Origin of the sequence: Flavobacterium caeni (assembly GCF_900101895.1) — a bacterium.
In the GTDB taxonomy this organism is placed as follows: domain Bacteria; phylum Bacteroidota; class Bacteroidia; order Flavobacteriales; family Flavobacteriaceae; genus Flavobacterium; species Flavobacterium caeni.
Genome location: NZ_FMVF01000002.1, coordinates 307,794 through 423,136, shown reverse-complemented (window position 1 = coordinate 423,136; position 115,343 = coordinate 307,794). Strand labels below are relative to the sequence as shown.

The 115,343-nt window shown below is 50.1% G+C and carries 101 protein-coding genes, 1 other RNA gene and 1 pseudogene (2 of these 103 cut by a window edge); 42 read left to right on the top strand and 61 right to left on the bottom strand.

Annotated features, from left to right (window positions below):
* Positions 1-687, bottom strand: the start of a protein-coding gene (locus tag BLP55_RS01885) for a M1 family metallopeptidase (protein ID WP_170826765.1). Its footprint begins 1,542 nt before the window's first position; 687 of the gene's 2,229 nt are visible here — the first part of the coding sequence; the start codon lies at positions 685-687; the stop codon falls past the left edge of the window.
* A 110-nt stretch (positions 688-797) separates the two neighbouring features.
* On the opposite strand from BLP55_RS01885, the gene BLP55_RS01880 reads away from it, so the two are divergent.
* From BLP55_RS01880 to BLP55_RS01870, 3 genes are read left to right on the top strand one after another with little or no spacing between them, the layout of a single operon-like run.
* Positions 798-1,646 carry an aldose 1-epimerase family protein gene (locus tag BLP55_RS01880; RefSeq protein ID WP_091140610.1) on the top strand — a complete coding sequence of 283 codons (849 nt, stop codon included), beginning with the start codon at positions 798-800 and terminating at the stop codon, positions 1,644-1,646.
* 43 nt (positions 1,647-1,689) lie between these two features.
* Positions 1,690-2,628, top strand: a complete 939-nt coding sequence (locus tag BLP55_RS01875; RefSeq protein ID WP_244503395.1) for an alpha/beta fold hydrolase — start codon at positions 1,690-1,692, stop codon at positions 2,626-2,628.
* Positions 2,628-3,191: a GNAT family N-acetyltransferase gene (locus BLP55_RS01870; RefSeq protein ID WP_091140608.1), complete on the top strand. Its 564-nt coding sequence runs from the start codon at positions 2,628-2,630 to the stop codon at positions 3,189-3,191. The genes BLP55_RS01875 and BLP55_RS01870 overlap by 1 nt, the downstream gene beginning before the upstream one ends.
* Before the next feature lie 51 nt (positions 3,192-3,242).
* Here the strand turns inward: BLP55_RS01870 and BLP55_RS01865 are convergent, their stop codons facing one another.
* Positions 3,243-4,766 carry a S8 family peptidase gene (locus BLP55_RS01865; RefSeq protein ID WP_091140607.1) on the bottom strand — a complete coding sequence of 508 codons (1,524 nt, stop codon included), beginning with the start codon at positions 4,764-4,766 and terminating at the stop codon, positions 3,243-3,245.
* Positions 4,767-4,888: 122 nt separating this feature from the next.
* Here BLP55_RS01865 and smpB point away from each other — a divergent pair, with 122 nt between their 5' ends.
* Both smpB and BLP55_RS01855 read left to right on the top strand, forming a co-directional pair.
* On the top strand, positions 4,889-5,347 hold the full coding sequence (gene smpB, locus BLP55_RS01860) for an SsrA-binding protein SmpB (protein WP_091140606.1): 459 nt from the start codon (positions 4,889-4,891) through the stop codon (positions 5,345-5,347).
* A complete protein-coding gene (locus tag BLP55_RS01855) occupies positions 5,344-5,709 on the top strand; it encodes a helix-turn-helix domain-containing protein (RefSeq protein ID WP_091140605.1) in 366 nt (121 codons plus the stop codon). Before smpB ends, BLP55_RS01855 begins: the two co-directional genes overlap by 4 nt.
* Here BLP55_RS01855 and BLP55_RS01850 read toward each other — a convergent pair.
* On the bottom strand, positions 5,706-6,980 hold the full coding sequence (locus BLP55_RS01850; RefSeq protein ID WP_091140604.1) for a T9SS type A sorting domain-containing protein: 1,275 nt from the start codon (positions 6,978-6,980) through the stop codon (positions 5,706-5,708). The genes BLP55_RS01855 and BLP55_RS01850 overlap by 4 nt on opposite strands.
* Entirely contained in the window at positions 6,980-7,621 is a 642-nt protein-coding gene (locus BLP55_RS01845; RefSeq protein WP_091140603.1) for a protein-L-isoaspartate(D-aspartate) O-methyltransferase, read from the bottom strand. The genes BLP55_RS01850 and BLP55_RS01845 overlap by 1 nt, the downstream gene beginning before the upstream one ends.
* Before the next feature lie 162 nt (positions 7,622-7,783).
* Between BLP55_RS01845 and BLP55_RS01840 the strand changes: the two genes are divergently transcribed.
* The 10 genes from BLP55_RS01840 to BLP55_RS01795 all read left to right on the top strand — a co-directional run bounded on the left by BLP55_RS01840 (position 7,784) and on the right by BLP55_RS01795 (position 16,981).
* Positions 7,784-8,749, top strand: coding sequence for a Gfo/Idh/MocA family protein (locus tag BLP55_RS01840; protein ID WP_091140602.1), 966 nt, complete (start codon positions 7,784-7,786; stop codon positions 8,747-8,749).
* An 82-nt stretch (positions 8,750-8,831) separates the two neighbouring features.
* On the top strand, positions 8,832-9,719 hold the full coding sequence (locus BLP55_RS01835; protein WP_091140601.1) for a 3-hydroxybutyryl-CoA dehydrogenase: 888 nt from the start codon (positions 8,832-8,834) through the stop codon (positions 9,717-9,719).
* 78 nt (positions 9,720-9,797) lie between these two features.
* On the top strand, positions 9,798-11,015 hold the full coding sequence (locus BLP55_RS01830; RefSeq protein ID WP_091140600.1) for a DUF1015 domain-containing protein: 1,218 nt from the start codon (positions 9,798-9,800) through the stop codon (positions 11,013-11,015).
* The gene (locus tag BLP55_RS01825) at positions 11,005-11,664 is read left to right on the top strand and encodes a YggS family pyridoxal phosphate-dependent enzyme (RefSeq protein ID WP_244503394.1); all 660 of its coding nucleotides are present in this window, start codon (positions 11,005-11,007) and stop codon (positions 11,662-11,664) included. Before BLP55_RS01830 ends, BLP55_RS01825 begins: the two co-directional genes overlap by 11 nt.
* Before the next feature lie 63 nt (positions 11,665-11,727).
* On the top strand, positions 11,728-13,089 hold the full coding sequence (locus tag BLP55_RS01820; RefSeq protein ID WP_091140598.1) for an exonuclease domain-containing protein: 1,362 nt from the start codon (positions 11,728-11,730) through the stop codon (positions 13,087-13,089).
* Between the two features lie 42 nt (positions 13,090-13,131).
* Positions 13,132-13,968, top strand: coding sequence for an ion transporter (locus BLP55_RS01815; RefSeq protein ID WP_244503393.1), 837 nt, complete (start codon positions 13,132-13,134; stop codon positions 13,966-13,968).
* Positions 13,958-14,878, top strand: a complete 921-nt coding sequence (miaA, locus tag BLP55_RS01810) for a tRNA (adenosine(37)-N6)-dimethylallyltransferase MiaA (protein WP_091140597.1) — start codon at positions 13,958-13,960, stop codon at positions 14,876-14,878. The genes BLP55_RS01815 and miaA overlap by 11 nt, the downstream gene beginning before the upstream one ends.
* Before the next feature lie 26 nt (positions 14,879-14,904).
* A complete protein-coding gene (locus BLP55_RS01805; protein WP_139149560.1) occupies positions 14,905-15,573 on the top strand; it encodes a peptidase associated/transthyretin-like domain-containing protein in 669 nt (222 codons plus the stop codon).
* Positions 15,573-16,241 (top strand): autotransporter outer membrane beta-barrel domain-containing protein, encoded by a 669-nt coding sequence (locus BLP55_RS01800; protein WP_091140595.1) that lies wholly within the window; start codon positions 15,573-15,575, stop codon positions 16,239-16,241. The genes BLP55_RS01805 and BLP55_RS01800 overlap by 1 nt, the downstream gene beginning before the upstream one ends.
* Positions 16,241-16,981, top strand: a complete 741-nt coding sequence (locus tag BLP55_RS01795) for an acyl-[acyl-carrier-protein] thioesterase (RefSeq protein ID WP_091140594.1) — start codon at positions 16,241-16,243, stop codon at positions 16,979-16,981. Before BLP55_RS01800 ends, BLP55_RS01795 begins: the two co-directional genes overlap by 1 nt.
* A gap of 865 nt (positions 16,982-17,846) precedes the next feature.
* On the opposite strand, the gene BLP55_RS01785 is transcribed toward BLP55_RS01795, so the two are convergent.
* The 16 genes from BLP55_RS01785 to BLP55_RS01710 all read right to left on the bottom strand — a co-directional run bounded on the left by BLP55_RS01785 (position 17,847) and on the right by BLP55_RS01710 (position 37,365).
* On the bottom strand, positions 17,847-18,560 hold the full coding sequence (locus BLP55_RS01785) for a response regulator transcription factor (protein WP_091140592.1): 714 nt from the start codon (positions 18,558-18,560) through the stop codon (positions 17,847-17,849).
* Positions 18,561-18,569: 9 nt separating this feature from the next.
* The gene (locus tag BLP55_RS01780) at positions 18,570-20,147 is read right to left on the bottom strand and encodes a sensor histidine kinase (RefSeq protein WP_091140591.1); all 1,578 of its coding nucleotides are present in this window, start codon (positions 20,145-20,147) and stop codon (positions 18,570-18,572) included.
* Between the two features lie 64 nt (positions 20,148-20,211).
* Positions 20,212-20,802 (bottom strand): dephospho-CoA kinase, encoded by a 591-nt coding sequence (gene coaE / locus BLP55_RS01775; protein WP_091140590.1) that lies wholly within the window; start codon positions 20,800-20,802, stop codon positions 20,212-20,214.
* The gene (locus BLP55_RS01770) at positions 20,799-21,797 is read right to left on the bottom strand and encodes a glycosyltransferase family 2 protein (protein WP_091140589.1); all 999 of its coding nucleotides are present in this window, start codon (positions 21,795-21,797) and stop codon (positions 20,799-20,801) included. Before BLP55_RS01770 ends, coaE begins: the two co-directional genes overlap by 4 nt.
* 73 nt (positions 21,798-21,870) lie before the next feature.
* The gene (locus BLP55_RS01765) at positions 21,871-24,258 is read right to left on the bottom strand and encodes a T9SS type A sorting domain-containing protein (protein ID WP_091140588.1); all 2,388 of its coding nucleotides are present in this window, start codon (positions 24,256-24,258) and stop codon (positions 21,871-21,873) included.
* A gap of 113 nt (positions 24,259-24,371) precedes the next feature.
* Positions 24,372-26,255, bottom strand: coding sequence for a T9SS type A sorting domain-containing protein (locus BLP55_RS01760; protein WP_091140587.1), 1,884 nt, complete (start codon positions 26,253-26,255; stop codon positions 24,372-24,374).
* A 122-nt stretch (positions 26,256-26,377) separates the two neighbouring features.
* On the bottom strand, positions 26,378-28,705 hold the full coding sequence (locus BLP55_RS01755) for a T9SS type A sorting domain-containing protein (RefSeq protein ID WP_091140586.1): 2,328 nt from the start codon (positions 28,703-28,705) through the stop codon (positions 26,378-26,380).
* 115 nt (positions 28,706-28,820) lie between these two features.
* Positions 28,821-29,633 (bottom strand): enoyl-ACP reductase FabI, encoded by an 813-nt coding sequence (locus BLP55_RS01750; protein WP_091140722.1) that lies wholly within the window; start codon positions 29,631-29,633, stop codon positions 28,821-28,823.
* Positions 29,634-29,712: 79 nt separating this feature from the next.
* The gene (fabV, locus tag BLP55_RS01745; protein ID WP_091140585.1) at positions 29,713-30,909 is read right to left on the bottom strand and encodes an enoyl-ACP reductase FabV; all 1,197 of its coding nucleotides are present in this window, start codon (positions 30,907-30,909) and stop codon (positions 29,713-29,715) included.
* A gap of 66 nt (positions 30,910-30,975) precedes the next feature.
* The gene (recN, locus tag BLP55_RS01740) at positions 30,976-32,628 is read right to left on the bottom strand and encodes a DNA repair protein RecN (protein ID WP_091140584.1); all 1,653 of its coding nucleotides are present in this window, start codon (positions 32,626-32,628) and stop codon (positions 30,976-30,978) included.
* A 9-nt stretch (positions 32,629-32,637) separates the two neighbouring features.
* Positions 32,638-33,525, bottom strand: a complete 888-nt coding sequence (gene porD, locus BLP55_RS01735; RefSeq protein ID WP_091140583.1) for a type IX secretion system protein PorD — start codon at positions 33,523-33,525, stop codon at positions 32,638-32,640.
* The gene (gene coaBC, locus BLP55_RS01730) at positions 33,518-34,723 is read right to left on the bottom strand and encodes a bifunctional phosphopantothenoylcysteine decarboxylase/phosphopantothenate--cysteine ligase CoaBC (protein WP_091140580.1); all 1,206 of its coding nucleotides are present in this window, start codon (positions 34,721-34,723) and stop codon (positions 33,518-33,520) included. The genes porD and coaBC overlap by 8 nt, the downstream gene beginning before the upstream one ends.
* 7 nt (positions 34,724-34,730) lie before the next feature.
* The gene (locus BLP55_RS01725; RefSeq protein WP_091140721.1) at positions 34,731-35,048 is read right to left on the bottom strand and encodes a DNA-directed RNA polymerase subunit omega; all 318 of its coding nucleotides are present in this window, start codon (positions 35,046-35,048) and stop codon (positions 34,731-34,733) included.
* Between the two features lie 5 nt (positions 35,049-35,053).
* A complete protein-coding gene (locus tag BLP55_RS01720; protein ID WP_091140720.1) occupies positions 35,054-35,854 on the bottom strand; it encodes an outer membrane protein assembly factor BamD in 801 nt (266 codons plus the stop codon).
* Between the two features lie 105 nt (positions 35,855-35,959).
* Positions 35,960-36,841 carry a 4-hydroxy-tetrahydrodipicolinate synthase gene (gene dapA / locus BLP55_RS01715; protein ID WP_091140577.1) on the bottom strand — a complete coding sequence of 294 codons (882 nt, stop codon included), beginning with the start codon at positions 36,839-36,841 and terminating at the stop codon, positions 35,960-35,962.
* 5 nt (positions 36,842-36,846) lie between these two features.
* Positions 36,847-37,365 (bottom strand): DUF6913 domain-containing protein, encoded by a 519-nt coding sequence (locus BLP55_RS01710; protein ID WP_091140575.1) that lies wholly within the window; start codon positions 37,363-37,365, stop codon positions 36,847-36,849.
* 145 nt (positions 37,366-37,510) lie between these two features.
* Between BLP55_RS01710 and BLP55_RS01705 the strand changes: the two genes are divergently transcribed.
* Together BLP55_RS01705 and BLP55_RS01700 are read left to right on the top strand one after the other, a co-directional pair.
* The gene (locus BLP55_RS01705; protein ID WP_317040270.1) at positions 37,511-38,194 is read left to right on the top strand and encodes a 5'-nucleotidase C-terminal domain-containing protein; all 684 of its coding nucleotides are present in this window, start codon (positions 37,511-37,513) and stop codon (positions 38,192-38,194) included.
* Between the two features lie 115 nt (positions 38,195-38,309).
* Positions 38,310-39,221 carry a bifunctional metallophosphatase/5'-nucleotidase gene (locus tag BLP55_RS01700; protein WP_091140570.1) on the top strand — a complete coding sequence of 304 codons (912 nt, stop codon included), beginning with the start codon at positions 38,310-38,312 and terminating at the stop codon, positions 39,219-39,221.
* On the opposite strand, the gene BLP55_RS01695 is transcribed toward BLP55_RS01700, so the two are convergent.
* From BLP55_RS01695 to BLP55_RS01665, 7 genes are all read right to left on the bottom strand, one after another.
* Positions 39,207-39,896 (bottom strand): lysoplasmalogenase family protein, encoded by a 690-nt coding sequence (locus BLP55_RS01695; protein WP_091140568.1) that lies wholly within the window; start codon positions 39,894-39,896, stop codon positions 39,207-39,209. The genes BLP55_RS01700 and BLP55_RS01695 overlap by 15 nt on opposite strands.
* Before the next feature lie 116 nt (positions 39,897-40,012).
* On the bottom strand, positions 40,013-40,711 hold the full coding sequence (locus tag BLP55_RS01690; RefSeq protein WP_091140565.1) for a lysoplasmalogenase family protein: 699 nt from the start codon (positions 40,709-40,711) through the stop codon (positions 40,013-40,015).
* Positions 40,708-41,391 (bottom strand): lysoplasmalogenase family protein, encoded by a 684-nt coding sequence (locus BLP55_RS01685; protein WP_091140562.1) that lies wholly within the window; start codon positions 41,389-41,391, stop codon positions 40,708-40,710. The genes BLP55_RS01690 and BLP55_RS01685 overlap by 4 nt, the downstream gene beginning before the upstream one ends.
* Positions 41,381-43,384: an NAD-dependent DNA ligase LigA gene (ligA, locus tag BLP55_RS01680; protein WP_091140560.1), complete on the bottom strand. Its 2,004-nt coding sequence runs from the start codon at positions 43,382-43,384 to the stop codon at positions 41,381-41,383. The genes BLP55_RS01685 and ligA overlap by 11 nt, the downstream gene beginning before the upstream one ends.
* A gap of 599 nt (positions 43,385-43,983) precedes the next feature.
* Positions 43,984-45,918, bottom strand: a complete 1,935-nt coding sequence (locus BLP55_RS01675) for an OmpA family protein (RefSeq protein WP_091140557.1) — start codon at positions 45,916-45,918, stop codon at positions 43,984-43,986.
* Between the two features lie 12 nt (positions 45,919-45,930).
* Positions 45,931-46,860 carry a PorP/SprF family type IX secretion system membrane protein gene (locus BLP55_RS01670; RefSeq protein WP_091140555.1) on the bottom strand — a complete coding sequence of 310 codons (930 nt, stop codon included), beginning with the start codon at positions 46,858-46,860 and terminating at the stop codon, positions 45,931-45,933.
* Between the two features lie 32 nt (positions 46,861-46,892).
* Complete coding sequence (locus BLP55_RS01665; RefSeq protein WP_170826764.1) at positions 46,893-53,495, bottom strand: Ig-like domain-containing protein; 6,603 nt, start codon at positions 53,493-53,495, stop codon at positions 46,893-46,895.
* Between the two features lie 434 nt (positions 53,496-53,929).
* Here BLP55_RS01665 and BLP55_RS17420 point away from each other — a divergent pair.
* A pseudogene (locus BLP55_RS17420) lies at positions 53,930-54,133 on the top strand (helix-turn-helix domain-containing protein); the annotation flags it as partial.
* A 48-nt stretch (positions 54,134-54,181) separates the two neighbouring features.
* The gene (locus BLP55_RS17245; protein ID WP_244503392.1) at positions 54,182-54,628 is read left to right on the top strand and encodes a S24 family peptidase; all 447 of its coding nucleotides are present in this window, start codon (positions 54,182-54,184) and stop codon (positions 54,626-54,628) included.
* A 24-nt stretch (positions 54,629-54,652) separates the two neighbouring features.
* Here BLP55_RS17245 and BLP55_RS01655 read toward each other — a convergent pair whose 3' ends face one another.
* The 4 genes from BLP55_RS01655 to rpsF all read right to left on the bottom strand — a co-directional run bounded on the left by BLP55_RS01655 (position 54,653) and on the right by rpsF (position 56,480).
* Positions 54,653-55,126, bottom strand: coding sequence for a DUF6495 family protein (locus BLP55_RS01655; protein WP_091140547.1), 474 nt, complete (start codon positions 55,124-55,126; stop codon positions 54,653-54,655).
* 207 nt (positions 55,127-55,333) lie between these two features.
* Complete coding sequence (gene rplI, locus BLP55_RS01650; protein ID WP_091140544.1) at positions 55,334-55,774, bottom strand: 50S ribosomal protein L9; 441 nt, start codon at positions 55,772-55,774, stop codon at positions 55,334-55,336.
* A gap of 62 nt (positions 55,775-55,836) precedes the next feature.
* On the bottom strand, positions 55,837-56,133 hold the full coding sequence (gene rpsR, locus BLP55_RS01645; RefSeq protein ID WP_020211613.1) for a 30S ribosomal protein S18: 297 nt from the start codon (positions 56,131-56,133) through the stop codon (positions 55,837-55,839).
* Between the two features lie 5 nt (positions 56,134-56,138).
* Positions 56,139-56,480 carry a 30S ribosomal protein S6 gene (rpsF, locus tag BLP55_RS01640; protein ID WP_091140542.1) on the bottom strand — a complete coding sequence of 114 codons (342 nt, stop codon included), beginning with the start codon at positions 56,478-56,480 and terminating at the stop codon, positions 56,139-56,141.
* A gap of 170 nt (positions 56,481-56,650) precedes the next feature.
* On the opposite strand from rpsF, the gene BLP55_RS01635 reads away from it, so the two are divergent.
* Complete coding sequence (locus tag BLP55_RS01635) at positions 56,651-57,346, top strand: LytR/AlgR family response regulator transcription factor (RefSeq protein ID WP_091140540.1); 696 nt, start codon at positions 56,651-56,653, stop codon at positions 57,344-57,346.
* Between the two features lie 159 nt (positions 57,347-57,505).
* Here the strand turns inward: BLP55_RS01635 and priA are convergent, their stop codons facing one another.
* The 4 genes from priA to nadC form a co-directional block, all read right to left on the bottom strand.
* The gene (priA, locus tag BLP55_RS01630) at positions 57,506-59,956 is read right to left on the bottom strand and encodes a replication restart helicase PriA (protein ID WP_091140537.1); all 2,451 of its coding nucleotides are present in this window, start codon (positions 59,954-59,956) and stop codon (positions 57,506-57,508) included.
* A gap of 409 nt (positions 59,957-60,365) precedes the next feature.
* On the bottom strand, positions 60,366-60,791 hold the full coding sequence (locus BLP55_RS01625; protein WP_091140535.1) for a DUF2147 domain-containing protein: 426 nt from the start codon (positions 60,789-60,791) through the stop codon (positions 60,366-60,368).
* 91 nt (positions 60,792-60,882) lie between these two features.
* On the bottom strand, positions 60,883-61,830 hold the full coding sequence (locus BLP55_RS01620) for a YihY/virulence factor BrkB family protein (RefSeq protein ID WP_091140533.1): 948 nt from the start codon (positions 61,828-61,830) through the stop codon (positions 60,883-60,885).
* 241 nt (positions 61,831-62,071) lie between these two features.
* Entirely contained in the window at positions 62,072-62,929 is an 858-nt protein-coding gene (gene nadC, locus BLP55_RS01615; RefSeq protein WP_091140531.1) for a carboxylating nicotinate-nucleotide diphosphorylase, read from the bottom strand.
* A 102-nt stretch (positions 62,930-63,031) separates the two neighbouring features.
* Here nadC and BLP55_RS01610 point away from each other — a divergent pair, with 102 nt between their 5' ends.
* Genes BLP55_RS01610 through rlmH form a run of 4 tightly spaced genes read left to right on the top strand, consistent with a single transcriptional unit; the run spans position 63,032 to position 64,373 of the window.
* Positions 63,032-63,484 (top strand): GNAT family N-acetyltransferase, encoded by a 453-nt coding sequence (locus BLP55_RS01610; RefSeq protein ID WP_091140528.1) that lies wholly within the window; start codon positions 63,032-63,034, stop codon positions 63,482-63,484.
* Positions 63,485-63,508: 24 nt separating this feature from the next.
* A complete protein-coding gene (locus BLP55_RS01605) occupies positions 63,509-63,691 on the top strand; it encodes a hypothetical protein (protein ID WP_091140526.1) in 183 nt (60 codons plus the stop codon).
* On the top strand, positions 63,691-63,897 hold the full coding sequence (locus BLP55_RS01600) for a GldL-related protein (protein ID WP_091140523.1): 207 nt from the start codon (positions 63,691-63,693) through the stop codon (positions 63,895-63,897). Before BLP55_RS01605 ends, BLP55_RS01600 begins: the two co-directional genes overlap by 1 nt.
* A gap of 2 nt (positions 63,898-63,899) precedes the next feature.
* A complete protein-coding gene (rlmH, locus tag BLP55_RS01595) occupies positions 63,900-64,373 on the top strand; it encodes a 23S rRNA (pseudouridine(1915)-N(3))-methyltransferase RlmH (protein WP_091140521.1) in 474 nt (157 codons plus the stop codon).
* Between the two features lies 1 nt (position 64,374).
* Here rlmH and BLP55_RS01590 read toward each other — a convergent pair whose 3' ends face one another.
* The 3 genes from BLP55_RS01590 to folP all read right to left on the bottom strand — a co-directional run bounded on the left by BLP55_RS01590 (position 64,375) and on the right by folP (position 69,183).
* A complete protein-coding gene (locus BLP55_RS01590; protein WP_091140518.1) occupies positions 64,375-66,579 on the bottom strand; it encodes a T9SS type A sorting domain-containing protein in 2,205 nt (734 codons plus the stop codon).
* Positions 66,580-66,694: 115 nt separating this feature from the next.
* Positions 66,695-68,368, bottom strand: a complete 1,674-nt coding sequence (locus tag BLP55_RS01585) for a tetratricopeptide repeat protein (RefSeq protein WP_091140515.1) — start codon at positions 68,366-68,368, stop codon at positions 66,695-66,697.
* Entirely contained in the window at positions 68,353-69,183 is an 831-nt protein-coding gene (gene folP, locus BLP55_RS01580; protein ID WP_091140719.1) for a dihydropteroate synthase, read from the bottom strand. The genes BLP55_RS01585 and folP overlap by 16 nt, the downstream gene beginning before the upstream one ends.
* A gap of 112 nt (positions 69,184-69,295) precedes the next feature.
* Between folP and BLP55_RS01575 the strand changes: the two genes are divergently transcribed.
* The 5 genes from BLP55_RS01575 (at position 69,296) to tpiA (ending at position 72,570) form a co-directional block, all read left to right on the top strand.
* Positions 69,296-69,841: a DUF1599 domain-containing protein gene (locus tag BLP55_RS01575; protein WP_091140513.1), complete on the top strand. Its 546-nt coding sequence runs from the start codon at positions 69,296-69,298 to the stop codon at positions 69,839-69,841.
* A gap of 4 nt (positions 69,842-69,845) precedes the next feature.
* Entirely contained in the window at positions 69,846-70,952 is a 1,107-nt protein-coding gene (locus BLP55_RS01570; protein ID WP_091140511.1) for a BT_3928 family protein, read from the top strand.
* A 2-nt stretch (positions 70,953-70,954) separates the two neighbouring features.
* Positions 70,955-71,254, top strand: a complete 300-nt coding sequence (locus BLP55_RS01565; protein WP_091140509.1) for a hypothetical protein — start codon at positions 70,955-70,957, stop codon at positions 71,252-71,254.
* A gap of 69 nt (positions 71,255-71,323) precedes the next feature.
* Positions 71,324-71,818: a TlpA family protein disulfide reductase gene (locus BLP55_RS01560; RefSeq protein WP_091140506.1), complete on the top strand. Its 495-nt coding sequence runs from the start codon at positions 71,324-71,326 to the stop codon at positions 71,816-71,818.
* On the top strand, positions 71,815-72,570 hold the full coding sequence (gene tpiA / locus BLP55_RS01555) for a triose-phosphate isomerase (RefSeq protein WP_091140503.1): 756 nt from the start codon (positions 71,815-71,817) through the stop codon (positions 72,568-72,570). The genes BLP55_RS01560 and tpiA overlap by 4 nt, the downstream gene beginning before the upstream one ends.
* Positions 72,571-72,629: 59 nt before the next feature.
* Here tpiA and BLP55_RS01550 read toward each other — a convergent pair whose 3' ends face one another.
* A complete protein-coding gene (locus tag BLP55_RS01550; RefSeq protein ID WP_091140501.1) occupies positions 72,630-73,847 on the bottom strand; it encodes a porin in 1,218 nt (405 codons plus the stop codon).
* Between the two features lie 98 nt (positions 73,848-73,945).
* Between BLP55_RS01550 and prmA the strand changes: the two genes are divergently transcribed.
* The 4 genes from prmA (at position 73,946) to BLP55_RS01530 (ending at position 77,213) form a co-directional block, all read left to right on the top strand.
* Positions 73,946-74,779: a 50S ribosomal protein L11 methyltransferase gene (gene prmA, locus BLP55_RS01545; protein ID WP_091140498.1), complete on the top strand. Its 834-nt coding sequence runs from the start codon at positions 73,946-73,948 to the stop codon at positions 74,777-74,779.
* A gap of 141 nt (positions 74,780-74,920) precedes the next feature.
* Positions 74,921-75,196, top strand: coding sequence for an ATP-dependent Clp protease adaptor ClpS (locus BLP55_RS01540; protein WP_091140496.1), 276 nt, complete (start codon positions 74,921-74,923; stop codon positions 75,194-75,196).
* 71 nt (positions 75,197-75,267) lie between these two features.
* Positions 75,268-76,524, top strand: a complete 1,257-nt coding sequence (locus tag BLP55_RS01535) for a sterol desaturase family protein (RefSeq protein ID WP_091140493.1) — start codon at positions 75,268-75,270, stop codon at positions 76,522-76,524.
* Positions 76,521-77,213 (top strand): lysoplasmalogenase, encoded by a 693-nt coding sequence (locus tag BLP55_RS01530; RefSeq protein WP_091140490.1) that lies wholly within the window; start codon positions 76,521-76,523, stop codon positions 77,211-77,213. Before BLP55_RS01535 ends, BLP55_RS01530 begins: the two co-directional genes overlap by 4 nt.
* Before the next feature lie 13 nt (positions 77,214-77,226).
* On the opposite strand, the gene BLP55_RS01525 is transcribed toward BLP55_RS01530, so the two are convergent.
* The 3 genes from BLP55_RS01525 to BLP55_RS01515 all read right to left on the bottom strand — a co-directional run bounded on the left by BLP55_RS01525 (position 77,227) and on the right by BLP55_RS01515 (position 78,703).
* Entirely contained in the window at positions 77,227-77,649 is a 423-nt protein-coding gene (locus tag BLP55_RS01525) for a lipocalin family protein (RefSeq protein WP_091140488.1), read from the bottom strand.
* 79 nt (positions 77,650-77,728) lie between these two features.
* The gene (locus BLP55_RS01520) at positions 77,729-78,142 is read right to left on the bottom strand and encodes a DUF6691 family protein (RefSeq protein WP_091140486.1); all 414 of its coding nucleotides are present in this window, start codon (positions 78,140-78,142) and stop codon (positions 77,729-77,731) included.
* Positions 78,143-78,145: 3 nt separating this feature from the next.
* Positions 78,146-78,703, bottom strand: coding sequence for a YeeE/YedE family protein (locus BLP55_RS01515; protein WP_091140483.1), 558 nt, complete (start codon positions 78,701-78,703; stop codon positions 78,146-78,148).
* A gap of 145 nt (positions 78,704-78,848) precedes the next feature.
* Between BLP55_RS01515 and BLP55_RS01510 the strand changes: the two genes are divergently transcribed.
* The 5 genes from BLP55_RS01510 (at position 78,849) to kdsA (ending at position 81,554) form a co-directional block, all read left to right on the top strand.
* On the top strand, positions 78,849-79,076 hold the full coding sequence (locus tag BLP55_RS01510; RefSeq protein ID WP_091140480.1) for a DUF433 domain-containing protein: 228 nt from the start codon (positions 78,849-78,851) through the stop codon (positions 79,074-79,076).
* Entirely contained in the window at positions 79,073-79,417 is a 345-nt protein-coding gene (locus BLP55_RS01505) for a DUF5615 family PIN-like protein (RefSeq protein WP_091140478.1), read from the top strand. The genes BLP55_RS01510 and BLP55_RS01505 overlap by 4 nt, the downstream gene beginning before the upstream one ends.
* A gap of 309 nt (positions 79,418-79,726) precedes the next feature.
* Complete coding sequence (locus BLP55_RS01500; protein WP_139149558.1) at positions 79,727-80,215, top strand: DUF4199 domain-containing protein; 489 nt, start codon at positions 79,727-79,729, stop codon at positions 80,213-80,215.
* The gene (locus tag BLP55_RS01495) at positions 80,212-80,661 is read left to right on the top strand and encodes a 2-dehydro-3-deoxyphosphooctonate aldolase (RefSeq protein ID WP_091140473.1); all 450 of its coding nucleotides are present in this window, start codon (positions 80,212-80,214) and stop codon (positions 80,659-80,661) included. Before BLP55_RS01500 ends, BLP55_RS01495 begins: the two co-directional genes overlap by 4 nt.
* 74 nt (positions 80,662-80,735) lie before the next feature.
* Entirely contained in the window at positions 80,736-81,554 is an 819-nt protein-coding gene (kdsA, locus tag BLP55_RS01490) for a 3-deoxy-8-phosphooctulonate synthase (protein WP_091140470.1), read from the top strand.
* Between the two features lie 32 nt (positions 81,555-81,586).
* Here the strand turns inward: kdsA and BLP55_RS01485 are convergent, their stop codons facing one another.
* Positions 81,587-81,967 (bottom strand): hypothetical protein, encoded by a 381-nt coding sequence (locus BLP55_RS01485; RefSeq protein WP_091140468.1) that lies wholly within the window; start codon positions 81,965-81,967, stop codon positions 81,587-81,589.
* A 328-nt stretch (positions 81,968-82,295) separates the two neighbouring features.
* Here BLP55_RS01485 and BLP55_RS01480 point away from each other — a divergent pair, with 328 nt between their 5' ends.
* The gene (locus tag BLP55_RS01480) at positions 82,296-82,553 is read left to right on the top strand and encodes a hypothetical protein (protein WP_091140465.1); all 258 of its coding nucleotides are present in this window, start codon (positions 82,296-82,298) and stop codon (positions 82,551-82,553) included.
* A 25-nt stretch (positions 82,554-82,578) separates the two neighbouring features.
* Here the strand turns inward: BLP55_RS01480 and BLP55_RS01475 are convergent, their stop codons facing one another.
* From BLP55_RS01475 to BLP55_RS01420, 12 genes are all read right to left on the bottom strand, one after another.
* A complete protein-coding gene (locus BLP55_RS01475; protein WP_091140463.1) occupies positions 82,579-83,949 on the bottom strand; it encodes a M28 family peptidase in 1,371 nt (456 codons plus the stop codon).
* Between the two features lie 92 nt (positions 83,950-84,041).
* Positions 84,042-85,478, bottom strand: coding sequence for an MFS transporter (locus tag BLP55_RS01470; protein WP_091140460.1), 1,437 nt, complete (start codon positions 85,476-85,478; stop codon positions 84,042-84,044).
* 138 nt (positions 85,479-85,616) lie between these two features.
* Entirely contained in the window at positions 85,617-87,377 is a 1,761-nt protein-coding gene (locus BLP55_RS01465; protein WP_091140458.1) for a discoidin domain-containing protein, read from the bottom strand.
* 86 nt (positions 87,378-87,463) lie between these two features.
* A complete protein-coding gene (locus BLP55_RS01460; RefSeq protein WP_091140456.1) occupies positions 87,464-89,557 on the bottom strand; it encodes a glycoside hydrolase family 97 protein in 2,094 nt (697 codons plus the stop codon).
* Positions 89,558-89,659: 102 nt separating this feature from the next.
* Positions 89,660-91,948 (bottom strand): beta-glucosidase BglX, encoded by a 2,289-nt coding sequence (bglX, locus tag BLP55_RS01455; RefSeq protein WP_091140453.1) that lies wholly within the window; start codon positions 91,946-91,948, stop codon positions 89,660-89,662.
* Positions 91,945-92,652 (bottom strand): carboxylesterase family protein, encoded by a 708-nt coding sequence (locus tag BLP55_RS01450; protein WP_170826763.1) that lies wholly within the window; start codon positions 92,650-92,652, stop codon positions 91,945-91,947. The genes bglX and BLP55_RS01450 overlap by 4 nt, the downstream gene beginning before the upstream one ends.
* The gene (locus tag BLP55_RS01445) at positions 92,652-94,007 is read right to left on the bottom strand and encodes a glucoamylase family protein (protein WP_394331888.1); all 1,356 of its coding nucleotides are present in this window, start codon (positions 94,005-94,007) and stop codon (positions 92,652-92,654) included. Before BLP55_RS01445 ends, BLP55_RS01450 begins: the two co-directional genes overlap by 1 nt.
* Positions 94,008-94,106: 99 nt before the next feature.
* Complete coding sequence (locus tag BLP55_RS01440) at positions 94,107-95,027, bottom strand: LamG-like jellyroll fold domain-containing protein (protein ID WP_091140447.1); 921 nt, start codon at positions 95,025-95,027, stop codon at positions 94,107-94,109.
* 49 nt (positions 95,028-95,076) lie between these two features.
* A complete protein-coding gene (locus BLP55_RS01435; protein WP_091140718.1) occupies positions 95,077-96,534 on the bottom strand; it encodes a RagB/SusD family nutrient uptake outer membrane protein in 1,458 nt (485 codons plus the stop codon).
* Positions 96,535-96,544: 10 nt separating this feature from the next.
* Positions 96,545-99,559, bottom strand: a complete 3,015-nt coding sequence (locus BLP55_RS01430; protein WP_091140444.1) for a SusC/RagA family TonB-linked outer membrane protein — start codon at positions 99,557-99,559, stop codon at positions 96,545-96,547.
* 218 nt (positions 99,560-99,777) lie between these two features.
* The gene (locus BLP55_RS01425; protein WP_244503391.1) at positions 99,778-102,519 is read right to left on the bottom strand and encodes a helix-turn-helix and ligand-binding sensor domain-containing protein; all 2,742 of its coding nucleotides are present in this window, start codon (positions 102,517-102,519) and stop codon (positions 99,778-99,780) included.
* Positions 102,520-102,601: 82 nt separating this feature from the next.
* The gene (locus BLP55_RS01420) at positions 102,602-103,804 is read right to left on the bottom strand and encodes an NAD(P)-dependent oxidoreductase (RefSeq protein WP_091140442.1); all 1,203 of its coding nucleotides are present in this window, start codon (positions 103,802-103,804) and stop codon (positions 102,602-102,604) included.
* A 205-nt stretch (positions 103,805-104,009) separates the two neighbouring features.
* Between BLP55_RS01420 and BLP55_RS01415 the strand changes: the two genes are divergently transcribed.
* Positions 104,010-105,200 (top strand): serine hydrolase domain-containing protein, encoded by a 1,191-nt coding sequence (locus tag BLP55_RS01415; protein WP_091140439.1) that lies wholly within the window; start codon positions 104,010-104,012, stop codon positions 105,198-105,200.
* A gap of 294 nt (positions 105,201-105,494) precedes the next feature.
* Positions 105,495-105,895, top strand: a transfer-messenger RNA (tmRNA) gene (ssrA, locus tag BLP55_RS01410).
* 35 nt (positions 105,896-105,930) lie between these two features.
* Here ssrA and BLP55_RS01405 read toward each other — a convergent pair.
* From BLP55_RS01405 to BLP55_RS01380, 6 genes are all read right to left on the bottom strand, one after another.
* On the bottom strand, positions 105,931-106,689 hold the full coding sequence (locus BLP55_RS01405) for a phosphatase PAP2 family protein (RefSeq protein WP_091140436.1): 759 nt from the start codon (positions 106,687-106,689) through the stop codon (positions 105,931-105,933).
* 89 nt (positions 106,690-106,778) lie between these two features.
* Complete coding sequence (locus tag BLP55_RS01400; RefSeq protein WP_091140434.1) at positions 106,779-107,666, bottom strand: diacylglycerol/lipid kinase family protein; 888 nt, start codon at positions 107,664-107,666, stop codon at positions 106,779-106,781.
* Positions 107,663-109,618, bottom strand: coding sequence for an LTA synthase family protein (locus tag BLP55_RS01395; RefSeq protein WP_091140432.1), 1,956 nt, complete (start codon positions 109,616-109,618; stop codon positions 107,663-107,665). Before BLP55_RS01395 ends, BLP55_RS01400 begins: the two co-directional genes overlap by 4 nt.
* A 64-nt stretch (positions 109,619-109,682) precedes the next feature.
* Entirely contained in the window at positions 109,683-112,085 is a 2,403-nt protein-coding gene (locus BLP55_RS01390) for a TonB-dependent receptor (RefSeq protein ID WP_091140430.1), read from the bottom strand.
* A gap of 54 nt (positions 112,086-112,139) precedes the next feature.
* Positions 112,140-113,405, bottom strand: a complete 1,266-nt coding sequence (porY, locus tag BLP55_RS01385; RefSeq protein ID WP_091140427.1) for a sensor histidine kinase — start codon at positions 113,403-113,405, stop codon at positions 112,140-112,142.
* On the bottom strand, positions 113,398-114,075 hold the full coding sequence (locus tag BLP55_RS01380; protein ID WP_091140424.1) for a response regulator transcription factor: 678 nt from the start codon (positions 114,073-114,075) through the stop codon (positions 113,398-113,400). Before BLP55_RS01380 ends, porY begins: the two co-directional genes overlap by 8 nt.
* A gap of 356 nt (positions 114,076-114,431) precedes the next feature.
* On the opposite strand from BLP55_RS01380, the gene BLP55_RS01375 reads away from it, so the two are divergent.
* Positions 114,432-115,343, top strand: partial view of a T9SS type B sorting domain-containing protein gene (locus BLP55_RS01375; RefSeq protein ID WP_139149557.1) — the beginning only. The gene runs 2,199 nt beyond the window's last position; the window shows 912 of its 3,111 coding nt (coding positions 1-912); it begins with the start codon at positions 114,432-114,434; its stop codon lies beyond the right edge, outside the window.

The following is a 115,343-nucleotide window of genomic DNA, read 5'->3' as shown; positions in this document are numbered from 1 at the left end:
ACCCAAATACGGATGCGCGTTCCATCCCCTTACGTCGTCGTACACGCACATGCGCGGGTACCATTGCGCAACCGAGTATACGCGGCCGTTCTTGCTGTCGTAGTAGCCCATGCGGTCCGATCCGTAGGCGGGCGAAACAAACGAGAAATCGATCTTGAGTTTGACTACGCCTCCGCCCGATTTAACGGCTTGCGGCAAAATCACCTGCATGCGCGTGTCGTGTACCGAAAATTGGAGGTCGGTCTCGGTGGATTTCCCGCCCGAAGACGAGAGCAATTTCACCGACTTGATTTTGTGCCCGCCTTCAAATTGCTGCCCCTGTGCGCCATTGCGACTGCCCTTGAGCGGAATGATGGCGTTGCCGCGCGAGTCTTTCGCAAACAGGTTTTGGTCGACGTACATCCACAGGAATCCTAGGTCTTCGGGGCTGTTGTTGGTGTAGGTCAGGACTTCGGAACCGGTGATTTCATTGGTTTGGTCGTTGAGCGATGCCGTCAGTACATAATCGGCGCGGTTTTGCCAGTATTTTGGTCCCGGACTCCCGTCGGCTGCGCGGAACTCGTTGCCGTTTTGCGTGTAAAACAACGGATTGAACGTGTCGTAATAATCATATTTCGACGGCGTGTGCTGCGCCTGGGCCAGCCACACAAAGAACAAAGCCAAAAGCGGCGCCAGTTTTTTGCTCATGGGAAAAGGTTTACGGGTAAGTCGCGTGTACCCATTTTTGTTACGCGGTAAAAATAGAAAAACCGACACGGATATTTCGAAAAGCGGCTAACTTTACCAAAAAATTACACTTGAAAACAACGCTCGAACAATTTGGTTTCACGGCCACCATCAACCACCACGGCGCCGAACTGGTGTCGTTGCGCAAAAACAACACCGAGTACATTTGGGAAGGCAATCCCGAATTCTGGGGCAAGCACTCGCCCGTTTTATTTCCTATCGTAGGTACGCTGAAAGAAAACACCTACCGTCACGGCGGCAAACAATACCACTTACCGCGTCATGGGTTTGCGCGCGACCGCGTGTTCGAATTGGTGTCGAAAACCGACGCGACGGCTGTTTTTTCGATAGCATCCGACCCACAAACGATGGCGGTCTATCCGTTTGGCTTTGAACTCCAGATCATCTACACGCTTACCCATCAAGGGCTCACCATCGGTTACCTCGTGTGCAATCGATCCGACGAAACCATGCCGTTTGCTATTGGCGCGCATCCCGCGTTTGCCTTGCCCGGAAATTTCGAAGACTACCATCTCGAATTTGAGAAAAACGAAACGCCCGTCTACCATTTGCTCGAAAACGATTTGATTTCAAACCGCACCGCATCGCTTGTACTCGACAACCAAAAACTACCGCTCGACTACGCCCTGTTTGCCAACGATGCGCTGGTTTTCAAAAAACTGGAATCGAAATCGTTGACCATTTGTAAAGACGATGCACCGCTTTTGACTGTTGCCTTTGCCGGGTTTCCGAACCTCGGACTTTGGACCAAGCCCGGTGCACCGTTCCTGTGTATCGAGCCGTGGTTTAGCTACGCCGATACGCCCGAATCCAATGGCGAACTCTCCCAAAAGGAAGGCATTTTGTCGCTTGCGCCACATGGAAACTTTGAAACAAAATTCAGCATAACGATTCGATGACCGCCCGCCGTATGGGCTAAATTTGGGTCACAACCCAATGACCATGCGAAAGGCATTCCTATTGTTACTTACCGTCGTTATTCTGGCTTCGTGCGCCGTCACGCAAGATTCTAATGATTATGTTTTCCCGACCAGAACCGGCAAACTGCTCTATTTGCGTTCCTACAACAACGCGCTCAGGCTTTGGAAGGTAAAGTACGAGGAAGCCGATGTGGTCACGTCGTACGGACTGGCCCACGTTATCGTCTCGGGTCCCAAAAACGGCAAACCCGTGGTGTTGATGCACGGCACCGACGCCAGTTCGACGATGTGGTTCCCGAATGTCAAAGCATTGAGCCAGAAACACCGCGTGTATGCCATCGACTATCCGCTCGAAACAGGCAAATCGTTGGCTACCGTCAAGGACATGGAACCCAAGGACATGGTGGCTTTTTACAACCAGGTATTTGCGCACTACAATTTGAAGGACATCAACCTGGTGGCGGCCTCGCGCGGCGGATGGATCGCTACGTTGCTCACACTCGAGCCCGAAAACAGGGTCGCAAAATTGGCCTTGCTGAGCCCGGCGCAAACCTTTGGCGGCGTCGACAAACTGGGCAAGGCTTTCACCGCCGTCAAGCTCAAGATGTTTCCGAGCCCCAAAAGGCTCAACAAGTTTTTTGAACAATTCTCGAAACATCCCGAAAAAATCGACCGCAAATACAAGGAACAGTTCTATCTTGCGAATAAATTTGGCCGAAGTAAGCCCGATTTGATAAAAATGTACCGGTTCCCAAAAGAACAGTTGCAAACGCTCGCTATCCCTGTGATGGTACTCGTGGGCGATCACGATGTCATCAACGACCGCGACATCCTGCAACGCGCCGCCGAGACGATACCGCACGTAGACACGCTGTTGGTCAAGGATGCCGGACATTTCATCAGCATCGACCAGGCCGCGATCGTGAACCAAAGCGTCATCGAATTCATAGACAAAAAATAATGTTAGTGATCAACTTTCTCCCGTTCCAGGAGCTCGAAACCGAAAGGCTGCTGCTGCGCCGCGTAATGGAAACCGACGTGCAACAGGTGTTTGATTTGCGCTCCGACCCCGAAACGATGCAATACATTCCGCGTCCGCTTGTGACCAACCTCGACCAAGCGATGGAGCACATCAAGATGATCAACGACAAAATCGATACGGGCGAAGGCATCAATTGGGCCATCACGCTCAAAGGAAACCCGACGTTGTTGGGTATCATCGGGCACTACCGCATCCAACCGCAAAATTACCGTGCCGAAATCGGTTACATGCTTCATCCAGCGCACCACGGCAAGGGCATCGTCTCTGAGGCCATCCGTGCCGTCGTGGCCTATGGTTTTAACCACATGAAACTACATTCGATCGAAGCCATTCTCGATCCGGGCAATACGGCGTCGGCCAAAGTGTTGGAGAAAAATGGTTTTGTCAAGGAAGCGCATTTAAGGGAAAATGAGTTTTTTGACGGCAGATTCCTCGACACGGTCATCTATGCGATACTCGACCGCGATTTCCTGAAAAAATAAAAACCACCGGCAAAAAATCCGCCGATGGTTTTCTCTAGGGGCTTTCCCTGATTATTGTACCGCCAACAAGGCGTTGATGTTGCCGTAACCGAATTGCGCGTTTTTGTTCGGATAAAAATGCGCCGACTGACGCATCTTGGCCAAAACCTGGTCGCGGTTCCAAGTTGGGTTCTTGGCCCAAACGAGCGCCGCTATACCCGCCGTGGTAGCCGTGGCTACCGATGAGCCGCCCACATAATCCGACTGGTTGTTGTGGTAGCTCACCACGGGAACGGTATTGCCCGTAGCCGCGCGTTGCATGACCACCGTAAAGTCTATTTTGCTGCCGCTGTGACAGTCGTCGCATTTGACATAGCCGCCCTCCTTGATGCCTGTCACGGCCACCGCCTCGGCCATAGACGCCGGAAAGATGACGCCTACAAAGGTCGTAAAGCTGGTAGAAGTACCACCCGCACAAAAAATAAGTTTTCCTTTCGAGTGCGCATACTTGACCCCGTCCGAAATCTTGCCGACCGAGAACACATGCCCCATCGACATCGATATGATTTTGACCGCCGCGTTGTTGCCCAGCGCGGTAAACGCGTTCTTGACACCGTTTTGCTCGTGCGCGCCGTCGAGCACCACATTGGCCGCGGCGCGGTAGGTGATCAGGTTCGCATTGTAGGCCACGCCCACGGGCAGTCCGTTGTCGTTGCGCGGTGCGGCGGCAGCCGAAGCCATGCTGGTACCGTGCCCACATTGGTCGTTCGGGCCATCGGTACCGGTAGACCAAGGCCAGATCGAATCGACATAGGTGCCGAATTTCTGGATGGTACGCCCAGTGGACAATCCGTCGTTGAAACTGCTGCCAAGCAAAGTCTGGTTAGGCGACGTGCCCGTATCGACAATTCCGATCGTGATGCCTTGCCCGGTACTGTATGCCCAAGCACTCGGGACGTTGTGCTGGTAAAGCGTCCAGGCGGCCTTGGCGTTGGGCGTTACCGTGGTGTAGTCGGCGGCGGCAAGCGTCGCGGCATCGTACCCGCAACCCGATCCGCCCGAACTCGACGATTCATCGCTGCGTTCCAAGCTGTGCGCGACTTCGAAATAACGGTAGTCGGCCGGTTCCAGGTAACGTACGAGATTGCTTCGGCGCAAGGCGATGATGGTTTCCTGGCGTGTCACCGCAACGTCCATGGTGTTGAGATAGCTATCGGCGGCCAGCAAAGTCTGGTTGAGCGGCTTGCCTTCGTGCGCCATGACGATTTGCAACAATTGATCTTGAATTTGCGCATTTTGTGGCGATTTGCTTCGGTCGAAGTCGTTGGCGTGCGTCCCGAATCCGATCGAGACCACTTCCCTACCGTGGTGCACGGCGCTCCAGAGCATGTTGTTGGAGGCTTGTTTCCAATCAAATTCGCCTGTTTCCTGCAACGATTGGTCGATTTGGGCGTTGATTTGTTGCGGCGTGATCGAGTCTTTGACCAGCGCTTCCTCGGTCGCAGGAAAGACGGCATCGTTTACCGTATCGTCTTTGGAACACGCAGCCATGAGCAGCGTTACCGCGACCAACCAGCTTAAGTTTGTTTTTTTCATATTGGACTAATTAATTGGTTCACAACTAATTTAATCATTTTTTTAACACTTTTTCACCTCTGAATTTGAACTTATCAACAGCCATTTTGGGTTTTGCTTTAAATGTACTTACCTTTGGCCCTATGCAAAAAACCGTCAACATCCTCAACAAACGTGCGCGTTTCGATTACGAAATCATCGAGACCTATACCGCGGGCATTGTATTGACCGGTACCGAAATCAAATCGATACGGCTCGGCAAGGCGCAAATCGTGGACAGTTTTTGCGAATTCAACGAAGGCGGCGAATTGTTTGCGATCAACACGTCGATCGAAGAATACGCCTTTGGCAACCAGTTCAACCACAAGGCGCGATCCGAGCGCAAGCTGCTGCTCAACAAACGCGAACTCAAGAACCTCGCGCGCAGTGTCGACACCAAAGGATTGACGATTGTTCCGCTGCGCTTGTTCACCAACGAAAAAGGCATCGCTAAGCTCGAAATCGGGCTGTGCAAGGGCAAGAAAACCTACGACAAACGCGAATCGCTCAAGGAACAAGACACCAAGCGCGACCTCGACCGCATCAAGAAAGCCTACCGATGAAAACGCTGCTCAAGGAGGCCCGCGAAAAAAAGGGGCTCAAGACGCGGGAAGTGGCGTCTGTCCTAAAGATCGACCAAGCGCTGGTGAGCAAATTCGAAAACGGGCAAAGAAACCCCACGCAAAAACAAATCGGTCAGTTGGCCGAACTACTCGATATAGACCGCGACACCTTGATGGTTTTGTGGCTTAAGGAAAAAATACTGCGCGTAATCGGCGATGATCCGCTCGGCAAAAAGGCCTTGCAATCGGCCATGGAACAGTTCGAGCCTTCGGCTGCCAAGCCCGATACCGAATCGTTGCAAAAACTGCTCGACGAAATGGACGCGCTCAAACACAAATTCGAGAACCTGCGCGGATCCTAGTTTTTCAACATTTTTTGGGTATGGATGCTGCCTTGTGCGTCGTACCGCAGAAAGTACAATCCTTTGACAAGAGCCGAGGTGTCGAGGACGCCATTGACATCGGTGCGCTCCAAAACGAGTTTTCCCATCGCGTCGTAAAGCCTTACCGCATTGGCGTACCCGTCGATCCTGATGAAATCGCCAAAAGGATTCGGATATACCGCGATTGGATCCTGCGCAAACGTTTCGGCCGATAACAGACAGTCTGGCGCCGCACCGGCCGTTGCCGTAAAGACGCCGTTGTTCACCGACCAATCCTGCCAGCTCCCACCCGATCCCGCGCCTGCCCGCCAATCGTTCAGGTCAAAATAGTGCGTGCCGTCCATCGTGCCGGGCACTTTGTAGGCCTTGACCGCCGACCCGTTTTGGTTCCAGGTGAACGCGCTTCCGGCGACACAGGTTTCTGGCGTCGATTCGATCGTGCAATTGGGCTGGATGAAATAGGCAAATTCCTGGTAGTTCGGGTAATCGCCATAAACGTGCGCGCGGCCGCTATCGTCTATACAAACCGCCACATATTCGTTGGCCGCAATGCCATAGGTGTCGCCAAATCCGTCGTGTTTGAGCCGACCGATGAAAGTGGTATGGCGCGCCCGACGGTCGGGATCGTCATAGTGTGAATCGGTGATGACGTTTTGCAACCGCGGCAGCTGGACAAAATCGTTCGAGCCCAAGGTCATGTAGGGATTGTACGGATCGGCCAGCGCCTCGGCCGATGTCACCGAACCGTTTTGCGCCGAAAAATAGTGATGTCCTAAAATCGCCATCCCAGCACTGGTCCCGCCAATGGGCGCGTTCTTGACGTTGACATGCGCGTTGATCAAATCCTCGAGCGCGTTGTCCTTGAAATAGGAGACGTAATTGTACTGGTCGCCCCCTGCAAACCAAATCATCTCGGCATGGGCCACTTTGTCGAGCACATAGGGATTGGTCGCACCCGCCACCGAGGTGATTACCAGTGTTTCGACCGAATTGACGGCCACGCCCAACTCCGAATACAAATAATTGTTGTAGCCGTTGCTGCCCGAGCTGCGCAAAACCACGACGTCGCCACCGCCCGCCTTTTGCAACAGCCATGCCATTGCGTTGTCGTGTTCGGTGGCACCGCCCATCATGCAAATACCGAACTCTGTTGGCGTGGTCACGTTGGTTGGATTTCCGGTAAAATAACTGGTATAGCCCTGCGATAACAGGGTCGCCGGGAATAGGATACAAAGTAAAAGCTGTTTCATCAGTTTTTGTTCTCCAATAAAGGTACGAAACGAAATTCGCCGAATTCGTGTTTTTCGAACTGGGTTTCGTTTTTGCGGACCAAAAGCGTCATCACTTGGTGCGTCTCGCCAAGCGGAATCACGAGCCTGCCGCCTACCTTGAGCTGCGCCATCAAGGCTTGCGGAATGATGGGCGCGCCTGCGGTGACGATGATGCTGTCGAACGGCGCGTGGTTGGGCAGACCTTTGTATCCGTCGCCAAACGACAGGTGCTTGGCGCGGATCCCGAGCTTGGGCAACAACGCCGAGGTTTGCTTGAACAACTCATTTTGGCGCTCGACACTGTAGACTTTTGCCCCCAGATGGAACAGCACCGCGGTTTGGTAACCCGAACCCGTCCCAATTTCGAGCACCTTGTGGTCTTTCTTGACTTCGAGCAACTGGCTTTGGAACGCCACGGTATAGGGCTGCGAAATGGTTTGCCCTGCACCGATTGGAAAGGCTTTGTCCTGGTAGGCGTAGTCTTCGAACGAAGAATTCAAAAACAAATGACGCGGTATTTTCCTGATGGCGGCAAGCACGTTTTGATCGGTGATGCCTTTTTGGGCGAGCAGTTCGGCGAGTTGGTTGCGAAGTCCTTGGTGTTTGGCGGTGTCTTTCAAAATTCGGGGGATTAATCTGCGTAAAAATAAGCCTTAATTGACAAAAAGCAAATCGGATATTCCCAAAGTTGTAGGGCCCGCGTTGGAATTTGCCCCGAAACTTAGGGATGGGATTTGAAATTTCTATGCTTTTATTGCTATTTTTGTTTAAAATTTATCAATATGTTAAAAGTTGGGGTTCTGGGCGCCGGCCATTTGGGAAAAATCCACCTGAGGCTGTTGCAGCAATCTGAAAAATACGAACTGGTTGGTTTTTATGACGAAAATGCCGATTATGCCGAGAAAATCGCTGCCGAATTCGGATACAAACGGTTCCCCACCATCGCTACGCTGATCCATGCCGTAGACGTGATCGACATCGTCACCCCTACGCTTTCGCATTACAAATGCGCCCGCGTGGCCATCAAATCGGGCAAGCACATCTTTGTCGAAAAACCGATTTCGAATACAGTCGAAGAAGCCGAAGAGATCATCGCTTTGGCCAAAGAACACAACGTCAAAGGACAAGTGGGCCATGTCGAGCGGTTCAATCCCGCGTTTATCGCCGTCAAAAACATGATCGAGAACCCGATGTTCATCGAGACGCACCGTTTGGCCGAATTCAATCCGCGTGGCACCGACGTTCCCGTGGTGCTGGATTTGATGATCCACGACATCGATGCGATCCTGAGCGTCGTGAAATCCAAGGTCAAAAACATCAATGCCAGTGGCGTATCGGTCATTTCGGACACGCCAGACATCGCCAACGCACGTCTCGAGTTCGAGAACGGCTGCGTGGCCAACCTGACGGCCAGCCGCATCTCGCTCAAGAACATGCGCAAATCGCGCTTTTTCCAGAAGGACGCGTACATTTCGGTCGATTTTCTCGAAAAGAAATGCGAGGTCGTCAAGATGAAGGACGCGCCCGAAACGCCGGGCGATTTCGACATGATCCTGCAAAATGCCGAAGGGGTCAAAAAGCAAATCTATTTCGCGAACCCCGAGGTCGAGAGCAACAATGCGATCCTTGACGAACTCGAGACTTTTGCCGATGCGATCAACCAAAACACCACGCCCATCGTGACATTGGAGCACGGGACCGAAGCGTTGCGCGTGGCGTATCAAATCATTGATTGCTTCAAGAAATAATTGGAAAAAATCCGAATTCCAAATTCCAAATTCCAAATTCCAAAACGAAATACAACAAATCAACAAATAACCGAATTAACGAATGAACACTATCGCTGTCATCGGCGCCGGAACCATGGGCAACGGCATCGCGCACACTTTTGCACAAACCGGATTTACCGTCAAATTGATCGACCTTTCCGAAAAAAACCTTGACCGTGGCATGGCGACGATTGCCGGAAACCTCGACCGTATGGTGTCCAAAGGAACCATCTCTGAAGACGACAAACTGAAAACCATCGGCAACATCATCACCTATACCGACCTCAAGGACGGTGTGGTGGGCGTCGATTTGGTAGTTGAAGCAGCGACTGAGAACGTCGATCTTAAATTATCGATTTTCAAACAGTTGAACGATGCATGTTCACACAATACCATTCTCGCGACAAACACTTCTTCGATTTCAATTACGCAAATCGGTGCCGTGGTTGCACACCCCGAGCGTGTCATCGGCATGCACTTCATGAACCCGGTGCCGATCATGAAATTGGTCGAAATCATCCGCGGTTACAATACTTCGGACGAAGTGACGCGTCTGATCATGGACTTGTCGGTTCGACTCGGCAAAGTGCCGGTAGAAGTCAACGATTATCCAGGTTTTGTGGCCAACCGCATCCTGATGCCGATGATCAACGAATCGATCGAAACGCTGTACAACGGCGTGGCGGGCGTGTACGAGATAGATACGGTGATGAAACTCGGCATGGCGCATCCGATGGGACCTTTGCAACTGGCCGATTTTATTGGGCTCGACGTATGCCTGGCCATCCTGAACGTCATGTACGATGGATTCAAAAACCCGAAATATGCACCTTGCCCATTGCTTGTGAACATGGTACGTGCGGGCAAATTGGGCGTCAAATCGGGCGAAGGGTTCTACGATTACTCCGAAAGTAAAAAAGCCGAGAAAGTCGCCAAAATGTTCGCTTAATTATTTTCTATTTTCATTAATTATTATTTATTCTCCCGAATAAAAAATAGCAATAAGCAATAAACAATAAATAATATTTTGGCCAAAATCGTCCCTTTCCGCGCCGTCCGCCCCACACCAGACAAAGTCAGCCTGGTGACCTGTCGCACCTATGACGACTACAGCCCTGCGGAGTTAGCGGCGTACCTGGATTTCAATCCGTTTTCGTTTTTGCATGTGCTTAATCCGGCGTATGTGAACCAGCAAAAAATAGGACTCGAAAAGCGGTTCAAATTGGTCGCGCAAAAATACCACGATTTCAAGACCGAACGCATTTTGGTCGAGGAAGCAATTCCGGTGGTTTTTGTATATGAAATCCAATCGAAGAACCGCGTGTATACAGGAATCGTGGCGGGAACCAGCATTGCCGATTACCAGAACAATACGATCAAAAAACACGAAGACACATTGCAGTACCGTGTGGAACTGTTCAAGGATTATTTGCACCAAACCGGATTCAATACCGAACCCGTATTGATCACTTATCCCGATCAATCCGATTTAAACAATTGGATCAATCAAACAAAGTCAACTACTTCTATTTATGAATTTTCGACTACCAACAAAGAAAAGCACACGCTTTGGAAAATCGACGATGCTGCGCAAATAAAATGGTTGCAACAACAATTTGAAAACATTGGCGACGTGTACATCGCCGACGGACACCACCGCTCGGCATCGGCAGAACTGCTTTACCAGGAAGACAAGGCGTCGGGCAACCCGCACCTCGATCATTTCATGAGTTTTTTGATTGCCGAAAGCAACGTCAAGATATACGAATACAACCGCATCGTCAGGGATTTGAACGGCCATACCAAGGAGAGCCTGCTCGAAGCGCTGGCCGCGACGTTTTGGATCAAGAACAAGGAACAGGAATTGTGGAAACCGACCAAGAAATTCGAGTTCGGCATGTACCTCGATGGCGAATTCTACAGCCTGTCGATCAAGGACGAAAATAGCTTTGGTGATGTCCTGGAAAGCCTCGACGCCCAAATCCTGTACGAAAAGGTGCTCCATCCTATTTTGGGGATCACCGATTTGCGCAACGACGAACGCATCGACTACATTCCGGGCAACCAATCGATCGTAACCATCAAGGAAGTGGTCGACGAAGGCGAATTTGAAGTGGGGTTCATGCTTTTTCCCGCCGCCATCGACGAAATCAAGGCACTGGCCGACAACGATTTGATCATGCCGCCCAAAAGCACCTACATCGAACCCAAGTTCCGCAGCGGCCTTATCGTTTATGAAATTTAAGATGATTGCCCAAAACATACAAACCATCAAGGCAGATTTGCCGCCGCACGTGACGTTGGTAGCGGTATCCAAAACCAAACCCGTGGCGCAACTCATGGAGGCTTATGCCGCAGGGCAGCGCATTTTTGGCGAAAACAAGATCCAGGAGATGGCCGACAAGTTCGAACAAATGCCCAAGGACATCCACTGGCACATGATTGGGCATGTACAAACGAACAAAGTCAAGTACATGGCATCGTTCGTAAGCCTTATCCACGGTGTCGACAGCCTGAAACTGCTGGCCGAAATAGACAAGCAGGCCGCAAAGCACGAGCGCGTCATCGACTGTTTGCTGCAAATGCACATTGCGCAGGAAGAAACCAAGTTCGGGCTCGACGAAGCAGAACTGCAAAACCTGCTCGATTCTGACACCTATCGCAACCTAAAAAATATTAAAGTGGTTGGTTTAATGGGAATGGCTACATTTACTGACAATCAATCGATCATCAAAAATGAATTCGATACGCTAAAGTCAATCTTTGACCGTTGCGCCGCCCAACATCCGCAGTTCCAAGTACTGTCGATGGGCATGTCGGGCGACTACCAACTTGCCATTTCTTGCGGCAGCACAATGGTTCGGATAGGAAGCAGTATCTTTGGCAACAGATAATTATTTATACCAAGGACGTCGCTGGTCTTTCGACTTTATGACGTTCGACTTTCGACTTAAATTTTGTACGCAGTATTAGACATAGAAACCACCGGGGGCCAATTCAACGAAGAAGGCATCACCGAGATTGCCATCTACCGGTTCGACGGGCATGAAGTCGTAGACCAATTCATCAGCCTGGTCAACCCCGAAATACCGATACAGCCTTTCGTGGTCAAACTCACGGGCATCAACAACGCCATGCTGCGCTCGGCGCCCAAGTTTTTCGAGGTGGCCAAACGCATCATCGAGATCACCAAGGACTGCGTGATTGTGGCACACAACGCTTCGTTCGACTACCGCATTTTACGCACGGAGTTCAAACGACTCGGATATGATTTTGAATCGCAAACGCTGTGTACGGTTGAACTGGCGCAAAAACTCATTCCCGAGCAACCGTCGTACAGCCTCGGCAAACTCGTACGCGGGCTCGGTATTCCCATTGCAGATCGGCACCGCGCGGGCGGCGATGCAATGGCTACGCTCAAACTGTTCAAGCTGCTGCTAGACAAAGACCTGGGCAAGGAAATCGTCAAAAGCCTGATCCATACCGAGGTCATCAAAGGACTGTCGCCCAAATTGCTCGATATTGTCGAACACCTGCCTTCGCGGACCGGAATTTACTACATCCACAACCAAGACGGCAGGATCATTTACATCGGCAAGAGCCGCAACATCAAAAAGCGCGTCAACCAGCATTTTACGGGCACCACGAGCAAATGCAAGAAAATCCAGCTCGAGGTTTTTGCCGTCACCTATGAGGAAACCGGCAGCGAACTCGTGGCCTTGCTCAAGGAAAGCGAGGAAATCAAGGTCAACAAACCCGTTTACAACCGCGCGCAAAAAAAGACGATTTTCCCGTGGGGGCTTTTTGCGCAAACCGACGCAAACGGCTATTTGCGGCTTACGGTGGAACGTACCGATGCCGAACGCAAAACCATTGCAACGTATTCGTCTTTGCAAGAGGGCAAGAACGCGTTGCACCGCATCAGCAACCAATACCGGATGTGCCACAAGCTGAACGGCCTGCAAGACGTAGACGGCGCTTGTTTCCCTTACCGGCTCAAACAGTGCGATGGTGCTTGCGTGGGCGAAGAACTGCCCGAAACCTACAACCTGCGCATACAGGAATTCATCGATAAATTGGCGTTCGAGCACAAAAACCTGGTGATCATCGACCGCGGACGCAAAATAGACGAACGCAGCGCTGTGGTCATCGAGGACGGCCAATACAAAGGCTACGCATTTTTTGATTTGAATTACCAGGTGCACAACCTGCAGGTGCTCAAGAACATCCTGGTCCCAATGCAACACAACCGCGACACCTACAAGATCATCGCCGACCATCTGGCCAAAAATAAGGCCACCAAGGTGGTTTCATTCTAGGAGTTTGCGTACTTTTGGAAAGGACCTGAAAAAAGACCGATTTTGCGATCCATCGACAAAGACCAACTGCGCCGCCGCGTACACCAGATCATCTATGAGGCCGATACACCAGCGGGCAAGCTGTTCGACGTAGTCCTGCTCCTGTTGATCATCATCAGTGTGGTGGCCGTCATGCTCGAAAGCGTACAATCGATCCATGCGCTTTATGGGCCAGAATTGCAGTTCATCGAATGGGTCATCACGATCTTCTTTACGCTCGAATATATCGGCCGTGTGCTGTCGGTGGGGCGTCCGCTCAAATACATTTTTAGCTTTTACGGCATCGTCGACTTGTTGGCCATGCTGCCCGCCTATATCGATTTGCTGTTTCCGGGCATGCACTTTTTGGTATCGCTGCGCGCGGTGCGTTTGCTCAGGATTTTCAGGGTACTCAAGCTCATGCATTTTGTGGGCGCTGGTAATGCCCTGGTCGAGGCGTTGCGCAAAAGCCGTAACAAGATTGCCGTTTTCCTGTTCGCCGTGATTGTCATCTGTGTCATTTTGGGAACAATCATGTATTTGGTCGAAGGCCCCGAAAGCGGATTCACGAGTATTCCCGTCAGCGTGTATTGGACCATCGTGACGCTCACTACGGTGGGTTTTGGCGACATCACGCCGCAAACGCCTTTCGGACAATTCGTTTCGATCATCATCATGATCCTGGGTTATGGCATCATTGCCGTGCCTACCGGTTTGGTCACCGCGCAATTCATGTCCAAACCCGAAGGTACGGTGGTGGGGAATACCACCTCCTGCCCCAACTGCGCGCGATACGGCCACCGCGACGATGCCGATTTTTGCTACCATTGCGGCGCCAAACTCAACGAAGATGAGGCGTAAGTATCTTTTGACGGTCATCGGGCCAACAGCCATCGGCAAAACGGCTTTGTCGATCCAGCTTGCGCGACATTTTGGTTGCGACATCCTTTCCTGTGATTCCAGACAATTTTACAAGGAAATGACGATAGGCACCGCCGTTCCTGAACCCGACGAACTGGCCGCCGCCACGCACCATTTCATCCACCACAAATCAATTTTTGACAGCTATACAGTGGGCGATTTCGAAAAAGAAGCCATCACCAAGCTCGACGAATTGTTTGCCACGAACGATTTTGCGGTGCTCGTGGGCGGATCGGGATTGTATGTGGATGCCGTGCTCAAGGGATTCGACGATTTTCCCGAAGTCGATGAATCGGCGCGCGCGGGATTGACGCAAAAATACCAATCGGAAGGCATCGCTTTCCTGCAAACCGAATTGCAAAAACGCGATCCCGATTATTTTGCCATAGTGGATACCGACAACCCGCAACGCATGATGCGCGCGCTCGAGGTTTGCGTTTCGACGGGCTTGCCCTACTCGACTTTCTTGAAACAAAAAAAGAACACGCGCAACTTCACACCCATCATCATCGGATTGGACGCCGAACGCCCAACCATTTACGACCGCATCAACCGACGTGTCGATTTGATGATGCGGGCCGGCTTGCTCGAAGAAGCGCGCGCACTGTACCCACACCGCGAGCTGAACGCATTGCAAACGGTGGGCTACCGTGAGCTTTTTGACTATTTCGACGGAAATGTTACGCTCGATTTTGCCGTGTCCGAAATCAAAAAGAACACGCGCCGGTTCGCCAAACGACAGTTGACGTGGTTCAAGCGAACGGAAAACGCGCGTTGGTTCGACTACCGCGAAAATCCAGCACGAATTGCAGAATTTGTGGAAGAAAAAGTGAGGGAAATGCAATCTTGAACTACTTACGCCAAATACAAACGCCAATGAAAAAAATTACCGTTCTTTTTTTACTGTTCGCAGCATGGGGATGCAGCGACATCAACTATGATGGCGAAACCCGACTGGTTTTTGAAGGCCGCATCGTCGATGAGGAAAATAGGCCCATAGCCAATCGTGATGTGGATGTGGCCGTTTACGCAAGACCCGGTTACGGATTGCATCCGAGCGATGTCATTTCGAGCACGATCACCGACGCCAACGGCACTTTTCGCATGATTGTTCCAGCGCCAAAAGGCATCGAAAACACGATGAGCGTGCGCATCAACAAAAGTGGTATAGGTTACCAATACAAGGAATTTGCGTTGGTCCAAAACAAGGATTTCAGTGACTACCGTTTCGATTTGCAAACCATCGTGCTTTACCGCAATGAATCGGTGGTAAGGTTAAACGTGATGACCGTGCAGGAACAAGCCAATACGTTTGTTTCTGGAATTGAGCTCGAAGGCATGCGCGCCGACCAAACGGTGTTTGTCAATCCTTTTGAAACAGATTATGTTCCTTATGACTTTAGCTTTTTTGTGCTGCGCAACCAAACCGTCACGCTTCACTATACCATTACCGATTACAGCGCGCCGGATAATCCGCAACAAACCCCATACGCCATTCCAATTGCAATAGGCGACAGTACGGCAAACCACACCATTTATTATTGATGAAAAAGACAATTTTACTTTTGGCGCTGTTCGGCATTCATTGTATGGGCGCACAGGAAACCGCGAAGGAGCCGATTTTTGCCATGGGACCTATGGTGCGCGTACACGGCATTTATTCCCTTCAATTTGGCGACCATTATTTGGCCGATGCAAATGACCCGCAGGTTTCGTTTGGAATGAATTTGAGTCTTTTTGACGTGTATGGATTTCGATTGGCGGGTGGCATCGATCACCTGTTTTACAAAACCCACGACATCGAGATGGCCGCAGATGTCTCGCGGACGAAATACACCGCTGTCTACGGCGCCATTTCCTATGACATACCCATTACCGAAAAATTTTTGATACAGCCTTATGTTGGCGTCGGTTGGGCCAACTTGAATTTCAAACGATCGGATGAAAACGGCAGCTCGAATTTTTATGCCGATTTCGACAATGTGGGCGTGAGTAGCCAGCAAGGGGCGGAAGTGCGCGTTGGTGTGTACTTTGACTACAGGCTTGCAAAAGTCGTTTCGGTTTTTACGGGCGTGAATTACATTTACGGCAGTTACGACATTGATACGGCCAGGGAATACCGGGATTATTTTGGAAACTCATCTGGCATGCAACTTAATCTGGGCTTTAAGATTGGCCTTTCGAAACGAGATAAAAACAAATCCTTCCAATAATGCCGATTGCTGAAAATTTCTCCTCCGTTTATTCGCACGAGTGGGACATCAATTTTACGATGTGCGCCCCCAACGGCTATTTGAACTACGTGAATTTGTGCAATTTGCTGCAACTCACCGCGGCCGAACATTCGATTACGGGCGGGCTCAGCTTTAACGACATGCAAACGTTTGACCAGGCCTGGGTGTTGAGCCGTATTCGCGTCGAGATCGACCGGCTACCGAAGTGGCAGGACAAAGTGACGATCAAAACGTGGATCGAGAATTTACACGGCGCCAATTCGGTGCGGAACATGGAAATGTATTGCAACGGCGAAAAAATGGTGGGCGCGACGACCTACTGGGCGGTGTTGAACACCAAGCTGCGCAAGGCCGAACCGCTTGCGCTCGACCACGGCCATTTTGAAAAATTTCCCGAATGGCATGCGACCGAAAAACCGAGCGCGCGGATCAACTTTTTGCGCGACACGCAAATTGCCGCCGAACGCAAGGTGGCGTTGTCGGATTTGGACATCGTAAACCATGCGAATAACGTAAAGTATTTGGAATGGTGTCTCGATACGATGGATTTGAAACCCATCATGAACAAGGAACTCAAAAGCCTGGACATGAACTTTATGCGCGAGCTCAATTGGGGCGATGACGTGTCGGTGAATGTGGTGCCTGCGGACAGACCGGAGTTCTTTTCAATTGCGAAGGAAGGGAAGGTTTGTTTTGCACTCGAAATGTCTTGGAGGTAACGAACGTTTGCGTTAGCGATGGAAGCGGCATCCTTTTGCTGACGAAAGGAAGCAAAAGATAGAGCGGACAGCGCGGTGGCGGCGAGTAAAATGCGATCAGCTTTTTGCGAGCCGCCGAACGCCAAATCAACCACAAAGTTCACAAAATTACGCAAAGGATTCAAAGACGACAAGGCGCTACGAACTTTGCGGAAAACTCTGCGTCTCTTTGCGGTAAAACCTCTAGACTCTTTGCGGAAGCAGTCGAACGCCAAATCAACCACAAAGTTCACAAAGGTTACGCAAAGGATTCAAAGACAAACAGAAATCGCTATACTTTGCGTCTCTTTGCGAAAAACTCTGCGACTCTTTGTGGTAAAACCTCTAGACTCTTTGCGGAAGCAGCCGAACGCCAAATCAACCACAAAGTTCACAAAGATTACGCAAAGGATTCAAAGACGACAAGGCGCTACGAACTTTGCGGAAACCGCTGCGTCTCTTTGTGGCAAAAACCTTTAGACTCTTAGCGATAAAACCTCTAGACTCTTTGCGGAAAACTCTGTGTTCCTTTGCGGTAAAACCTTTAAGCCGCCGAACGCCAAAACAACCACAAAGACCGCGAAGGTTACACAAAGGAATCAAAGACAAGCAGAAATCGCCGTACTTTGCGTCTCTTTGCGGTAAAACCTCTAGACTCTTTGCGGAAGCAGTCGAACGCCAAATCAACCACAAAGTTCACAAAGGTTGCGCAAAGGATTCAAAGACTACAGAAGGCTTTGTAAATTTTAGAAGGCTTTGTAAACTTTGCGAAAAACTCTGCGACTCTTTGTGGTAAAAAAATAGTGCTTTGTGGTAAAAAAAAGCCCCGGTTTCCCGAGGCTTCTCATTATTCTGCTTTGTTCTTGACTACAAGCCTGAACCCTTCGCCGTGGATGTTGAGGATTTCTACGTCCTCGTCGGCTTTGAGGTATTTGCGCAACTTGGCGATGTATACGTCCATGCTTCGCGAGGTAAAATAGTTGTCGTCTCTCCAAATCTTGGTGAGCGCCAATTCGCGCGGCATCAAGTCATTTTCGTACACGGCGAGCATTTTGAGGAGCTCGTTTTCTTTAGGCGAGAGTTTGATTGGTTCTTCGTTCTTGTAGGTCAGGAAACGCAACTTCGAATTGAGGTGGAAATTCCCGATCTGGAACTCGAACTTGACGTGGTCGTTCTTGACATCGGCCTGCTTGCGCTGGATGATGGCTTTGATTTTCATCAAAAGCACCTCTGAATCGAACGGCTTGTTCAAATAGTCGTCGGCGCCCACCTTGTAACCTTTGAGCACGTCTTCCTTCATGGACTTGGCCGTGAGGAAAATGATGGGCACGTCTTTGTTCTTCTCGCGGATTTCCTTGGCCAGCGTGTAGCCGTCCTTGTAGGGCATCATGACGTCGAGGATGCACAAATCGTAGGTGTCTTTCTTGAATTTCTCGAAGCCTTCCATGCCGTTCTTGGCGAGCGTCACGTCGAAATCGTTGAGTGTGAGGTAATCTTTCAGTATGGCTCCAAAATTTTGGTCGTCTTCTACCAAAAGGATTTTTTTATTTTCTGTTTCCATATCGCTTTTTTAATTAATGAGTGGTATTTTTATGATGAACGTACTGCCTTTTCCTTTTTCGCTTTCTACAAATATCTGACCGTTGTGGTCGTCGATGATGCGCTTTACATACGCAAGCCCCAATCCGTGGCCCTTGACGTTGTGCAAGTCGCCGGTGTGCTCGCGGTAGAATTTCTCAAAAATCCTTTTTTGCGCCACCTTGCTCATCCCCGCGCCCTGGTCCTTGACCTTGACGATCACGAAATCCTTGACGTTTTCGGTATAGATGTCGATGACCGGCGCCTCGGGCGAATACTTGATCGCATTGTCCAAAATATTGACGATCACGTTCGTAAAATGCACATCGTTGAGCAAAACCGTCGTACGCGTCGCGTTGAAATGCGTGGTGATCGTACCCTCGCGGTCTTCGATGATCAGGTTCACGTGGTCGATCGCATCTTCGATGATGTCCTGGATGTTGTTCGACTCTTTTGTGATGTCGAGCTCTTTTTTCTCGAGTTTCGAAATCCGGAGTACGTTCTCGACCTGCGCGTGCATGCGCTTGTTTTCGTCGCGGATCATTTGCAGATAACGGGTCACTTTCTCCTTATCTTCGATGATCTTTGGGTTCTTGATCGCGTCGAGCGCCAGGTTGATCGTCGCTATCGGCGTCTTGAACTCATGGGTCATGTTGTTGATGAAATCGGTCTTGATCTCAGAAATGTGACGCTGACGGATGAGTTGGTTCAATGCGCTCGAATAGGCGATGATGATGATCAGGGTAAAAACAACCGACAGTATGGTTATCCCTACCAAGTCCGAGAACAAAAACTTTTCCTTGTGCGGGAAACTTACCATGAGCTGGTACTTGTTGTTGCCTTCGTTATCGGTAAAAATCGGAATCGTATAGGTGTCGTTCTTGGCATACCTGAACTTGTCCGACTGTATTTTGGTGGCCAGTCCGTTGCTGTAAACGCCGTATTCGAACGGCGTCTTGACCCCGTATTGGTTGAGCTCGGTAAACAACAATTGTTCGAGTTTTTCCTTCGAGACCCGTTCCTGCAGCGGTTTGGCCGAGGCGATGTCCTTGAAAAATATCTCGAACTGTGCGTTGTCTAGAATGTCCATCCCGCCGGTCTTTTGGATCTTTACATCGGGTACGATTTTTTGCTGGATGGCATTGTCGATCCCATTGTTGTAGACCTCGGTGACGCGTTTGGACGAAAAATTCTTGAGCTTTAGGCTGTCGACTTTTTTATCAAAGAACGAAGCAGAAATGTTGTAGTCTTCCGAAATGATACTGTTTGAATAGATGATCGTTTCGTTCGTACGCGAATTCCGCTGGTAATAGCCAAACTCAAGGAAATCGCTTTTCTGGGGTTCCTTCCCGATGCTGTCCTTGAGTTTTTTGTATTTGTCGATAAAGCTGTACGCTTCCTCCTTTTGCAGCTTGTCGGCCACATTGCCGATGACCTGCTTGACATGGAAACGGAACTGCTCTTCGTTGTTTTTGAAAGACGTGTTGAACCAATAAACCTGTACCAGAATGATGCCTATCAAGGACAAACTCATCAGTAAAACAAGCAATCGAAAAAACAATTTATTCATCCTTACAAAGTTAGGATTTTAACATTTGGGCGTTAAATACATTAACCAAAGATTAACATTTAAACTATTTTTTGTCGATTTGTAGATTTTTTAAGATTTTTTGCGCTTGTTTTTCAGCCGATTGAAGATCGGTATTCTCGATAACGAAGTCGCTTTTGGCCGCGCGCTCGGCATCGGTCATCTGGTTGCCGATGCGCTGCAAAACCTGTTCCCGCGTAACGCCATCGCGCCGCATCACGCGTTCGATACGTTTTTCCACGGGCGCGGCGACGGTGACAATTTTATCGCAATCCTGGTAACTACCGCTTTCGAAAAGGATGGCGCTTTCGCGGATGACCCATGGCTTGTCTTGGTGTGTCGTCAACCATTTCGCAAAATGTTTGCGCACGGCGGGATGTACGATGCCATTCAGTTGCTGGAGTTTTCCGGGATCGGCAAAGACCATTTGCGACAGTTTTTTGCGGTCGAGTTTTTCGCCGTCGAACACTGCATCGCCGAACGTTTCGCGGATTTTAGACAACATGGGCTTGGACTCGGTCAATCGTCGGCCTTGGTCGTCGGCCACATATACGGGAATTCCCATCGACTCGAAAAATTTCGAAATCGTGGTCTTGCCACTGCCGATGCCACCTGTGAGCCCGAGTATTTTTGTCATTTTTTGAAGAATAGTTCCGGAAATGCCTTTTCAGGGTTTTGTTTGAGCAACCGCACCTTGACAAACGATTTTAAAAAACCGGTACCGTAACCGTAAAACTGAATCGCGACAGCCGCCACCGCAAACCAACCGATCTTAAAACTCCTGTATTGTGCCGAAGCCAGCATCAGTACCGCCACGAAATACCCCAATACATTGAACAACAACAACGGGTAACCGAAGGCGGCAAGGATTGCGGCGGCTAACGCAACGAGCAAAACGCCCGTCGGCATATAAAATGTCGGCTTGGTGTGTTTGGGGTGCCACGAATCGAGGATCGGCCTGGCCTTCCCAAACTTGTTGACCTGGGTGTAAAACTTAGACCAGTTGATGCGGCGCTTGTGGAACACATATGCCTTGGGGAACAACGCCGTCTTGAATCCCAAATCCCACAAACGGATCGACAAGTCGGGATCTTCGCCCGGATGGATGTGCCCGAAGCCGCCCGAAGAATCGAATGCCGCCCGCGACATGCCCATGTTAAAGCTGCGCGGCTGGAATTTGCCCAACCGTTCCGAGCCGCCGCGAATACCACCTGTGGTCAGGAAAGAAGTCATTGCAAAATTGATCGCCTTTTGGATGTCGGTAAACGATCCGAGCGCCGCGTCGGGTCCGCCGAAACAATCGACCGGATTTACCGCGAGCGCCTTCTCGACCTCGTCAAGGTATTGCGGCGGAATGATGCAATCTGAATCAAAAATCAAAAAGTAATCGCCTTTGGCTTGTCGCATGCCAAAATTGCGCGAGTCGCCTGGGCCTGAATTGGGTTTGAAAAAATAGGAAATCTGGAGTTTTTCACGGAACAAGTCTACGACGGCTTCGCTTTTCTCGGTCGAACCATCCTCTACGACCACCACTTCGAATGTTTTGGCGTAGGTCGAGGCCGAAAGGCTGTCGAGCAGCTCCCCTATTTCGAACGGTCGGTTGTACACCGGAATGATCAGCGAAAAATACATAACTTTTTTAACAAAGATAGTCCAAAAACAAAAAGCCACCGCGTGGGTGGCCTTTGAAAAAAAGATTCGTTTGTTACTCCTTGATGACTTTGATTGTTTTCGATTGGCCATCGGCGTTCACTTTCACCAGATATGACCCGCGTGCCAGACCCGACAAATCGAGCTGGGTTTGCGTCGCGCCAATCTTCTTGGCCATTACCTGTTGCCCGACCAAGTTGTATACCGCTACGTCGGTGATGGTTTTGTCATAGGACAAGTTCAGTAAATCTGTTACCGGATTCGGATAGTGTCGGAATGTAACGTCGTCAAAACTCTCAGACTTCAACGATGCGCTCCATGCCGAAATCTGGAACGTACCCACGGTGTCGTTGGCATATTCCCAAACACGCGCGTAGAGCACCAATCCCGGTTGCAGGCCCGTAAAACTCAACATCGAAAAAGCACCTTCACCTTCGTCGTCGCTACAACCCAAAAAGGTCAATTCGCCACAATTGCCCGAGAATACGGTCATGGCCGTATCCTGGACCGCCGATCCCGGATTGCTTTGCACCTCTATCGTGATGCTTCCGTCCTCGGGAACAACGGTGGTGAACCATACGTCGCCACCAAAACCAAAGGTTCCGCAAGTAGGCGCCGGCTGGCCCACGGTAGTTGTCGCAGCCAAATTGGTCCCTACCACAGCATGTTCTGCAAAACTACCGCCCGGTGTGAGTACCGTAGCCGTTTCGCAGTCGTCGTTGGCCACGCCTTGTGGCAGCGTCGTGAAATCGAACGGACCGGCCCAGTCGCTCACCTGATCGCCGTCGCAATGCGCACGTACGTAGAACTCATAGCCTGTGTCGGCATCAAGATCCGAAAGGACAAAACCACTTTCTACGTTTGGATGCGAAGGATCGCCGGTTGGAAATTCGCCGCCGTGGCCCGTCAAATGCACATCCCAAGTGATGTGTCCGCAACCAAAATCCCACGAAAGTACCGCCGAGCTTGAACTGACGTCGTCGGCCGACAATCCTTCTGGCCTTTGGCATCCCGTTGCAGGCAATACGGTGACGTCATAATCTTCTGTCTCGCCATAAGCGTAATTCGCACACGGATCCATGGCCGCCGCATTGTTGTTCCAAACATCGCGCACACGCATACGGTGCAAGCCCGGCGGGATATCGCAACCGATCAGGATCGGAAACACACCGGTTCCGCCGCCGCCGATTTGGGCTTCGGTATAGCCGATCTTTTCTTCTTCTGTGAATACCGCATCGTCGTTGTAATCGATCCAAACCGCCACTTCCTGCTGTCCGAAGGTACCCACCGTTACTGAAATGTTGTAGGGGACACCCGCTTGCAAACTGGCAGTATAGTTAGGTTGTCCTGTGTAATAGGTATAAGATGGCCCCGACGGAACCGCACCCGTGAAATTCGAAAGCGTGGTACCTTCGATCTCGACATTCGAAATCAAATCGCCGTCGGTCACGCCGTTGTTGTAGGTAGGGATGCAATAGCATTGTAGCACGTTGCTTTGCACCACTTGTATGGGTGTGCTTGTTGTCGATTCGGCCCCGCAGCTGACGATACACTGGTAGAAAGTCGTAGCGGATTGGACCGTAGAGAAAGAGAACGAGTTTTGGGTTGGGACGTCGGTGTAGTTTACACCATCCAGCGAAGACTGCCATTGGTAGCTGATTCCAAGATCAACCAACTGGTTTTCGAGCGACAGCATAAACGGAATGTTCTCACAAACGGTCGTGGTCGTAGACAATGTCGCCCCAGGATTTGGAGCCCCGGCACAAGGCACAGGCGGGGTGAACGTCAGTTTGTAGCCGCTAAGCGCCGCGATGTTGTTGATCGCATTGTTCGCAGGGACCGACGAGAACGAAGGCAACCCCGGGGTCACGCTCAAAAACGAACCCATATCGTTAAGGCCTACCGAAGCCGAGAGTTGACCGCCCGGTATCATACTGCCGTAAACGAATTCGATGACGTTGGTGGTTTCGTGCAGCAGCAACTTGAAAGAACCCGTTGTGGCCGAATTGGTCCCACCTCCGGTCGAAATAGAGATGTTGTTCCAATCTACTTCGAGCACACGGTTGGGGGTATCGCCTGTAATCGCATAAGAGATAATGCCTTGGTTTCGGTTGTGATCGTCCCAGTAGGCTGCAATCAAAGGGGCTTGGGGCGCACCGTTGCCGAGCAAGTTGGTCCACGATTGGGTTGCAATCGAGTTGCCGAGCCTGATCCAACCATTGACGTTCACAGAAAAATTAGTGTACACCGTGCCGCCGAAATTAAAATCGAAGCCGATGTTCAAAAAGTTTTGTGAACCATCGTCTCCGGTGGCGCCGGTGTCGATTCCGCCGGCCAACGGGGTGTAGGTTTCTTCGGATTGCGTCAGGACATAGCCCGACACCTGCGCTTGTACCGCGCCAAAACAAAACAACAATAAGGTCAATAAGGTAGTTTTCTTCATAACAATTTGGTTGGTTAAAATGCTCTCTAAAATACTAAAAAAAGCGAAGCCCAAAAAACCCTAACCAAAAAAGCCATCTTTTCAGATGGCTTCTTACTATTTGAAAGGGTTAATTATTGTTTGATCACCTTGATGGTCTTGGTACCGTTGTCGGCATTGACCTTGACCAGATAGGTTCCTCCTGGGAGTTGCGCCATATCGATTTGCGATTCGGTAGCATTCACTTGTTTTTCCAGCACTTGCTGACCCAACAAATTGAACACCGATACGGTCGAGATGGCCGACTTGTAAGACAGATTCAGTACATCGCGTACCGGGTTTGGTTGGTAGTTGAATTGCGAAGCGTCGAACTGATCGACCGCAAGGTTCGGATCGGTTACGCGCAGCGTGAAAGTTCCCTGCTCTGCCGCGTTGCTCCATACTTGCACATAGTAAGTTTCTTGTGCGGTAAGTCCTGTCAACGACTCGGTAAAGGCGGTTGTAAGGTTCACATTACAAGTTCCCGCAACGGCGGTAAGCGAACCGCAAGCACCCGAATAAATGTTAAAGTTAACAGATGTCATCGTGCCCGGCGTCACCAATACGTCGGCGGTTGCCGAAGTGGCTTCGAACGAAAACCAAACATCCTGGATGGTTCCGAACAAATCGCAAGTTGGTTGCGTTGCAGCTGCGTCGCCGAATGAATTGTCCGATGCCGTGTCGCTTCCGTCAACGGCCACTTCAAGCGCTGTGGCGCAAGTTTGGTTCTCTACGGCTGGCGGCGTAACATCTGCACAAGTGACCTCCATTGTAAATTCGCCGGTACTGCCGGCATTGTAACCTTCTACGGTGATGTAGTAAGTAGTCGTTCCGTCGGATGTAAAATTCAGGTAAGACTGTGTGGTGGTACCGCATCCATCATCATTCCCGGCGACGTAGGTCAAGGCACCGCTTGTTCCCGTATAAACGATTACAGAAGTGTCGTAGGTTGAATCGCAAAGACTCAAAGTTACCGTTTGCGCTGTCCCCGTCCCGGTAAAACTGTACCATACGTTCGGCGCATCGAGGTCGACGCTGCCACCGTCGGGCGCGTCGTCTTCATCAATACTGGCCACTTGGGTGTTGCCCGAATAAAATCCGTCGCAAGAAACAGCTTCGGCTCCGGCCAAATCGTCATTTGCAGGCCCATTCACCGTCAAAATACCGCTGATAAAGTTGGTGCCATCCCAAATACCGCCAAAGGTACCGCCTGGTTCGATTCCGCCGTATACGTAGCCGCCGTCGTTGAGTCTATAGCGGTACACATAGTAGTAGGTTCCCGGAATCAAATCGTCGCCAATTTCGGCCATGTATTCATCGTTGTTGCTCACATGCGCGGCATTGTGTACCGCCTCTTCCCAAAACGTCCATGTCGACGGATCGGTGTTTTCGTTGTTGATGCCAACCCATGCCTGGATGCCCGCTGCCTGACCGCTCAAGCCCGGTTCAACGTCGGTGAGGCCGCCCTCGTAAACTTGACCATACACTGTCCCTGCGGTCAAAGCATCGACCGTGAGTGTTGCCGGCCATTGAAGATTTGCGTAATCTGGCGCATCGGCCGAAACCGTTCCGCAAACCACATTGCGCAAACGAAACGCCGTGCTTTCGCCGCACTGATCATCGGTGTGGATGTAAAAGCGCACAACACCATCGATCGTCGAAACCCAAGTCAATGGCCCCGCGCCAAATGCGGCAGCCGTCACGCCGTCGTCGGCACTGATGGTCACATAATCGGATGCAATCGAGCTCGAAAACACATACGTTTGGCCCAGCGTCACGTTGACGTTCGAATATTCGCTGGCATAGCCCAACGTGGTAATGGTATTGACCGTCACGCCATCGCAGGTCTCGGGCGTATAGGTTGCGCCAGGATAAAGCCCTTGCGTGGCGGTTAAACATTGCGCCTGATTTTGCAGCGCAGGAAAAGCGGTCATTGCCACGAGCAACAGCGCCTTCCAGTCAAAGGTAGTTTTTTTCATATCTGTTAGTACATTTAGGTTATTAGTCCTAAAGTTATTAAAAAAAAGTTAAAACAATACGCATGCAGCAAAAAAAAAGCCACCCAAATGGATGGCTTTCAATATGCTATGGACTAAATCCCTTACTGCTTAAGGATTTTAACCGATTGTACTTCGTCGTTAGAAGTGAATTTAACGATGTAGCTTCCGGCAGTCAACGCAGACAAATCAACCTGGGCAGACTTGGCGCCGATGGTTTGGTTCAAGACATTTTGTCCCAACAAGTTGTATACTGCCACGTTGTCAATGGTGTTGTCGTAAGAAACGTTCAACAAATCCTTCACTGGGTTAGGGAACGCTACAAAATTAGCACCGCTGAATGATTGTGTAGCCAAAGTCTCAGAAACGTCGAGTACGAACGAACCTTCTGGATTGTCGACATCTGAATAATGCCCTACGTTGATGAAATAAGTAACATTGGTTTCAGAAGTAAACGTCACCATTTCGTCGCCGTTGGTTCCGCCGTTATCGGCACTGGCCACACAAGTAAAGGTTCCACATTGACCTGAATAAACCGCTACCTCTGGATCCCAGCCGTTCGGTGCGCCCACGATAACCGTGATTTCATTACCAGTACCGGCAAAAGTATACCATGCACCGTCGTTCATTGCACCGGCGTCACAACCTACGTCGATCGATCCGTCGTTGTTGGTGGCTCCCGTTGCGTCGAGTTGGTTGACGTAAGGGAAAGAAGCAATAGCCGTAGCCGTTGCACAAGAATCGTTGTCGATTGGAGTAGGTGGAACAGCTTCCTCGACGTTCAATGTGAAAGGACCTTCTGATTCGTTTCCGCCGTCAAATCCACCATAATGACCTACGTTGATGTAGTAAGTAGTACCCACAACAGTAGCCAAAACCACAAGCGACTCACCGCCACTGGTTCCGCCGTTGTCTACTTGTTCCACACAGGCAAAAGCGCCACAAGAACCGGTGTAGACACCCAATTCCGGATCCCAGCCCTGTACGTCTACCAATTCAACCAATACGTCTGCTCCAGTACCTACGAAGGTATACCAAACACCGTCGTTCATACCTGAGCAAATGTCGATCACGCCATCGGCAAGCGCCGGGGTAGCATCTAAAGTAGTCGTGTATGGCAATGAAGGGATTGCTGTAGCCGTTGCGCAAGTTTCGTTTTCAAGCGGTGTCGGTGGCGTCGATGGAATCAAATTCAACGTGAAAGGACCTTCGGCCTCGGTTCCACCTGCGAAACCACCGTAATGACCGATGTTGATGTAGTAAGTAGTTCCCTGCGTGGTCACGAAAGTCAAGCTCTCGCCACCGCCTGTACCACCATCGTCAACTTGATCTACACAAGCAAAAGCACCACAAGCGCCGGTGTAAACACCCAATTCAGGATCCCAACCCACTACGTTCTCGAGGTTGACTTCTACCTGAGCACCATCGCCCACAAAAGTATACCAAACACCGTCGTTCATGCCTGAACAAATATCGACTACACCATCGGGAGTAGCCGATGTAGCGTCTTGTGTCACGGTATGCGGAAGGCTCGCAATGGCGATCGCCGTACCACAGTTGTCGTTGGCAGGAGCCGGAGGAAGCGTCGTGAAAGACACGGTTACCCAGTCGCTGAAACTAGACCCGCAGTTGCTTCTCAAGTGGAAATAATAAGTGGTTCCTTCGGTAAGACCCGAAGCAGGATACGTCAATTCGCTTTCGTTCAAAGGCGTTCCAGCACCGGCCGGATCTGCCGCTTCTTCGTTCAAGACATACTCGAAACCAGCGATACCTGAAACGGCATCCCAAGAAATGTCGGCACTGTTCGGCATCTCGTTATCGGCCACCAAGCCAGTCGGCAACGGACAAGAAGAAGACGTAATCGTAGGTGAATCAAAGCAGAAACCATAGTTCCAATCGGTACCTACAGGATTGTCGTCATAAGAGATACGGTATTTGAAACCCGCCAACTGCGTAGGCGTAAAGTTCGAAATGTTCAACGCGCTGCTGGTAAGCAATGTTTTTGGAATGGTGCAAAAGAAATTGGTAACCAAGGTGTTGTTTCCTGGTATGTTTGCCCCTGGCCATGCCACCCATGCCGAACCGTCGGCATCCCAATACTGGAATTGCAAAACGTCGTCAGACAGATAGTAATAGCCATAGTTTACCGTGATGCTGATGCTCATTTCGTTGGCGTTGAACGCAGCCGTCAAATCGACAACCGGAGACTCGGCCGCGATGTTGTCTTCGTGTGCCGTGTTTCCTGCGTCGTCGTCGTCGTAAGCGAAATTGGCGGTGACACGTGGGTCGGCTTCAAAAGCCACTGGATCGGCGTTGTACTCCCCTGTAATTGTCCATGCCGGGTTGGGCCATCCGGCAGATTGATTCAAGGTTTGGGCATCACTCTGTCCCCAAAGGGCCAGGAAAAATGCCGCCATGTAAAGTTTTTTCATGCGATTAAAGGTTGTTAGGTTTATAATGCTCGCTAAGTTAGCGATTCAACAACCCTATAACAATTTTTTAACTGCCAAAAAAATGTTAAGAATACAATAATCGACGAACGGCAACCTACTGTTTTTCGAACATTTTCATAACCTCCTGACTTACACCGATATTAGAAAAACCACCGTCGCTGTAAAGGTTCTGCAACGTAATTTTACGTGTCAAATCAGAAAACATCACCACGATATAATTGGCGCAATCCAGTGCCGAGGCATTCCCTAGCGGCGCCATTTTCTCGGCAAACGCGATGAATTCGTCGAACCCTTTTACGCCGCTGCCTGCCCTGGTGGGTGTGGGCGATTGTGAAATGGTGTTGACGCGCACCTGTTGCTCTTTCCCAAAAAAATACCCAAAGCTGCGCGCGACCGATTCAAGATAAGCCTTGTTGTCGGCCATGTCGTTGTAATCGGGAAACACGCGCTGCGCGGCCATATAGCTCAACGCCACGATACTGCCCCAAGGATTCATCGCCTTCTTTTTGTACAATACCTGCAACACCTTGTGGAACGACAGCGCCGATACCTCCCACCCTTTTTGGGTAAAGTCGTAGTCCTGGTCGGTATAATGCCTGCCTTTGCGCACATTGACCGACATCCCGATCGAATGCAGTACAAAATCAATTTTACCGCCAAGGACTTCCATCGCCTGATCGACCAGGTGTTCGAGGTCGTCGACCGAAGTGGCATCGGCGGCAATCACCTGGGCCCCTGTCGTTTTGGCCAGCACGTCTATCGACCCCAACCGCATGGCCGCGGGCACATTGGTCAGCACAAAAATACCGCCCTCCTGATGGACGCGTTCGGCGGTTTGCCACGCGATCGAGTTGGGATCGAGCGCGCCAAAAATGATCCCTTTTTTCCCTTTGAGCAAATTGTACATGGTGTTGAAATAAAAACCGCGAATTGCCTCGTCCAAAGCAATTTGGATCGGTACAATTCGCGGTAGGTAAGGTTAAATATTATTGTTGCGGGATGCTTGGCACCTGCACCATTTCGTTGGCATCGGCTTTGTAATCGACCGACGGTACGTCAAAACCGAACAAATGGTAAAAATCGGTACGGTAGCCTTCGAGATCGCCTATTTCGGCAAGGTTTTCGGTGGTAGCCTTGGCCCACAAATCGGCTACTTTTTCTTGAATGTCGTCGCGCATTTCGAGATCGTCGATACGGATACGGCCTTTGTCGTCCACAGGAACCGATCCTCCGGTATACAATCTTTCGGCGTACAGACGTTGGATCTGCTCAATCGTACCTTCATGCACCCCTTCTTGCTTCATGATCTTGTACAACAGCGAAATGTACAACGGAATCACCGGGATGGCCGAACTGGCCTGCGTCACGAGCGCCTTGTTGACCGAAACATAAGCGTTGCCACCCAAATCCTTGAGCGTATCCGAAATCTTGAACGCCGTCGCTTCGAGGTCGTCCTTGGCGCGTCCGATGGTACCTTTGCGGTATACCGGCTCGGTCACGGCGGGGCCGATATAGGAATAGGCCACGGTCAAAGCACCTTGTTCAAGGACGTCTGCGGCTTTGAGTGCATCGATCCACATGGCCCAATCTTCGCCTCCCATCACAACGACGGTATTGTCGATGTCTTCCTGGCTGGCGGGCTGGATCGAAACCTCCGAAACCTTGCCCGTATGGAAATCGACCGTCTTGTTCGAATACACTCCGCCAATAGGCTTGAGCGCCGAACGGTAAGTTTCTCCTGTCTTGGGATGCGTCCTGACGGGCGACGCCAAACTGTAAATCACCAAATCAACCTTGCCCAAATCTTTTTTGATCAAATCGATGGCTTGCTGCTTGACTTCGTCCGAAAATGCATCGCCGTTGATGCTCTTGGCATACAATCCGGCCTCGCTTGCGAATTGCTCGAAGGCAGCCGAATTGTACCAGCCCGGCGAGGCGGTCTTGCCTTCCATCGGCGGCTTTTCAAAAAACACCCCGATCGTCGCGGCGTCTGAGCCAAAGGCGCTTGTAATGCGCGAAGCCAGACCAAAACCGGTCGATGCCCCGATAACGAGCACTTTCTTGGCGCCGGCGATAGCCCCTTTCGATTTGACATAGTCGATTTGATTCTTGACGCTTTGCGCTGCGCCGCCCGGATGCGCGGTCAGGCAAATGAATCCCCTCATTCTTGGTTCGATGATCATAAAAATTGGTTTAGGTAGCGTAAATCTTTCGATTCACAAATTACACCCAAAAATAGGTCTATTTTTTTAGTCCAACAAGGCTTTTGCGTGATTTATCGCAGAATCGGAAAGCGCCGATCCCGACAACATTTGCGCAATTTCCATCACCCGTTGCTCGCGGTCGAGTCGTTTGAGGCGGGTTTGCGTTTGCGCGTCGTCCGAAGTCTTGAACACCTTGAAATGGTCGTCGCCCTTGGCTGCGATTTGCGGCAGGTGCGTGATGGCGAACACTTGCATTTGCTTGCTCATCCCGCGCATGATCTCGCCCATTTTGTCGGCTATTTCGCCCGAAACACCCGTATCGATTTCGTCGAAAATGATGGTCGGCAATTTGGCATATTGTGCAAGTATCGATTTGGTGGCCAGCATGATGCGTGACAATTCGCCGCCCGACGCTACTTTTTTGAGCAACCCAAAATCGGAGCCCTTGTTGGCCGAAAACAAAAACTGCAATTCGTCTTTGCCGTGGGCCAAATAGTTCGAAACGGGTTTGATGTCGATCTGGAAACGCACATTGGGCATGCCGAGGTGGGCAAGGATTTCACCCCATTGCCCTGTCAAATCGGGAATCGCAGCGATCCGGTTGTTGTGGATTTGATTTGCAAACGCATCGAGTTTTTGCTCCGATTCGCCCATGCGCTGTTGCAAACCGGCGATGTCGTTCTCGAGCGTGGTGAGCGAAACCGCCTTTTGGTCGAGGTCGTTTTGAATGGCAAGCAACTCGGCTACAGTGGCCACATTGTGTTTTTTTTGCAGATGGTAGATCGCCTGCAGCTTTTGGTTCACCCGATCGAGCTCCTGCGGATCCTGCACCAAGCGTTCGCCCATGCGGTGCAACTCCGAAGCGATGTCGTCGAATTCGATGGCCACGCTGTTCAAACGTTCGGACAGTGACTGATAGTCCGACGAAAATCCAGCGATCTTTTGCAACGCATTCTTGATTTCGCGCAAATTCGCCGAAACCCCAAACTGTTCTTCATTGGCCGCGGCCAAAGACTTTTCGAGTTGTTCGCGGATGGATTCGACGTTGCTCAACTGTTCGTAAGTGCTTTCGAGCGTTTGTTGCTCGTCGGGCTTAAGGTTGGCCGCCAGCAACTCCTCGAGCAAAAAACTATGGTAATCCTGCTCCTTGATGCTGTTTTGCAACGTCGATTGCAGCTCGCTCAGGCTTGACTGGTCTTTTTTGTACGATTTGAGCAGCGTAGTGTATTTGGCAATCAAATCTTTGTTCTGGGCCATCGCATCGATGATGCGGAACTGAAAATCGTCTTCGGACAACTCTTGTGTTTGGTGCTGCGAATGGATGTCGATGAGCAAATCGCCCAACTGCTGCAACTCCTGCAAATTGACCGGCGTATCGTTGACAAACGCGCGCGACTTGCCCGACGGCAGTATCTCGCGCCTGATGATCGTCTGGTCTTCGTAGTCCAGGTCGTTAACCTCGAAAAAAGTCTGCAACTGGTAGTTGGCGATGCTGAATTGCGCCTCGATCACACATTTCTCGTCTTTGTTCTTGAGCGAGCCCAAATCGGCACGTTTGCCCAAGACCAACCCGAGGGCACCGAGCAAAATCGATTTGCCCGCGCCGGTTTCGCCTGTGATGATCGAGAATCCGCCCGAAAAATCGATCGCCAGCTTTTCGATCAGCGCAAAGTTGTGGATGGACAGCGCCGTGATCATGAGCTTGCGTTAGAATTTAATGGTGGCCCACTTGGCCGAATTGAGCGGCGACACGCGGTTGAGCGCATCGACCAGGTCGGTGATGTTGATTTTGGGTCCGCCCGAAAAAATCGACACGATCTCGTCGGCCTTGGCATCGAAAAAGGTACGCGCCATGAGTGAGTTGGGCCTTACCGAATGGATCTCGGCCAGCTTGAGGATCGCTTTCTTGATGTTTTCCTTGCCGAGCTTTTGGTCGCGGTTCATCACGTCCAATCCTTCAAAATGGTACATGTACATGGCCTCGCGGTACGGCTTGTAGGTTTCGGCGAGCATGTCGTTGATCAGAAAAAAACGGTTGGCGTTGGTTTCGCTGCCGCTCCATCCCTTGTAGCCGCCGGTTTGGGCGACGCTGACAATTTCGCGCGCGGTCTCGAGGTACGACGTCCCGCCTTCGGGCGCAAACGTATCGGCATCCATCCCAATGATCAGAAAACAATAATAGGATACCACCGAAATCAGGTTCGAATCGAACACCGTCGGGTTAAAAATCAAGTTCTGGAATTCGTTGTATTCGAAATTGAAATCCTTGTCGTTGGCGTTGAGGATGGCCGACGAATAGGTCGAATTGTGCGACGGACGCGACGCGCCCACCTGGATGGTCGCCGTAAACGCATTGCCCGCCTGCCCCGACACGTTGATGAACATCGAACAATTGATGCGTTCGTTGGGTTTGTAGCCCTGCCCGGTCCAATCGGTTTTGTTGATGTAATCGCCGAGCGCCCTTTGCAACGTCTTGAATACTTGTTGGTTGGTGCCGCCCACCTGTTCGGCGTTGACGGTAACGGTGCAATTCAATTCCTGCGCCTGGCCCAAACCAAAAACCAGGAGCGTCAATAAACTGAGGATTTTAGGCATAATGTGCGATTACTTTTTTGATGATATCTGCCGCAACGGCTTCCTTGGATTGCAACGGCATCGGTTCGATATGGAATTCTTTGTCGATAAAGGTAATTTTATTTGTCGATTTTCCAAAACCCGCGCCTTCGTCATTGAGCGAATTGAGCACGATCAAATCGAGGTTCTTCTTGACGATCTTGGCCTTGGCGTGTTCCAACTCATTTTCTGTTTCGAGCGCAAACCCGATCAGGAATTGGTTTTTCTTGATTTCGCCCAACGACGCAAGGATGTCTTTGGTCTTTTCGAGTTCGATCGTAAAATCGGCTTCGGTCTTTTTTATTTTTTGCGCCGCCACTTGTTTCGGACGGTAATCGGCGACGGCTGCGGCGGCAATCGCCACATCGACGCTACCAAAATTGGCATGGCAGGCCTCGTACATTTGCTGCGCCGATTCGACACGGACCACTTCGATGCCGTTGGCCGGTTTCAAATGCGTGGGCCCCGAAACCAAGACCACTTGCGCCCCCAGACGCGCGGCTTCGTTGGCGATGTCATACCCCATTTTGCCCGACGAATGGTTGCCTATAAAACGCACGGGGTCGATCGCTTCGTATGTAGGTCCCGCGGTAACGAGTATTTTTTTTCCGCGCAGCGGCAGTTTCGTACCCAAATCGGCTTCGAGAAACGCGATGATGTTTTCGGGTTCGGCCATGCGTCCTTCGCCCGAGAGCCCGCTCGCGAGCTCGCCGTTTTCGGCCGGGATCATCGTGTTGCCGAATTGTTGCAGCGTCGAAAAACTCGCCAACGAAGACGGATGTTTGTACATGTCGAGATCCATCGCCGGCGCAAAATACACCGGACACTTGGCCGACAAATACGTCGCAATCAAAAGGTTGTCGGCGTTGCCCGTCGCCATTTTCGAGAGTGTGTTGGCCGTGGCGGGCGCGATGAGCATCAGATCGGCCCAAAGCCCCAATTCGACATGGTTGTTCCACTGGGCATTTTCGTCGTGCTCGTCGTAAAAAGTCGAATGGACCGGATTCTTGGAAAGGGTCGAAAGCGTAAGCGGCGTGACAAAATCCTTCGAAGCCGGCGTCATGATCACTTGGACCTCGGCGCCGGCTTTGATGAAAAGTCTCACGAGCGATGCAGTCTTGTATGCGGCAATGCCACCCGAAACACCGAGCAATATTTTTTTACCGCTTAAGACAGACATGCCGTAATTATTTGGTTGTATCCCTGTGGTAAATTTTACCGTCGAGCCACTCCTGAACCGCCAAGGCATGCGGCTTTGGCAATTTTTCGTAGAATTTAGAAACTTCGATTTGCTCCTTGTTCTCGAAAACCTCTTCGAGGCTGTCGTTGTAGGTGGCAAACTCTTCGAGTTTTTCGGTCAATTCCTTCTTGATTTCAGAATTGATCTGGTTGGCGCGTTTGGCCATGATCGTGATCGCTTCGTAGATGTTGCCCGTTGGTTGCTCTATCGAGGTTTTGTTGTAGGTCACCGTGTTTACCGGAGCACTCGTCTTCTTTAAATCCATCATCACTATTGTTGTTTATTGTACTGTTGTAAATCTTTTTCTATGCGCTCCAATTTTTGGTCGGCATCGCCTTTGCGCTTGGTCTCGCCGTTGAATTTGATCAGGTTGGCGTGCGCGATCTTGGCGTTGTTCAAACGTTCCTCCATTTTAGACGGCACGCTGTTGATGGCCAGTTGATAGGCCGAATCGAACTTGTAATACAGCGCTTCTTCTTTGTAGATCGTCCCCGGAAAATCGGCGATGAAATTGTCTAAAGCCACCAGCGCGGCCTTGTAATCGGCTACCGTATTGTATTGCTTGGCGACTTCGAACGCCTTTTTCTCGAGTTTGTCGGTCAAGACCTTGAGCGCCGCGTTGGCCTCGGCAAAATACTGCGAGTTCGGGTAGGCATCGATGAAATTCTGCAACTTCGAAATTGCCTTTACCGTATCGTTTTGGTCTAAACTGTAAACGGGCGAGAGCATCGAGTAGCTTTTGGCACCCAAATAGGCCGCCTCCTCTGCTTTCTCGCTTTTGGGATAGCTCGACGTAAAACTGTCGAACTGGTAGCCCGCCAAATAATACTGCTCGGTATTGTAATAGGACATCGCAAACAGGTAGAACATTTTCTCGGCCTGCGGTTTGCCGCGGTACGCCGGTGCAATTTGTTCAAAAAGACGGATGGCCTTGGTGTATTTCCCTTTTTCGTACTGCCGGACCGCTTCGTTGAACTTGACGCCAGCGTCTTCAGATTTGATGGCCGTTTGGTAAGGGCTGCAAGCGCTGACGGCCACGGCGAGGAACAATACGTATAAAAATCTCTTCATTCTTTTCTTTTGGTCTTGCCGATTTTTTGGCCTTTTTGGCCACGTCAAAAGCAACGGCAAATTTAGTTATAAATTGCAGACTACAAAATTATTTTTTTGACCGGGTCAAACGCTCAATTTGTTGGTAAAGTCGCGCAGTCGGCCCGCCAGGTTTTCATCGACGTTCACCAGCGGCAATCGCACCGTGTTTTCGGACAGTCCGAGCGTCTTGAACACTTCCTTGATTCCCGCCGGATTGCCTTGTTCAAAAATCATGTCGATCGAATCGGCCAACACATAATGCAAGGCATAGGCCTCATCGACTTTGCGCTGTAACCCAAGACGCACCATGTCGGAGAATTGTCTCGGGAACCCTTCGGCAATGACCGAAATCACACCGCTTCCGCCCGCCAAAACCATCGGCAGGGTGATCATGTCGTCGCCCGAGATGACGAGAAAATCCTTGGATTTGCCCTGGATGAGTTTCATCGCCTGCACAATATCGCCCGCCGCTTCCTTGATGCCGACGATGTTCTTGAAATCCTTGGCCAAACGCAACACCGTAGACGGCGCCATGTTGCTCGCGGTCCTGCCCGGAACATTGTATAAAATTACGGGAACCGGCGACGCTTCGGCCACGGCTTTGAAATGCTGGTAAATGCCCTCCTGCGTGGGTTTGTTGTAGTATGGCGACACCGACAACACTGCTGCAAATGCCGAAAGGTCGCGGGTTTTGAGCTCCTCGACCACATCGGCCGTATTGAAACTGCCGACACCCAACACCAGCGGCAACTGGCCGTTGTTGGTTTCGACAACTGTTTGGATGACGAGTTCTTTTTCGGCTTTGCTGAGCGTGGCCGATTCGCCCGTCGTACCCAAGACGACGAGGTAATCGATGCCGTTGTCGATCTGGAACCGAACGATGCGCTGGAGCGCGTCGACATCGACCGAAAAATCTTTCTTGAAAGGTGTAACCAGCGCGACGCCGGTACCGATGAGTGATTGCATAGAGGCTATATTTTATTTAGTATTTTCAGGTATTTGAACAGTTCTTCGACAAACAGTTGGTAATTTTCGGCGGCGGTGTCGATCATGAAATGGTTCAGCTTTTTGTCGATGGACGCGAATCCGACCTTGAATTTCGCCTTGGATTGGTTCGAAACGATCATGAGCGCCGACTTTTCGACATCGTAATAATTGATCAGCAAATCGAACCTTTGCGCGATGAATTCCTTTACCGCCGAGTTGTGGAACGTGGCCTGCCAGCTCAAATCTTTGTGGCTGAAAACCGGGTAGTCGAATTGTTCGTTTTTTTTGATCTTGTTCTTGAAAACCAACACTTTGATGTGGTTCTCCTGAATTCCATTTTTAACCAGCTCGGCCATAAGGGCTTGTTTCTCGTAAAAATAGCTTTCATCGAAGATGATCCCTACGGTTTTAATCGTCTCTTGGGCCGCGTCCAGTTTGGCGTTTGATAAGCTTTTCTTAACGATTTTTTGCGTAAAAAAATTCTTGATGTAACTTAAAAACATACTACTTTTACTTGGCAAACAAATTTAGACAAATAGCCGCATTTATCGGATGGTAAAACTAAAAAACTATAACGTTCCCTTAAACTATTTTGTTTTATTCTTAACATTTGCCGCGGCGGTGTCGTGCGGGCCGCAAAAGCCTGTCGTGACGCGTATCGAAGGTAAGGAAATAAGCATCGATGAAAAAGCGGGTTCAAGCACCGAAATAGAGCGCATCGTCAAGCCATACCGCGACAAGGTCGACCAGGATTTGAATACCGTTTTGGCCTATGCGCCCGAAACACTGGACAAGAACGGCCAATGGCAAACCACCATGGGCAACCTGTTTGCCGACGTGGCCATGCAATACGGCAACAAGGTTTTCGAAAAGCGCGAAGGCAAAAAAATAGACATCGTGATGCTCAACCACGGCGGCATCCGTACGATTATTCCCAAAGGCGATGTGACCACGCGTGCGGCGTTCGAGATCATGCCGTTCGAAAATTCGATGGTGGTGTGCGCGATGAACGGCGCGACGGTCATGGAACTGATCAATTATTTTATCGCCGAGAAAAAGCCGCATCCGTTGTCGGGCTTGACTTTTACGATCGACAAAAACGGTGTTGCGAAAAACATACTGGTTCAGGGCAAACCCATCGAAGACGGCAAAATCTATTATGTGGGCACCAATGATTATTTGTACAACGGCGGCGACAACATGTTATTTTTCAAGAAATCGACCGCGAAGTATGATTTGGATTACAAGTTGCGCAACATTTTGATCGATTATTTTAAGGATGCGGATACGATTCCGGCAACGAGAGATGTACGTATCTCTCAGGAAAAATAGATCCCGGTAAGCCGACGAACCCCTAGCCCCGATAGCAGTGGAAATCCTTTTGCGGCCGCAGCGCAGCGGAAGCCGTAAAAGATTGAAACGGATAGCGGGAATAAGCTCCTAAAAAATGGAAAGAAGACAATTCATAAAAAACACCGCCGCAGCCACTGCCATCACAGGGATGGGCTTGCCGCTGATGGCTTTCGAAAAACCCAAAGCCAATCATTTGACGATTTTGCACACGAACGATGTGCACAGCTACATAGATCCGTTCCCGGCCACACACCCCAAAAGCCCGAACATGGGCGGCGTGGCAAGACGCGCGGCGCTCATTGAAAGCATCAGGACAGAAAATCCGAATGTGTTGCTCTTGGATGCGGGCGATATTTTTCAGGGCACCCCCTACTTCAACTATTTTGGCGGCGAGCTCGAATTCAAGCTCATGAGCCTGATGCGTTATGATTTGTCGACGATGGGCAACCACGATTTCGACAATGGCATCGATGGGTTTTATGCGCAATTGCCCAACGCCCAGTTCGAATTCGTGTCGGCCAATTACGATTTTCGGAACACGATTTTGGACGGCATCGTAAAGCCCTACAAGATTTTTGACAAGAACGGCATCAAAGTAGGCGTTTTTGGCCTGGGCATTGAACTCGCGGGCCTGGTCGACAAACGCAATTACAAGGAAACCGTGTACCACGATCCCGTAGCGGTGGCCAAAGACATGGCGCACACCTTAAAACACGGGCAAAAATGCGACCTCGTGGTTTGTTTGTCGCACCTTGGCTACCAATACAAAAACGACCCCGATAAAATCTCCGACATGAAACTGGCCGCGGCTACACAAGACCTCGACCTCATCATTGGCGGGCACACGCATACGTTTTTGGACAAACCCACGGTGGTAAAAAATGCAGCGGGGATCGATACGATCGTGAATCAAGCGGGGTGCTACGGCATCAACCTGGGGCGCATCGACTTTTATTTTGACACCGACAAGTCCAAGTTGTCCAACGGGAGGTCAATAATCGTCTGACCTTTTCCTTTTTTCGGATTCGATCACAAACCGGTAGAACGTGTAATGCGCAAACGCAAACAGTATGGCCGACATCGGCTTGAAGGCCATGTTTGCCAGGTAGTAATGCTGGATCATGAACAAAAAGACCAATACAATAAAAAGCAGCGTGCTGATGGCCAACCATGAATTGGCCTTGTTGTCGTTGAGCACATAATTCGACAGTGCGATGCCGGCCAGCGCGGCGATGAGCAACCCGTTGATGATGGTGGGGTAAAAACTCGGCATCTCGGGTGTGAGCGTGAGGTTGATCAGACACGAAAAAATAAACAAAAACGGAAGCGTCGCCACGATGAACGGCAGCCACAGTATCGACTGCACCAACCGCACCACGAGCACAATCGTCAGGATGCGGTAAACCATAAACGAAACGATGCCGTACACCAGAAATTTTGTTTCGTCTGAAAGCAGGAACACATTCGAGGCCAACGCAAACAGCAGCGCCAAAAGGTAAATCGCGTTCCGCTTGGTTGACGTAAGCCAATACCAAAGCATCAGCGTAGGAATGAGCATGGGCTTGAGCACCAGCAGTGCCATTTTCCAGACAAACAGTTCGCACACCACCAAAACGGCCATGAGTGCAAAAAAGCACTGCGGCAAGATACGCGCTATTTTGGGATGGGCCAGCGTGTCCAAAACGAAGGGTTTAAGGGTTGGTCAAAAAACCAAAACACGGCGTAGGTTGACCATGGCGTTTTGTTTGGGGACCTTAAATGTACAAAAAATAAAAATGCGCTTGCCGTTGCAGCGTTTCAATTTTGGTTTTGCGCCAATTTTTTCTCCTCGATGATCAGGAACTTGAACAGCAAAAACTGTCCGACCACATACAAAAGCATGGCCAACGGCTGAAAGATATTGATCGTATAGAACAGCCGTATCACAAAAAGGAATTGTGTAAAGGTGAACAACATGGTGCTGATGAGCAGGTAGGTATTGGCCCTGTTCGATTTGAAAATGTAACTCCCGAGCGACAACCCACCAAAAATAATCGTGAAGATGCCCTGCAGCAAAAACAGCCAAAACCCGTCCTGTTGCTCCTCGTAGGTCAGGTTGATCGTAAACAGGTAGATGAACAAAAACGGCAAACACCCGATAAACAGCGGAATCACGCCCGGAATCTTGATGTGCCGTACCACAATAAAAATGACCAAGACGCGATAAGCGGTAAAAAACAACGTGCCGGTGATGATGTAGTTGAAATCGGTCGACACAAACAACATGTTGGCGATCCAGCTAAAAAAAAGCGCGGTCACAAAGTACGGATTGCGTCTTTTGGAAGTATGTAAATACAGTACGATCATGAGCGGCATCAACAGTGGTTTGGTGGCCATGATCAGCGGCTTTTCTTTGAGAAACTCGGCGACGATCTCAAAAACGGCCACCGAAAAATAAGCCGCTGCCAACGCGCGGTACCAAATACGGACTGATTTTGACTCTACGACAGCTTTCATGCGATGGCCTTAACGACAGACGACTTCCTGTTGAGGATGTACTGGATCAAAAAAATGTAGGTAAAAAATTGCATGCCCGAATTGATGTAACTCAGTATCGGCAAGTGAAAATGTTCGTTGTACAGCACATAAAACACATCCGATACCAGGCAACAAAAAGTGGCGATCATCAGGTAAAAACCGGCAATCGTTTTTCCCGCGAGGTAATTGTACACAGAAATGGTAACCATCGACGAGAGCGTGATTCCATAGATGGTAAACGGCACAATAAACCGCTTGCCCTCGGTGGATTGTAGATCAAGAACCAGGTACAACATGAGCACGTGACCCGCGGCGACCAAAAACGTCAGGATGAGGTTGCTTAAACTGAACTTGGTCAATCGTATATCTGCAAACAAGAATCCTATCAAAATCAAGTACGACAAAAAATACGGCACCATTACAAACAACGGATCGGTGATCTTGAGCAGGATGATCGTATCGCCCGCAAAATTAAGCAACATGACCATCGTCATCGCAAAATTGACCGTCCTGGTCTTGGTCAGGTAGTAGAAATACACGGCCGGTATGATCATGGGTTTCGACAACAGCAACAGCAGTTCACTGTCGATGACAATCGCAAACAACGCGGTTAAGCAGGCAACGAAATACAGATAATACGCGATCGTTTTAGTTTTCATTGAGCATTTGGATAAAATCGTCCTCCGAAATAATGGCGACCTTGAGCTGGTTGGCTTTCTCCAATTTGGCCGGTCCCATGTTTTCGCCCGCCACCACATAATCGGTCTTGGCCGAAATCGAACTGCCTACCTTGCCCCCGTTGTCCTCGATGGCTTTCTTGAGCCCATCGCGCGAAAACTTCTCGAACACACCCGAAACGACAAACGTTTTGCCTACCAATTTGTCTGTAGCATCTGGGTTGACAGTTTCGATGCGCTCGAGTTGCACGCCATATTTCTTTAAGCGCTCAATAATAAGTCTATTTTCTTGATTTTCAAAAAATTCGATGACACTTTGTGCGATTCTTTCGCCGATTTCTTCGACAAGCATCAAATCGAGCAACCCGGCCGACTGCAGATTGTCGATGTTTTTGTAGTGTTTTGCGAGCTTTTTGGCGACGGTTTCGCCCACATAACGTATCCCGATTGCATACAGCACACGCTCGAACGGTACATTCTTAGACTGCGCGATCCCGTTGACAAGATTTTCGGCGGACTTTTGTGCCATGCGATCAAGCGGCAACAACTGATCGATCTGCAGTTCGTACAAATCGGCGTAATCCTTCACGAGCCCATTGTGGTAAAGCAGCGCAACCGTCTCGCCGCCAAGCCCTTCGATATCCATGGCTTTTCTCGAAATGTAATGCTGTATACGTCCGATGATTTGCGGCGGACAACCGCAAAAATTCGGACAATAATGCTGCGCCTCGCCCTCGTTGCGAATGAGCGGGGTTTGACATTCGGGGCAATGCGTCAGGTATTGCGTGGGTTGTGAGCCTACAGGGCGTTTGGCCACATCGACCGCGATGATCTTCGGGATGATTTCGCCGCCTTTTTCAACCGCTACCGTATCGCCAATGCGGATGTCGAGCTTCTCGATCTGGTCGGCATTGTGCAACGACGCGCGTTTGACCACCGTCCCCGCGAGTTGCACGGGTTCGAGATTGGCCACGGGCGTGATCGCGCCGGTTCGTCCCACCTGGTACGAAATCGAATTGAGTACCGTAAACACCTGTTCCGATTTGAATTTGTAGGCGATGGCCCAGCGCGGCGACTTGGCCGTATAACCCAGTTCCTCCTGTTGGTGCAGCGAATTGACCTTGACCACCACGCCGTCGGTTTCGTACGGAAGGTCGTGTCGGTGGGTATCCCAATAATCGATGAACGCAAAAACCTCATCGAGATTCCTGGCCAACTTCGATTCCTTGGGCACCTTAAAGCCCCAGCGGCGCGCGTGTTCGAGCCCGTCGAAATGGGTCTTGAACGGCAAATTGTTCCCCACGATCGAATACAACAAACAATCGAGCGGACGCTTGGCCACCTCGGCCGAGTCCTGCAATTTCAAACTGCCCGAGGCCGTATTGCGTGGGTTGGCGTACGGCGGCAGGCCCAATTCGACCAATTCTTCGTTCATTTTCTGGAATCCGGCCAGCGGCAGGATGATCTCGCCGCGTATGTCGAACTTTTGGGGAAAATCGCCCTTGAGGTGCAACGGGATCGACTTGATGGTTTTGATGTTGGTTGTGACCTCATCGCCTTGGAACCCGTCACCGCGCGTCACGGCTTGCAGCAGCTTGCCGTTTTCGTAGGTGAGGTTCATCGAGGCACCGTCGTATTTGAGTTCGCACGTATATTCGATGGGTACATTGCCCAACGCCCGTTGCATACGCGCCTCCCATTCGCGCACCTCGTCCTTCGAATACGAATTGTCGAGCGAATACATGCGGTTTTCGTGCACCAGGGTCTTGAAATTCTTGGTCACGGCCCCACCTACCCTTTGCGTAGGCGAATGTTCGTCAAAAAACTGCGGGTTTTCCTGTTCGAGTTTCTCGAGTTGCTTTAGCTTTTGGTCGAACTCGAAATCAGAAATCGTCGGATTGTCAAGCACATAATAGTTGTAATTGTGGCCATTGAGTTCGTCGCGAAGCGATTGGATTTGCTGCTGGGTGTCCATGGTTGGAAAATTTGGTTAAATGTAAAATTTCGGTAGGCAAATTCCAAATCACAAATTCCAAATTCCAAAAATCAAATTCCAAAAATCAAATTCCAAAAACCATCCCGAAACTTCGCGGCTAAGTTCCGAAGGAAGAAAGTCAAACCTTAACTTCAAACCTCATAGTTACGATCAAAAAATCGATGGCCAGAACTGCCGACTTTCGGCAAATCGCAAAACTTTAACAAAAAGTACAGAAAATCTGCTTGCATGGTATTTTTAAATTCCGTTGGGGTATACTTCCAATGCCCCCTTCCCTAGTGCGAAGCTAACCATTTTCAAAACTACTTCCTTACAGAAAAACCGTAAAACTGCCACACCACAAACCAAACGATCGACCCGCCACAAACACCGAACGTAGAAAAACCAACCCGAAAAGCTACAGGAAATGTCATGGGGTGATCCTAAATCTGTGGTGAAATTTTTGTGGTAAAAAAAACACCACAGCAATTTTACCACAAAACGATTCCAAAAAAAGGACAGGGCTAACTACCCGCAAAAAAAACCGCCCCTCGAACCTAATCGAAAGGGCGGCCTCCTGGAAATAATCTCAACAAAACTTACTTCTGGATTACGATAAAGTCGGAACGACGGTTCTTGAAGTGTTCCGCCTCGGTGCACTTGACACCGTTTTTACATTTGTTGGTCAGTCGGTTTTCGCCATAGCCAATGGCGCTTTCGATCCTAGTTGCGTCTATTCCCTTGGAAATGATATAGGTTTGTGTCGACTTGGCGCGGTTGTCCGACAACGTCAAATTGTATTTGTCCTTGCCGCGCGCGTCGGTGTGCGATTCGATCTTGATGCGGATGTTCGGGAACTTCTGCATCAGGAACACCACCTTGTCGAGCTCCTCGGCGGCTTGTGGCGTGATGTCCCATTTGTCGTAGTTGAAAAAGATCGGGTTCACGTCTACCTTTTCGACGCCCTTGTCCTTGACCACGAGGTCGTCGTAATTCGAGAGTTCGAAGTTGATGTCGGGTATCTCTACATCGTGCTTGCCCTTGGTCTCGACTTCTTTTTCATCGGTCGAATGGTTGACTTTGGACGCGACAAGCTTGTACTTCTTCGAACATGGCACGGTAATCTTGTACTTGCCCTGGTTGTCGGTCGCTCCTTCGGTCACAAAATCGCCGAATTGATCGTAGGCCCTGACCGACGCCATTGCAATAGGCGCCTTCGATTTCGAATTGATGACCACACCCGAAATGTGCTGGTTGCAAACCGGCTTGACCTTGGTGAAATAAAACAGGTCGTCGTCGCCTTTGCCATTCAAACGGTTCGACGACACATAGCCATAGGCATCCTTGGGCTCGACGATGTATGCAAAATCGTCCTTGTTCGAATTGATCGGACCGCCCAGGTTGCGCGGCTCGGAGAACGTCAGCGGTTCGGTAAATTTACTTTCGTACACGTCCAGATCGCCCAATCCATAATGCCCGTCGGATGAGAAATACAACTTGCCGTTCGAGAAAAACGGGAACATTTCCTCGCCTATCGTATTGACCGCAGGCCCGAGGTTTTGCGGGCTGCCCATCGTACCGTCCGAAATCTGGACCACGTACAAATCGGTGCCGCCGTAACCGCCGGGCATGTCGGAGGCAAAAAACAGCCACTTGCCGTCTTCGCTCAGCGCGGGATGCCCCACCGAATAGCTGTCTGAATTGAAGAACAATTTTTCGGGCTTGCCCGCCTTGTCGCCGTCTATGTTGACACGCAAAATCTGGAAATTATTGGTACGCGACTTGTCGACGACGGGCTTATCGTTCTTTTTGAGGATGTTGGCCGTAAAATACACCGTCTTGCCGTCGGGCGTAAAGGAAACGGTGGCTTCGTGGTATTTGGTCATGATCTCGGGCAGGAATTTGTGCTCGGCCAAAAGCGACCCGTCTACGGCATTGCGGTCGGCCACATACAAATCAAGGAACGGTTGTTTGTTCCAACTGTAGAGCTTCTCGCTGTACTGCGTCGTGTCCTTGGCCGAAGCGTATACAATCTTTTCGCCATAAAACGCCGCGCCAAAATCAGACTTGGCCGAATTGCTCTCGAGGTTCTTGACCGTGTACAGTTGTTGCGCGGTAGCCAAGCTGTCGAGCAACCGCTTTTGGTTCATGAACCGTGCGATTTCCTTCTGGTCGCCTTTCTGCTCCAAATAGTCCTTGGTGAGCCGGTCGGCCTTGGCATAATCGGTCACGCCTTTGAGCGTTTGGATGTAACGCAGAAAATAGTCCTCGCTCATGGTCTGCCCCTGCACATCGTACAGTTTCTGGTACCATTTGAGCGCGTTGCGGTTGTCGTCGATGTTGTAGTACGAATCGCCCGCGTGCTTGATCGCCTCGATCGAGGGTTTGTCGGTAGAGGCCAAATATTCCTCATACAATTGGGCCGCATCCACAAACGCATAGGTGTGGAATAATTTTTCGGCCTTTCGGAGTTTGGTCTGCGCAAAAGTCGCCGTCAGACAAAACAATAAACTAAGTGTAAGGTACTTTCTCATGGTTGTCTGGTTTTAGAAGAATCGTGGCGATTTGATTTGACTGGCTTTCTTTTGCATCTGGAACCGCAGGATGATTTCGTGCGTGCCGTCGGCGTATTTGTTCAAACGCGTCGTGGTGTAGTCGAACGAATAGCCCGCGAACAAACCCGGTGTGATCTGGAACCCGACCAGCGCCGACACCGAATCGTCAAAACGGTGCGATACACCCGCGGTGAGTTTCTCCATGATGAGCGCGTTGAGCGACAAATCGACCGTCACCGGCGCACCGCTCACGAACTTGCCCAAAACGGCTGGCTTGAGCTTCAGGTTGTCGCCAATGTCGAACACATAACCCGCGATCGCGTAGTAGTGCAAACGGTCCGAAAGCACGGCCTCCTGGATGTCGTCGTAGTATTCGCTGCGCAAAAAACTCGGTACCGAAATACCCGCATACCATTTGTCCTGGTACAAGTACAATCCTGCCCCAACCGACGGCTTGGTTTTGCTGATGTTGTTGTTCAGCAACGCATCGACATCGTCGTAATAGCGGCCTTTAGACCAGTCGACGCTCATCGAACGGATGCCCGCCTTGGCACCGAACACCAATTTGGTGTCGTGCGAAAACGAAATGGTATACGACACGTTGGCGTCGAGCGACAATTCATTCGACGGGCCCAGTTTGTCGTTGACCACGCTGAGTCCGATGCCGATCTTTTCGTTCGACAACGGCGAGTCGATCGTGAGCGATTGCGTTTGCGGCGCGCCGTCGATGCCCGTCCATTGCGAACGGTGGAGCAACGTTCCTTCGAGCACGCCCGCCGAACCCGCATAACCCGGGTTGACGACCATCGTATTGTACATGTATTGCGTATAGCCGGGGTCTTGCTGGGCGTGGGTCGCGGCGGTCAAAAGACATCCGATCCACAAAATATACGCGTGTTTGATTCTTATGATTGATTTCATTATTTCTAGGATTTAGTGAATAAATGGGCAGGTTAGCGCGTGATCGACAACCATCCGGTTTTTTTGGTTCCTTCGCCCAAATCAAGCGTGTAGTAATAAGTTCCTGTAGGCAACTTATCGTCTTTGTTGATCGCGCTAGAAACATTGGCCGTCCCGTCCCACTGGTTGCGGTAGCCCGCGCTGCTGTACACCACGGCGCCGTATCGGTTGTACACCTCAAACTTGTTGTTCGGGTAATTTTCGATACAGTCGATGCGGAACACGTCGTTGGCGCCATCGTTGTTCGGGCTGAACTCGTTGTACACGATCAAACAAACCGGGGTCACCCAGGCGCGCGCTTCGTTGTTGCCCAAATCGATGTCCTCTGGATCTGTAGTCACGATGGTGGCCGTATTGACGTAGTCGCCGCTCGGCAACACCGTCACGGTAATTTCGAGCGTCGCGGTTTGGCCCGCCAGAAGCGACGGGATATTCCACACACCGCCTACCGAACTGTACGCACCAACCGATGCCGCGGCATTCACAAACGCATAGCCATTCGGAAGCGTCTCGTTGACCACAAGATCGCGGAACTCACCCGAACCGATGTTGTTGACGGTAATCGTAAAAGTTACCTCGTCGTCGATGCCGGGCGTTGGGTTGTCGACCGTTTTGTTGATGGTCAAATCCGAACAAGTCGCTACATCGATGCCGCGGCTTGCATTGGCTATCCCGCTACAACTATTGAAGTAGGCCACGCTCAAATGTCCTTGTCCCATCGTGGTCCAAGACACGGTGACCCAGTTGTCGCTCACCGTACCGCCATCTACGACGGTGCCATGCGACGATACCGTCCAGACATAGTCGGCCATGCCCACCTCGGTGGTATAGGTGACTTGCTCGAACACGCATCCGCTGTCGCCGCCACCGCTGATGGTAGCCGGCACATTGCCCGAAAAGTCCACCGTGATGGCCAGACGCACATCGCTTTCGCAACCCAGCGCGAGGTTCACCATGGTCGCGTAGTAGACCCCCGCGGTCAATGGCGTGGTCGGTGCGACGACGTTGCCACCCGTAGCCGCATCGTAGAAAATGACGGGTTCGTTGACCTGGATATCGGCCACCGTAGGATGATCGAGCTGGCAGAATTCCTGCGAGGCGTCGTTGGTTGTTGGTGTCGGAATGTTGATGATGCCTACAGAGATCGCCAACCGAACCGAACTCGCGCAGCCCGTAGCCGCATCGAACGAGGCATAGTAAGTCGTAGCATTCGTCAAAGCCGTGTCGGCAGACAATTGCGTGCCACCCGTGGCCGCATCAAAGAACACCACGTTGGGTTCGTTGACCTGTAAGTCGGCGATGGTAGGTTGCTGCGATTGGCAAAAATCCTGGGTGTCATCGGATGTGGTTGGCGTGCCCGCATCGTTGATGTTGACGGTCACGGCCAATCGTACAGCGCTCTCGCAACTGGTAACCGGATCTACCGCAACGGCATAGTAAGTCATACCGTCGATCAGCGCCGTAGTGGCATCAATCAACGTCCCGCCTGTGGCCGCATTGTACCACAAGATGTTGGTTTCATTGACTTGAATACCGGCCACCGTCGGCTGGTTGGCTACACAAAAAGTTTGGGTGTTGCTGGTGGTGGTTGGCGTCGCTGGATTGCCGATGGTAATCGCTACTGAAATTCTCGTCGTGCTTTCGCAGCCCGTAGTTGGATCAATTTGCGACGCATAATAGGTCGTTCCATTGGTCAACGTCGTTGTGAGATCCAAAGCGGTTCCGCCTGTTTCCATGGCATACCAAACCACATCGGTTTCGTTAACCTGGATGTCGGCGATCGTTGGATTGTTGGTCGCACAAAAAGTTTGCGACGCGTTAGTGGTCGTTGGCGGATTGGTATCGTTGATGTTGATCGTCACGGCCAAACGTTGCGAACTCTCGCACCCTGTGGCTTGATCAAAAATAGCAGCGTAATACACCATTTGGTCGACAAGCACAGTGGCCGACGTCAGCATATTACCCATGTTGGGCGCGTCATACCAGATCACGCCGGTTTCGTTGACCTGGATATCGGCCACGGTTGGCGCATCGATCGCGCAAAAATCCTGGGTCGCGCTGTTGGTGGTAGGCGCATCGGGATCGTTGATGGTCGCTGTAACTTCTAACCGCACCGAGCTTTCACAACCCGTGGCGGCATCGGTAAGCGACGCAAAGTAAGTCGTTCCGTTGGCCAGCGCATCGGTCAAAGCCAACGCCGTACCACCCGATTGGGTCAAGTACCAAACTACACCCGCTTCATTGACTTGCAAATCGGCAACGGTTGGGTTGTCGATGGCGCAGAACTCCTGTTGGTTGTTGGCCGTCGTAGGCGTACCCGCATCGTTGATGTTGACCGTGATGGCCAAACGATTCGCGCTGCCGCATCCTGTGGACGCATCAAAGGCCGCATAATACGTAGCATCGTCCAGCAGCGCGGTGTCGGCCGGAATCAAGTTGCCGTTGGTTGGCGCGTCATAGAACACGACTGATGGCTCGTTGACTTGGATATCGATGATCGTCGGGTTGTTGGCGACGCAAAAATCCTGCGTACCGTCGTTGGTGGTTGGCGTACCCGATTCGTTGATGATGATGGCCGCATCGGCAAATTGCCCCGCTTGGTTAAGACAAGTCGTGTCGCTTGTCATGCCCACAAAATAGGTCGCAGGGCTGTTGGCGGCGGTGAGTCCCGAAACCGTCAGCACGCCCGCGGCCGAAATCGTATAGGTGATGCCGTCGATGGTGCTACCGCTGACAATCGGCTGGGTCGCATCGTTTGTAAAATACCAGGAGAAAACGGGATTGGCCAAAGTAGCGGTCGGGGTCAAAACCGCATCGGTTCCCTGGCATACCAACGCATCGCTTACGTTTATATCGCCAGGCTGCGACGACGGCAAAATGGTGAACGTCACCGAATCGCGATCGGCTTCGGCAGTAGGACAATATTCATCTGAACCGACACCCACATAGTAGGTATACGTGCCTGGTGTCAAGCCCGTCAACGTCAGCGTTGCTCCTGTTTGGTTTGGAATTAAGGTTTGTGTCGTGCCATCCAAAGCATACCAGTAAAACACTGGGTTGGTGATGGTGGCTGTCGCATCCAACGTGGCCGACAACGCAACGCTGGTCGTATCACAAAAAGTGGTAACCGCGCCGCCATTGAGCGTAATACCGGTGATGGCCGTAGGTGGCGCAGTTTCGCCAACAACAATGGTCACTGGGCCGCGCCCGTAGGTGTCGCACCCAAAACGAACCGTTTGGATGTAATAGGTATAGGTGCCTGCAGCCAAAGTAGCCGGAACGGTAAAACTAGCACCTGTAGAAACTACGTTGCCGCCGCTCTCGGCATCATACCACACATAGGTCGTACAAGGCTCGGGTGTTACGTTCAATGTGATGGTCTGGTTTTGACACATGTTGATGGTATTGGTGCCGTCGGCACCCGCTACCGAAGTATCGGCCCAACGTCTGATATCGTGCACGCGCAACTGGTCGAGTACGCTGGCCACGCCGCCAAAACGGATCTTGATACGGTCGTAAACGATGGTTTGTCCGGCCACAACCAACCGGATGTTCCCGCCGCCTAGCAAACTCAAGCTCAGCAACGACGAACTGTTGTCGATCATCGACCCAACAGGCGTTTGCCCGTGGTACATTTGGATCGTAAAGCCCGCAAGCAAGCCCAAATCGAGTACGGTGTTGGGCTGCGATAACACTACCGACAGCGTGTCGCCCGGCAAGGTAGGCGTGCGGAACGACACCGTCAAATCGGCGGCGGCCAAAACCCCAACCGTGGTGTACATCGTGGCGAACGTAGCCAAACTGTTGTCGACCGATTCAAACGGATCGTCTACACCAACGGTGGCCGTCAAAGCGCCCAAACCAAGGTCTACCGCGCCGCTGAACACGTCTTCTACATCGCCCGCGCCACATGCCGCCTGCGTTACCGGCTGGTCGTAATAGGCCTCATAGACCTTGACGCTCTGCGCCACGCTCACGAGCGAACCCACGACGATGCGCACGCCATCGTATGGTTTGGGTCCGGTATTGTCGGACGGAACGAAAGTAAATTCAAAATTATTTTCGCCGGGCAACAAATCGACGAGCGAACCCGACACGGGCTGAAGCGCGCCGATGTCGATTGGGATACCGGCGCCGTTTCGTTTGGTCCCGATGACCGAATAGGCGCCGGCCACTACTACTCCGCTGTATTCAGAGCCCAATTTTACCGTTACCGGCGTACCGGCTGAAATCGTATTGTTCCATTGCAAGATTTGCCATGTGGTCCCGATGCCAAGCAAGCCCAGACCGGTGGTGATGGTCGAAAATGTCTGCGGATTGGCATCGATGGCTTGCGACCCGTTGGCAACACCGCCCGTAACGACAGAACCCCAGGTCTGTGTATCGGCATAGTCACGCGCGGTAAGCGGCGGACAATTGGCAGGATCGATGACGTTGACCAACACAAGCCCTGTAACCGAACAATCGCCGTTGGTTGCGATGGCTGTAAACGCATAGGTGCCGGCCGTCGTGAAAGGCCCATAGGTATTTGATGGCAACGCATTCCCGCTACCGTCGTACCATGTGATCGTTGCATTTGAAGTCGCGTCGAGCGTCACCGAACTGCCCTGGCTGACCACCAGATTTGGGTTGGCGATCGTAAGCGTAGGCTGCGTGACCACCGCAACCTGGACAACTTGCACCGCCGACGAACAGTCGCCCGATGCACTCATGGCCTGGACCGAATAGGCACCGTCGGTTTGGATGTGCGTGGCCGCCTCGGCCGTGATAGGTTGGTTGTCCGGGCCAAAGAAATGGTAATCGATGGCGTTGTCGAAATTGAGGATCGCATCGGTCAAATCGACGCTACCGCAACCCGTCAAATTCGGCGTGACCGCCAGCGCCAGTTGCGAGGAATAGTTGACCACAACACTTTGCAGCGTATTGGGTTCGTTCTCGCACAATCCGTCGACGGTAAGCGAAATATAGTAGCTGTAGGGCGAATCGGCCAAGGTAAGACCCGTGATGGCCAGTGTTCCTGTCGCATCGTCCTTGATGTAAGCTACGCCCGGATCGCCTGCATAACCCGTGGTGATTTCCTGGGTCTTGAGCTGGTCTTTGTAATAGCGGAACACCGCCCCGCCAATGGTAGACGACGGCGATAATGTGACCGTGCCGTTACACGCCGTTTGTGGACTGGCAATCGAAATGTCGGCAGCCACCGGCACATTGATGACCGAAACCTCGACCCGCACGCGAATCGATTCTTCGGTACAACCGGTTCTTTTGGCCGCTACATAAAAAGCCGTGTCTTCGGTGAGCATCGGGGTAACGAAAGGTTGTCCTGAGGCGACCGTTGTGAGGGCAACGCCACCGAACGGCTGGGCATACCAAACCAATTCGGTTCCCGTGCCTGTCTCGGCGACAAGTGAGGCGGTAGCGCCAGAACAAATCCTCGGGTTTTGCGTAAATACGTCGTTGATTGTTGGCTGCGCGGGGCCGCGCGTGATGCCATACAAATCGAGCCCTTGTGTAAGCTGTACATTGAGCAGTGAACTGTAACGAACGGTGATGCGGTTGACCGTGCCATTGGGCGAAAACGGAACCCTTGCGACTTGATTCCCTTGAAGCAATGTCAGCAGGTCGAGATTGAGCAGCGCCCCGAGGTTTTGGCTGTGCACCAGGTCTGGGCCGTTGTAACCGCGGATTTGAATGTTGTTGGCTACGCCCAGGGCCAGCAAGGCCGGATCGACCTTAAGCCGTACGAAATACTGGTCGTTTGGGGCAGACAATCCGTCAAAATAAAGGGTTTGCTCGATGGATGCGGCCACACCCAAAATCCCCAGGCTCAGCCTAGAAAAATTGTTTGGGTTGGCATCGATGGCGTGGTTGGGATTAGTTACCCCAGCGCCGCCCAGTCCGAGCAAGTCGAGATTGAGACCATCGCCGTCGAACGACGTGAAAGCCGCACCGCCACAAACATCGGGCGTTCCGATGTAGAATGCCTCGTATACATCGAGCCGCTTGACATTGTTGAGCCCGATCAAAGCACCGATACGGTTGCTGATACGGATGCGGTTGTAGGCTTGCGACGGCGTCACGGCAATAAAGAATTCATGGGCCGCATTGGTCACGATACGCAACCTTGGTGCCGCAAACGCGCCCGCGGTTTGGCTTTCGCCCGACAGCACGACCGTATTGTCGTTCTTGGCCTGTACGGTGAATTCCTGGTTGCCGATGAGCAACGTGCCGACCACTTCGGAGAGCAACCCCCCAAGGCTTCCTCCTAACAACGAAGGAAGTAGGTCGTCGTCTGTATTGATCTTGACGAACGACGTCGTGTTGGCCGGAACCAAGCCCGGATACTGCAATTCGAGATGGCCCGAGTAGGCCCCGATCCCGACTAGAATCCCGGAACTGGCCCTGATTCTGGCGCGTGAGGTCAAATTGCCGTCTACCGCATTGGCAGGAAGATCGACATGGTCTTGACTGGAAATGGTGTTGGCGTAGATGGGCACCGACTGCGCCCTAACGCCGAGCTGGAAACAAGCCCACACCAGTAAACACAACAGGTAGGGCCGCCCAGCTGGTCGCTGAACAGAAGTAATAAATTCCATAAGCATGCAATTAAGTTAGTATTGAGATTTGAGATTATTAAAACTTACTTTCTGGCTGTTGCTTGCGTGGTATTTTTCTTATGTTTTTTTGTTAAATCTGAATGTGTTTAATGTAGGTTATTAAACAAAATCATGTATATTTGTTATGTGTTGACTAAAAACGCTGTTCTGTTTATCAAGCGTTTTGTTTTTTGATCATTTTATCGTAAAATAGAAGACCCTAAATTCTATTCCATTTTGTTGATTAAAGTAGGATATTTCCAACTTCGATTATTTGCTGTGCATTATTAAAAAGTACCACGTCTCGTGAATATTTTTTTTTAAACCCATTGGCTTCGTGAAACTACTTCGCCAGGTATTTTCAAGGAGTTGTTAAAAAAAATATTAACCGTATCAGTGTCAATTTACGACTAAGATACAAACATTTTGCGAATATGCAAGAAAATAATTCTCCAAATGCGAATTTAATCTTAAAAAAGTTAAAAAAATCGCTGAAAATTAGTACAGATATTCAACTGTCCGAGCTACTAAATATAAAGCCTAATACAATATCTACTTGGAAAAAAAGGAACTCCGTTGATTTTGCAGCCATAATCTCGATTTGCGAACTTTACGAAATAGACCTGAACGAGATATTTTTTGAGCAAAAAAAGGAATTCGGCAGCTACACGTCGGAGACGGCGCTCGTGAGTCGCGAAACGCAATTCCAATACTGTATTGGTGCAGCGGGCATGCTCGAGACGCTCCCTAAATTCAATTTCCCTTTTGTACACGGAGAAAAAACCAGGGCTTTCCAGGTGATCAGCAACAACATGCACCCGCTGATCGAAGAGAATTCTTTTGCCGTTTGCGAATCATGCGACCTTTCGACGCTGGCCGAAGGAAGCCCCGTGGTGATCATCAGCAAAGCCAAAGGCTTGTTCATCAACCGCATCTACCAGGCCGACCGCAACGATGTATTCACGCTCAAAAGTGAAAACGCGTTCTTTAACAACGTGACGATCCATCTGTCGGAAATCAACGAGATTTGGCTTGTAAAAGGTATTTTGTCGTACAACCTGAACAACGAACAGAAATCGGGCGGCGGCAATGCCGCACCTTTGGCTGCACCGCTGAGCAAAGACCTCCAATAGCCTCCTGCCTTATGGCACGGGATCTTAAGAATTGATGATGCCGTGGATTTGTTTGTAGAAATGGCCGTCACTCAAAAACGCGCCTTGTTGGATCAGGTCGAAAATGGCGGCATTGCGGTCTGGCCCAAACTCCTTCTTGCCGACTTTCATTTCGATTTGTTCGGTGAACATATGGTCGGCGAGCCATTGCATGCCGTCGCGCGTAAGCAAATCGATGCCGGGATCGAGCGCCCGGAGTACAATCGAATGTACATAGACGTCGCCGCACTGGAACAAAAAAACATGCGTCTTGGAAAAATGTTCGAGGTATTCGGCGCGGCCAAGCACCCCTTCCCAAATCAAATCTGAAAACACATCGAGCTCCTGTTCGGCAATGTGCGGTTGTTCTTGTTTGATTTTGTCCCATTCGGCTTTGTCGATCGATTGGGTTGCGAGAAAGTTGACGAACTCTGTGGTGAGTTCTTCGAATTGTTCTTTGGTTAATCTTGCGTATTTCAAGGATTGATTATTGCTTATTTTTTATTGTTATTGTTTATTCCTACCGATAACGTTCCCGCAACCGACATGCCCTAGCCCGGATTGCAGCGAAAATCCTTTTTGAATGAAGCGCAGCGGAGTTCAAAAAGATTGCAGCGGAAAGCCGGAAAAGCTCCTAAAAAAAAATCCCGACATACATCGGGATTTTTCTATACCAATTATAGTATATTATTGTTCTGCTACGATTTCGTAAGGCAATTCTACGATCACGTCGCGGTGCAAACGAATGCTGGCGTTGTATTTGCCGATGCGTTTCACGACACCCGAAGTGATGAACTTGCGCTCGATTGGTTGACCTGCAGCTTCCAAAGCTTCGGCCAAGTCGATGTTGGTGATTGAACCGAACAATTTCTCGCCACCAGCTTTTGCGCTGATTTTGATTTCGAGGGCTTTCAAAGCCTCGCCTTGTTTTTTGGCGTCGTCTACCAATTTGGCTTCTTTGTGCGCTTTTTGCTTCAGATTCTCGGCCAATACTTTCTTAGCCGATGGCGTAGCCAAAACCGCGTGCCCTTGCGGGATCAAGAAGTTTCTGCCGTAGCCTGGTTTAACCGATACGACATCGTCTTTGAAACCCAGGTTCGCGACGTCTTGTTTTAAAATCAATTCCATGTTGTTGTCCTTATTTATAGAAGTTAGGTTTCTGGAACGAAAACCAACAACTCGTTAAAAAATTATTTCAATAAATCTGCTACATATGGCATGAGGGCCAAGTGACGCGCTCTTTTTACCGCTACCGATACTTTTCTTTGGTATTTCAAAGAAGTTCCGGTCAAACGGCGTGGCAAGATTTTGCCTTGTTCGTTGACGAATTTCAACAAGAAGTCCGGATCTTTGTAATCTACATACTTGATGCCCGACTTTTTGAAACGACAATACTTTTTGGTTTTGTTGGTTTCAATATTTAAAGGAGTAAGATATCTGATATCTCCGTCTTTTTTGCCTTTTGCTGATTGTTCAATTGTAGACATAATAATTAGGCTTTTTCGGTTTTTAATTTGGCTCTTCTTCTCTCTGCCCAAGAAATCGCGTGCTTGTCAAGACTTACAGTCAAGAAACGCATTACTCTTTCGTCGCGACGGAACTCGGTTTCGAATGCGAGCAAAACTTCGCCAGACACTTTAAATTCGAACAGGTGGTAAAACCCGCTTTTCTTGTTTTGGATTTCGTAGGCCATTTTTTTCAAGCCCCAATCCTCTTTCGCTACCATTTCAGCTCCGCGTGATGTAAGAAAATCTTCGAATTTGCTTACTGTTTCCTTTACCTGAACTTCAGATAAAACGGGATTTAAAATGAAAACAGTTTCATAGTGATTCATAAAAAATTACGTTTAAATTGTTAAAATGTGTGCAAAAGTAGTAATTAAATTTTACCGTGCAAATAAAAATCGACTTTTTTCGTTGTAACGCAAAAAAAACCGATAAACACTAGGTTTGTTGGAAAAAACTTCATACGTTTGCCTTACCAAATCTATTAATAATAAACGTTATGAAGTTAAACTGTGTAGTTGTCGATGACTCGTCTATCCAACGGATGATCATCGCAAAGTTAGTAAATAATCATCCCAATTTACATTTAGTGGGTGATTTTTCTAATGCAATTGAAGCAAAAAATTGCATGTCGGTACACACCGTAGACCTGATCTTTCTCGATATCGAGATGCCGGTCATCAGCGGTTTTGATTTTCTGGACGGATTGAAAGTGAAACCCCAAATCATTTTCATCACGTCTAAGGCGGAGTATGCTATGAAAGCCTTTGATTATGATGCGACGGATTACCTACAAAAACCGATCGCACTCGACCGTTTCAACGCGTCGGTCAAACGCGCTATGGATTTCCATTTGCTCAAAAAAGAAAACCAGGAAGAAGATGGCGAACACATCTTTATCAAGAGCAACCTTAAGAAGCTCAAGGTTTTCACAAACAAGATCAAATGGATCGAAGCTTTTGGCGATTACGTCAAAGTGGTAACCGAAGAAGACAGCAACCTGGTACTTTCTACGATGAAATCGTTCGAGAAAGACTTGTCGAAAGACAAATTTATCAGGGTCCACAAGTCGTACATCATCAACATCGACAAAGTAGAAAGGTTTAACAGTAAATTCGCCGAAATAGGGATTACAAAAATACCTTTGAGCCGCAACAAGAAAGAAGATCTTGTTCGTGCATTGGCTATCGCCTAAGATTAGCTTTTTGTTTTTCGGGCGAAGCGAAAAATAAAGATTTTTGATTTTATTCGAAGATTTTTTGAGCATGCATAGCAGCGCTACGGATTCGAGAAAAATCGAGAAGAAAACAAAAAGATTATTTTGCAGCTGTCTGCAAAAACAGAAAGATAATCTTCAATAAAAGTCGACGTTCACCGATGATTTAATCGGTCTGAACTGTGCAATAACCTCAAAACTATCCAGGATTTTCCGGATAGTTTTTTTTGTGCCTTGTAGCGGCTGGTTTTGCGGGATCTTGATCATGATCGTACGGATGTATTCGTTGCGGATGCGCGCAATGGCAGGCTCTTCGGGGCCCAATACGGGAAGGCTTAAATTTTGCGACAGCACTTGGTACAGCCACATCGCGCCGTCTTTGACCTTTTCGTAGTCGCGGTGGCGCAAGGTGATGCGGATGAGCCTGAAATACGGCGGATATTTGTAGATCTGCCGCTCGTACAATTGCTCCTTGTACATGCCAAGGTAGTCGTTGTTCGTGACTTGCTGAATGGTATTGTGGTTCGGATTGTAGGTTTGGATGACCACCTTGCCGCGTTTTTCCGACCGGCCCGATCGACCGGCCACCTGCGTCATCATTTGGTAGCTGCGCTCGAACGCGCGAAAATCGGGATGGTAGAGCATGTTGTCGGCGTTCATGATGCCCACAAGGCTCACGTTGGCAAAATCGAGCCCCTTGGCCAGCATTTGCGTACCCACCAATACGTCGATCTCGCGGCCCGCGAAGCTGTCGAGAATTTTCTCGAAACCGAACTTGCCCTTGGTCGTGTCCTGGTCCATACGTCCGATCTTGTATTTGGGAAGTAATTCCATGAGTTCCTGCTGGATCTGTTCGGTACCAAAGCCCTTGGTCGTGAGTTCTTTGCTCGAACAATTGTGGCATTGCACCGGATTGGCGATCGAGTACCCGCAGTAATGGCACCGCAGCTGTCCTTTGTGCTTGTGGTAGGTAAGGCTTACGTCGCATTGGCGGCATTGTGGCACGTGCCCGCAGGTCATACATTCCACCACGGGGGAATACCCGCGGCGGTTTTGGAACAAAATCACCTGCTCGCCCAAAGACAACGCCTCTTGCATGTATTCAAGCAAGGTGTCGCTGAAATGGCCGCTCATTTTCTTGCGGAAATATTTGTCCTTGAGATCAACGAGTTCGATGTCGGGCATCAGCACCTTGCCGTAACGCTCGGTAATTTCGACCAATCCGTATTTTCCCGAAACGGCATTGTAATAGGTTTCGATGCTGGGCGTGGCCGACCCGAGCAACGCCTTCGCTTGGTGCGCATTGGCCAAGACGATGGCGGCATCGCGCGCATGGTAACGCGGGGCGGGATCTTGTTGCTTGAACGTTTGCTCGTGTTCTTCGTCGACGATGACAAGCCCCAAATCAGAAAACGGCAAAAACATCGCCGAGCGCGCTCCGATCACGATTTGCGCCTTCTCGGAATTTGCCAGGACTTGCCGCCACACCTCTACCCTTTCGTTGTTGCTGTATTTGGAATGGAACACCGCGACCTTGTTGCCGAAATAGGCCGTCAATCGCTCGACAAGTTGTGTGGTCAAAGCAATTTCTGGCAGCAGGTATAAAATTTGCTTGCCCGACGCAAGGTGTTGTTCGATAAGTTTGATGTAGATTTCGGTCTTGCCGCTGGCCGTCACACCATGGAGCAACGTCACCTCTTTCGAATCAAAAGATACATTGATGTCATCGAATGCCGATTGTTGCGCCGCACTCAACACCAGTTCGCGTTCCTCCAACTTGCCGTCAAAATTGACACGGTCGTGCTGCAAATGGTATTCCTCGAAAATCTCCTTGTCGATGAGCGCCTTGACGATGGCCGGCGTGGCACCCGATGCCTCGAGCAATTGTTTGACGGTAATCGGTCTTCGTTCGGTCGCGAACAACTGGAAATAGGCCAACACCAGTTCTTTTTGTTTTTGCGCCGACTTGAGGATGTCGAGCAATTCGGCAAGGTTGTCGGGGTTTTGGAACTCGGGGTGCAGCCGAACGTAACGTACGAGCTTGGGTTTGTATATCTCCGACACTTCTTCCTGTAGCGTCAGCACGTTCTTGGCGATCAGCTGGTGAAGGATCGGAAAAACATTTTTCTTGTTCAGGATCGACATGACTTCGCTCACGCGGATCGAAGTGGCTCGCTGTATGGCTTCGTACACCAGGTATTCGTCGTCCGAAAAAACCGACGCATCGAAGGTGCCGTCCTTGCGCAAAATCACGGTTTCGCTCTCGAGCAACAACGCGCTGGGCATGGCCGTACGGTACACATCGCCGATGGCACACATGTAGTAGGATGCGATCCATTGCCAGTGTGCGATTTGGATTTCGTTGACGATGGGTTCTTCATCCAGAATTTGATGGATTTCCTTGGCTTCGTACAAATGCGGTTCGCTCTGGTGCAGTTCGATGGCCAGCGCCGTGTAAAGCTTGTTTTTGCCGAAAGGCACCGCCAGCCGCATGCCGGGTTGGATGTATTTGAACTCGGCTTCAGAAATGCGGTACGTGAACGTCTTGGCGAGCGAAAGCGGCAGGATGACTTCGACGAAATGCGGCATGGAAAGATTGGAATTGAGCGGTAAAGTTACGCTTTAATTCGTGGATTTGGAATTCGGATTTGGGATTTTGTGTCGCGAATTGACCGCTGAAAATACCGTCTGAAAATAATTTGAAACTTTAACAAAATTTCCAGATTTTCTGTATTGAAGTGACTGTTAGATTTTGTAGGGAATACCTTCACTGCCCCCTTCCCTACGAGACGAAAATACACTTTATCCAAATAACTTCCTTATATAAAAACCGTAAACATCGCATTTGCCAACCGCACCCAATAAAATCAGCCAAAACCCCAAAAAAACCTGCGACCAAAAACGAACCCGCAACACGCCTTTATGACTTTACGACTTTACGACTTTACGACTTTACGACTTTACGACTTTATGACTTTATGACTTTATGACTTTACGACTACTTCACCCGCTCCCAATACTGTGTCCTACCAATAAACTCCACGCCAATGTATCCGCGCACCTTGAGTTTGTCCTTGGTTTCTAGCGCGATGGTGCTTTTGTAAAGTTTGCCGTGCTTGGGGTCGAGGATTTTGCCGTTGGTGTATTCGTGCCCTACCTTGCTCAAGCCCTTGATGACAGTTAGCCCAAGAATGGGTTTGTTTTTGTCGCTGCCGGTACAATTCACGCAGGTCTTGTCGCGGTCCTTGGGGTTCATGAGTTCGATGATCTTGCCGTAGATTTTGCCTTTGGATTCAAATATTTCGATGACAGACACCGCCTTGCCGGTCTCGTCGTCTATGGTTTTCCATTTGCCGAGTATGGAATGTTGCGCGAAAAAAACGTTCGCACACAGCAAGACAATCAAAAGTAACAGTTTGTTCATAGCACCGCGGTTTCTAGCCCCGATGGCAGCGGCATCCTTTTGTTGCTTTCTTTAAGCGACAAAAGATACAGCGAACAGCGGGATCAAGCTCCTAATCCAAAAACTCGGAAGCTTGGTTTTTATGGCTTTTTCTCTTGAGCTTGTTGATGGTCCCGTTGAGCTCAAAACCCAGCAGTAAAATCATACAATTGATCCAAATATAGAACATCATGATCAATAATGTACCTATGGACCCGTATAATTCGTTGTAGGTTGCAAATTTAACTACCCAAATACCAAAGAAGTACGACGACAAGATGATCAAAATGGTCGTAAAAACCGATCCTATCGAGATAAACGAACGGTTCTTGTCGCGCTTGATCCCGAACTTGAACAAAATAGACGTCGTGAGCAAAATCATCAGGATCACAAACGCATAACGTCCCATCGACAAAAGCGGGATGCGGTCGCTCAAAACGTCTTGGATTTTGGTTTGCTGGATGATGACCTCAAACACCACGATAGACGCGATGGTGATGATGAGCAGCATCGACAACAACAACGACATGCCCAAAGCCACCACATACTGCCGTACGAAACCGCGCTTGATGATCACGTGTCGCGACGTTTCGAATCCGCCCATAATCGCGTTGAGCCCGTTGGACATCAGCAAAATCGCCAAAACGATACCCCAAGACAAAAGCCCCGAGTTACTGTTGTTCATGATGTCGCTCAAAATAGACGCGATCGCATCGTAGGTTTGCGGCGGCACGCCCTGCTCTACGAAACGCAAAAAATCGTTCTGGAAATTGTCGATCGGGATATACGGAATGAGGTTCAGAATGAACAGCGCAAACGGAAACAACGACATAAAAAAGCTCCACGCAATGGCCCCCGCGCGGTACGAAATCGCACCCTGCGCCACCCCAATGAGGTACAGTTCGAGCAAATCATAAAACGACATGCCTTGCAACCACGGCAGTTTGATGCGCTGCGTGACGTGCATCAGGTTGCGCAGTCCGGGAATTTTTTCGATACGGGCTTCGAGTATTCTACTCAATTTTTTATTGTTTATTTTTTACTGGGCGTGTCTGCGGCTCGCAAAAAGCTGATCGCATTTTGCTCGCCGCCGTCGCGCTGTCCGCTCTATCTTTTTCGGCCTCCGTCCCGAAGTGTCGGAACTGCGACCGCAAAAGGATGCCGCTTCCATCGCTCACGCAACCGCTCGTTCACCATAGACCTTTGCCTTTACGACTTTATGACTTTATGACTTTATGACTTTACGACTTTACGACTTCCATCTACACCGCCTTCAAACTCAAATCCATATTATAAACCGAATGGGTCAATGCCCCGCTCGAAATGTAATCGACGCCGCAATCGGCATACGCGCGTATGGTTTTTTCGTTGATGTTCCCCGACGATTCGGTCTGGCATTGGCTTCCTATTATTTTTACGGCTTCGCGCGTCGTGTCGTAATCAAAATTGTCGAGCAAGATGCGGTATACGCCGCCCGCGGCTAGTATTGCTTTGACTTCGTCCAAATTTCGCGCCTCGACAATGATCTTCAAATCGAGGTGATGGTCGGCCAAATACTGTTTGGTCTTGGCGATCGCACCCGAAATCCCGCCCGCAAAATCGTTGTGGTTGTCCTTGAGCATCACCATATCGTACAACGCAAAACGGTGGTTTTCGCCGCCGCCGATCTTGACCGCCCATTTTTCGGCCGCGCGGAATCCCGGCGTGGTCTTTCGCGTGTCGAGTACTTTACAGTTCGTGCCTTCCAACAGTTTTTGGTAGTGCGCCGTTTTGGTCGCGATGGCCGACATGCGCTGCATCGAATTGAGCACCAGCCTTTCGGCCTTGAGGATCGATTGCGAACGGCCCGAGACGTGGAACACCACGTCGCCGTACTGCACGGGGCTGCCGTCCTCGATAAAGATTTCCATGACCATGTCGGGATCGACAAACGCAAAAACCATCTGCGCAAATGCAACGCCCGCAATGACGCCCTGGTCTTTGACAAGCAACTTGGCCTTGCCCTGCGCCGTATCGGGAATACAGGCCAACGACGAGTAATCGCCGGGGCCAATGTCTTCGCGGATGGCGTTGGCAATGATGAGCTGGAGTTCGGTTTGGAATTGTTCTGGCGAAATCATATCGGTAATTTGTGGCTAAAATAACAAAAAAGCCTTTCTGTTTGGGCGGCAACTTAACATCGAATTGGCATTTTTTGTTACTTTGCCCGTAAACCCATGCCCATGATTTCGATCATCCGTACCGATTCAGACCACGAAGGCTTTCGTCAACTCGTTGCCCAACTCGATGCCTATCTGGCCGAAATGGATGGCGACGAGCACGCATTCTACCACCAATACAACCACATCGACAAACTCAAACAAGTGATTGTGGCCTACGACGGCGATACGGCGGTGGGCTGCGGCGCGGTCAAGCCGTTCTCGGATAGCGAAATGGAAGTCAAACGCATGTATGTAGCACCCGACCATCGTGGGATGGGCATCGCCAAGAAAATCCTCTCGGAACTCGAAAAATGGTCGGCAGAACTGGGCTACAAGGCCTGCGTACTCGAAACAGGCAAACGGCAAATCGAGGCGGTTTCGTTGTATCCGGCATGCGGTTATCGGGTTACACCCAATTACGGCCAATACATCGGGATGGACAACAGTGTTTGCATGCGTAAGGAATTGTCGTAACTTTGTGACGTTTAAGCCAAAACCATGAACCACACCAAAAGAGGACTCATCGCCGCCGTGCTGCTGATGGTAGCCATCGGGAACTTAACGCGTACCGAGGGCGCGCAACACCTGAGCGCCGTCGTGTTCCTGCACGTCTTTGCGATTGGCGCCCTGACGGCCGTGCTGATCCGTGAAATTTTGGGTCGTTTTAAAAACAAACCGTGATGCAACTAAGCAACAAACAAATCCTCATTATCTTTCTGTTGGGCGCCGTGCTCACGATTTTTGGCGCAATCATGAAAATCATGCATTGGCCACTGGCCAGCTTGGTGATCATCCTCGGGATGACCTTCGAGGCCGCGGCTGGCGTGTTCATGATCTATAAGATGTCTAAAAAGCAGGACAAAAAGGACGGATTCCTCGACAGCTAACCATGAACATCAAGCTCATCGCCATCGGCAAGACCGACGACAAAGCGCTGCAATCGCTGATCGATGACTACACCAAGCGGTTGTCGTTTTACATCAAGTTCGAGCTCGACATCATCCCCGATATCAAGAACGCCAAGAACCTGTCCGAAGCCCAACAAAAGGAAAAGGAAGGCGAATTGATCCTGGCCAAGCTCTCGCCTACCGACCAATTGGTGTTGCTCGACGAGAACGGCAAGGTGTTTTCGAGCGTGGGCTTTTCTAGCGAGTTGCAAAAAAAGATGAACTCGGGCATCAAGACGCTGGTGTTTGTCATCGGCGGGCCTTATGGGTTTTCTGAAACGGTTTACAAAAAAGCCACGGGCAAAATATCGCTCTCGTCCATGACGTTCTCGCACCAAATGGTCAGGCTGTTTTTCATCGAACAGGTGTACCGCGCCTTTACGATCTTGCGCGGCGAACCATACCACCACCAATAACTCAATGCGCTACCACTAACTTTTGATGGGAAGCCTGGTTGTTACCGTTCAATTGCAACACATAAAAGCCCGAGGCTATTGTTGAAACGTCGAATTTTCCGTTCGAAATTAACACCGGAATCACCTGCCCGGTCATCGACACCAAGTGGGCCGACGTTGGGGCGTTTTTCGACACCACATTGACTTGCCCCGATGCAGGATTCGGAAACACGCGCAAATCGTCTACCGTTTTTACCTGATTTACCGCTAAAAATGGCGCATCGGAAAAGTAATAGATCCCTTCGTTCTCAAAGTCATGGACGGCCAAATTGGTCATCGCCAACGGAATGTTGCTCCCGCTGAAACTCAGGTTTTTTAAAGGAATCGTATTGCCATCGACAACCGGTAGCGGCACCTGCGTAAAGGCGGTTTCGGTTTCATTTGGAATATAAAGTCCTTCCTGGGCAAATGGTGTGGTGGTGGTTCTTATCAGTACGTGCAACTGGTTGCTGTTGTTGAATTTAACTTCGACCACTTTGTTTCCTTCCAGCCCTAAATCGATGTTCAATGGTGTCCAGGTAGCACTGCCCGGATTCAAACGGTACAAACCCGATTGGGTAACCGCATAAAGCGTATTGAACTTATCGACAAAAATATCGCGCACCAACGTGTTGTTGGGGTTGGGCAAAGCCACCCAGGTTCCGCCAACACTGTCCGAAGCCAGTACCACCGGTTGCGCGGTAAGGTTCGACATGCCCAAAATAAAATGCGTTTGGGTGCCCGAACAGATTTTCGTTAGGCCCAACAAACCGGGATTGGTACCATTGTTTTCGTACAGGTGTTGCCAGGTTGCGCCCATATCGGGGCTGTAATCGACATAATCCTGGAGCGCATGCTGCACCATCGCAATCGAACCATTGTTGCCCAAAAACATTTTTTGCGGGTTGAGCATGTCGTAAACAGGCGCCAGCGGAGCGGTATTGTCATCGGCGATAATCGAAAACGAATTGCCTTGATTGGCCGTTTTTCCGATGAAATGCAAACCGCCTACTACGCATTGTCCGTCGCTGGCAATGCCCATCGACAAATTTCGCGTAAAATCGATTTCCTCAAAAAGGGTTTGCGAGGTCCATTCTAAATTGGTCAAGTCCAGTTTCGATAAAAAAGAAGTCTGTAGCGAACCCGTGTACAATTGGTCATCCGAAGAAACCGCCATCATATCCGACGGAATCAACAAACCATTGTTGATTTGCTGCACGGCAAGATCGTTTGCGTTGATTTTATGGATGCCATTGATACGAACACCCGAAAAAAGCACGCTCTGATTGCCCGTAACAATAATTTCGTGGGCTTTATTCAACGCACTCACTACACTCCAAGTGTTGTCGGCGTACACGCAAACACCCGATTTTGTCGTGGCAAAAAGCCGGTCGTGAACCGCATCGTAAGCCAATTTAGAAACCCCGTTGTTGACGGGCAGCCCGGACAACTCATTCCATGTGAGCCCCGAATCGTTGCTTTTGTATACTTTTCCATTGCCTGAAGTCACCATGACAGACGCGAAAACCTGGGTTCCGCTGACTTCAAGATCGGTAACTTCAAGACCATCGAACCCAATAGAAACCCAGCTGTTTAGATCGGTGGTTTTAAAAATGCCGTTGCTGGCATTGGAGAGCACTTCGGATTCGTTTACAAAATGAAATCCTGTCGGATAAAAGCCCAGATTCGCCAACTGACTATACGTCACGCCGTTGTCGTTGGAAAGGAACAGCTTGTTCTGGATTTCGCCCATGATTGCACCCATCGTCGACGCCAAGACCTTGGCTCCGTTGAGTGCATATGCGAGCAAATAAGGGCCGGAACCAGACTGGCCGCCGTTTCCGCCACCCAGATTGTTGCTTTGCCATGTGGCACCAAAATTATCGGTATAAGCGATGCCGCTGGTTGATGTCAGGCAAAAAACCCGGTTGCTCACTTTAGACGCCTTGATCGTTCCCACGGTATAGGTCGCGGGAACATTCACAAACGGAATCCACTCGGTGGCGTTGTTGTCGCAATGGTAAATCCATCGGTCGGCGGTGATCGCATAATTGGTGGACGTCCCTGCATCCATCCAAACCGCGGCATTGGCATCGTTGAATCCGGCCAACTTGTTCCAGGTTTGCGCATGGCCCGTTGCAAACATCCACAAGAAAACAACAGCAAAGGCATGTAATGATTTTTTCATAGCAATAGATTTTTGGTCTTTTTCAAATCAAAATTCGGAAATCAGATCGGGACATGCGCTGTTTTTGAGGTGTTGAAAAAGTGTCATCACCCAAAACACATTGATTTTAAGCCAATTACAAAGTACTCAAAAAATCCGACAGCGACTCCTTGTCGGTCAGGTTTAATTTTTTCCGGATGCGGTAACGACCCGATTTTACCGCATCGATCGAAAGATTCAGCACATTGGCGGTTTCCTTAAGGCTCAACCGGAGTTTAGAAAGCGAGCACAAACGCAAATCGTTGTTGGTCAGGTCTGGGGCGAGTGTTTTGAGTGTTGCGTAAAATCCTTTGTGCTGGTCTTCAAAATAATGATTGAACGTATCGCCATCGCCACCCACATCAAGCGTCTCAATAATATCGAGTTTGAGTTCCTGCATGCTTTGCTTGTCTTTGTAATCTTCAAATTTGGCTTCGATATCGGCTATGGTTTTGTTGCGCTGTTCGATTTTTTGTGAAAATTCGTTGATCTTTCGGTTTTTGCGCTCGAGTTCCAATTCGTTGATCTTGCTTTTTGCGCGCTCTTTTTTGAGGTAGATGAAACCCAGCGCGGCCAATAACGCCAAAACAAAAACCAATGCCGATACGATAATCCCAACCCTTAGCGTGTCGGCCTTTAAAAGCTCCTTTTCTAGCCGAAGTGCCTTGATCTCTGACTCCTTTTTGATAAAGTCGACGCCTTCCTGGGCCTTGGTCAATGCATCTTCGATCGCTGTTTTTTGTTTGGCATCTTTGAGCGCAAACAATTTTTCATAGTAAAATTGGGCACTGTCGTAGGCTTTTCGCGCAAAATGCACGCTCGCAAAATCGCGGTACAACATTTCTGATTGGTTGTAATCGGGATACTGCTTTTTTACCTTTCTGAAATACGCCAGCGCTTTCTCGAACTGCTGCTTCTCGAGGTAAATACTCCCAAGGCTGTGCAGCATTTCGGGGTTGCCCTGTCCTATTTTTTTGAAAACGGAATCGGCCTTGAGAAAGTACTGTTCGGCGGCAGCCGTTTTTTTGCTTCTGAAATAAAATCCGCCCAGGTTCAAATACACGGTGGCTTTGGTGCTTTCGGTAAGTTCGGGCCGCTTCAGCAAATCGATAAACAACCGATCCGGATTCTTCTTTCCGTTGAGCGCATACGAAATGGCCAGGTTGTTCATGATGTTGGGCAGGCTTTCGTGATCGTTTCGATCGAGCACACATTGGTAAGCCTGTTCAAAATAAGGAAGACTTTTGGCCGCGTTCCCCATCGAATAAACGGTGAGACCAATGTTGTTGAGTACCGCACAGAGTATTTTGTCGCAATCCAACGTTTTACACTCGGCCAATGACTTGTTGAAATAGTACACGGCAGAATCGTATTGCTTTTTTTGCTGGTACACATTCCCAATATTGCTGTGGGTTTTGATCTTTTCGATGGGCGAATTTTTAACCGTCTGCGAAAACAGGTATTTGCGGTAGTAGACCAACGCAGAATCCGATTCATCCCGGTAAAAAAACAAGGTAGCTTTCAGATAAAATACTTTTTCTATCCCTTTGGTATACTGAAGTTTGCGACTCAGTCGATCCATGTTCCGCAGGCTTTCCATCGCGCGGATGTGATCGGAATCTTTGGTGGCTTTGAACAGTTTTTCATAAAGCCCGACTTTTACGGTATCTTCTTTCTGACGGTCGATAGAACGCAAAAGGTCGTTGGTCTTTTGCGCCGAAGCGACCATGCCGATTGCCAGCAACAACACACAAGCTACATATTTGCCCATATCGCGTTGGTTAATTTGACACACTCGACGGCTTCTTTTACGTCGTGCACACGCAACAGTTTTGCGCCTTTAGACAGCGCCAAGGTATTGACTACCGTGGTGCCGTTGAGCGCTTCGGCAGCGGAACTTTCCAATACTTTGTAGATCATCGACTTTCTCGAAACCGCGGCCAGCAAAGGCAATTCGATGATTTGAAACAGGTCGAGTTTTTGCAGCACCTCATAATTCTGTTCCAACGTCTTTGAAAAACCGAAACCCGGATCGATAATAATATCGTTGATGCCCAAATTTCTTGCGGCGGCTGTTCTTTCTGAAAAATACGACAGCATTTCCTTGACAATATCGCCGTAATCAGTGAATTGCTGCCTGGTTTGCGGGTTGCCGCGCATGTGCATCATGATGTACGGCACCTGAACTTGCGCAACGGTTTCGAGCATACGCTCGTCGAGCAGCCCGGCCGAAATGTCGTTGATGAGCGCCGCGCCGTGTTCTACCACCTGCCGTGCCACGTTGCTGCGAAAGGTATCGACCGAAATCAGCGCCTCGGGAAAATGTGCAAGGATCAAATCTACGGTCGGGAGCACACGCGACAGTTCTTCCGTTTCGTCTACAAACGCGGCGCGCGGACGACTCGAATAGCCACCGATGTCGATAAAAGTCGCACCTTGCGAAAGTATTTCTTCGGCACGTCGCAAAATTTTCGCCTCGGTGACGTAACTTCCGCCGTCGTAAAATGAGTCGGGTGTAGTGTTCAAAATCCCCATCACCTTGGGGGTCGAAAAATCGACCAAACGGCCTTTGCAATTGATTGTCATGTAGTTGTTCTTTGGGGATTCTTGCCTTTTGTCGATATTTTCAATATATCGCACAAGTTGTCAATAATAATTATATTTTTGGGAAAAATACCATACAAATATAAACCAATTCATGAACAATACCAGCGAAGAATACGACAAGGTCATTGCGATTTGTCGTAAACTTTACAACAATAAAATGCAGGATTACGGCAGTGCGTGGCGCATTTTGCGATTGCCGTCGCTCACCGATCAGATTTTCATCAAAGCCCAACGCATCCGCAGTTTGCAAGAGAATGATGTCCGCAAAATCGACGAAGACGAATCGGGCGAATTTATCGGCATCATCAATTATGCGATCATGGCGCTCATCTCGCTCGACTTGGGTGTAGCCGAACAACCCGACCTAAATCCGGCGCAAGCGACCGAATGGTACGATGCCAAAATCAAGATCACCAAGGAGCTGATGGAGGCCAAAAACCACGATTACGGCGAGGCCTGGCGCGAGATGCGTGTGAGTTCCCTGACCGATTTGATCCTGCAAAAAATTCTTCGCGTCAAACAAATCGAAGACAACAAAGGCAAAACCATCGTGTCTGAAGGCATCGACGCCAACTACCAGGACATGATCAACTATGCGGTTTTTGCCTTGATTTTGTTGAATTTCCACAAACCATAATGCCATGAGAAACATACTTACCCAATTTTCACGCGTCTTTGTCGGGGTCCTTTTTATCATTTCGGGGCTCATCAAACTCAACGATCCGGTTGGTTTTTCATACAAACTAGCCGAATATTTTGGTGAAACCGTGCTCAATTTGCCGTTTTTGATCCCGTATGCGCTTGGTTTGGCGATTTTCATCGTGATCTTCGAAACGGTGTTGGGCGTCATGTTGCTTTTGGGTTATCAGCCCAAATTCACGGTGGGAAGCCTGCTTTTGATGATCGTATTCTTTACGTTCCTGACGTTCTATTCGGCCTATTTCAACAAAGTCACCGATTGCGGTTGTTTTGGCGACGCGCTCAAGCTCACGCCGTGGGAATCGTTCACCAAAGACGTGGTGTTGCTGTTCTTTATCCTGATCCTGGCGGCCAACCTCAAGCTGATCAAACCCATCCTTGGCAAGAAATTCACCAACGGATTGGTCGTGGCCAGTGTCGTGGCCTGTTGCTTTATGGGCTATTGGGTGTTGAACCATTTGCCGCTCAAGGATTTCCGCGCCTACAAAGCGGGGACCAACATCCCCGAAGGCATGGCCTACCCCGCGCACATCAAACCCAAAGACCCGATCATCACGTTCATCTACAAGGTCAACGGGGTGGACACCAAATTCAGCTATCAGGATGTCATGGATGGAAAAATTCCCGCCGATGCCGTGTATGTAGACCGTATCGACGAAATCGACAAGACCGGTTACGTGCCGCCCATCCACGATTTTACGATGGAAAAAGACGGATCGGACCACAAAGACGAGTTCCTCGCCGAACCCAAGCTGATGGTATTCGTGGCCTATGACCTGACCAAATCGAGCGCCGAAGGGATGCAAAAACTCGAAGCGCTGCACCAGCTGGCCAAAGGCAAAGGATACAAAGTGATCGCGATGACAGCATCGGGCGAAACCGAGATTGCGGGCGCCAAAAAGCAATTCGGACAAACGTTCGACTATTACTTTTGCGACGGCACGACGCTCAAAACCATCGAACGCGCCAACCCAAGCATCGTGCTGATCGAAAAAGGTACGATCAAACAAAAGGTACACTACAACGACATCGACCAATTAACGCTGTAACCATGAACAACAGATTCGAAAGAGAGAAGCAAAAGAAAATGCTGGTCACGTGCGCGGTTAGCGTGGCCGCAATGGCGCTCGGTATTTTCATGGTCGAAAACCTCTCCAAGCGCGAAAGCCCGCCGTTGGGCCAAGTATTCAATGTGATTGTGGGTTTTTTGCTGATTGCCGTTTCGGCCATCGTGCTTTTTGTGACCATCAAGCAGCATTTCTTCCCGAAGAAAAAGAAAAAGAAAAGCCGCCCCGTTTTTCTGGACGAAAACCTGGTCAACAAAGACAAAAAAGCAGCCGGCCAGGGCTAAAATATTAGTAAATCTTTGGGAGACAATTGAACGTTATCGATTACATTTGTAGGGCACAAATCAATTACAATGAAAAAAATACTGTGTCTTGCGGTAATCGGCGTCACCTTGTCTTGCCAATCGCAAAAAAAGGAATTTTCCTCGGCCGCGCTCCAAAACAAACTGACTGCGCTTGATGGCGCGCAAATCGCCTTCAAGGACATCCTGGCCGAACACCGCGGGAAAACGGTCGTTCTCGAAATATGGGCGTCTTGGTGCGGCGATTGCGTCAAGGCGATGCCCAAATTAAAAGAACTCCAACAAAACCATCCCGAAGCCGACTACGTATTCGTATCGATGGACAAGGCCGACGACAAATGGAAGGCCGGCATCGAGAAACACCAACTCAAGGGCAGCCATTACTGGGCCACCGATGGCATGAAAGGCGCCTTCGGGAAATCGATCGACCTGGATTGGATCCCGCGCTACATCGTGATCGACCCGACGGGAAAAGTGGTGTTGTACCGCGCCATAGAAACCGACTTTGAAAAAATAGACGCCACCTTAAATTCATTGAAACCATGAGACAAAAGATTGTTGCCGGAAACTGGAAAATGCACAAAAACGCCGAGGAAACCGAAGATTTGCTCAACGAACTCATCGACCAGTTGCCGCACGACGTAGAAGCGCACATTGTCGTGGCGCCCACATTTACGAACCTGGCTTCGGCCGTAGAACACCTCGAATTCACGAACATCGAAGTGGCCGCGCAAAACATGCACCAGTCCGAAAGCGGCGCCTATACGGGCGAAATCTCGGCCGATATGTTGCGCAGCATTGGCGTGCATCTTGTGATTTTGGGTCATTCGGAAAGACGCGCCTATTTTCACGAAACCGATTCGTTGTTGGCCTACAAAGTCGATACGGCGCTCAAGAATTACATGAAGGTGATTTTTTGCTTTGGCGAAGAACTCAAGGACCGTCAATCGGGCAACCATTTCAACATTGTCGAAAACCAGTTGCGCGACGGGCTGTTCCACATTGCCAAGGAAGCCTGGGCCAACATCATCCTGGCCTACGAACCCGTTTGGGCCATCGGCACCGGCGAAACGGCATCGCCCGAACAAGCGCAGGAAATGCATTTGTTTATCCGTGAAACGATCAGAAAGTCCTTTGGCAGCGATGTGGCCGAAGACGTGTCGATCCTGTACGGTGGCAGCGTGAAGCCCGACAACGCGCGTGAGATTTTCTCGCAACCCGACGTAGACGGCGGGCTCATTGGCGGCGCGGCGCTCAAAGCCGCAGATTTTGCAGCCATCGTGGCGGCCATCGACTGATTAATGGTATCATTATATAAAAAATCCCTCTTGCCGAGGGATTTTTTTATAGTGTAAAATCAAATGCCGATTTCGACCTGTAACCTGAAGTACCAATTGTTTTTGACGTCGCCATCCCAGTAGGACAGCTGGTCGTAATTGACCTCGGCCTGCAACTTGAACGCGTGTTCCCAGATGTACTTGGTAAACCCGAGCGTGTATTGCTTGGTATGCGGCGCAAACAAACGGATGCGTTCGTGCGCGTGCTGGATCGAATAGCGTCCGATGATTTCGAAATTCGACGGGAAGTTGTAACTCGCCTGGTAATCGAACCCGTTGCCCGCAAATACGTAGTTGAAATCGGTTGGGTCGTCGGGATTGATGGTGATTGGGTTCTCGGTCGTCGAACGCGACATATAGGCCGCCATGGCCGCCCAGCCATCGTATTTGAACATGGCATCGAGCAACACCGATTTCATCGTACGACGCTCGAACAAATCGTCGCCAAGCTGCCCGCCCGTGCGGTGTGCGAGGTTGTTTTGCTGGAACGCGCCCGAAAACATGAGCTTGGGCTTTTGTTCGCGTGCGATGTCGCCTTCGAAGTTTGTCCCATCCTTGGCGAATGCGCCGAACGGAAAAACTTCGGCCTTGCCCGTTACTGCCACGCCATCGTCGGCGTCGTCGGTGGCGTTACGCCCTTCGCCCGAACTGACCGCGCCTTTGAAGTTCCACGAAAATTTATCCTGGAATTCGTTGAGCTGGTGCAACTGGAAACCAAAATCGCGGTCGATCGTAAACCGCGCGTTGTTGATCGTACGGTCTGAAAGCTGTAAGCCGCCCGAAGAGTTGATGCGCTGGCGGTTGCCCGGCAATTTGGTTTGCCCGAAACTAAAGCTCCATCGGCGGCTGGGGCGGTAAATCACGACCGCATCGCGGATGATGTTGATGTTCTCGCCGTCCTTGACCTCGCCCACGTCGCCCGGCGCAAAAGACAATTGCAACGCATACAGGAATTTGGGATTGCCCACATAGCCGTCGAAACGCAAACGCAAACGACGGATCTGGCCATCGTAGGCGGGACGCTCGTCTTCGGTGTCGATATAGGTGACGCGGTTTTGCATCCTGAAACGGATGTTGAGCTGGAAGATGCTGTCGGGCGAGGTAAGCCCCAGTCCCTTTCCGTAGCTGTAGTACGGCAGCGCAGAGAGTTTAAGATCGTTGTCGTCGGTGGTTACTTTTACCTGTGCTTGGACAGCCCAAACGAAAAACACGGCAAAAGCCAGCGCCAGATTTCTCATGTTATCAAATTGTAAGTTGCGTGTAAATTCGGCGCAAACTTAACGTTAATTTCAAATTCCTGTATTAAGATAATATTACCTTTGCGCAAATTTATATCATGTCGAACATTTATCTCGGTTATCATTTTACCGTCGAGCCCAAGGAATTGGGCTCTGAAATCCTGGTGGCGGAATTGGGCGAACTCCCGTTCGAAAGCTTTGTCGAAAGCGAGTTTGGCGTGACGGCCTACATCCAGAAAAGTCTTTGGAACGAGCACTTGCTGGATGATTTGTACATCCTTCAATCGCCCGAATTTTTCATCAGCTATACGGTAGAGGAAATCGAGCAGGTGAACTGGAACGAAGAATGGGAAAAGAATTTCGACCCGATAGACGTAGACGGCAAATGCCATGTACGCGCGCCGTTCCATCCGAAAACCGATGCCGAATTCGACATCGTGATCGAGCCCAAGATGAGTTTCGGGACGGGCCACCACGAGACGACACACATGATGATCCAGCATTTGCTCGACATGGATGTGACCGATATGAAAACACTCGACATGGGTTGCGGCACCGCCATCCTTGCGATCCTGGCCGAGATGAAAGGCGCCCAACCGATCGACGCCATCGACATCGACAACTGGTGTTACTTGAATTCGATCGAGAATGCCGAGCGCAACAATTGCACGCACATTGCCGTTTATGAAGGCGACGCCAGTCTTTTGGCCGGCAGGAAATACGATTTGATCATCGCCAACATCAACCGCAACATTTTGCTGGCCGACATGCAGCAGTATGTAGATTGTTTGAACCCGAACGGCGTGTTGCTTTTGAGCGGATTCTATGAAGAAGACATCCCGGCCATAGACGAATCATGCACGGCCAAGGGATTGTATTTTGTTAAAAAACTACAACGCAACAACTGGGTTTCGCTGAAGTACGTAAATTAGCGGAAGGTCTGCGTTAGCGATAGAGCCAAGCACCGCGTGCAGGCGATAGCGCGGCCGCGCAACAGTTCTCTGGTTGAAGACAGGCGCCCATCGCGGCAACGCCCAATAAAAAATAACAATGAATAATAAACAATAACCATATTGTCTACTAAAGAAAAAGTATCAGAAGAAGTCCTCGTACTGGAAGCCGTGGGCCACAACCACGAAATTGTGCTCTACAACGACGATGTGAATACTTTTGACCACGTGATCGAAACCTTGATGGCCGTTTGCAACCACACCGCCGAACAGGCCGAACAATGCGCGATCATTGTACACTACAAGGGCCAATGTACCGTCAAGACGGGCGCTTACGAAGAGCTCGTGCCGCAATGCAGCGCGCTGCTCGATGCCGGTTTGAGCGCCGAAATCGTTTGAGCCCTGTCGAACGTTCCGTATAATTTACTACTTTAGTTTCGTTCGGCATTGGACGTCGAACGTTCGATTTTATGGAAGAATACGGCAAAATCCTCATCATTGCCATGCCCGCGTTCCTGTTGCTGATCATCATCGAAAAGGTGTACGGCATCTGGAAGAAAGACGATACGGTACCACTTATGGACAGCGTTTCGAGCATTTCGTCGGGCATCACCAACGCGGTCAAGGATGTCTTGGGCTTGAGCGTCACGCTGATTTCGTATGAATGGATGGTTTCGAAGATTGCGCTTTTTTCGTTGGAAGCCAATGCATTGACTTATATTATTGCGTTTGTCGTCATCGATTTTTATGGTTATTGGAACCACCGTTGGTCGCACCAGATCAACTTTTTTTGGAACAAGCACGCCATACACCATTCGAGCGAGGAATTCAATTTGGCGTGTGCGTTGCGCCAAACCGTTTCGAGTTTCGTGAACCTTTTTACGTTTTTGCTGGTTCCGGCCGCGCTCGTGGGCGTTCCGTCCAAGGTGATTGCCATTACGTTGCCCATCCAGTTGTTTTTGCAGTTCTGGTACCACACCAAGCACATCAAAAAAATGGGATGGCTCGAAAAGGTACTCGTCACGCCATCGCACCACCGCGTGCACCACGCGATCAATCCCGAATACCTCGACAAAAACCATTCGCAGATTTTCATCGTCTGGGACAAATGGTTCGGGACGTTCCAGGAAGAACGCGACGACGTGCCTGCGGTTTTTGGGATCACGCGTCCGGCCAGCACGTGGAATCCGATACGTATCAACTTTCAGCACCTGGGGCTTTTGATGGCCGATGCGTGGCGTGCCGAAAACTGGAAAGACAAATTCGCGATATGGTTCAAACCCACGGGTTGGCGTCCCGATGGATTCGAACAAAAGTACCCCGTGCACAAAATAGACGATGTGTACCGTTTTGAAAAGTACGGCCAAAACCACTCGCCTGCGCTGATGTATTGGGCCGTCACGCAGCTCTTGGTCACGCTTTTGTTCATCACGTATTTGTTCGACAATGTCGCCCAGATTGGGTTGCCGGGCATTTTTGTGTACGGCGCGTTCATCTTCCTGACCGTGTACAGCTATACCGAACTCATGGACGGACGGCGTTTCTCGGTGTTTTGGGAAGGCTTGCGGTTGGCATTGGCCGCGGGTATCCTGTATTATTTTGACGGATGGTTCGGGCTCAACGATTGGTTCCCGATGGGCAGTTATGTAGTGCTCGGCTACTTGGCGGTGTCGCTGCTGGTGAACCTTTACTTTGTGACAACCGAATTCAAAACAAAAACCGCATGAAACCCGGGACCTTGTTTAAGATATACATACTGTCGGCGTTGGTGTATTTGCCGATGCTGGTTTTTGCCGAAGATTGGGCGTGGTTCGCCAAGCCGCTGTTGCTGCCGTCGATTGTGGCGGCTGTCGCCAATTCGGGACACTTCCCTACCCGACGGTTGTTGGTTTGGGCGTTGCTTTTTTCGTGGTTCGGCGATATGGTTTTGATGTTTGCCGACAAAGGCGAATCGTACTTCATCGTAGGCCTGGTGCTGTTCCTGACCGCGCACATCCTGTACATTGTGCTGTTTGTCAGACAAACCCACCGCTGGTCTTTTTCGGGATTGTTCTGGCTGGGATTGCTCGCCGTGGCCGCTTATTTGATCGGGATGCTGTATGTGCTTTATCCTACGCTGGGCGGGCTCAAGATACCGGTGACGGTTTATGCGGTGGTGATTTCGGCCATGCTGCTCGCGGCGTTTCACGGCAGCTTGGCTTGGGAACACCGTGGCAAACTTTACATGTTGTCGGGTGCGGTTTGTTTTGTCTTGTCCGACAGCTTGTTGGCCCTCAACAAATTTAAGGTACCGTTGCCGCAAGCCTCGTTTTGGATCATGGCCACATACCTGGCGGCGCAATTGCTGATTGCATACGGCGTACTTTCGCTCAACAAAAAGCAGCAAGCCGTTGCCGCGCCTGCTGCCTTTTCATAACTAACTAAAATGCTTATCGCACAAACAAGACGATGGCGCCCGTTTCGGTGTCCTGTATCTTCAATTCGGTATACGAAAGGTTCAGGATCGTGGCGGTAAAAGTTTCATCGCCTGTATCGACGACCACCGTATTGCCCGTCACGGCAAACGTTCCGGTCGAGGTGATGGCTTGACACGGCTCGGTGGACGAATCGTAATCGACCTCTACATAAGCCCCATCGTTGCTCAATTCAATAAAGTCTCGGTTACAACCGCTTTCGTTGCCGGTGTAGTCGGTCAGCAGTTCGGTGCCGCCTACAATACCGCCGGTTTTACTGTAATTCCATTTGCCCGTAAGCGTGGCCGCAGGCAGTTGGTAGTTCTCGTTGTCGTCATCGTTACACGACGTGCCCAAAACAAGCAGCAACGCCGGTAAAATCAAAAATCTGGTTTTCATATGCAATTGTTTAATGTTTAAACCAAAAATAAAAAGCCCGCACGCGGCGGGCTTTACAGAATATTCCTAATTTTTTATATCAATGTCTGAGTTTGGATTTGAGTACGCCATAGAGGAACGTGCCCAGCAAAGCGCCCAGCAAGATCAGTATCACGCTCCAGAACCCTGCGCCAATCAGGATAAATATCGGCCCAGGGCAAGCCCCCACGAGTGCCCAACCCAAGCCAAACAAAATCCCGCCCGCCCAGTAACGGAACGACCCGGGTTCTTTGTCGGCGATGACAATCGGTTGGCCGTCAATGTCCTTCATCCCGCTGCGTTTCATGTATTGCACACCAATCGTCCCCACGACCACGGCCACCATGATGATGCCGTACATGTGGAACGACTGGAATTGGAACATTTCGTAAATGCGGTACCACGATACGGCTTCGGCCTTGGTCAAAACGATGCCGAACACCAATCCGACGAGTAGGTATTTAAGGTAATTCATGATTTAGAAGATTAACGGTAAAATGAAATGTGCCATGATGAGTCCGCCTATAAAAAAGCCGATGACGGCCTTGAGCGACGGCAGCTGCAAATTGCTCAATCCTGCAATCGCATGTCCCGAGGTGCAACCGCCGGCGTACCGCGAACCAAAACCAATCAACACGCCACCTACGATCAGGATGAACATGATTTTGGGCGACTGGAAAATGTCGTTGCCAAACAAGGCCTGCGGCGCCAGCTTTCCGTTGGGTGCGTCGATGCCCATGGCGGCAAGTTGTTCGATGGTCTTGGGGTTCAAATTTACGTTCGAAGGATCGCTCATGTAGTGCACGGCCACGAATCCGCCGAGCATTGCACCGGCCACGACGGTCAGGTTCCAGCGTTGGGCTTTCCAATCGAATTTGAAAAAATCGGCAAATTTATCGGCGCCCGCCATCGTACACAGCGTCCTGAGGTTCGAAGACATGCCAAAAACTTTCCCGAAATAATTAAGCGTCAGCATCACCAGCGCAATGAGTGTCCCCGAAACATACCAGGGCCAGGTTTGGTAAAGTGCATTCATGTTTTTTGTTTTGTGCAAAAATAGCGAAAGCGGCCGAAAGTAGGAAGGTTCAGGGTTAAAGTTTAAAGTTGAGCGAAAATGCCAGAGCCTGTCGTCGATTGAAAATCCAAACCAAATTCGTACATTTATCAAAAATAAATTTCTCATGAAAGATTATAAAGAAATAATTACGATCGAACCTGGTAAGCGTGGAGGGAAACCCACTATCAGAGGCATGAGAATTAGCGTAAACGATATTCTCAATTGGCTGGCTTCTGGAATGACAATCCCAGAAATTCTTGCCGATTTTGATGAGTTAACCCAAGAAGATATTTATGCAGCGCTCAGTTATGCCGCAGATAGAGAAAATAAAATCTATCAAATCGCTGTATGAGATTGCTTTTTGACCAAAACATCTCTCATAGAATACTTAAAATTCTTTCCGATGAATTTTCAGGTTCTACTTTGGTTAAAAGTGAAAATCTTATCGACAGTTCTGACAAGACAATTTGGGAATTCGCAAAGAAGTCAAATTACATTATCGTAACTCAAGATTCTGATTTCAATGATTTGAATTCACTTTATGGATTTCCACCAAAGATAATTTGGATCAGAACTGGTAATTTGAAGACAGAGGAATTGGCCAAGATTCTAAAAATACACTTTTCAGAAATTCAGGAATTTGAAAACAATCCTAGTTTTGGCTGTTTTGAAATTTTGACGATTAAGAAGTAAGACATCTTCGCTCAACCACTTTTAAAGCGCTTGCGGCCTTTTCGATAGCCCGAAGTTACTTCATGAAGAAACATCATCTTGGCAACCTGAACGCAGCTCACTTTGCGGCAACTGCGTCCAACGCCCCAACGTCATGCGCCAAGTTCTCAATCAAAATCGTCCCCCCGTCCTTTGTCCTTTGTCTTTCGACTTTTGTCATTTGTCCTTTGTCCTTTGTCATTTGTCTTTTGTCATTTGTCTTTTGTCTTTTGTCTTTTGTCTTTCGACTTACGATAAATCTGCCTACATTTGAAGGGCAAAAAATACCGCATGAAAAATTACCTGATCGAAATCCGCTGGGCCTTTGTTTTTACCGTCGCCACGATACTGTGGGCGGGTATCGAAAAATTGTTCGGGATGCACGACACCAACATCGGGACGCAACCCATTTTCTCGATGCTGTTTGCCTTGCCCGCAGTCGGGATCTATGTTTTGGCGTTGCTCGAAAAAAAGCAAAAGACCTATGGCGGTCAAATGTCTTGGAAAGAAGGAACGGTTTCGGGCATTGTACTGTCGTTGTTCATCGCGGTACTGAGCCCCATAGCACAGTGGGCCATTTTCGAATTGATTTCGCCCGAATTCTTTGCCAAGGCGGTCCGGTTTTATGTCGACAAGAACCGCTTTACCGAAGCCCATGCACTGGAACAATTCAACATCCAGGCGTATATGAAAAAAAGCATCACCGAATCGTTGTCGATGGGCGTATTCACATCGGCACTTGTGGCGCTCATCGTTAAAACCAAAAATCCAAAACCATGAAATCACGTTTTGTTTTGATTGCCCTGGCTTTTATGGCCGCATCGTGTGTAAGCACCAAGTCGACACTCAAGAATGTCGACGACAACGCACCGGCGCCCCAACTCAAGGATGGCGCGTTTGTGATCACGCAAACGGCACCGGACAACCAATATGGCTACGATCCCGATTATCCGATCAATGTGTTCTATTTGAACACGAAAGACGACAAAATCAACCAGCAGCGGTTCCTGAATGCACTGGCGGGGCCCAACGGCGAACACCTGGTGTACAACAAAGTAGAGACGTGTTGTCCGTTCCCGACCAAACGCAACAGCATGGGCGTGGGACTGCTCGACATTTACCAGATCACGTGGCAGGGCAACCCGACGCCTATCCGGCTGTATTTCAACATCCACGAAAAGGGCGCATTGATGGTACCCGTGGGGCTTACGCTCAAAAAGCCGTAACCGATAAATTATTCTAAACGCCCAGCCGTAAACCGCTTGAAAGGGCTATCTTTGCGGCGTCTAAATGCAATCCGATGAACATCAACAACATCCCAAACATCAAACACACCGATAGCGGCAATTTCTTTGTATTGGCCGGGCCTTGCGCCATCGAAGGCGAAGACATGGCCCTGCGCATCGCCGACAAATTGGTCGGCATCACCGACAAACTTGCCATCCCTTATGTTTTCAAGGGGTCGTTCAAAAAAGCCAACCGTTCGCGCATCGACAGCTTTAGCGGCATCGGCGACGAAAAAGCGCTCAAGATTTTACGCAAGGTGTCCGAAACGTTCCACATTCCTACAGTAACCGACATCCACACCAACGAAGACGCGCCCATGGCCGCCGAATACGTCGATGTATTGCAGATTCCCGCATTCCTCGTACGCCAAACCGATCTGGTGGTGGCCGCCGCCAATACGGGCAAGACCGTCAACCTCAAAAAAGGCCAGTTCATGAGCCCCGAGAGCATGAAGCACGCGGTACAGAAAGTGCTCGACTGCAACAACCAAAACATCATGGTTACCGACCGTGGGACCATGTTCGGCTACCAGGACATGATCATCGATTACCGCGGCATCCCGACCATGCAGCAATATGCGACCACCGTGCTCGATGTGACGCACTCGTTGCAACAGCCCAACCAAATGGCGGGCGTGACGGGCGGTCGTCCAGACATGATCGAAACCGTAGCCAAAGCGGGCATTGCGGTGGGCGTAGACGGTATTTTTATCGAAACGCATTTTGATCCGGCCAACGCCAAAAGCGACGGCGCGAACATGTTGCACCTGGACCTGTTCGAAGGGTTGATGCAAAGACTGGTCGCCATAAGACAAACGATCAACAAATTCTAATAAAAAACCCGGCAGTGTCCGGGTTTTGTTTTTTAGTTGATTTCGCGAACCGTAAGCTGGTCCTTGCCTTCGAGCCGCCAGACTTCGCCGGTGAGCTTGACGATTTCGTTGGCGTTGAAATCGCGGTATTGTTTGGCGTCTTTCAGGTTGGCACGGCTCACCGTGGCATAAAAGATCTTGCCGTCGTTGGTTTCGATTTTGGCGGTATACCCGTCCTTGCCATGGTTGGTTTCCTTAACCAGCCCGTCGATGGTTTGGGTTTCCTTGGCCGCAGTGGTTTGCGCATCGGAAGTGCCTTTGGCCGATACCGCCGGTGTTTTTACTTCCTCTGGGTGGATTTCCGTTTTGTTGGACTGGCAGCCGAATGCAATCACCGCCGAAAGCATGGCCAGGTTTTGTACGTAGCACTTCATGGTAATGGGTATTGGGTCTCTAAAATAAGACTTTTGTAAAAACCCGACAAGCCCAAACCGAAGATTTAACGGTAATTTCTTTTGCTTTAAAAAAAAGCATTGTCCCAAAATAGTGTGTAAAAAAAATTTAACCACAAAGGCGCAAAGCACCCAAAGATTTCCTTACGGAAATTAAGCTTTGCGAACTTAAGTACTTTTCGCCTATTGAAGACTTTGTGTTCTTTGCGGTAAAATCGAATTACACAATATTCTAGGACATTACTTAAAAAAAAAGACTCGCGGTCACGACATTTTTGTACATTAGTGGTATAACCAAAAACGGTATCCCATGAGAAAGATCATTTTAGCGCTCATCGCCGTGCTCGGGTTCACGTTGGCCACGCACGCACAAGACAACAAGGCGGCCAAAAAAACCGAGACCTCGGTAACCAAGAAAAAAGACGGCAAGACGGTCAAAACGACCAAAACCGAAAAGGTCGTGCTCAAGAAAGACGGCACGCCCGACAAACGCTACAAGTCGTCCAAAAAACTAAAGAAAGACGGAACGCCCGATATGCGCTACAAAGAAAACCAACCCAAAAAATAACCCAAGCCGTCCACCGACGGCTTTTTTATTGGCCCTGTTGGTCGACCAGGTATACCAATGCCGCCATGGTAGCGGCGCCCAACTCGAGTTCGCGTTTGTTCACCGCGGCAAAAGTATCGGTGGCCGCATGGTGGTGGTCGAAATACCGCTGCGTATCGGGGCGGAATCCGGCCTTGAGCAAATTGGGCGATTTGAGCGGCGCAATGTCGACACCCGCGTAACCTTTCTTGAAAACGTGTACGAGATAAGGCTCAAACAACGACTGGGTTTGTTTGGCCCATTCGAGTTGCGCCGCACTTCCATCGAACGTAAAGCCACGCGGGCTAAAACCGCCGCAGTCGCTTTCGAGCGCAAAGATGTGGTGCTCTTTTTTTCGCGCAGCTTCGGCCTGGTATTGGTCGCCGCCGCGTCCGCCGTTTTCCTCGTTCATGAACAACACCACGCGCAGGGTATTTTGCGGTTGGTAACCGATGTTCTTGAAAATATGGGCGACCTCCATGCTTTGTACCACGCCCGCACCGTCGTCGTGCGATCCGTCGCCGATGTCCCACGAATCGAGGTGTCCGCCCACGACCATGATGTTTTGGGGATGCGTGCTCCCGGTGATCTCGCCGATGACATTGTACGACAATACGTCGGGAAACGTTTCGCAGGACTGCTTGAAAAAGAACCTGAGTTTGGGATTGGCCTTGAGCGTCTTGGAAAGCAACTCGGCGCCGTTGGTGCTGATGGCCGCCGCCGGGATGTACTGGTCGCGCGGCAAATCGCCGTAACCCATGTTGCCCGCGTGCGGATAATCGTCCAAACGCAACGTCATCGACCGCACGATCACCCCTACCGCGCCAAACTTGGCCGCCTCGCGCGCGCCCTTGCCGCGTTGGTCGACGCAACCGCCATAGGACGTGAACGTGTCGACGTGCTTGGGGTCCATAGGCCGGTTAAAAAAAACGATCTTCCCTTTTAGTCGCTGCGTGCCAAGCGTCTCGAGTTCTGCAATCGAATGGACTTCGACCACTTCGGCCTCCAACCCTACCTTGGGCGTGGCCACCGAACTGCCGAGCGCGCAAATCGGTACGGCCGTCTTTTTTTTGCCGTCGCGGATGAACGCGGTTTCTTTTTCGCCACGCACCCATTTGGGCACCATGACTTCCTGAAGCCACACCTTGTCGAAACAGCCCGATTGCTCCATTTGCGTCTTGGTGTACAAAACCGCTTTTTCGGCATTCTCGGAGCCCGAAAGCCGTGCGCCGATCTTGTTGGACAAATCGTCGAGCCATGCGTAGCATTTGGATTGCGTAAGCGCCGAATCGTAGATTTTCCTGAACGTGCTTTCGTGATCGGTTTGGGCCGTCGACAGCAACGGGAACATAAGCATAAGGAGCAAAAACTTCTTCATGGGGATCTGGAATTTTAAACCCAAATGTACGCGAATATCGGGCATAAAAAAACCCGAAACTGGTTCGGGTTTGATTTTATCGATCGAAAATTTTAGTGCGCCACATCGGCTTTTTTATCGAAGTCGATGCCTTGCGCGCGCAGGATGCCGCTCACGCGCCATGCGTAGAACGCGAGGTATGCAAAACAAACGATCCCTACGATGTAACTGAATTGGATGTCGGTCGCATCGGCCACCGCACCTTGCAACCAGCTAACGATACCGCCGCCCATGATCATCATGATCAAAAAGTTACTGCCTTGGTTGGTCGCTTTGCCGAGTCCGGCGATCGCGAGCGTAAAGATACATGGCCACAGCGTACTGCAGAACAATCCGACGCTGGTCAAAGCGTAAACGCTCACCATTCCTGTCGTGGTCATCCCGATCAACGTGGCCACTATCCCGAGGAACGAGAAAATAAGCAACATGCGCGCAGGACTTCCCTTACTGGCGATATCGGCTATGATCAATACCAGGATCAACAGCGCGTAGATGTAAAACGGCGCCAGGTCGTGGTCGGCGATCCAGTTGACAAGCAAAAATACACCAAAGGCCAAATACGGCGCGATCAGTTTCAAGATTTTCTCGGCCGATTTGCTCACGCTGAATGCTTCAACGGCACCCGTCCAACGGCCAATCATCAAACTGGCCCAATACAACGAAACATAAGGCGCGATGTCCTTGGTCTCGAACCCGAGGTTGGTTTCCATATACGCAGGCAGGTTACTCGCCGTAGACACTTCGACCCCTACATAGATGAAAATGGCGATCATCCCCAAAACCAATTGCGGGTACTTGAGCGCCGATTTGGTCGCCGGGGTTACCTCGTCTTCTACCACATCGCCCACGTTCGGGCGGTTCGGGATGGCCGACATTTTGAGCAATACCGCTACAACGATGAATGCCGCGCCCAAGATCAAATAGGGCACCTTGACACTTTCGATGCTCACGTCGGTACTGCCCGATGTAGACGATCCGAAAATGGCGTAGCTCACGATCAATGGGCCGATGGTCGTGCCGAAGTTGTTGATACCGCCTGCCAACGTCAAACGCTGTGAACCCGTCGATACAGGGCCGAGCGCAATGGCCAACGGGTTGGCTACGGTTTGTTGCAACGAAAAGCCAAGGCCTACGATGAACAAGCCCGAAAGCATCAGTTCAAACGAGCCGCTGTTGGCCGCGGGATAAAACAAAAGTGTCCCGAGCGCCGAAATCACGAGCCCGCAAGCCAGTGCATTCTTGTAGCCGATGCGGTTGATGATGTCGCCCTTGCTCAAATACGAAATGAGCATGTACAGCAACGAGCCTACGGTGTACGCCACATAAAACGCGACCGACACCAACTGGCTCTGCCCTTGCGAGAGATCGAACGCTTTTTTGAAAACGGGAATCAGGATGTCGTTGCTGGCCGCGACGAATCCCCAAAAGAAGAATACGGTGACCAACGGGATGAATTGTGCCCACCGGGTTTGGATATTTTCTGAACTCATAAATGGTTATTGGTTTGGTTATGGGTTTAAATATACGTCGATATACAAACTGACGGTCGACACACCGCGCGAACTTATCAACGAAATCGATTTCAGGACCGCATTTTTTAACGAATTACAACGTTTGCGAAAAGTGTATTATTCACATTTTTTAACATCCGATTTGGGTCCGATACCGCTCGCATTGAACGCTTCGATCTGGAAATAATAGGTGTCCGATCGGTCGAGCCCGTTGAAATAATATTCGGTCTTGCCGTACACCATGATCGAACCGTACAGTTTGTCGGGCGACTTGCCAAAGTAAATCACGTAGCCATCGGCCGACGGCTCCTGCTGCCATTTGAGCCATACGTTGCGGCGCTCGCCTTCTTTCTTTTTGTCGGTGCGCAACGGCACGAAATTCTTGACCGCCGCGGGTTTGTCACCATTGGCCTTGCCGAAAATCCGGAATCCCGACACCGCAAATTTACCCGTCGGCATGCCGATGTTCTCGAGCTTGACATAACGCGCCGAAGCCGGATTGCTAAGTTCGATGTATTCGTGCGGCACGTCCTTGGTGCTTTTTGATCGGTCGACGAGTTGCTTCCAGTTCTTACCGTCGTTCGAAATGTAGAGGATGTATTGGTGACCGGGCGTTCTATCGGGTTTGCCCATAAATTCGGCATCCTGGTCGGCATAATTGATCTGGATCGCGTGGATCGTACTTTTCTCGCCCAGATCAGAAACCAGGTATTCGCCTTTGTTGCCCGTCTTGGCCGACCAATAGGTCTTGATATCTTCGTTCACCGCATAGTTGGGCTGGAATCCGCCCAGCGTAGACGACACCTGTACGGGTTTGTTGTAGTTGAGCAGCATCCATCCCGCAAAACTCGCCGCGCCATGGTCCTTTTGCTGCGACGGCAAAAACGTCGGATAGTCGCCATAGGCCGTATTCGAATACATCACGCCGTCCTTGTCGAACCCTGCAGGCCAAATCCCGATGCGGCGCTCGAAATTGTTCTTGACGCACACGCCAATGGTCGACGTATGCCAGTAGGCATCGTTGGCATCCTGGTAGGTTGCCCCATGCCCCGCCCCGCGCGCGAACCCGCCAGGTTTGTACGAGAACGGATTGTGCAGTTGGTATTCGAACGGCCCGGTAGGCGTGCTGCCAACGTAAACCCCATCGGCATAGCCACTGAATTCGGTGCCGGGCGCGCCATACTGCAGATAGTATTTGTTTTGGTATTTGGTCATGAACGCGCCTTCGGTGAACGGTTGCAAAAACGTGTTGTCGTTGTTTTCGCCAAACCGCTCCCAGCCGTGTTCGTGGTCGTTGAGTTCAAGAATGCCGTACACTTCGCCCTCGGGCTGGAACGTCTTGCGGTTGAGTTTGACCACATGCAGCGGATAGGCATTGCTCGAACCGTAGTATTCCCACAATTCGTCTTTTTCCTTGTCCCAAAAAATCTGCGGATCCCATGCACCTGCCTGCGATTTGTGGACGAGTTCCTTCCAATCATCGGTCGACGGATTCGTACTCATCCAAATCGGAAACTCCTTGCCGTGCGTAGAACCCACCACGATGAGCGTATCGTTGACAAACGACAACGACGGGGCACACAATTCATCATACACCTTGTGCTCGGGGCGCAGGAACTTTCGTGGGATGAACTTCCAGTCGAGCATGTCCTTCGAATGCCAATACCCCCACTGGTTCGTTGAAAAAAGATAATATTCGCCCTTGAAAAACGTAATGACCGGATCGGCCGTCGCGCGGTGTTTGCCCTGGGTCACGAAATTCGGGATCGGACAATAGCCATAGTCGATGTTGATGGGGTTGCAATAGGTTTTCTGCTGCGCTTGAACGTTTACCGCCAAAGCAACGATTATTGCAAAAAAAAGAATTTTACATCTCATGGAAATGTTTTTACAGTTATAGCTTGTCATCTTGGAGCGTAGCGGTCTTGACTCTTGCAGCGTCAGCGGTCCTGTAGCAAAGCGATCTATTTTGGTTCAAAACTAATAGCGGTTCCGCCACCTGCGGCAAGATTAAGATCGATCTTGGATTTTGACGTCACCTCGATCTTCCTAATCTTGTAGGCCTTCGGATTTTTCTCCCAATGCGCATCGGGTGCATCTCCGTAAATGGTCGCTAGGAATTTTTGGCCTTTCGGTAGGAAGTCGAGTGCGATGGTGGATTTCCTGGCGTCTTCATCGGTGACCGCGCCCAGGAACCAAGTGTCTTTGCCTTTGGTTTTGCGCACGACCGTCAAATAATCGCCCGGTTCGGCTTCGAGGTATTTGCTGTCGTCCCAATCGAGTTCGACATCCTTGATGAACTGGAACGCATCGGGATGCTTCTCGTAATTTTCGGGTAAATCGGCAGCCATCTGCAACGGAGAATACATGGTCACGTACAGCGCCAACTGCTTGGCCAACGTCGTGTGCACTTGTTCTTTCTTGGTCGGATCGTAAGCGCTCATCTTGATTTCGAAAACACCAGGCGTGTAATCCATCGGGCCACCGAGCAAACGCGTAAACGGCAAGATCGTCTCGTGCATTGGGTTGTTGCCCGTGCTCCAGGCGTTGAACTCGTTGCCGCGCGCGGCCTCGGCGGCGATGTAGTTCGGATAGGTCCTGTGGTAGCCCGTCGGACGCACCGATTCGTGCGAATTGACCATCAGTTTGTAATCGGCGGCACGGCGCGCGGCAAAATTGAAATGGCGCACCATGGCCTGTCCGTCGTGGAATTCGCCCCTCGGGATGATGCGACCCACATAACCCGACTTGAGCGCCGGATAACCGTAGCGTTTCATCAAATCGAACGCGCGGTCCATGTGTCTTTCGTAATTGCCCACCGAACCCGAGGTTTCGTGGTGCATGATCATCTTGATGTTTTTCGACTTGGCGTAATCGTTGACGGCCTTGAGATCGAAATCGGGATACGGCGTCGTAAAATCGAACACATCCTCCTTCCAGTTGTTGAACCAATCCTCCCAGCCCACGTTCCAGCCCTCGACGAGCACACCGTCGAAACCGTGCTTGGCGGCAAAGTCGATGTAGCGCTTGGTGTTTTCGGTGGTGGCGCCGTGTTTGCCCGACGCGATCAGTTCGCCGGTTTGGTTGTTTTGCGCGTTTTGCGATCCCGCGTAATCCCACGTCGATTTGCCCACGTGCATTTCCCACCAAACGCCCACGTACTTCATCGGCTTGATCCACGAGGTGTCGTCGATCTTGCTGGGTTCGTTAAGGTTCAGGATCATTTTAGATGCGACAATGTCACGCGCGTCATCGCTGACCATCACGGTGCGCCAAGGCGTATGGCATGGTGCCTGCAGATAGGCCTTGTCGCCGAGTGCGCCCGGTGTCAAATGCGCGGTAAGCCTGAATTGCTTGGTGTCGACATCCAGGTGCATGACCGGATAATCGACAACGGCGGCCTCGAAGATATTGACATACAATCCGCCCGCCGATTTCATCATGAGCGGCGCCTGCACGCGGTAACGCGAATTGAGCGACTTCATCGCGATGCCGTTGTTCATGTCGACCTTTTGGTTGTCGATGCCCGACAGCGGGGTCTCGGTGTACACATATTCCTGACTGTCGTAATCGCCCGGAATCCAAAAGGCTTTGTGGTCGCCCGTCAGGTTGAATTGCGTGACCTCGTCGGTGACGATGAAATAGTTGAGCTTGGGCTGTCGCGGAAACTCATACCGGAACGCCACACCCTCGTCGAACACGCGGAACACCAAATTAAGACGACGTCCGCCGGTGGGCTGCGAGAGCGCCACCGTAAGCTGGTTGTAATGGTTGACGATGGTCGATTGTTCGCCCAATACCGGTTTCCACGATTCGTTGACCAAAAACCGTCCCACGCTGTCGATGGCAAAACCCGACGTCAAATCGCCGCCGCTCTTGAGCTTGATACCCAGTTCGCTCGTCTTGACAATCGGGTTGCCTTTGAACATGACGGCATAGGTTGGTTTTCCGTCGATCAGTTTAAAATCGAGCGTAATCTCCTTGGACGGCGACGAAACCGATTGTCCGTGGCACCACATCGAAACGCCCAGCATGGCGGCTAAAATAAGTTTTTTCATATTCCAATATTTGTATCCAAAGTTAGTCAATCTGTGGCTTTGTAAAAAACCCTTCGGCAATTGGGTGCCGAAGGGTCACTTAAACAAAAACATGAAACTCAATTATTTAACTAACTCAAAATTCTGTTGCAATTCGGCTTGGGAACTTCCGCCCACGAAAACAGTAAACTGGCCGGGCTCCACAATGTTGTTCATGTCGTTGTCGTAGTAAGACAGGTCGGCGGCCGAAAGTTCGAACGCGACCGTTTTCTTTTCGCCTTTTTTGAGGAACACTTTTTCGAATCCTTTGAGCTCGCGCACCGGACGTGTCACCGAACCCACGAGATCGCGTACATACAACTGCACCACTTCGGCGCCATCGACGCTTCCCGTGTTCGATACTTCTACCGAAACGGTCACTTTTTCACGCGTATTGATTTTGGGTGCCGACACCTTGAGGTTGCCGTAAGCGAACGTCGTATAGCTCAAGCCAAACCCGAACGGGAACAACGGCTCGTTGCGCTCGTCGAGGTAATTGGTCTTGAATTTCTCGAACTTGCCGTCTTTGTTTCCAAGCGGACGGCCTGTGTTTTTGTGGTTGTAATAGATCGGGATTTGGCCGACGCTTCTCGGGAACGTCATTGTGAGTTTACCCGACGGATTGACGTCGCCGAACAACACATCGGCAATGGCGAGTCCCGCTTCGGAACCGGCAAACCAAACATCCAAAATGGCCGGAACCGATTTTTCCTCATCAACCAGCACCAGCGGACGACCGTTGAACAACACGACAACAACCGGCTTGCCCGTCTTGACGAGCGCGTGCAACAAATCTTTTTGCGCTTGCGGGATCTCGATGTTGGTACGGCTGCTGCTCTCGCCCGACATTTCCGCCGACTCGCCGATGGCCGCTACAATCACATCGGCTTGCGAAGCCACCTGCAGCGCTTCGTCCAAAAGTTGTTTGTCGGTGCGGTTGTCGCGGTGCAGCGTCTTGCCGAACATGGTAGCGTTGGTTTCGAACGTGGCGTCGTAATCGAGGTTACTGCCCTTGGCGTACACGATTTTGGCTTTGGGCGCCACCGTCTTCATTCCCGCTACCAACGAAACCGAAGTTTCGAATTTACCAGCCACGCTCCACGTACCGCCCATGTTTTCCTTGGCTTCGGCCAGCGGCCCGATCACCGCAATGGTGCCGGTTTTCTTGATGGGCAACGTTTGCTTGTCGTTCTTGAGCAAGACAAACGATTGCGCAGCGGTCTTGCGCGCGATGTCGCGGTTGGTTTGGGTGAATATCTCGGTGTTGGCGCGTTTTTCGTCGCAGTTCTTGTACGGATCGGCAAACAGCCCGAGGTCGTATTTGGCTTCGAGGATCAGTCGCGCGGCGTTGTCGATTTGCGCCATCGTGATCTTGCCTTCGCTTAGCGATTTTTGGAGCGTGGTCAGGTAGCCCTCGCTCACCATGTCCATGTGGTTGCCCGCGTTGAGCGCAAGCGCCGACACGGCTTGCAAATCGCCCATCCCGTGATCGATCATCTCGCTGATGCCAGTGTAGTCCGATACAACAAATCCCTTAAAGCCCCATTTGTTGCGCAGCACGTCGGTGAGCAACCATTTGTTGCCCGTGGCCGGAATGCCGTCGATTTCGTTGAACGATGCCATCACCGAACCCGCACCCGCATCGATGGCGGCTTTGTACGGTGGGAAGTATTCGTTGTACATCCTGATGCGGCTCATGTCCACGGTATTGTAGTCGCGGCCCGCTTCGGATGCGCCGTACAACGCGAAATGCTTAACGCAGGCGAGCATGCTCGTGGTTTTCGACAAATCGTCTTGCTGGTAACCCTTGACCATGGCCTCGGCGATACGACTGTTCAGGTACGGATCTTCGCCCGATCCTTCGGCGACACGGCCCCAACGCGGCTCGCGCGACAAATCGACCATGGGCGAAAACGTCCAGTTGATGCCCGCCGCGGTGGCTTCTTGCGCAGCGATACGCGCCGATTGTTCGATCAGCTTGGGGTCCCAACTGCACGAAAGCCCCAACGGTATCGGGAACACGGTTTCGTACCCGTGGATGACGTCCATCGCAAAAACGAGCGGAATCTTGAGCCGGCTCTTCTCGACGGCCAGTTTTTGTACCTGCGCGATTTTTTGTACGCCCTTGATGTTGAAGAGCCCGCCTACCTTACCTTCTTCGATCTTTTTCGAAATATCCCAACTGCCCGATTGCCCGGTCGTGATGTCGCCCGAGGTAGGCAGGTTGAGCTGGCCGATTTTCTCTTCGAGTGTCATTTTAGACAACAGCTCGTTTACGAATTCGGCTTTGGGCTTGAGTGTTTTTTTGTCTTTCTTTTGCGCGAACGACACAACGCCGGTAAGCAGCAAAACAACAAGGACTATTTTTTTCATCGGGTGTTTGGTTTGGTTTGTTTGAGCATCCATTCGTAAATCTCCGGGGTGTCGTACACACGTGTCCAACTGTCGTGGTTGGCATCGTCAAATATGGTCAGCTCGACCTGCGATTCGGGACAGGCCTTTAATTTCTTATAAATGTTGGTCGAATAATCCACCGTCACCACATCGTCGAGCAATCCGTGGAATACACGGATCGGTAAACGCCCGAGCTTGCAGTTTTCGATCATCGGCACGCGGTCGACGAAACCGCAAATCGGCACCAACGCCGCGAACGTTTCGGGATGCGCGATCGCAAGGTTCCAGGCACCCCATCCGCCCATGCTGAGTCCCGTCAGGTAAATGCGCGCGGGATCGATGTTGTTGTCTTTCACTATTTTTTGGACCAAGCGGTGCAACGCTTCGGCATCCCAATAGTCGCCGTCGGGACATTGCGGGGCCAGTAGGTAGGCATCGATTGGATGCGTCTTGGCATACTTGAGCGGCCCGTGCACCTTGACCTTTTCTAAATCGGAGCCCTTTTCGCCCGACCCATGCAGGAAGACGATCAGCGGCTTTTTGTCTTTTTTGTTTTCGGGGCTTTGCAAGACGTACCCGTAGTTTTTTTTGTAGGCTATCTCTGTCGAGAATTTCCCTTTCGTTTCGGTTTGCGACCAAACCAAAAAAGGGAACATAAAAAACAACCAAAACAATCTAGTCATCAAAAATTGTATGTTGAAGAATTAAACCCTAAATTTTGCAAACCTGCCTTGACCTCCGGCGCGTTCATGAACAGGTCCCATAGCAAGCCCGTCCTATAATTTTCGATCATCGGGGCAATTGTTCCCTGATCGATAGCCAAGTAGCGCTTGGTAACCCAATCATAGTGCGGCGAAAATGCATCGTATGGTCCGGCCGGTCCTATCAAAACGTCTTTCTTGTCTTGATAAAAATGTCGCAAAGCCTTCATACAGGCCTCGGGAAAATAAGGAAACGAAGAAAGCGCAGCCGTAGGCGTAATGACCCCTTTGCTGTCGTTGGTTGGCGAATGGGCGGTATAGCCAACGGTCCCATTGCTGTTGCGCGTGTAGCTCGCCGTCAATCCCCAACAGTTTTCGCCATAGCCATTCCAGTTGTAGGGGTTGTCTACGCAATATTCATACATGATTTTGGTGTGGTTTTGTGTAAGTTGACCATAATCTGCATACTGGTCGGTAAGCCCAATTGGGTTAAGTCCGAGGTAAGAATAGTGCGCCCAAAACATAGGCCCTACATTGCCCGGTGATCCGTTGTAGCTAAAAATAACCGGTATTCCGTAACGGCTACCTCCGTGTTGGATTGCCCCGTTGCGCGCCCATCCTTGGGTATATGCAGCGGTACTGATCGGATGTGTAGGCGATGATGCAGCCATGACGTAGGTAATCAAACATTCATTATATCCTTCGAGTTTGAAATTCTTGATCCATTCATAGTTGGGCGACCAATGCCAATAAAGCACATTCTGTCCGCCTCTTGTATACCAAGTCCAGTCGACGCCCTTCCAAAGCATGTCTGCTTTTTGGGCAAGTGCTTGCTCGGCGGCCGTACCGTCCTTGAAATATTCGCGCACGCAGATAAGCGCCTGACATAAGAATGATGTCTCGACCAAATCTCCGCCATCGTCGTCGTTGCCAAATGGAACCACATGTCCTGTAGTGCCATCAATCCAATGCGACCACGCCCCATGAAACCGGTCTGCATTTTCAAGAAAACCTAGTGCCGTAGCCATACGCGATACCGCTTCATCTCGACCAACGAAGCCTCTTTCGACGCCCACAATGATGGTCATCAAGCCAAATCCAGCTCCACCACTGGTTACTATATTGGCGTCCAAAGATGGATTGTCGACGTGGTAACGTTCCCGGGCCAATTTTGAATTGGGTTCGGCATAGTCCCAAAAGTATTTTAACGCATCTTTTTGGACCATATCAAGCAACTGCTCGTCGGTAAACTGCTCGTCGGGTAAAGTGGGGGTAGGCTGGATTGCATCTTCATTTTTTGAATCGCATGAACTCGAACACGAAAAAACAAATGGCAACAGCGCTATTATTTTTAGTAATCGCACGGTATTATAAATTTTAGGTATGGTGATTTAAGAAACTGGCAGGTTCGAAAACCTGCCAGTTGTTTATGAAAATTATCTTCCTGCCAACTCCAGTTGATAGAGCGAGTTGATGTCGGCCAGCGACAGTACTTTTTTCCAAACGCGAACTTCGTCTACATCGCCTTTGAGCGCTGCGTTCCATGCCTCAGAATTGGTTCCGTTTGCCACCGACGGTGTGGCACCGATCATAGGGTGCGTCGGTTGGAAAAAGTCCATAGGCATGGCGTCGCCATTGTTGCGGCTTTCCCACGCAGAGTTCGAAATTTTCACGCCATTTACGTAAATTCTGTTATTGGCTGTGCTTCCGTCGTAAACGTATACGATGTGCGCCCACTGACCACCAATTTTGTTCGGGTTCCAAGTATGGGTGTCGTCCATCCAACTTTCTTGCTTGATCATGTTGATACAATCGCCGTTAAAATCGGTGACCCCATCAGGCATCGCAAAGTGGAACTCGGCTTTGATTTGGATCGAGTCGCTTGAAACCAAACCGTGCGTGTTTCCAAACAACGCCAAATTACCGATGTTGGTGTTTGGACCACCTGAAAATGCGACTATCGGCGAAATATTACTTGGCCCACCATCGACCAATTTGGTATTGCTGATTTTTGCCCAGCAGCTAATGGTGATGCTACCTTCTGGAGAATTCAACGCTGGAATTGACGGATAATCCAAAAATCCTGTATTGAAGCTTGCCGCCTGTCCTTTGATACCTGACACCCACGACGTGTTTTGCGTGTTGTTAGGCGCTGTGTTGGACTTGCTTTCGGTTCCGTTTCCGTTCAATGGCCAATACGCCAATAGATCAGCTGCACCTACCTCGTCAGCGGAATAATAGCCGCCAATCGGAGGAAGCTGGGTGAAGCCGTTGTTGTTGTCGTCGTCTGAACAACTTACCAACCCGATGCCCAATGCAGCGGTTAAAGCGAAACCTGTTAATTTCATTGTTTTCATAATGTTAATGTTTAAATTTAAGATTAAGTTAATTATTGATATTTAATGTTTAATATCCATTGTTTTGCGCAAGACGCCCGCCGCTGGCTATCACTTGATTCAGAGGAATGGGAAATACTTCGTTGACACCCAGCGTAAAGGTCTTGCCGTTTGCCGTCATCGCCGCCTGGGCCTGTCCTGTACGAACCAAATCAAACCAACGGTCGTGTTCCATCGCCATTTCCAGACGTCGTTCCTTGAATATCGCCTGCAATGTGATAGCGGCCAAGTCGTCGAGGCCGGCACGATCTCGCAAACGGTTGATTTGCGTGAGGGCTTCGCCGGTGTTGCCGATCCTGAATCCTGCTTCGGCCCTAATCAATAGGATTTCACTGAACTTAAGAATACGTAGGTTTTTTGCGGTTACGCCTTTATTGCCGTCCCAATCCTCGGCTATACTGCTCTGGTATGCTTTGTAGTTGTATCTCGGATTGGTCCAGGTTGTTGGTGCGATAAATCCGTCCCATAAGGTAGACGGGACAAACATAATTGTAGCCTCACGACGTAAATCGCCTGGCTCATAAGCGTTTGAAAGGCTTTCGGACGGCGTATTAAAGCCCCATCCCAAATCGGGTGTTCCACGTGGGCCCTGCACGTTGGTATAATCTTGAATCCCGTTGGTCAAAGTTGCTTGGACCTCAAAAACCGATTCCACACCATTCTCGCCCGTTTGTCTCCAAACTTCAGCGTAGCTCAGCAAAAGGTCATACTGCCCTGAAGTCATGACTTCGCCTGCCATATCAAATGCTTGTTGGTATTTCCCTTGATACAGATAGGCTTTGGCCAAAAGCCCTTGCGCAGCTCCTTTGGTGACCCGTCCCATATCGCTTGGCGCGTACTGCGATTTGAGTGGCAATCTGTCGACGGCATCCTCTAAATCGATTTCTATCTGGGCGTAGGTTTCTTCCTTGGTCTTTCGCGTATAGACAATACTGTTGACCGCTTCTGTATCGTTGATGTCGATTTCGCTGGTAATGATTGGCACACCTCCAAAGCAACGTACCAGATCAAAATACCACAGCGCGCGCATGAACTTGACCTCTCCGATCAACCGGCTTTTTAACACAGGGTCAATTGTAAATTGGTCGAGGTAGAACAGGGCTTTGTTGGCCCTCCCTATTCCTTGGTAACGCGCCTTCCAGACGTCGTCGAACGAAGTGCTTGACGAGATGAAATCCAGTGCGTCAAGTCTATTTTTGTCGGATCCGCTGTCTCCGGGCGTCGAACCTTTATCGGCATCATCACTGGTAATACTCGACACCCCTATCCAAGAAAAACCATGCATATTGTATTCTAGATTCTTGTTGTAGACGCCGTTAACCAATTGCTTGGCGTTATCGGGGTTGTTCAGAAAGTCGGCCAGACTCACTTTGTCTTGCGGGCTGACTTCAAGGTCGCTCTCACACGAGCTTAGCAAAGCACAAAAGAAAAGTACTTTGACCAAAAAAATATAGTTGATTTTTTTCATGGCTTTGGGTTTAGAAACTGACATTGGCTCCCACGAGGAATGTTTTGTTGGTTGGATAAGCATCGAGCTCAATCCCCGCAGTACGCAATGGATTGGCATTCTCGTTGCCAACAATCTCCGGCGAATAGCCCGAGTACTCGGTAAACAGGAACGGATTGACCGCCGTGACATACAAACGTACTTTGTCCAGTTTGTCGAACATTTTTGGCAAAGTATAGCCCAACGTTATGTTGTTGATCCTCAAGAAGGAACCGTCTTCGATGTAGTAGGTTGACGCTCTTGGCACGTCATTGTTAGGTTTTGGATTTTCGGCGTTCGGATTAGAAGGCGTCCAAAAATCATCGAGGATATCATATTCAATGTTCTCACCTCCAAAGCGCTGTGCCTTTTTACCATTGTATATTTTATTCCCGCTTACCCCGTAGGCATCGGCAGAAAAATCGATATTGCGGTAGGTGAAACCGATATTGAATCCGTAAGTCACATCGGGAATATAACTTCCAGCGTTGATTCGATCGTCGCTTGTCAAACGCCCATCACCATTGGTGTCACGATAGGTAGGTACGCCTCCCGAATCGTAACCGGTTTGCTCAAATACATAAAAACTACCCAGCGGCTCGCCCAACTTGACCAATTTCGTAAACTCGCCGTTGCCCAAGCTTCCGCTCCCTGAAAAATTCTGAAAATAGGGACTGTCTATCTTGCTTACCTCATTTTTGTTCTTGGAGAGATTTCCGCCGATATAATAGGTGAAATTATCACCAATCTTGCCGTCCCAACGCAAGGTCAATTCGATGCCTTTGTTTGTAATTTCGCCAGAATTGACGTACGATTCGCCTTCAGACAAAACATAAGGGACCTGTACTGGTAAAATTAAATTTTCTGACTTGCGATTGTAGTAATCAAATGTACCTGTTAGACGGTTTTCGAGTAGCCCGAAATCAATACCTAAATCCAACTCGTTCATTGATTCCCATGTCAGGTTAGGGTCGACCGCCGCATCGATATAAGATCCCGGGTTGATCACTTGCCCATTCCCGAACGGATAGTTGACATTTGGCGTAAAAGAAGTAAAATTGAAAGATGGGCCATTTCCGTTACCCAATTCCCCATAACCTCCCCGTAATTTCAGGTTGGTAACTATTTTCGAATCGCGTAGGAACGCTTCGTTGCTAACAACCCATCCTGCAGAAACCGACGGGAATACAGCCCATTTTTTGTCGCCTTGAAAGGAGCTGATTCCTTCCCGACGCACAATACCCGTCAACAGATAACGCTCAAGGAATTCGTATTCGACCCTTCCGAAATAGGCCAACGAAACGATTGGCGTCAAATGATTGTTTGTGATCAAACTCTTGGGCGCGACTTCTTCATTACTCGATGAGAAATCCAAATACCAGTAATTTCTTTGCTCCGGTACATTATAGCGCATGACCCGTAAGTACTCGTCGTTGTCGCGTGTAGTCCTTGAAATACCTGCAACCACAGTAAGCGCGTGCTTCTCCCATTCCTTTTTATAAGTAAGATAGTTGTCCCAGTTCCAGTCGAACTCCTCGCCACGTGTCTGCGAAAGCGAGTTAACCGGCGCCCCACTCTGTGTCGTTGCATAGTCGCTTGCATCTTCTGTAGGGTTTTGCGACAGCCATATTTCCCTTGTCGGGACAAACGAGTAGGCCTTATACCATTTTGCCGTCGATCCGAAACTCGAGGTAAAAGTCAGGTCCTTATACAGTTTTATTTCGGCCGCAACATTAGCAGTCAACGTAAACAGACGACTTTTATCATGTGTGTTGGTCAACTGCGCGACTGGATTGCCGACGTTGTTGTACTTGTTATAGGCCGTACCGTTCAGATCGTTTTGCCCCGTTGCAAGATTGACCAATGGCACGCCCCACCTACCGTTCGGATAACGGACCGGCATAATAGGCGACTGTTTGTAGGCATTGGTAAAAGCACTCAGCGGCTTTGGCGTCCCGTGTTCTATTGAACCATTTACAAAATGCGAAATCTTTACTTTGTCATCTACAAGTTTGTACTCATTCCGATTGATGAAATTGGTACGCTTGTATTCGGTTCCCAACAAAATACCGCTTTCTGTGTAATGGCTTACGCCAAAACTGAAATTTGTTTTCTCGGTCGCGCCAGTAATCGAGACCGAATTATTGGTAACCTCTCCTTTTCGGGTTATTTCCTCAAACCAATCTGTACTGTAGGGCTGGCTGTTCATATTAAAGTAATCTGCATCACCCAAAGCCGAATTGTTGTAATAGGAGAACCGATAAGAATCGGCCATCTTTACTTTCTTCAACACATCCTTTTGCCCAAAGTAGCTGTCGTAAGAGACTTTGATATCACCTTGCTTACCTCGCTTTGTGGTAACAATCACGACGCCGTTGGCTCCTTTTTGACCATAAATGGCCAAGGATGACGCATCTTTCAAAATATTGATACTTTCTATGTCGTTCGGGCTGATGCCGTTCAAACCATAGGCTTCAACACCGTTTATAATGTACAATGGATCCCGGCTATTGAGAATGGTTCCCAATCCGCGAATTCTTATCGACGGTGCAGCGCCTGGCTCATCGTTGGCAACAATGTTGACCCCCGCCGCCTTACCTTGAATTGCTTGGACAGCCGACTGCGCGGGCGTCTTGACAATGTCTGCCGACTTGATCAACGACACCGACCCGGTAATGCTTCCCAATTTTCGCGTACCGTAACCCACGACCACTACTTCGTTGAGTTTGTTTTCTTCTTCGGGCATCGAAACGGCCATATTTGCCGATGCGGGAAGGCTTTGCGTGACGTACCCAATCATCGTGAATGTCAGCCCCTCGCCTGCTGCGGCGTCGATGCTGAACTTTCCGTCAAAATCGGTGACAGCCGACTTGCCCGTAGCGCTATTTATGTTGACGCCAGGCAGCGGCAAACCCGTTTTGTCGGATACCGTACCGCTTATTTGTTGGCCAAAAGCGGTAATCGGGCCCAAACAGAACAGGAAAACCAATAGGATTACTTTCTTCATTTGTTTGAATTGCGTTAGAGTTAGTTGTACCAAATTAGGAAATTACAACGTTGTAGTTGCAAACGCACATTCATTCACAACTACATCATTAAAATACCCTATCTAAATTACTAATTAACAGCTAATTGAGTTAAAATAGCAATGTTAAAATGCAGCAATGATGTAGTAATGATGAGTTTAAGAATCTGTTAATTATATCGTTTTCGTAACCGTTCCGGTTAGATCGAAAGCATAAATTTGTACAGATTATCTTCGGCAGACAAGCCGAGCTTCTTGCGCAGACGGTAGCGGTGCAATTCGACGCCCCTGAAAGAGATGTTCATCAGCGGGGCAATTTCCTTTGAAGAAAGGTTCATTTTAAGGTAAATGCACAGCTTGATGTCCTTGGCGGTAAGCTGCGGGTATTTTGAGGTAACGCTTGATATGAATCCCTGGTGGATTTGACTCAGGTTGTTTTCGAAAACCTCCCATTCATGCCTGTTGATCGAATTGATCTTGATAGCTTTGAGGACCTCGGCCTTCAGTCGCGCGATATCGTCTTCGCTTTCAAGAATTTGACGGATGTTCTCGATCATCTCGCCTTGCTTGGCGATCGACAAAGACTTACCCGCAACCTCCGAGGATTTGGTTTGCAACTCGAGTTCGAGGATGTGCTTTTCGTATTCCTGGATGTTGAGCTCGTTTTCGGTCTTGATCTCAAGCTCCCGGATTTTTTGCTGGTGACGCAACTCCTCTTCCTTAAGTTGCAGCTTTTGCAGGTAACGCATCTTGTTCCAGCGGTAATAAAGGAAGAAGCTGCCCGAAACCGCTAAAATGTAGACCAGTACCATCCAAATCGAAAAATACCAAGGGTTCTTGACGTCGAACCTGTAATCCGACACCTTGGCGAATATCTTCCCATCGAACCGGTAAAACTCCAGGTGCTGCTCGCCTGCCCCAAGGTTGTTCAAGGTCAAATGCCCGTTGCGGATCCTATTGAATTCTTTTGCGCCGTTGAGCGTATAGAAAAAGTCTTGTTGCGCCTGCCCATACACCCCAGAAACTACATCGATGTCTATCGGCTGGTTGTAAGCCACCCTCGTATCGGCGGTAATTAGACTGTTGTTGTAAAACCCCTCGATTACGGGTTTTGGCGCCGCACCCTGCTTGCGGCTGAGCATATAAGACAGAAATCCGTCGTCGAGATTGACGAAAATTTCATTGCCGTTTTTAAAAACCCGCGAATCTTCGGGCATGAGCTTTCCTTGGTAGTATTTCTCAGGAATCAGTTCCCAGACAAACTCACTCCCTTCTTGCGACACCACATACAGCAATCCGCCGTTGAGGATCATGAAATGGTTGTCGTCTATCGTCAAAATATCTGAAATATCGGGAAACGATTTGTTGAACAGCGGATCGCGCTCGAGCTTGCCCGCAATCGAATTATAAGTATACCAAACCTTGTCTATCAAGAACAAAACCTCGTTCTTGTAATGAAACAGTTTAACGCTAAAATCATTCAAAATGCCATTGGACTGCGACACATTCTCGACTTTTTTGGTCTTGAAACGATCGTCATAAGTGATGCGGTACAAACTGCGGTAATTGTCGGCCGCCCAAAGTTCGCCCCGCTTGGTTTGAGCGATATTCCGGATGGGCTTGGTCAAACCCTCGAGCGGCATCGGATTCGAAAAATCGCCATTGCGATACACCGACACCCCCGAATAATGGGCCTGGAAAAAAGCATCCTCGACTTCGCTCTTGAGCAATTTCCAGCCGCCGCTGATACCGTTGGCTTTGCTTACCCGTCCATCGTTGTACACCAGCGTCCCGTCGTTGTGGCCGATGACGTAGCCGGTGTCGGCCGCATAAATGTCCCAAGCCTGTCCTTGCGAGGCGGGCACGGCCGACAAACTGTTCCCCGAATACGAAAAAACACCGTGGTTGGTTGCAAACACATACCCTCCAGGCGTAGTAGACATCGCGTACACCGATCCCAAAACACCCGACTGATCGGTGAAAACGCCGATCGAAGAATTGATCTCGACATGCGCGATGCCGTTGTCAAGCCCAAGCCAGAGGTCGTTTTCGCCGTCCTGTAAAACCGAAAGCACCGCGTTGTTCTTGATGGCATTGGTGCGGTTGATCGAACGATAGGATTGATCTGTTAGGTCGACCAGGTAAAGGCCCTGCTGCGCTGTACCGATGGCCAACTTGTTGTTGCCGACAAACTTGGCGGTCAGTATGATTTCTGATTTTAACCTACTGTTCAACAGATGGTTCCATGCAACGAGCTGATTTCCAGATTCAACAAAAACACCGTTGGCCCTTGTAAATACGTAGCGCTTCCCGCCTTGCTTTTCGATGTGGTGGATGATGTCGTTGTCGACCGCCGACCAGCCCTGCAAGCGTTCGAACGTCTTCGCTTGCATCAGGTAGATGCCTTTGCGCACCGAACCCACATAGATGTCGTCGTCTACCAGATAACAGTAGGAAATCTGGAACGGGAACCTGACTTTCTCGATCCGCTGCCGGTCGTAAATGAACAATTCGTTGAAAGACTGAAAATAGATGCGCCCATCATTGGTAAAAATCTTCCAAATTTCTTCGTTGGCCGATCGGCCCGAAAACAAATTCTTGCCCGCGCTAAGCGAAACATAGCGCATTTTGCCCCCTTTGCGCTCCCAATACCCAAACTCTTTGTAAGAACCGCAGTAGATTTTGTCGCCGATGGCCGCCACCGCCCTGATAATGGTGCGGTTGGGCATCGTATACTTCTCCCATTTGACGCCGTTGTAACGCAACAAATAGTGGTTGTTGGCAAAATAGAGCGCGTGGTCGGCACCTTGTGCGATGCTCCAGTTTTGGTTGTCGCCCTGGTATTCCGTCTTGGTGAAATTCTCTACAAAAGGCAATAATTCCTGCGCCCTGAGGCCCAGCGTAAACACGGTGCAGAAAAGGATTTGCGCGACAATCTTCAAGCGATACGATTTTTCTCAAATATAGCGAGATTTCGCCACGTGGCAAATGTGCATAAAAAATGCTTCCGAAGAAGCATCTTGTTTACTTGCCGTCGGCGTAGTCCTGCAGGTAGGCGAACCTTTCGGTAAGCTGTCCGTTCTCGGTGATTTTCGCGCGGGCCAGGATACCGTCTTTGTCGCCATTGAAAAATGCAGGAATTACATGTTCCATAAACATTTGGCCAAAGCCTTCGCTCGCGTCGCGCGGCAACTCGCACGGCAGGTTGTCTACTGCCATGACGACGATGGCCCCGGGATGGAACACATCGACTTCGGCATCTTTAGACGCGAGATAGCCATACAGCGGATCGGCAATCGTAGAAGCCTTGATCGTACAGGCAATCGGGCCGTCTACGTCGCAGGTGATGTCGGCCACGACCTTGATCTTGCAATCGGGCGCGCGCAGCATTTCGCGGGTCAGGATCACGGGTGCGTCGTTGGCATAAAAATGCCCGGTCATGAAAATATCGGACACTTTCGTAAATCGTTCAAAATCTGACGTGTATGCGGTTGGATTTTCGTAAAAATCTTCCTTCGACGAAGGCTTCCCGTCGAGACGTTTGTTGTAATCGAGCGTGTCGAGCTGTACATAGACCGGCGACGAATAAATCTTGGACAGGTAATCTTCGACCGACACCTGTTTGATTTTCATCGCATCGAGCATTTCCTTGGCGCCGTTGGCCACCTTGCCATGTCCGGTCAGGACAATTTTGACGGGCGGAAGCGTTTGTCTTTTGAGTTTTTCGATGAGCGCGGCACGGCCAGAAAGCGACTCGGCTTTGGGCAAATTGAACAGTTCGAACTTGATCCCGAACGCGCGTATGCCGTTGTAGGCGCCCACGATTCCGGCGTAACGCCCAAACCCAATAAGCCTTTTGTAGTTCTTGTCTACGATGGTTTCGTGGTCGTACAAATCGATGTTCTTGTCGAGCATGGCGCGCAGCAACTTCTGGTTGTGCGGCTGTTTTTTGATCGTATGCGAAAAGAAAAAATACTTTTTATTGGGAATCAGCGCGTCTACCGGCACTTCCTTGACGCCAAACAACACGTCGCAATCGCTGACGTCTTTGGTGACCTCGAGGCCAAGGTTGGCGTATTCCTCGTCGGTAAAAAACCGGATGTCTGAACTTTCGACTTTGATTTGGGCCTCGGGATATTGCGCCTGCAAACGGGCAAGTTCCTCGGGGGTAAAAACGACCCTGCGGTCTGGTGGCGTTTTGCGTTCTTTGATGATTCCGAACTTCATGGATAAGCAGCAATTTTTTGTACGGTGCCAAATGTACTTTTTACGACAATGTTTTCAAAACTTTTGCGTTAAAAATAACTTGGCTACTAGTTCTTGAAAACCAACGATTTGATGGAAATAGTTAATAAATATTGTAAAATCGTTAACAAAACCGACAATCGACGCGCAATTTGTTTGGTTATATTTGCTTTAAAGCAACGCAACAATGACAGTAAAACCAACGATACACTACCTTTATATAGCACTTCTTTTCCTCGTGACGGGCTGTTCGAACCAGGAACGGTCTGACGAAGACAACGCCCAAACCAACGCCAAGATTTATCCGTGGATGAAGCCGTCTACGGTGAAATACCCAACGTTGACCAAGGCCTACAAAAACGACAAAAAGGCGGCTGTGGAACGGTTTTGCGACAAGTATTTCCGCAACGAAAACAACAGCGTCAGCCTGCTTGTGGCCAAAAACGGCCAAATCATCTATGAGCGTTACCAAGGCGACGCCGACAAGATCGAAGGCACCAAAATTACACCCGACACGCCGTTGCACATCGCTTCGGTGAGCAAGGTGTTTACGGCCACCGCCATTATGTTGCTCGTAGAGAAAGGCAAGATTGGATTAGATCAAAAAGTAAGCTCGATCCTGCCCGAATTCCCGTTTACCGAAATCTCGGTCCGCAACCTGCTCAGCCACCGCAGCGGTTTGCGCAATTATGCCTATTTCATCGAAGACAAAGGCGTTTGGGATTTGCACCAAACCATCACCAACCAGGACATCCTGAACCTTTTTACCGAAAAGGACATCAAATGCGACTGCCCTGCCGACACGCGGTTTTGCTATTGTAACACCAACTATGCGATGCTCGCGCTGGTGATCGAAAAAGTCACGGGCATGAAATACCCCGAGGCGATGAAAACCATGATATTCGAACCGCTCGAGATGAACGATACCTATGTGTTCGAATACGAGAAAGACCGCAAAACGGCCGTCCCGTCTTACAAGGGCAACATGGAAATAGGGCTCGACCACCTGGATGCGGTATATGGCGACAAGAACATCTACTCTACCCCGCGCGACATCCTCAAGTTCGATTTGGCGCGTACGGCCCCGACTTTTTTGAACGCCAAGCTGCGCGCCGAGATGTACAAAGGCTACAGCTACGAGCGCAAGGGCGAAAAAAACTACGGCCTTGGGTTCAGGATGTATGAATGGGACAGCGGGCAGAAATTCTATTTCCACAATGGGTGGTGGCACGGCAGCACGTCGTCGTATATTTCGTTGATGAAGGACAATGTGACGATCATTGCGCTGTCGAACAAATTCACGCGCAACACTTATGCGGTGCGCAAGTTGGCGCCGTTGTTTGGGGATTATCCGTTTGAGTTTGGGGATGAGGATTAATTTTAGAAATTCCAAATTCCAAATTCCAAATTCCAAATTCCAAATTCCAAATTCCAAACGACTGCGTGAGGGATTGCAGCGAAAATCCTTTTGTGGAATGCAATGGAACAAAAGATTGCAGCGGAAAGCCCGACGGCGGCCAATTTTTTTCTTGATTGCGCAGAACCTCAACCGCCGGCACGCCCCAAAACTTTATCTTGCGATTAACAACCAAATCTCATTTTTCCCACTATATTTGCAGTCCAAATTTTGGAATTTGTTTTTTTTGGAATTTGGAATTTGGAATTTAATACTGGGGTCGACTGGTTTTGACAGCAAGATCAATTGAACCGTAAGCACGTCGAGAAGCGCGACAGATTCTCGTTAATCCATAGTCGCAACACTTTTAAACGGCGAAAATAACTACGCTTTAGCTGCATAATCCGAATTATAGTAAGATAATGCCACGTCTGTACAAGGTACAGAAGCTGGATTCTTCGCGGAAGCCTTGGTTTGTGGCGGCCGATCACGAGGAACCGTAAAAATAAACCTAGGATTGGCCTTGCCTTGCGGCCTTTCTGACATCTTAAGAGGCTAAGCGTTTTGTGGCTGCTCCCGGCCAGGCAGGACGTCGAAAAAACAATCGGGAGATAAACGTGTAGAAAGCGCTTTGGTTGCTTGTTTGGACCCGGGTTCGATTCCCGGCGACTCCACAAAAATCCGCAAATCAACAATGGTTTGCGGATTTTTTTTAGAACATCCTGACCAATCCGATGCCCAGCGTCTTCCCGTCATAAGTCGGGCTGAACAACGTGGTGGTTTTCTTTTCCTTCCCGAACAGTTTTTTCGACAAATACGGATTGACCCAGTACGCGATTTTTGTACTCAAGATCCCGATTCCGGCGCCCGCGGCCACGTCGGTGAGCCAATGGCGGTTGTTGTACATGCGGAACAATCCGGTTCCCGTGGCCACGGCATAACCCGCGACACCATACCAAATCGACTGGTCTTTGTATTCCTGGTACATCATTTCGGCACCGGCAAAGGCGGTGGCGGTGTGCCCTGATGGGAACGAATTCTTGGAAGTGCCATCGGGACGTTCGATTTTTGTACCGGATTTGAGCCCGAGCACGGTTCCCGACAGAATTAGATAGGAAGTTGCCAAAATGACGCTCCGGTCGCGCAGGCTGTGTTTGGCCTTGACGCCCATCCAATCGAGCGCAAAGACCGACGCCGCCGGGGCGTATTGGCTGAAATCGTCGATGGTTAGTTTTTCGTCGATGTCCTCGGTGACTTCGGCCCTGATTTGGGTGTTGAATGATTTGATCTGGTCGCTTTCGATGCCGATCAAGCCATAGCCGATCAGCGCCGCGGGAATCGCAAGCGCCTTGTAATTGAATTTGGGTTTGCCGACCGAATCCAGCGCAGTAGAATCTTTGACCGTTGCGTCTTGCGCGTGGCCGTTAAACGACAACAAAAAAAGGACGGGAATGGCGAAAATAAGCTTCATGTTCCGAATATTTAGGGGTGAAGTAATTTTGCGTCATACGGGCTTTATTTGTTGATTTTTAAAAGATTGAATGAATCAGATTTTATTAATTATACAATAGGAACGACCACGCGCAAAGCCTTGTGCAAAACATCGATGGTCAATTTGTTGGTCTTGAGGTTGTGGAATTCGCCGTCGATCTGTACATCCATGTAAATGGTTTCTTGTTGCTCCAAAACCAAATTGGTAAATGTGGTGTGTGTGCTTTTTGAAAATCGTTTGGTCTTTTTCGAAAGCACCGAATAACCGAGTTGCAGTTTGCGGAAAAGCGAAATTTGCGGTACCAGCAACAAATCCAGCTTGCCGTCGTTGAGCTTGGCCTCGGGCGTGAGCGACATTCCATAACCCATTTCGTTCGAGTTCGAGACAAACAGCAAAAATGGCATTTGGCTGTCGATTTGGTTGTTGTACGCCAGCATGGTTTGGCGCGGGGCAAACCTGAAACTCTCGCGCAGTGTGGCTGCGATATACGCCGAAAGCGTGCGCTTGCCCGTGCGCTCGTAGCGTTTGATGATTTTCGCATCGACCCCGATTCCCATGTTGCTGAAAAAATAGCGCTGATTTACTTTGCCCACGTCGATGAACGCGACCGTCCCGTTTTTGATCGTATCAAGCGCTGCGGGTACCGATTGCGGAATCCCAAGATTCGACGCCAAACCGTTTCCCGATCCCACCGGCACGATGGCCAATTTGATCACGCTGTCCACCAAACCAGACGCCACTTCACTGATTGTCCCGTCGCCACCGCACGCCACGATACAATCGGGATGCAGCTTGATGATCGATTCGGTCAGTGTTTTTGCGTGGCCTTTGTGTTTGGTATAGTCGACGGCAATCCGGTATTCCGATTCGGGAAAAAATTGCCGCAGCATGGTTTCGCCGAGGTGGTGTTTGCCGTTGCCCGAAATCGGGTTGACGATGAAATGCAAATAGGTCATTGGAGCAATTTATTGGTGAACAGATAATCGGCGGTTTGGTACCAGGCGATGGTTTCTTCGAAAAAGTCGGGCTGGATTGGTTTGGATTTTAGGCTGTTGTCGGCCTTGTTCCATTGGTAAAACGACTGCTTTTTCTGGTCGGACAAAATCATGACCTCACGGCCTTTCATCAACACCAATTTGCGGTAGGTCCCCAACAGCGCGCGCGGCTCGAAAGCCGGATCAAGCACATCGGCACCAAAAAAATCCGATTCATAATTCCAGTGAAACAAACCGAACAACGTCGGCCACAAATCAATCTGCGAGCACAACTTGTCGATTTTCCGATTCGCGACAGGCATATTGACGATAAACGCTGGAATGTGGTAATTGGCCACGTCAATCTCGTCTTTTCCCGCGCTGCTCGCGCAATGGTCGGCAACCACGACAAAAACGGTGTTCTTGAACCACGGCTTGCCTTGTGCCTTTTTGAACATTTCACGCAGCGCAAAATCGGTGTACTGTACCGCACCTTCCCTACTCATGCCGGGCGGAATCGAAACCTTTCCGTCGGGGTACGTAAACGGCCGGTGGTTAGACGTGGTCATCACGAAGTTGAAAAACGGCTCGTGGTTTTGGTAATGCGCATCGGCTACCTTGATCATTTTGTTGAAAATGTCTTCGTCGCAAATGCCCCACGCGTTTTCGAAGGTGACTTCGTTATCGTCGACGTTGCGGCGCGTGGTGTTGATGTCATCGCTGAGCACACTGCCGCGCCCGCGGTCATAGATATTGAAGCCGTTGCCGCCAAAATAGGAATTCATGTTGTCGAAATAGCCGTCGCCGCCGTAGAAGAAATTGCATTGGTATTGGCGCTTCCTGAACACATTACTGACGGTGTACAGGTTGTGGTTGTCGGGCCGCTTGACGATGCTTTGTCCAGGCGTCGGCGGAATGCACAACGTGACCGCCTCCATCCCACGGACGGTGCGTGTTCCGGTGGCATACATATTTTCGAAAAAGACGCTTTTTTGCGCAAGGCTGTCCAAGAATGGCGTGATGTTTTGCTGGTTGCCGAATTCTTTGAGGAAACTCGCGCTCAGGCTTTCGACCAAGACAAACACCACATTCTTTTTTTCTTCGGACGGCAAACCGTCGGTGATCGTGCGGTGCACTGAAAATCCTTCACGGCTGTAACGGCTGTTGGCCCTGCCCAATTTTTGGCGGACGATGGCGAATGCTTTTTCGTTGTCGATCGTGGTGTAAAATTCGCTGTACTTCATCTGGTTGTTGCGGAACGCGGCAAAAAACGAATAAATGCCCGATTTCGAAATCTCGGAATTGTAGCGGTTAGGCGACCATTCGGCATCGGCATTGGACACCAATGCGACGTAAAGCGCCGAAACCACCAACGTCACCGCCAGGAACAAGCCGCGGCTGCGCAAAGAAAGCGGGTTCGAAAAGGCCTCGGCGAACGCCCTTCGTCTGTAAAAAACATACAAAACCACTACCGTCACGAGCAGCACGCCGCCAATCAAAAGCGGCAACGGATACGATTCCTGGATGTTCGAAACGACTTCGTGCGTGTAAATCAAATAATCGACGGCGATGAAGTTGAACCGCGTGCGGAATTCGTCCCAAAAGGTAAGCTCGGCAAAAAAAGCAAACACCAGCACAAAAATCGTGAGCGCGGTAAAAAACCAAATCAGGATTTTGTCGACCAGGCTGCCGACCCAACGATTGGGCAGCAACACATAGTACAAAATGCCCGCGACGCTGATGAAAACCACCGTTCCCAAATCATAGAAAATCCCGGTAAACAGTGTGCGCAGGACGGCAATCGCGTTCCACGAAACGTCGTCATACTGCCACGCCAGCAAAGCCAAACGCAGCAACGTCGCGGTCGCCAAAAACCAAATCACGAAATGAAAAAGCACTGAAAACCGCTTCAAATTGCCAAACGAACGATACATAGTACAAAGGATTATGCGCAAAGATTGCCGCGCGATTTTGAATTAAATTTGAATTCGCAAAAAATCAGAATTTATAGTTGTAGCCCAGCCGAATTACCTGTGTTTCATTGTAATCGGCACTGGTGTAGCGAAAACCGTCTGCGTTGATTTCGCGTTTGGTCACGAGCGTATTGAGCACGTCGTTGGCATTGACAAACACTTCGCCCTTGCCTTTTTGCACCGATTTCTTCAAACCCAAATCGATCGAAAACCGCTGCCCGATCTTGCCCTGCGGAATGATGTCGGGCGCGAGCCACACCGCCGAGAGTTGCCCCGTAAGCGTTTTGGAAAAATGGAAGGTATTGTTGCTTTTGACGTTGCCCGAAACGATTTCTTCGCGTTTGGCGGTAAAGGTCGTGGGCGTCGGATACAGGTTGGTGACCGTAAACGGATCGATGACGTTGTGGTACACATTGCCGCTCAGGTTCATCGCATACCAGCCGATTTTTTTCGAGAAGATCACTTCAGATCCCGTGCTGTAACTTTCGTCGGCGTTCTGGAACACCGCATAAATCACGTTGCTGCCGGGCGCGGTCGTGGCGATGCGCGTGATGGTCTGGTCGACCGATTTGTTGTAAAGCGACACAAACAGATAGCCATCGGCCAGGTTGCGCTTGTATCCGAGTTCGAACGAATTGGTGAACTGCGGCCGCAATGCCGGATTGCCGACCTTGATGATTTCAGCGTCGTCATACTTGGGAAAAATCCGGATGTCGACTTCATTCGGTCGGTCGACGCGGCGGTTGTAAAACACAGACAATTTGTTGTGGTCATTGAATTTGTAGGCAAAACGGATGTTCGGGAACGGCTCGGAATAGTCGTAACCATCGGTTTTGTACACGGGATGGTTCGGATTGACCTCGTAGCGCAGTTTGATGTATTCCATGCGCAATCCCAGCTCGGCTTCGACCTTGTTGCTCTCGAAAACGTAGTTTCCGTAAACCGCAGGAATGATTTCCTTGTAGGTAGCCGCGCCGCCCGCACTGGCATCCAACGGCGAATTGAGCCCCTGGAAAAACTGCATATTGGTCGGGATTTCACGGTTGCGCAACTTTACGCCCAACTCGAAACGCCCATATTTGAACGGCTTGACGTAATCAAAATTGAAATCGACGACTTTTTCGTCAGACAGCAGCTTGAACGAATCCTTTCCCGCATATGCCGGCAGGATGTTGTCGAAAAAATACTTTTCGTCCTCGCGGTGAAACGTATAATTCACGCCGGTGTTGAACAAATGCCCAGGCTGCGCGAATTTGTGCTGCCACGAAAGCGTCGCCATCGCGGTGATCTTGAGCTCGTCCTCGAGGAATTGCCAAAGCCTGAGCCGCTGGCTGTAATCGGCGTTGAAGAAAGGCTCGTCGCCGTTGTCGGTGATCTTTTCGCTGCCGAACATTCCCGAAACCGTTACGGTGTTGTGCTCGTTGTAATTCCAATCGGCGCCGGTTTTGACGGTCGTAAAATGCGTGTCGCGGTTGCGCTTGGTTTGTTGGTGGATGACCGTGCCGTCGTCATAGGTGCGCGTCACGAATTCATTCTTGTTCAAGGTTTCGGTATACAGGTAATCGCCTTGAAAAAACAGGTTGACTTTACCTTTGCGGTAGTTCAACGCCAACGTCGGATTGATTTTGGGCGTCAATTGGTACTGCGGACGAATGTTCGGCAGATTGGCCTTGCGCTCCCAAAGCGACCCAAATCCCGAAGCAATCCCGGCCTTTCCGTTGATGCCCGCCTGCTTTTCTTTTTTGTATACGATGTTGACGATGCCCGCATTACCGTTGGCATCGAACTTGGCCGACGGGTTGTTGATGATTTCAATTTTTTCGATCGCCGACGCCGGAATGTTGTCGAGCCCAGTTTGGTTGCCAAAGCCCGTCATCGCAGTCTGTTTGCCATCGATGAGCACCGTAACCTTGTCGTTGCCGCGCAACTGCAATTTGCCGGCCTGCACCGTCACGCCGGGCAAATTGGCCATCGCCTGCAACACCGATCCGCCGCTTTGTGCGATTTGGTCGGCCACGGCAAACGTCTTTTTGTCCATTTTGGCGCTCACCGTTTCTTGTTTGCTTGCAATGACGACTTCATCGAGCGCGTTGACCTGCTCGCCCATTTCGATGGTGCCCAGATCGAGGAATTCGGTCAGCGAGCCCACGAAGATTTTTTGCGTGTGTTTTTGGTAGCCGATGATTGCTGTTTCTACTACATAATTTCCCGCGGTAGCCACCTTAAGGCTAAAACGGCCGGTTTCATCGCTGACGGTGCCTTGAATGGGCGCGCCGTCTGGGGCTTGCAAAGTGACGCTTACGTAAGGCAGCGCCAATTTGGACGCGCGGTCTTTAACGACACCGGAAACGGTTACGGGTTTGTTCTGCGCCGTCGCCCATCCGAAGGACAAAATAATGATTAGTAGTAGAAACGATTTGCTTTGCATTTGCCGGTAATTTTTGGCAAAGCTGCAACCCGATTTGGAAGGAAGTCTGAATTTTTAAAAACGGACGGTAAAAATGTGCCGGTCGCCTGAAAAATGGTACCCGATCGTCCAATGGTTGACCTCGACGATCTTGCGCACTATGGCCAGCCCAAGCCCGTTGCCCTTGCCCGACGGATTGATTTTGGCAAACCGGTTAAACATCCGTTCGGCATCGAGCGCGGTACCGATTCCGGTGTTCGCAAACGAAAGCGCGCCATCATCGAGCGTGATGTGGATGGCCCCGTTTTCAATATTGTGTCGGATCGCGTTGATGAACAAGTTGTTGACCAATACGTCGAACAGTATCGGATTGGCCTTGACCGTTACCGGACGGGTGTTGTCGAACGCCACGCGGATGCCTTTCGAAGCCGCCTGTTCGGTAAAAAATTCGAGGTTCTTGCCGAGGTATTCGTTGACGACGATCGGTTCGAGTTCGAAATAGGTTTCGTTATCGATCTTGGACAACAACAGCAAGTTTTTGTTGAGTCGGTTCAGGCGCGAAACGTCCTGTTCCAGCGAGGCCAGCAATTCCGACTGCTCGCGGGTCATCTGCAATTGCGACAGCGAATCGAGCTTGGTCTGGAATAACGCGAGTGGCGTTTGCAGTTCGTGCGCGGCGTTTTCGACAAATTCGCGTTGGCTTTTGAAAATGGCGACGTTCTTTTCAATCAAACGCTCGAGGCTTTTGTTGAGCCGCGTGAACTCTTCGATGTCGGTATCGGCAAACTGCGGATGATGGCTTTTGTCGAGTTCGAAATCCTGGATTTGTTTGAGCGTATCATAAAAAGGCGCCCACAACCGCGACGCCGAACGTTTCGAAAACCAGATGATGCCCGTCATCAAAAACGCGATGACCATCAAGAACATCACGGCGACGGCGATGACCATGCCTTCCATGACCACGAGGTTGTTCTTCTCGGTATACGTATATTTTTGGCCGTCGATGACGATGGGTGCCCACAATTCGCGGAACGGCTCGTATTCCTGTGAAGTCGCGTCGAAATAATCTTTGCTGAACAGCGAATCTTTTTTCAGGCCGGTGTCGGGAATGATTTCGACGCTGCGGTTGTATTGGTTCCAAAGGGCAATATCGGCGGTGCTGAATCCTTGCTCGCTGGCCTTTGCCACAAAGTCCTCCTTGTGGAAAACCAGTACCTCATCGGCTTCATAAATGTACAGGAAATGGCTCACGAAATAGAAAATCGGCGCCGAAATCAACAGGATCACGGCGGCGAGCACGAGGAAATTCCGCGTGGTTTTGTGCAAGAGTTTCTTATTCATTTTGCCATTTGTAACCGAGTCCGTAAACGGTTTGGATGTAATCCCCGCTGCCGGCCTGTGCGAGTTTTTTTTTGAGGTTTTTGATGTGGGCGTAAATGAAATCGTGGTTGTCGAGCATGTCGGCCATGTCGCCCGAGAGGTGTTCGGCGATTGCCGCCTTCGACAACACCTTGTTCTGGTTCCCGATCAAAAACAACAACAAATCTATCTCTTTTTTGGTAATGTCGAGCCTTGCGCCTTTGACGCTGACCGTTTTGGCGAGCACATCGACGGTGATTTCGTTGAACGACACCGTATTGCTGCCCTGGAAATTCTTCCTGCGCACGAGCGCCTGGATCCGGACGAGCAATTCGGCCAAATGGAACGGCTTGGTCAGGTAATCGTCGGCGCCGAGGTTGAAGCCTTCGAGTCGCGTTTCTAGATTTTCCTTGGCAGAGATAATGATGACGCCTTCCGTTTTGTTGGTGCGCTTCAATTCCTTGAGGATGTCGAAGCCGTCGCCGTCGGGCAGCATCAAATCGAGCAGGATGCAATCGTAGTCGTACAGGCCGATCTTGGATAGCGCCTCGCTGGTGGTCGTTGCGGTTTCACATTGGACGCCATTGGGTTTAAAATACGCCTTGATGCTCGAGGCGATGGCCGTTTCGTCTTCGATGATGAGGATTTTCATGTTGCAATTTACCAATTCATTTTTGATTGACGACGCGACTTTTCCGCGTCGTCGCCACATTTTGATTTTGGTGCGAAACAATGGTCCGATTTTGAATAAAATTGGAATTCCGCTGTAGGAAATGGTCCGAAATCGATGTTTTTATAAGAAATTTCAGCTACGAAAACGTTTGCGCCAACTTAACATTACTACAACAAACCACAACAAAAGCCAAAAATTGGAACGAACAAAAAACTGTTTTTCGCCTTGTAATTCCAGCTTCGACAGGCATTCGCGGCTGTATGGTTTTTATCACACCGATGCACATGCGATGTCAGCCAACAAATAATATTTTTATTAACCGTAATTCCCGATTTATGAAAAAATCATTTGGACATTCGATAAGGACAGCCTTATTCACCATTCTGCTCGCGACAGGACTCAATGCCAGCGCACAAATCCTTACCAACGGCGATTTTGAAGCCGGCGACAGCGGCAACGGATTCTTCGTACACGACTACACCGTAATCAACCCGGTTACGGGCACCAGCACGCCCGGTTTGTACGCGCGCACGACCAATCCCGCGCTCATGAATTCGACCTACATTGCCCAAGGCGACCACACTACGGGCACGGGCAACATGCTCGTCTTTGACGGATCTACGCTCGCCAACCGCTTTTTCTGGACCACGGGCAATACAGGCGGCGCTATCGGCGGATTCACGGCGGGAACCACCTATACGTTCAGCTTTTGGATCAGGTCGGTATCGAACGAAGTGACTTCGGACGATGCGACACGTGCCAGCATCGGCCTTTTCTTTGTCAACGCCAACAACATCAACCCCGCCAACCAAAACTTCCTCGCGCCGCTTCCCGACGAAGGTTGGGTGCACATCCAATATTCTTTCGTGGCGACGGCCGATAACGTCATGGTACGTTTAAAGACCAACAATCCCGGGCCTATCGGCAATGATTTTGCGGTCGACGATTTTTCGATCACCGAAGGCGGATTGGATCTCGAAGGATCGTACACGTTCAGCCATCCCACCTGCCCCGACAGCAACGACGGCACCGTCACGGTAAGTCTGGTGGGCGGTATGCTGCCTTATTCTGCGTATACTTTGACGGGATCGGCCAGCCAAACCAACAACACGGGTGTATTTACCGGACTGGACGAAGGAACCTACAACATCAGCGTCACCGATGCTGCCGGAACCCCATACACCCAAACCGGCATTGTGCTGGCCGCCCCGAATCCATTGGTGGTGGGCGCACCGGCAAACATCTGC

What these genes read in the sequence shown, in the direction of transcription:
- BLP55_RS01875 (WP_244503395.1), top strand. Translation starts at nt 1,690, where the DNA reads ATGCGAAAGGCATTCCTATTGTTACTTACCGTCGTTATTCTGGCTTCG.
- BLP55_RS01870 (WP_091140608.1), top strand. Translation starts at nt 2,628, where the DNA reads ATGTTAGTGATCAACTTTCTCCCGTTCCAGGAGCTCGAAACCGAAAGG.
- BLP55_RS01865 (WP_091140607.1), bottom strand. Translation starts at nt 4,766, where the DNA reads ATGAAAAAAACAAACTTAAGCTGGTTGGTCGCGGTAACGCTGCTCATG.
- smpB (WP_091140606.1), top strand. Translation starts at nt 4,889, where the DNA reads ATGCAAAAAACCGTCAACATCCTCAACAAACGTGCGCGTTTCGATTAC.
- BLP55_RS01855 (WP_091140605.1), top strand. Translation starts at nt 5,344, where the DNA reads ATGAAAACGCTGCTCAAGGAGGCCCGCGAAAAAAAGGGGCTCAAGACG.
- BLP55_RS01850 (WP_091140604.1), bottom strand. Translation starts at nt 6,980, where the DNA reads ATGAAACAGCTTTTACTTTGTATCCTATTCCCGGCGACCCTGTTATCG.
- BLP55_RS01840 (WP_091140602.1), top strand. Translation starts at nt 7,784, where the DNA reads ATGTTAAAAGTTGGGGTTCTGGGCGCCGGCCATTTGGGAAAAATCCAC.
- BLP55_RS01835 (WP_091140601.1), top strand. Translation starts at nt 8,832, where the DNA reads ATGAACACTATCGCTGTCATCGGCGCCGGAACCATGGGCAACGGCATC.
- BLP55_RS01825 (WP_244503394.1), top strand. Translation starts at nt 11,005, where the DNA reads ATGAAATTTAAGATGATTGCCCAAAACATACAAACCATCAAGGCAGAT.
- miaA (WP_091140597.1), top strand. Translation starts at nt 13,958, where the DNA reads ATGAGGCGTAAGTATCTTTTGACGGTCATCGGGCCAACAGCCATCGGC.
- BLP55_RS01805 (WP_139149560.1), top strand. Translation starts at nt 14,905, where the DNA reads ATGAAAAAAATTACCGTTCTTTTTTTACTGTTCGCAGCATGGGGATGC.
- BLP55_RS01800 (WP_091140595.1), top strand. Translation starts at nt 15,573, where the DNA reads ATGAAAAAGACAATTTTACTTTTGGCGCTGTTCGGCATTCATTGTATG.
- BLP55_RS01795 (WP_091140594.1), top strand. Translation starts at nt 16,241, where the DNA reads ATGCCGATTGCTGAAAATTTCTCCTCCGTTTATTCGCACGAGTGGGAC.
- BLP55_RS01785 (WP_091140592.1), bottom strand. Translation starts at nt 18,560, where the DNA reads ATGGAAACAGAAAATAAAAAAATCCTTTTGGTAGAAGACGACCAAAAT.
- BLP55_RS01780 (WP_091140591.1), bottom strand. Translation starts at nt 20,147, where the DNA reads ATGAATAAATTGTTTTTTCGATTGCTTGTTTTACTGATGAGTTTGTCC.
- coaE (WP_091140590.1), bottom strand. Translation starts at nt 20,802, where the DNA reads ATGACAAAAATACTCGGGCTCACAGGTGGCATCGGCAGTGGCAAGACC.
- BLP55_RS01770 (WP_091140589.1), bottom strand. Translation starts at nt 21,797, where the DNA reads ATGTATTTTTCGCTGATCATTCCGGTGTACAACCGACCGTTCGAAATA.
- BLP55_RS01765 (WP_091140588.1), bottom strand. Translation starts at nt 24,258, where the DNA reads ATGAAGAAAACTACCTTATTGACCTTATTGTTGTTTTGTTTTGGCGCG.
- BLP55_RS01760 (WP_091140587.1), bottom strand. Translation starts at nt 26,255, where the DNA reads ATGAAAAAAACTACCTTTGACTGGAAGGCGCTGTTGCTCGTGGCAATG.
- BLP55_RS01755 (WP_091140586.1), bottom strand. Translation starts at nt 28,705, where the DNA reads ATGAAAAAACTTTACATGGCGGCATTTTTCCTGGCCCTTTGGGGACAG.
- BLP55_RS01750 (WP_091140722.1), bottom strand. Translation starts at nt 29,633, where the DNA reads ATGTACAATTTGCTCAAAGGGAAAAAAGGGATCATTTTTGGCGCGCTC.
- fabV (WP_091140585.1), bottom strand. Translation starts at nt 30,909, where the DNA reads ATGATCATCGAACCAAGAATGAGGGGATTCATTTGCCTGACCGCGCAT.
- recN (WP_091140584.1), bottom strand. Translation starts at nt 32,628, where the DNA reads ATGATCACGGCGCTGTCCATCCACAACTTTGCGCTGATCGAAAAGCTG.
- porD (WP_091140583.1), bottom strand. Translation starts at nt 33,525, where the DNA reads ATGCCTAAAATCCTCAGTTTATTGACGCTCCTGGTTTTTGGTTTGGGC.
- coaBC (WP_091140580.1), bottom strand. Translation starts at nt 34,723, where the DNA reads ATGTCTGTCTTAAGCGGTAAAAAAATATTGCTCGGTGTTTCGGGTGGC.
- BLP55_RS01725 (WP_091140721.1), bottom strand. Translation starts at nt 35,048, where the DNA reads ATGGATTTAAAGAAGACGAGTGCTCCGGTAAACACGGTGACCTACAAC.
- BLP55_RS01720 (WP_091140720.1), bottom strand. Translation starts at nt 35,854, where the DNA reads ATGAAGAGATTTTTATACGTATTGTTCCTCGCCGTGGCCGTCAGCGCT.
- dapA (WP_091140577.1), bottom strand. Translation starts at nt 36,841, where the DNA reads ATGCAATCACTCATCGGTACCGGCGTCGCGCTGGTTACACCTTTCAAG.
- BLP55_RS01710 (WP_091140575.1), bottom strand. Translation starts at nt 37,365, where the DNA reads ATGTTTTTAAGTTACATCAAGAATTTTTTTACGCAAAAAATCGTTAAG.
- BLP55_RS01700 (WP_091140570.1), top strand. Translation starts at nt 38,310, where the DNA reads ATGGAAAGAAGACAATTCATAAAAAACACCGCCGCAGCCACTGCCATC.
- BLP55_RS01690 (WP_091140565.1), bottom strand. Translation starts at nt 40,711, where the DNA reads ATGAAAGCTGTCGTAGAGTCAAAATCAGTCCGTATTTGGTACCGCGCG.
- BLP55_RS01685 (WP_091140562.1), bottom strand. Translation starts at nt 41,391, where the DNA reads ATGAAAACTAAAACGATCGCGTATTATCTGTATTTCGTTGCCTGCTTA.
- ligA (WP_091140560.1), bottom strand. Translation starts at nt 43,384, where the DNA reads ATGGACACCCAGCAGCAAATCCAATCGCTTCGCGACGAACTCAATGGC.
- BLP55_RS01675 (WP_091140557.1), bottom strand. Translation starts at nt 45,918, where the DNA reads ATGAGAAAGTACCTTACACTTAGTTTATTGTTTTGTCTGACGGCGACT.
- BLP55_RS01670 (WP_091140555.1), bottom strand. Translation starts at nt 46,860, where the DNA reads ATGAAATCAATCATAAGAATCAAACACGCGTATATTTTGTGGATCGGA.
- BLP55_RS01665 (WP_170826764.1), bottom strand. Translation starts at nt 53,495, where the DNA reads ATGGAATTTATTACTTCTGTTCAGCGACCAGCTGGGCGGCCCTACCTG.
- rplI (WP_091140544.1), bottom strand. Translation starts at nt 55,774, where the DNA reads ATGGAATTGATTTTAAAACAAGACGTCGCGAACCTGGGTTTCAAAGAC.
- rpsR (WP_020211613.1), bottom strand. Translation starts at nt 56,133, where the DNA reads ATGTCTACAATTGAACAATCAGCAAAAGGCAAAAAAGACGGAGATATC.
- rpsF (WP_091140542.1), bottom strand. Translation starts at nt 56,480, where the DNA reads ATGAATCACTATGAAACTGTTTTCATTTTAAATCCCGTTTTATCTGAA.
- BLP55_RS01635 (WP_091140540.1), top strand. Translation starts at nt 56,651, where the DNA reads ATGAAGTTAAACTGTGTAGTTGTCGATGACTCGTCTATCCAACGGATG.
- priA (WP_091140537.1), bottom strand. Translation starts at nt 59,956, where the DNA reads ATGCCGCATTTCGTCGAAGTCATCCTGCCGCTTTCGCTCGCCAAGACG.
- BLP55_RS01625 (WP_091140535.1), bottom strand. Translation starts at nt 60,791, where the DNA reads ATGAACAAACTGTTACTTTTGATTGTCTTGCTGTGTGCGAACGTTTTT.
- nadC (WP_091140531.1), bottom strand. Translation starts at nt 62,929, where the DNA reads ATGATTTCGCCAGAACAATTCCAAACCGAACTCCAGCTCATCATTGCC.
- BLP55_RS01610 (WP_091140528.1), top strand. Translation starts at nt 63,032, where the DNA reads ATGATTTCGATCATCCGTACCGATTCAGACCACGAAGGCTTTCGTCAA.
- BLP55_RS01605 (WP_091140526.1), top strand. Translation starts at nt 63,509, where the DNA reads ATGAACCACACCAAAAGAGGACTCATCGCCGCCGTGCTGCTGATGGTA.
- BLP55_RS01600 (WP_091140523.1), top strand. Translation starts at nt 63,691, where the DNA reads ATGCAACTAAGCAACAAACAAATCCTCATTATCTTTCTGTTGGGCGCC.
- rlmH (WP_091140521.1), top strand. Translation starts at nt 63,900, where the DNA reads ATGAACATCAAGCTCATCGCCATCGGCAAGACCGACGACAAAGCGCTG.
- BLP55_RS01590 (WP_091140518.1), bottom strand. Translation starts at nt 66,579, where the DNA reads ATGAAAAAATCATTACATGCCTTTGCTGTTGTTTTCTTGTGGATGTTT.
- BLP55_RS01585 (WP_091140515.1), bottom strand. Translation starts at nt 68,368, where the DNA reads ATGGGCAAATATGTAGCTTGTGTGTTGTTGCTGGCAATCGGCATGGTC.
- folP (WP_091140719.1), bottom strand. Translation starts at nt 69,183, where the DNA reads ATGACAATCAATTGCAAAGGCCGTTTGGTCGATTTTTCGACCCCCAAG.
- BLP55_RS01575 (WP_091140513.1), top strand. Translation starts at nt 69,296, where the DNA reads ATGAACAATACCAGCGAAGAATACGACAAGGTCATTGCGATTTGTCGT.
- BLP55_RS01570 (WP_091140511.1), top strand. Translation starts at nt 69,846, where the DNA reads ATGAGAAACATACTTACCCAATTTTCACGCGTCTTTGTCGGGGTCCTT.
- BLP55_RS01565 (WP_091140509.1), top strand. Translation starts at nt 70,955, where the DNA reads ATGAACAACAGATTCGAAAGAGAGAAGCAAAAGAAAATGCTGGTCACG.
- BLP55_RS01560 (WP_091140506.1), top strand. Translation starts at nt 71,324, where the DNA reads ATGAAAAAAATACTGTGTCTTGCGGTAATCGGCGTCACCTTGTCTTGC.
- tpiA (WP_091140503.1), top strand. Translation starts at nt 71,815, where the DNA reads ATGAGACAAAAGATTGTTGCCGGAAACTGGAAAATGCACAAAAACGCC.
- BLP55_RS01550 (WP_091140501.1), bottom strand. Translation starts at nt 73,847, where the DNA reads ATGAGAAATCTGGCGCTGGCTTTTGCCGTGTTTTTCGTTTGGGCTGTC.
- prmA (WP_091140498.1), top strand. Translation starts at nt 73,946, where the DNA reads ATGTCGAACATTTATCTCGGTTATCATTTTACCGTCGAGCCCAAGGAA.
- BLP55_RS01535 (WP_091140493.1), top strand. Translation starts at nt 75,268, where the DNA reads ATGGAAGAATACGGCAAAATCCTCATCATTGCCATGCCCGCGTTCCTG.
- BLP55_RS01530 (WP_091140490.1), top strand. Translation starts at nt 76,521, where the DNA reads ATGAAACCCGGGACCTTGTTTAAGATATACATACTGTCGGCGTTGGTG.
- BLP55_RS01525 (WP_091140488.1), bottom strand. Translation starts at nt 77,649, where the DNA reads ATGAAAACCAGATTTTTGATTTTACCGGCGTTGCTGCTTGTTTTGGGC.
- BLP55_RS01520 (WP_091140486.1), bottom strand. Translation starts at nt 78,142, where the DNA reads ATGAATTACCTTAAATACCTACTCGTCGGATTGGTGTTCGGCATCGTT.
- BLP55_RS01515 (WP_091140483.1), bottom strand. Translation starts at nt 78,703, where the DNA reads ATGAATGCACTTTACCAAACCTGGCCCTGGTATGTTTCGGGGACACTC.
- BLP55_RS01510 (WP_091140480.1), top strand. Translation starts at nt 78,849, where the DNA reads ATGAAAGATTATAAAGAAATAATTACGATCGAACCTGGTAAGCGTGGA.
- BLP55_RS01505 (WP_091140478.1), top strand. Translation starts at nt 79,073, where the DNA reads ATGAGATTGCTTTTTGACCAAAACATCTCTCATAGAATACTTAAAATT.
- BLP55_RS01500 (WP_139149558.1), top strand. Translation starts at nt 79,727, where the DNA reads ATGAAAAATTACCTGATCGAAATCCGCTGGGCCTTTGTTTTTACCGTC.
- BLP55_RS01495 (WP_091140473.1), top strand. Translation starts at nt 80,212, where the DNA reads ATGAAATCACGTTTTGTTTTGATTGCCCTGGCTTTTATGGCCGCATCG.
- kdsA (WP_091140470.1), top strand. Translation starts at nt 80,736, where the DNA reads ATGAACATCAACAACATCCCAAACATCAAACACACCGATAGCGGCAAT.
- BLP55_RS01485 (WP_091140468.1), bottom strand. Translation starts at nt 81,967, where the DNA reads ATGAAGTGCTACGTACAAAACCTGGCCATGCTTTCGGCGGTGATTGCA.
- BLP55_RS01480 (WP_091140465.1), top strand. Translation starts at nt 82,296, where the DNA reads ATGAGAAAGATCATTTTAGCGCTCATCGCCGTGCTCGGGTTCACGTTG.
- BLP55_RS01475 (WP_091140463.1), bottom strand. Translation starts at nt 83,949, where the DNA reads ATGAAGAAGTTTTTGCTCCTTATGCTTATGTTCCCGTTGCTGTCGACG.
- BLP55_RS01470 (WP_091140460.1), bottom strand. Translation starts at nt 85,478, where the DNA reads ATGAGTTCAGAAAATATCCAAACCCGGTGGGCACAATTCATCCCGTTG.
- BLP55_RS01465 (WP_091140458.1), bottom strand. Translation starts at nt 87,377, where the DNA reads ATGAGATGTAAAATTCTTTTTTTTGCAATAATCGTTGCTTTGGCGGTA.
- BLP55_RS01460 (WP_091140456.1), bottom strand. Translation starts at nt 89,557, where the DNA reads ATGAAAAAACTTATTTTAGCCGCCATGCTGGGCGTTTCGATGTGGTGC.
- bglX (WP_091140453.1), bottom strand. Translation starts at nt 91,948, where the DNA reads ATGAAAAAAATAGTCCTTGTTGTTTTGCTGCTTACCGGCGTTGTGTCG.
- BLP55_RS01450 (WP_170826763.1), bottom strand. Translation starts at nt 92,652, where the DNA reads ATGACTAGATTGTTTTGGTTGTTTTTTATGTTCCCTTTTTTGGTTTGG.
- BLP55_RS01440 (WP_091140447.1), bottom strand. Translation starts at nt 95,027, where the DNA reads ATGAAAACAATGAAATTAACAGGTTTCGCTTTAACCGCTGCATTGGGC.
- BLP55_RS01435 (WP_091140718.1), bottom strand. Translation starts at nt 96,534, where the DNA reads ATGAAAAAAATCAACTATATTTTTTTGGTCAAAGTACTTTTCTTTTGT.
- BLP55_RS01430 (WP_091140444.1), bottom strand. Translation starts at nt 99,559, where the DNA reads ATGAAGAAAGTAATCCTATTGGTTTTCCTGTTCTGTTTGGGCCCGATT.
- BLP55_RS01420 (WP_091140442.1), bottom strand. Translation starts at nt 103,804, where the DNA reads ATGAAGTTCGGAATCATCAAAGAACGCAAAACGCCACCAGACCGCAGG.
- BLP55_RS01415 (WP_091140439.1), top strand. Translation starts at nt 104,010, where the DNA reads ATGACAGTAAAACCAACGATACACTACCTTTATATAGCACTTCTTTTC.
- BLP55_RS01405 (WP_091140436.1), bottom strand. Translation starts at nt 106,689, where the DNA reads ATGAAGCTTATTTTCGCCATTCCCGTCCTTTTTTTGTTGTCGTTTAAC.
- BLP55_RS01400 (WP_091140434.1), bottom strand. Translation starts at nt 107,666, where the DNA reads ATGACCTATTTGCATTTCATCGTCAACCCGATTTCGGGCAACGGCAAA.
- BLP55_RS01395 (WP_091140432.1), bottom strand. Translation starts at nt 109,618, where the DNA reads ATGTATCGTTCGTTTGGCAATTTGAAGCGGTTTTCAGTGCTTTTTCAT.
- BLP55_RS01390 (WP_091140430.1), bottom strand. Translation starts at nt 112,085, where the DNA reads ATGCAAAGCAAATCGTTTCTACTACTAATCATTATTTTGTCCTTCGGA.
- porY (WP_091140427.1), bottom strand. Translation starts at nt 113,405, where the DNA reads ATGAATAAGAAACTCTTGCACAAAACCACGCGGAATTTCCTCGTGCTC.
- BLP55_RS01380 (WP_091140424.1), bottom strand. Translation starts at nt 114,075, where the DNA reads ATGAAAATCCTCATCATCGAAGACGAAACGGCCATCGCCTCGAGCATC.